The sequence below is a fragment of the Streptomyces diastatochromogenes genome (assembly GCF_002242805.1).
GTDB classification, from domain to species: domain Bacteria; phylum Actinomycetota; class Actinomycetes; order Streptomycetales; family Streptomycetaceae; genus Streptomyces; species Streptomyces diastatochromogenes.
In genome coordinates this window covers 1-114419 of record NZ_MCGQ01000048.1, presented here as the reverse complement: position 1 = coordinate 114419, position 114419 = coordinate 1, and the positions used below count along the sequence as shown (strand labels likewise).

The following is a 114419-nucleotide window of genomic DNA, read 5'->3' as shown; positions in this document are numbered from 1 at the left end:
TCTTCAGGCCCGAACTGCCCAGCCGGGGCGAGGAGTTGTCGGAGGCGGCGGGGACCACCGGGGTGGGCCAGTCGGCGGCCTCGAGAGCGTCCAGGTAGTTCTTCTCGATCGTCGCGTCGGGTGCGAAGTCGCTGCCGATCAGGAAGGAGATCACGCTCGGGTGGTCGCGCAGCCGGGCGGCCTCGGCGGCCATGGACGCCTTGGCGACCGGGTAGTCGGCGTCGGTCCACGTGTCGCCGGTCTCCTTGCCGTTGACCTGGCCCTCCCACTTGGAGCAGCACTCCCAGCCCGGCAGCGTGAGCACGCCGTAGCGGTCGGCGAGGTCGAAGAACTCGTCCGGCTCGATGTGGCCTTCCAGACGGAGGGTGTTCAGCCCGAGGTCCAGGGCGTACCGCAGCCGGTCCTCGACGTAGCCGGGGTCCCAGCGCAGGAACTCGTCCGGGGACCAGCCGCCGCCCTTGATGAGCAGCCTGCGGCCGTTGATCCGGTACTGGCGGGCACCGTCGGAGTTCAGCGGCGCCTGCACGTCGCGGATGCCGAAGCTCTCGTGGGCGGTGTCCGAGGCCGTGCCGGACACGGAGGCGGTGAGGTCCAGGTCGTACAGCGGCTGCCCGCCCATGCCGGCCGGCCACCACACCTTCGGGGAGGTGAGGTGCAGTCCGGGGACGTCGGCGGGGGAGAAGGTGACGGTCTTCGTCTCGTGCGCGGCGAGCGGCACGGACCTGGTGAAGCTCGTCCCGCCGACGCTGCCGCTGATCTCGGCCGTGACCGCCGTCCCGGAGTCGTTGCGGGCCTGCGCCTTGACGGTCAGGTCGGCGGTGGCCAGCGACGGCACGGCCAGCTTGGTCACGACGTGTGCGTCGCGCAGCGCGACCGGGCCGCCCCGGCGGACCAGCACGTCACGGACGATGCCCATGTTCCGGTCGGGTGGCGGCTGGAGCCAGTCGAGCCAGCTCATGGTGAGGTTCTTGGTCGGGTCGTTGGGCCGGACGCGGAAGGCGACCGTGTTCGTGCCGGACTTCACCAGCGAGGTGATGTCCAGCTCGTGGTGGGTGTAGGCGCCGACGACGTCGGCGGCCCCGGCCACCTGATGCCCGTTCACATAGACGTCGGCCGCCGAGATCACGCCGCTGAAGTCGAGGTGGGTGCGCTCGGTGGTGTCGGCGACCGTGAAGTCGGCCCGGTACCACCAGGGGACCTGGAAGTCGGCCCTGGGGATCTTCTCCAGGTTGGTGGAGTGGAACGGGTCCGCGTAGCGGCCGTCGGCCAGCAGTGCTCCGAGGACGGTGGAGCGGGGGCCCGCCGGATACCACCCGGTCGCCGGATAGCCGGGGGTGGAGACGGCCTGCGCGGAGTCGCCGACCTTCGCCGTCGACTGGATCGCGTAGCCGGACAGCGGGGTGCTGCTTCCGGCGGCGGAGGGGACCTGGGTGCCCCGGGCGTGCTGCCGGTGCGCCGGGGCCGGATCCCGGGACCCGGCCCAGGCACTGGTGGACAGCGAGCTGAGCAGACCCAGGGCCACGGCGGCCGTGGCGAGGCGGCGTCTGCGGGCGGGACGAGGGAACACGGCGGTCTCCAGGTCGTAAAGTTAGGAAACTTTACTAACCTGCCACAAGCTAGGGCGCGGGGTGAGCGGTGTCAATCACCGTGGCCTCGGCGGCAGATGCGTCAGAGTGCGGCCGTCCTGCGCTCGAACACCATCTCGCGCGCCGTGCCCAGTGCCGTCGCCACCGCGCCCAACAGGACCGCGTCCTCACCCAGTCGGCTGGGTGCGAGCTTCGGTCGCAGCGGAGTGAGCGTGCGCAGATGCTCCCGGACCGGCCGCAGCAACAGGTCCACGCTGTGGCCCACCCCGCCGCCGAGCACGACGAGGTCCGGGTCGAGCACCGCGGCCGCGGCCGCCACGGTGTGCGCGATCCGCTCGCCCTCCAGTTCCACCGCCCGCACCGCGGCCGTGTTGCCCTGCCGGGCCGCGTCGAACACGGCCTTCGCCGTGAGCTGCCCGCGCATCCCGAAGTGCCGCGCGGCCTCCACGACGGCCACCCCCGACACCGCGTCCTCCAGCCGCTCCGGCTTCCGCCGGCCGGTCCAGGGCAGGAACCCGATCTCCCCGGCCAGCCCGTGCGCCCCCGTGAACAGCCGTCCCTCGCTGACGACGCCCATACCGAGACCGGTGCCGATCAGGATGTACGCGAACAGCCGGCTGCCCGCGCCGACCCCGTACGTGTACTCGCCGAGGGCGGCCAGGTTGGCGTCGTTGTGCACCTCCAGCGGTACGTCCAGCTCCTCGCGCAGCCGGTCCAGCAGCCCCGCACGGCCCCACCCCGGCAGATGCATCGCGTACCGCACCCGCCGCTGCTTCTCGTCGTAGACCCCGGGCGTGCCCACCACCCCGTGCACCACCTCCGCCGGGTCCACTCCGGAGTTGGCGACGACCTGACGGGCGGTGCCCACGACCAGGTCGGCGAGGGCGTCCGCACCGCGGGCGGGGTTGCGCACATCCGACCGGGCGACCACCGTCCCGTCCAGGTCGGCCAGCGCGACGCGCAGCCAGCTGCGGCCTATGTCGACGCCGAGCGCGTGACCGGCGGCCGGGTCGGGGGCGTACAGGACGGCGACACGCCCGCGCTCGGGGGCATGCGTGCCGACCTCGTGCACGAGTCCGGCCGCCTCCAGCGAGGCGAGCGCGCTGGACACCGTCGGCTTGGACAGGCCGGTCTCCCGGGCCAGCTGGGCGCGCGACGCGGCGCCGAGAAGGCGCAGCCGGTCGAGCAGCAGCCGCTCGTTGGCGCTGCGCAGCCGCCGGCGGCTCCAGGGCTGTTCGTGCTGCTCTACGGCGTCGCTGGCGGGCATCGCACCATTCTCACGCATTCCTGACGCATGCTTGACGTACCTAGTAAGGCTCCTTAACTTTATCGGCCATCCAGCCTCCACCGGCAGACCCCTCCCTGCCTCGCGTCAGGAGCCCCCATGTCCGGTAGCCCGCCACCCTCGGGTGGCTTCGTCCGCCGTGTCGGCCTGTTCCAGGCCACGGCCATCAACATGAGCCAGATGTGCGGCATCGGCCCGTTCGTGACGATCCCGCTGATGGTCGCCGCGTTCGGCGGCCCCCAGGCGGTCACCGGATTCGTCGCGGGCGCCGTGCTGGCGCTCTGCGACGGGCTGGTGTGGGCCGAACTGGGCGCCGCCATGCCCGGCTCCGGCGGCAGTTACGTCTACCTCCGCCAGGCCTTCCAGTACCGCACCGGCCGGCTGATGCCGTTCCTGTTCGTGTGGACGGCGATGCTCTTCATCCCGCTGATCATGTCCACGGGCGTGGTCGGCTTCGTCCAGTACCTGGGCTATCTCGCCCCCGGCCTGGGCCGGACCTCCGGCGACCTGATCGGCCTCGGCATCATCGCGCTGGTCGTCCTCCTGCTCTGGCGCGGCATCGAGCACATCGCCCGCATCACCGCCGTGATGTGGACCGTGATGATCGCCTCGGTCCTCCTGGTGATCGTCGCCGCGGCCACGGGCTTCAGCCCGCACCGGGCCTTCACCTACCCGGCACACGCCTTCGACCTCACCTCGAACCACTTCTGGCTCGGCTTCGCCGCGGGCCTGACCATCGGCATCTACGACTACCTCGGCTACAACACCACCGCCTACATGGGCGCCGAGATCAAGGACCCCGGCCGCATCCTGCCGCGCTCCATCCTCTTCTCGATCCTCGGCATCATGGCGATCTACCTGCTCCTGCAGATCGGCACGCTCGGCGTCATCGACTGGCAGCGCATGACCGACCCGAAGGACATCGCCTCGACCTCCGTCGCCTCGGCGGTCCTGGAGAAGACCTGGGGCAGGGGCGCCGCCGACACGGTGACCGTCCTCATCCTGATCACGGCCTTCGCCTCGGTCTTCACCGGCCTGCTCGGCGGCTCCCGCGTCCCCTACGACGCCGCCCGCGACCGGGTCTTCTTCCGACCGTACGAGAAGCTGCACCCGAAGCACCGCTTCCCGATGCTGGGCCTGGCGACCATGGGCGTGATCACCGCGGTCGGCTTCCTGATCGGCCGGCACACCGACCTCGCCACGTTGATCCAGCTGCTCACCACGGTGATGGTGATCGTCCAGGCGCTGGCCCAGATCATCGCGCTCTCCGTCCTGCGCAAGCGGCAGCCGACCCTGCGCCGCCCGTACCGGATGTGGCTCTACCCACTGCCCAGCATCGTCGCCTTCGCCGGCTGGTGCGTGATCTACGGGTACGCCGACAAGAACTCCCCCGGCCGCCACCCCATCGAGTGGTCCCTGGCCTGGCTCGCCCTCGGCTGCGTGGCCTTCTTCGTCTGGGCGCGGCTGGAGAAGGTGTGGCCGTTCGGGGAGCGGGAGATCAGCGAGGAGTACGTCCCCGCACCCGTGCCGGACGGTCAGCCTGCGGAAGCCTGACCGCACCAGCGACATTCTCCGTTTCCCGCCCCGCGCCGAGTGAGGTGACTAAGGTTCACCGTGAGCATCGCAACGCAGGTGGCGGTGCTCGACACGGCATGCGGTCGGTGCAGCGGCGCGGGGCCGCACGGGCAGTACTTCGGGGGCGTGAGTGAGCGGTTCGGACACTCCTCAGCTTGTTTTCGTACACGGAATCGGAAAGCTCCGGGACACCGAGGACGAGCGCCGTGCCTGGCTCGAAGCCCTGGCCCAAGGAGCACGCAGGGCAGGGCATTCCGACGCCGTGTCCGGACTGACGCAGGGCTGGCTGGCGGAGGCACGCTTCGCGAACTACAGCGACCTGTTCACCGACGCCGAGGCCCAGGGCCCGGAAGTCGCGGAAGCCTGGGAACCCGACGAGGAACAGGCCGAGTTCCTGGAGGACTTCGTCGAGACGCTCCTCGACGAACTGGGCCGGCAGGCGGCGGAACAGGGGGACAGGCAGGCGTCCGCCGTGATCGAGGACGCCAGGGCGCAACTCCCGCGCTTCGACGACCAGGCACAGGGCGTCGGAGCGTTGATCCGCGTCCTGGGCAGGGTGCTGACGACCGTGCTGCAACTGCCGGTACTGCGCCAGGGCGCGCAGTGGGCGAGCGGCCTGCCGCTGCTGTCGCACCTGTCCCAGGTCGGGCGCTACCTGGACCGGCGCGAGGCCGACGGCGCCGGACGGACCCTGGACGCCCGGATCCGGGAGCGGGTCCTGCGGGGCACGGACCCGGAGCGGCCGCTGGTCGTGGTGAGCCATTCCCTCGGTAGCGTGGTCGCGTTCGAGGCGCTGCGCGACTACCCGGGGCAGGTCAAGCTGCTGCTGACCCTGGGTTCCCCGCTGGCCACCGCGGCGGCGGTGCTCCAGCGCCTGGTCCCGCAGCCGCCCCGCACCCCGCACCGCGTCGAGCGGTGGCTGAACTTCTGGGACCGCGACGACGTCGTGGTCGGACGGCCCCGCATCCAGAACTGGATGCTGCCCAACGCCTCGGGCGTCCTCCCGGTCACCGACCGCGTGGACTCCGACGGCCTGTGGGTCCACACGGCCACGAAGTACCTGCGGCAGCCGGCCGTCGCCGGTCCGCTTGTCGAGGCGCTGCGGAAGTGACCGGCGAGCCCCGGCGCCACGTACTGGTGGTGGGCGCGCAGTGCACGGACATGGGAACCCTGGCGCGCCTGGAGGAGGCCGCCGAGGGCCTGCACACGGTGCTCACGGACCCCGCCCTCGGCGGGTGCACCGCCCGCCCGGGCGACCACGGGTCCCTCCTGGTGAGCGACACACTGGAACCCGACGACGTGCGCAAGGCCGTGTACGAGGCGGTCCGGCGGGCCAAGGCGGACGGCGCCGTGCTGGTCGTGGCGCTGCTCGGCCACGGTTTCACCCCGCCCCAGCAGACCGACCTCCACTACATGGTCGCCCAGTCCACGACCCGGAGCACCATGTCGGCCGTGAACGTACGGCAGTTGCTCGCCGTCGCCGCGGACGAGCCGGGCGTCGAAGGTGTGATCGCCCTCATCGACACCTGCCATGCGGCGGGCGCGGCACCGGACGCCGGCGGCATCGCCGGCGGGGTGCGGGCCGGCCGGACCAGGCTGTCCGTCCTCACGGCGTCCGCGTCCGACCAGGCGGCCCGCGGCATGCGCCTCACCTTCGCCCTGATCGACGTGTTGCGCGAGGGGCTGAACGGGGCCGGCGCCATGGTGTTCGCCGACACCAGACTCACCGAGGAACTGCGCGGCCGTATCGTCGGACAGGTCGTCGGGAGATTCGAGTACGACAACGACCCCTTCGCCCTGGACGGCCTGTGGCTGGCCCGCAACGTGCGCTCCGCAACCGCCGGCGGAGGCGGTGTGGTGGGGCTGGTGGGACGACAGGACCTCGAAGAGGCCGTGACCCTGTGGCGTGCGAACGTGCGCCTGCCCGAACGGTTGACGCTCGGCGAACTCGACGACCTGCACCGGTTCGCACAGCAGGGCAGGATCGAGGGCCCGACCGATTCCCGGTGGCAGGCGCGGGTGATCGAGATGGTGGGCACGCTCCTCGAGTGCGCGCGCACGGTCACCCTCCTCAACAAGGTGCTGGCCGAGGTCCTCACCAGCGACCTGCTCCGGGAAGCGCGTCAGCTGTCCGGCCTGCCGCACGAGGCCGAGGGAACGGAACTGCTGCGCGACCTCGTCGAGTACGCGGCCCTGCGGGCAAGAAAGCTCCACACACCCCCGTGGCAGGCACCGGCACGGCTCCTGGCGGCCCTGGCCCACCTGTCCGAAGCGGACGACGTGATCCCGCGGTTACGGCCGTGGGCACAGGAACACGGTGTGGTCACCGCGTTCAACGACGCTCTCACCGAGTTCGCCCAGCTCCGCCGGCAGGGAGAACTGCGTCTCGTCCTCAGCCTCGCCGGCGCCCTGACCGACTGGCCGGAAGAAGTCGATGCCTGGCTCGTCGGCAGCGGCGAGAAACTCCCGGTGCACGAGCGCTTCCGCTGCGAGCCGGCCGACCGCCCGGGGGTGGGCCGGGCGATGGGCAGAGCCCTGGCCTGGGCACGCGGCCGGCTCCCGGATCCGGAGCAACTGGTCCACGTGGACGTGGCCGCACCCGTCCACCTCCTGGCCCGCTGGCATCCCGAGGAGGCGAAGGTCGGCCGCCACCTCCTGGGCGTCAACAGCACCGTCGTCGTCCGCTGGAGCGGCCGGATGGATCCCGCCGAGGAGAACGCGGAGATGAACGACGCCGCCCGCAGGGCCCTGCGCCGGATGACGGCCTGCGGCGCCGTCCCCGTGGAGTGGATCGACGCGACCGTCCTCGGCGACCGGCAGGGACTCGAACAGAGCCTCATGACCGGGCGGTACGACACCGCGGTCGGGATCGACCACCATCCCGAGACACTGCAGGACGTCCTCGAAGAACTGCTGCCCTACGCGCCCATCATCCTGTGGCCGCGCCCGGAGGCACGAGCGGGCGACGGCACCCTGCGCGCGCTGGTGGACCAGCACTGGCACAGCCTCCCGAACGGCTTCGCCCCTGCCTACCGGCACCGGTGGGCCCGGGAGCACGCCGGATGCGTGACCTGCCTCGGCGAGGTGCGCGCGGTATGGCACGACGAGGCGTGGCTGGAGTTCTGCCGACCCTTCGAGAATCGCGTCGTGGCCGGCCTTGAGGAGGAAGTGTGACCTGGAAGCCCTACTACCGTGGCGACGGCGAGCAGCGGAAGACCCCGCTGGCCGACCCGCCCCCATGGCGCGAGTTTCCCCGTAAAGCGCAGCACCGGCAGTACCAGCCACCGCCCGGCCTCGTCGACGCCGTCAACGCGGCCCTGCACCTGCGCCGCCCGCTCCTCGTCACCGGTCCCGCGGGCTCGGGCAAGTCCACGGTGATCGAGCAGGTGGCGTACGAACTGGGCCTCGGGCAGGTGCTCCGCTGGCACATCACCTCCCGCAGCTCCCTGGCCGAGGCCCTGTACCGCTACGACGCCCTCGGCCGGATCCACGCGCAGAGCCTGCGCGCGGCGATGACCCAGCACGGGGGCGGCCGTGCGGGCCGTGCCCGCAGCCGTGACGACATCGCCCCCTTCCTGCAACTCGGGCCCCTGGGCACCGCGTTGCTGCCCGCTGAACGACCCCGTGCGCTGCTCATCGACGAGATCGACAAGAGCGACCTGGATCTCCCCGGCGACCTGCTGGAGGTGCTGGAACGCGGGGAGTTCGAGATCCCCGAACTCGTGCGCTACCGGCGGCCCCGCGTCATGGTCCGCCAGTGGGACAGCCACGACGAACATCTCGTCGAACACGGGCGGGTGTACTGCACCCAGTTCCCCTTCATCCTCCTGACCAGCAACGGCGAACGGGACTTCCCGCCGGCGTTCCTGCGGCGCTGCATCCGCTACACGATGCCCCCGCTGACCGCGGACCTGCTGCACGACATCGTCCGGGCCCACCTCGGCGACGTGCCGCAGACCGGCGAGGACCTCGTCGTGAACTTCGCCGAACGCATCGCGGCGGGCGAGCACCTCGCCATCGACCAGTTGCTGAACGCGGTGGCCCTGCTCACCGGCGATCAGGCACCGCAGAACGAGCAGTACGAGGAACTCCACGCGCTGCTGGTGCGTGAACTCTCCCGTGCCTGACGCTCTGACCCGCCTCCTGCGGGCGCTCGGCGATGCCCTGCCCCCCGAGGTGGACGCACGCACTCTCGCCGACGCGCTGTGGCTGGCCGCCTCGGGCTCCGTCGGCGCGGACGCACCGCCGACGCGCCCCGCGCCGGCCGAGGAATCGCCCCCCGCACCGGAGGCGGATCCGGCGGCTCGCCCCACGGGGCACGCGCCGTCGGCCGCACGGCCCGGCCCGCGCGGCGCGGAGAGCCGGCAGGTCTCCGCCCGCAGTCCGGGGGCGACCACCACGGTCCGCGGCGTTCCCCTGACGCTCGGCCGCGGCAGCCCGCTGCCGGAGGCCCTGGCCGTCGGCCGGGCCGTCCAGCCGTTCCGGCAGCCGTGGCGCAGGGGCGGCCGCCGCCGGCTCGACATCGACGCCACCGTGGAGCACTACGCGCGCGGTGGCCCGCTCGTGCCGCTGTTCCGGCCCGCGCCGGAACCCTGGTTCGAGGCGGTCGTCCTCGTGGACACCTCGCTGTCCATGAGCGTCTGGGAGGAGACCACACGGGCGGTCACCGGGCTGCTGCGCCGCCTCGGAGGGTTCCGCGCCGTCCACACCTGGAGCCTGGAGTGGCGGGAGGGCGAACCACAGGTCCGTGACCACCACGACCGTCCGGTACCCGCTGACCGGGTGCCCCACCACGGCAGCGGACCCCAGGGCAGGCGGCTCGTCCTGCTGGTCTCCGACTGCGCCGCCCGCGGCTGGCACACCGCCGGCCCATGGCTGCTGCTGCGGGACTGGGGCGGGCAGATCCCCGTGGCGCTGCTCGATCCGCTGCCCCCGCGCCTGTGGCGCCGCTCCGCTCTGAACCTCCCCGCCGTTCGGGTCACCGGCGGCAAGGCCGGCGACCACAACCGCGGGCTCCGCTACCACCTGCCGCCGCGGCTGAAGCCGGACGCGGACGGAGCAGACCTGCTCGGCCCCTGGGCCGCGCTCCCCGTGGTGTCGGCCACCCCCCACTCTCTGGGAGCCTGGGCGAGCACCCTCATGCGAGCCGACCCGCGGGGCTGCGACGCCGTACTCATCCCCGCCACCGGCCGCGTACCCCGCACGCGCACCGGCACGGCCCCCGCACGCCAGACCGACCCCGAGCACCTCGCAGCGGCCTTCGTCCACACCGCACCGACGCCCGCGGTCCGCCTCGCCGTCCTCGGTTCGAGCCTGGCCGAGCTGCCCCTTCCCCTGCTCTACGTGCTGCGTGACCAGGCGGTGCCCGACGCCCGGTACGCCGATCTCGCCGAGCTGCTCACCAGCGGGCTGTTCACGGTGCGGCGCGCACCCGACGGCGATCCGGTGCTCGTGTTCCACACCGCTGCCCAGCAGTACCTGCGCGGCTACCTGACGACCCATGACGTATGGCAGATCGAGCGTGCCTTCAGCCGCCATGTCGCCGCCCACCCGTACGCGCCACAGGGCATCGGCGCCGTGCTCCATGATCCGGCGGTGGTCAGAGAACTGCCCGCGGCGGTACGTCCGTTCGCGAAGGCTGTGCGGGCTGTGCGGCGCATGATCGAGCCATCGGGCGATCCCGTCCTCGACGCGGAAGCGGGAGACCCCGGTGCGGGGGAGGCGACGCCCACCGTCCCTTCGCTGGTACGGCTGCAGATGCTGGCGCACCTCGATCCGGGCACCGAGGATCTCGTGCGCCGTGACGCCGAGGATCTGCTGGCCCACCTGATCGGCTACGTGGAGTCCAGGCTTCCCGCGCCGCAGGGCTACTGGCCGGGGGAGGACACGTACTTCGACGAGGTGTGCGCGGAGGCGGGGAAGGTCAGCGTCGGTGACGTGAGCGATGATCTCGTCCGGTATTTCATCAGCCGTGGCATCGTCCTCAAACGATGCTCGCCGCTGGAGCAGCCTGTCGGGCAGGGCCTGTTCTGGCAGGCGAGCGGTGGTCCCGTGATCGTCAAGATCAGGAAGTCCGGCGCGTTCTCGTGGGACAGCGTGACGGCTGATGTGCGTGCGGACCCCGACGCCGGCGTTCCGGCCAGGTCCCCGGTCGAATTCGTCATGGTCCTCGACCAGTCCGAGAAGCATGAGGGGCTGCACCCGCTGCGCGACTGCGTGGCGGTGACGGAGTCGACGACCGGGCTCCGACGGGTGTCGGTCGTGCTCCGCGTCCAGACGCGACGCGGAAGGGGGCCGCGGGAGAGCCGGGCGGACCTCGTGAACGCCCTGAGGGTCCTGCGTTTCCGCGCCGGGTCTCCGTCGTACGAGGAAGTCGCTCGGCATGCGGCGCAGGCCTCCCCCCGGGTGCTGCTCGACCCGACCACGCTGGCTGGCTGGTTCGACGGCCGGGAAGTGCCCGCCGACGAACGGAGTTTCGCCTGGCTGACCAGCTTCCTGAGACAACGGGCAGGCATCGAGGACGGCGGTGAGCTGTCGTACAGCCTGTTCACGCTGCTGCTGTACAACGCGTTGCAGGAGGAGCGCCGTGAACCCTCCGGCACGCTCGCGGCATCGTCCGGACCGGCACCCCTCGGTGTACCGGTCACTCACGTGCGGGACCGCACTACACCGGGCGTCTTCCCATTCCTGATCGACTCCGAGGACGAGACAGCGCCGCTGTCGCTGAGGCCGCCGTACGTCGAGCGCGACTATGACGCGGAGTTGCGTGCCGCAGTGCGGGCGGCCGCCGACGGAACCAGCGGGCTGGTCATGCTCGTCGGCTCCAGTGGGTCGGGCAAGAGCCGTTCGTGTTTCGAGGCGTTGTCTTTCCTCCCGTCTTACTGGCGGGTGTGGCAGCCCTCGTCGAGCGAGGACCTGGAGGCGGGGCTGAGCACCCCGGGGGCGATCAGACCGCGCACCGTGATCTGGTTGGACGACTCCCAGCGCCATCTCCTTGACCTGACCAACGCCCACGGTGAACGTGTTGCAGAGGAGCTTCTGGCGCGCCTGCGCGATCCCTCAGGCGGGCCGGTACTCATCCTGGGCACACTGCGCCACGAGTCCTGGCACGCTCTCAGGTCTGTCCCTCCGGCCGACGCGCCCGATCCGCATCAACAGGCGCGAGAGCTGATCGACCACGGCACGCGCTTCCTCGTTTCTGCTCAGCTCAGCCCGGAGGAGCTGGCCCGCCTCCGCGCCGCTGCCGCGACCGACCCCAACCTGGCCGAAGCCGTGCGGCGGGCTGGCGACGCGCTGATTCCGTTCCTGGCGAGCGGCAACGCCCAGATCGAGCGGTACGTCGCCGCGCCGCCCGCGCCCTTCGCCCTCGTACAGGCCGCGGTCGACGCACTCCGCTGCGGGCACGGACCGGAGCTGCCGCGGGCCCTTCTGCTGGCGGCCGCTCCCGGCTATCTCTCGAACGGCCAACGGGATCTCCTTGACGACGACTGGATGTCGTCCGCCCTGGATTACCTCAACCAGGGCCCGCCCGGTGCAGAAAGCCTGCTGAAGCATGTGCGACCCGTGCAGGGCAAGGCCGCCTGGTCGTGTTACCGGCTCTCGGAATACATCGAGCGGTTCGCGCGCGCGGCCCGCCGCAACGTCGTACCCCCGGACGCTCTCTGGGAGGCACTGGCAGCGCACGCGTCGATCCCGGACCTGGGGGCCGTGGCCCGCACCGCCGAAGCGCAGGGCGACGACCGGCGTGCCGAACGCTTCCGTGGGCTCGCCCAACGGGCCCGGGCCCGGGACAGCGCGCGCGCGGATGCGGAGTTCGCCGGCTTCCAGGAGGAGGAGGCCCGCACCGAGCAGATCGAGAACACCGCACGCGCCCTGCGAAGCCTGCTGCAACGCACCAACCTCACCCAGACCGAGGCGAGTGCGGCCGTCGACCGTGCCCTGGACTGGTTGCGGACGGACGACCGCACCGAGAGCGCGCAGTTCGTGCTCAACGGGCTTCTCGCGCGGGGCGATCTGTCCGCCGACGACGCGGCGGACGCCGTGCGGGTCGCGCTGGACTGGCTGGCGGAGCACGGGGACACCCCGGGCGCGCAGTTCGTGCTCGGACGTCTGCTGGAGAGGAACGACCTCGGCGTCGCCGCTGCCCACCGGGCCGTGGTGTACGCCCTGAACTGGCTCGCCGCCCTGGGGGACACACAGTGGGCGCGGTACGTCCTGCGTCCGGTACTCCTGCGCGAGGATCTGTCGCGGCGGCAGGTCGCTCTCGCCGTCGACGCGGCGCTGAGGTGGTGGGAGCGCCACGGCCCCACCTCGGCGGGCGAGTTCGTGCTCAGTGCCGCGCTGCGCAGGGAGGACCTGCCTCCCGGGCCCCGCACCCGGTTCGTCGACGCCGCCATCGGCTGGATCCGCGACTCCGGCAACTCAGACCCGGCGAAGTACGTACTGCGCCCTCTGCTCCAGCGCGTCGACCTCACACCCGAGGAAGCACGTGCGGCCAGGGACCTCGGCCTGCGCTGGCTGCGGTCCCACGGCCGTGACCACAGCGCCCAGTTCGTGCTCAACGCCCTGCTGTATCGCCGCGATCTGACTCCCTCGGAGGCGCGCGAGGCGGCGGAGCACGCACTGGAGTGGCTCCACACACACAGTGCCGCCGACCGGTCGGCCCGGTTCGTACTGCGCCCGTTGACGTGGCGCACCGACCTGGGCGCCGATGTGATGGCTCAGGTGGAGGGGCTGCAGGCAAGGGGCGACCAGGACGGCGGGCTCATCCTGCTCGCGGACATCGAGGGCTTCGCCAAGGACTACAGCCAGGCCGACGCGCGACGCCGCATGCACGACGTCTTCCGACGTGTGCTCAGCGACGTGGATCCTCCGGCGCAGACCTGGGACAGAGGTGACGGCATGGTCGTCTTCCTGCCGGGGCAGGCAGACGACACCACCCTGTGCATGGACCTGGTGTCGCGACTGCGTGCCGAACTCGACGATCTCGACTGGAACACGCCCGTGCGTCTGCGGATCGCCCTGCACCACGGCGACGCCGTGCGGTCACCCCACGGATTGGAAGGGCACGCCGTGGTGACGGCGAACCGGCTGGTGGACTCCCCGGCGCTGCGCTCCGCTCTGCGGTCCGCCGTCGGCTCGCCTCTCGCCGTGATCATGTCCGATGCGGTGTACGGCGGCCTCCGCCACGCGCCCCGGGACGTGACCAGTGCGTTCCGCGCCGTGTACGTCAGGACGAAGGAGCGGGTGCTACGGGCCTGGATCCGGGTGCCCGGATATGCGCAGCCACCCGGCGTCGAGGCATGGGCGTGGCGCCCTGGTGACAATGCGGCCGAGTGACGGCGGCTCCTTTCGCTGCTGACCGAGAGATTCGCGGGTAAATCAGCCGTCAGGCCTGGCAATCCCTAGGGGTGCGGTCATGCTGAGGCCGGTCCACCCGGGTGGACCGGCCTCGTCTTCCTTTCGTGGCCTTCACTTCCTTCGACTCCTTCGACGTGGTCCTCCCTTCCTCGTGTCTTGTCCTTATGGCTTGGGGACGCTCTTCGCCGCCGTACCGGCGCACATCAGGCCGAGAACGAAGGCCAGCGCGCCGATGATGACGTTGTTGAGGATCACGCCGGTGTCCGGGCTGCTGCCCACGACCCACGGCGCGATGATCATCCAGACACCCATCGCGCACATGGCCCAGCTGAGGCCGTACATCCGCTCCGGGGCCGTGGTGAACCCCAGTGCCAGCAGGCCTATCGCGATGCCCACGATCAGGTTGTGGGTCGCGAGCGCCGGCTGGCTTGTCGTGTAGTGCAGGATCCACGGGGATGCCGCGCAGTACAGGCCGAGCAGGAATACCGGCCCGTCCACCAGCGCCACATCACGGCCACCGAGCATGCGGGCGTAGCGTGCCCGCATTTCGGAGATATCGGGGTGGGTTGCCATGTCACCCCTGTGCGAGACGTTGGCCATGACTCGTCTCCTTTGTGACGTGCGGGCCTGACCGCGTCTGGTGCGGTGTGCGGTAAGCGCCGCGTACCCAGTTTCCTCTTATTCGCCCTTTATGTGTAGAGGTCGGCGCGTACCTTTGGCCCGTGTGGTCCGGCAGGGAGGAGAGCCCCCGAAGAGCGCCGACTCTCTCCGGGGGCCGACGGAGGGGAGCGTCGCCTCAGCGGCGATCTCCCGGAAACCGCAGCGTTTCCGCATCGAAGAATCCGGCCCGGACCGGCCCGAGCAGGCGCCGGAGCCGGTCCAGGCCGCGCCGGGCGTGGCTCTTCACGGTGCCGAGGGGCCACCCCGTGCGCGCGGCGATCTGGGTCTGGGTGAGGTCCTCGTAGAAGGCCAGACGCAGGACCTCCCGTTGTGGCGCGGGCAGTTGGGCCAGTGCGTGCCGGACGAGGAGGCGGTCCAGCGCTGCCTCGGGGCCCGGTTCGGTGGTGCCGGTGAGTGCGAGGGTCGAGCCCGCGGCCGTGACCAGGAACGCCCGCCGGGTCCGCGCGGACAGGGCGTCGGCGATCCTGCGCCGGGTGATGCAGACGATCCAGCCGGCCAGCGGACCGCGCTCGGGCTGATAGCCGTGCCGCCCCCGCCACACCCCGAGGAACACCTGCTGGGCGACGTCCTCCGCCTCCCCGGCATCGCCCAGCGAACGCCGCGCCAGGCCGTACACGAGCGGGGACCAGCGCCGGTGGATCGCGGCCAGGCAGGCGTCGTCGCCCGTCGGCAGGCTCCGCTCCAGCTCCTCGTCGCTGCAGCGCTCCTCGACATGGTGCTGCATGATCACGGCTCCTCGGATGAGACGGTGCCGTCATCCTCGGAGCGCGGGATCCGCGGCCTCAACCCGCATCGATTCTGCGTCGTATAGTCGCGGTGTGGACGGAAAGCGCGTCGGTGCCGGTCCCTCCGCTCCCCACCGGGGGGCGGCCGAGGCGGGTCTGACCACGGGCGCCCTCGCCCGCCGGCTCGGGGTCTCACCCACCACCCTGCGCTCCTGGGAACGCCGCTACGGCATCGGCCCCGCCGAGCGCGTGGCGGGCCGGCACCGGCGCTGGTCGCCACGGGACGTGGCCGTGCTGGAGACGATGTGCCGGCTGACCTCGGCCGGACTGGCCCCTGCCGAGGCGGCCCGGGCCGCACGGAACGAGGCCTCCGCGGGCGCGCCCCAGCCCCGCGCCGCCCAGGACGAGGCGATCACCGGCGGACCCGCGCCCGCGCACTCCACCACGGCCGCCGCGCCGCCCTCGGGCGACGTGCGCCAGGAGTGCCGTGGCCTGGCCCGCGCGGCGGTACGGCTGGACGCGCCGACCGTGGAGGAGCGGCTGGCCGCCGCCGTGGCCGGGTTCGGCCTCACCCGCGCCTGGCAGGAGGTCATGGTGCCCACCCTGCATGCCGTGGGCCGCAAGTGGGCCACGTCCGGAGACCGCTATGTGGAGGTGGAGCACCTGCTGTCCTGGCACGTCTCCACCACCCTCCGCCGGCACACCCGGCCGCCCGTCACGTCCGCCGGTCCCACGGCTGCGGGCCCGGTCCTGCTGGCCTGCGTGCCCGGCGAACAGCACACCCTGCCCCTGGAGGCGCTGAACGCCGGACTGAGTCAACTCGGCATCGCCACAAGGATGTTCGGCGCCGCCGTCCCCGCGGAGGCACTCGCGGCGGCGGTACGGCGCCTGGGCCCGGCCGCCGTGGTGCTGTGGGCGCAGGCCCGCTCCACCGCGAGCCTGCCGCTGGCGCAGCACATCGTGGTCACCGAGTGGGGGGTGAGGGGAGCCAGGTCGCGGCCGCTGGTCCTGCTCGGCGGCCCCGGCTGGGCGGGCCGGCCCAGTCGCGGCATGCTCAACCCCACGAGCCTGCCCCAAGCCCTCGACGCGCTGGCGGTGGCCTGCCGGCAACCGGGCCGGGAACGGTAGATCGCCCGGCAGAGCGGGCGGACCGTCCTCAGTCGCGTCCGCGGGCCCGCTTGAAGCGGGCCAGCCCGTCGGCCAGTTCGATGATCGGGTCCGGATACGCACCGGCGACCGCCCGCTCCGGATCCCGGAGTTTCCACGGCTCGTGCACCGCGCGTCCCTCGACGCCCCTCAGCTCCTCCACCCATCGCCGGACGTACGTACCGTCGGGGTCGTACCGCTTGCCCTGGGTGACCGGATTGAGAACCCGGTGTGGGCGGGTGTCCGTGCCCGTCCCGGCCACCCACTGCCAGTTCAGCTGGTTGTCGGCCACGTCGCCGTCCACCAGCAGCTCCAGGAAGTACCGGGCGCCCACCCGCCAGTCGACGTACAGCGTCTTGGTGAGGAAGCTCGCCGTCAGCAGCCGGCCGCGGTTGTGCATCCAGCCCTCGTGCCGCAGCTGGCGCATTGCCGCGTCGACCACCGGATAGCCGGTACGGCCCTCCCGCCAGGCCTCGACGTCCTCCCGTGCCGTCTCCAGCGACCGCCAACGGTCGTGCCGCGTACGGTAGTCGGCGCCGGCCGCGGCGGGCCGTGCCGCCAGCACCTGACGGTGGAAGTCGCGCCACGCGAGCTGCCGTACGAACGCCTCCGTACCCGGGCCGCCTTTTCCGCGCGCCCGGTGGACCAGCTCGACGGGGGACAGGGTGCCGAAGTGCAGGTGCGGGGAGAGGCGAGAGGTCGCGTCGCCGGCCAGGTCGTCGTGCCGGTCGGCGTAGGCGGCGACGTCGGTCCGCAGCCACGCGGCGAGGCGCACGCGGCCCTCCGTCTCCCCGCCCGCGGCCAGCCCCCGTGACACACCCGGCAGCGCGGTACGGGACGGCAGCCCCTCGGACGCGATGCCCTCCGGTACCCGGACCGAGCGGGGCGCACGGAGGACGCCCCGCAGCCCCTGCGCCGACCACGTGCGGAAGTACGGTGTGAACACGGCGAAGTGGTCCGAGGCGGCCGGGGTCACCGTGCCGGGGGCCACCGCGCAGGTCACCGTGTCGTGGACGTGCAGCCGCCGTCCGTCCGCCTCCAGGGCCCGCCGCAGCCGCCGCTCCCGGGCCTGCGCGTAGGCGCTGACGTCGGCCGCCAGGTGCACCTCGTCGGCCTCGGCCTCCGCCGCCACCCTGCACACCTCCGTGACGACGTCACCGGAGCGCAGCACGAGCCGGCCGCCGCGCTCGCGCAGCCCGGCGTCCAGATCCCGCAGGCAGTCCGCGAGGAACGCCAGCCGGTTGGGCGCCGCGAACCCCGCGTCCGTCACGCCCCGGTCGTGGACGAACAGGGGAACGACCTCACGGGCGCCGTCCAGCGCGGCCCGCAGGGGCGGGTGGTCGTGCAGGCGCAGATCGGCGGTGAACAGGACGATCGAGACGTACATGGCGCGGCTCCGGGACGCGGGGTGCGGACACTGAGAGGTTCCGGACCGGGGCGGCCGGCGGATGCAGGCGTCGCGGGTGAGCCGGCCCGGCACGGCCGCGCCGATCCCGGGCGGCCCGGCCCACGAAGGAGTACGCGGCCCTCAGCGCGCCGACAGCTCCCGCGCCCGGCGTACGAACGTCGTGTGCAGCTCCCGTGCCGCCTGCGGCACCGAATCGGCGCGGCGGCGCTGGAGCATCAGCAGCACCCGGGTCTTCTCGTCGGCGAGCGGCCGGTGGACGATCGTCCCGCTCCGCTCCAGCGGGTCCCCGACCACGCTGAAGTCCGGCAGAACCGTCACCCCCAGCCCCTCGGCGACCAGCAGCTTTCCCATCTCCGCACCGTCCGTCGAGTACGAGAACGCCGGGGTGCGGCCGGCCAGCAGCCGGTGCACGTACCGGTGCATCACATACCCGGCGCGCATCGCGATCAGCGGAACACCGAGCAGGTCCTCGACGGTCACCACGGACCGCGCGGCGAGCGGGCTGTCCGCGCGCAGACACACCACGGGCCGGCCGCTCAGCAGCTGCGTGGACTCCACGCCGGCGGGTACGTCGTCGCCGTCCAGGTGATTGACCAGACCCAGGTCGAAGCCGCCCTCCACCAGCCCGCGCCGGATCTCCGGCTGCTGCGCCCCCACCACCTCGACCTGGGTGACGGGGTGCGCCGCCCGGAACTCCCGCAGCACGGGGATCAGCAGCGGCACCGTCGCCGCGTTGACCGTGCCGACGCGCACCATCCGGCTGACCCGGTGCTGCTCGCCCGCCGCGGCGCGCAGCCGGTCCACCGCCTCCAGCACGCTGACGATGTGCGGCAGCAACTCCCGGCCGGCCGCGCTCATCGTCGCGCCCGACCGCTTGCGCTCCAGCAGGTCGACGCCCAGCTCCCGCTCCAGATTGCGCACCGTCTCGCTCAACGCGGGCTGGGACAGGCGCAGTTCGTCGGCCGCCCGGCGCAGCGAGCCGAGCCGGGTCACGGCCGCCAGGTATTCCAGTTGTTCGGTCCGCACCACCGCAGAATGCGCGGCCGGGCGGACTGGGTTCAAGGGTTTTCCTGTCACACCCTCGTGAAATTCAATGGTCCGCGATACGAGACCGGTCGGGTTTTCCTTGACTGCCCTCGCGGGCGGCTGCCACGATCGACGGCATGACGATGCGACTGGACCTCACGCGGCGACGCCATGTCGACCTCGCGCGCGTCTCCAGCGCCTCCTGTAGCGCCGCGGCCTGATCGCCCGACTCTCTCCGATCCGCCGCGATTCTTCGCTCTCCCTCCCTTTCACTCTCGCCTGAATTCCGCTGCGTTCGGCACGCGCTGAATTCGGCGTGCCCGGAAAGGCGCCGAGCAATTCCGCAACAGGAGTTCCGCATGCCGGCAGCGCCCGTGCAATGAGGACCACGCCGAACTAGCCGGTGACTTCTACCGGTTGCGCGACCTCTCACTCAAGCCCAAGCCCCTCGACGCCCCCGCTGGAGGCCGGGCTCCCGGAGCCCGGGCCCGGGTCCGTCCCCGCCACGCCTGACTCCCTCCCTCTCTCGCGCCCGTCCCCGTGCGGCGCCCGGCACTCAGAATGAGGCACCCCATGGCCACCGTCCTGTCCGTCTCCGGCAGTCCCTCCGCCTCCTCGCGCACCGGCCGCCTGCTGCGTCACCTGGACCAGCGGCTGATCGCCCAGGGACACCAGGTGATACCGCTGGACGTCCGCACGATCCCGGCCGAGGCGCTGCTCGGCGCCGACTTCCAGCATCCGGCCATCGTCGAGGCGACCGAGCTGTTCGCCCGGGCCGACGGCGTCGTGGTCGGCACCCCCGTCTACAAGGCGTCGTACTCCGGAGTCCTCAAGGCGCTCCTCGACCTGCTGCCGCAGTACGCGCTCACCGGCAAGACCGTGCTGCCGCTCGCCACCGGCGGCTCCACCGCGCACGTCCTCGCCATCGACTACGCGCTGCGCCCGGTGCTGAACTCCATGGGCGCCGCCCACATCGTCCAGGGCTGGTTCACCCTCGACAAGGACATCACCGTACGGGAGGACGGCTCGCTCACCGTGGCCCCGGCCACCGCCGAGGCGCTGGGACAGATCGTGGACCAGTTCTCGGCGGCCCTGGACCGCACCCCGGTCCTGGCGGCGGCGAGCTGAGCACCATGACCGCCCAGGTCATCGCCGACGACGTGGAGGCACTCGCGGTCTCCGCGGCCCTGGCCGAGGAGTTCCGGGCCGGGGCCGCCGAGCGGGACGCCGAACGCCGGCTGCCGCGCGCCGAGCTGGACCGGCTGTCCGCGTCCGGGCTGCCCGCCGACCGCGTCCTGCCCCACCACCTGACCTTCCAGGGGCCGCGCTCGACTCACTGAACCTGCACCGTCACTGGTGCGACGCCCGCACCCGCCCACCCGTCGCCCGACCACCACCCCTCCACGAGGCGCTTCGCGCCGCACCTTTTGGATCGCACGACCCGACCCGCTGGAAGATCCAGCACATCGGCCGGTACGTGCTGACCGGAACCCGGCCGCCCCGACACGGCCTGCTCTGATCGGAGACCCCCACGTGTCCCTCACCTTCCACTGGTTCCTGCCCACCAACGGCGACAGCCGGCACGTCGTCGGCGGCGGCCACGGCACCCCGGCCACCGCCTCCGGCCGGGACCGGCCGCCGACGGTCGCCTACCTGAGCCAGATCGCGCGGGCCGCCGAGGACCTGGGCTTCGTCGGCGCGCTCACCCCGACCGGCGCCTGGTGCGAGGACGCGTGGCTGACCACCGCCATGGTCAGCCAGCACACCGAGCGGCTGAAGTTCCTGGTCGCCTTCCGGCCCGGCTTCGTCTCGCCGACGCTCGCCGCGCAGATGGCGTCCACCTTCCAGCGGCAGACCGGCGGACGGCTCCTGCTCAACGTGGTCACCGGCGGTGAGAGCCGCGAGCAGCGGGCCTACGGCGACTTCCTCGACAAGGACGACCGCTACCGTCGTACCGGCGAATTCCTGCAGATCGTACGGGAGTTGTGGGAGGGCAAGAGCGTCGACCTGAGCGGGGAGCACCTCCAGGTCGAGGACGCGCGGCTGAGCCGGGTGCCCGATCCGGTGCCCGAGGTCTACTTCGGTGGCTCCTCGCCCATCGCCGGGGAGATCGCCGCCCGGCACGTCGACGTCTACCTGACCTGGGGCGAGCCGCCCGCACAGGTCGCGGAGAAGATCGCCTGGATCCGGAAACTGGCCGCACGGCACGGCCGTACCCTGCGCTTCGGCATCCGGCTGCACGTCATCACCCGGGACACCTCCGAGCAGGCGTGGGCCGAGGCGAACCGGCTGCTCGACGGCTTCGACACGGAGACCGTACGGTCCGTGCAGGCGGGCCTCGGCCGCAGCGAGTCCGAGGGCCAGCAGCGCATGCTCGCCCTGCACGGCGGCAGCCGCGACGGCCTGGAGATCCACCCCAACCTGTGGGCCGGCATCGGCCTGGTGCGCGGGGGCGCGGGCACGGCTCTGGTCGGCAGCCACGACGAGGTCGCCGAGCGGATCAAGGAGTACCACGCCCTCGGCATCGACGAGTTCGTGCTCTCCGGCTACCCGCACCTGGAGGAGGCGTACTGGTTCGGGGAGGGCGTACTGCCCCGGCTCGCCGCACAGGGTCTGTGGCGGCATCCCGACGGGAGCACGGCGGCCCCCTCGGCCCAGGTGCCGTTCACGAGCTGAGGGGCAACTCGACCTGGCGGACTGCGGGTTCATGACTGTGGATTCATGACAACGGCTTCGGCCCGCACGGCGTGGTGCACCTGGCCCAGGCGGCCGCGTTCCGCGGCTACACCCCGGGCTCGGTGACACCCCGCGCCGGCGTTCGTGCGCGTGCCCCGCGATGCGCCCTCGGCTCTGCGCCCCGCTTGGGCTGGTGCGCCGGCGCATCGGCACCGCAACGCGCTCCTTCCGTCCGAGCGTCGGCCGCAGTCCTCCTGCTCGACGCCCCGGAGCGGTCCCGGCTCACGCCCCACCGCCGCCCCCCGGTTCCCCGGCCAGCGCCCGCAGATGCGCCCGCCGCGTCTCCGCCGTCTGCCCCTGCACCAGCAGGAACATCCCCTCGCGGGCCAGTCGTTGGGCTCGGCTGGTCAGGGACATCGCGCGGCCGCCGCCGGCCACCACCGCCGCCGTGGTGGCCGTACCCAGGACCTCGTACGCCTCGGCCCGCACGGCCAGACGCTCCGCGGCCCGCTCGAACGGCGCCGGGTGGTCGGCCAGGGCGTAGGCGCGGTGGCGGACGTCGGCGAGGCGGGCACGCAGCGGGCCGGCGGACTCCTCGTCGAGCAGGGACAGCGCCGCTTCCGCGATGCCGAAGACCGCCGGGTTGGCGTTGAGCGTCCTGGCCCGGTCGGCGGGCGCCCACGACGCGTACGGCGTCCGCAGGGCCACCGCCTCCTCGGGCACCCGCAGGCCGTCCAGCTCCAGCGACACCGTACGGGCGGCGGTGAGCGCCGCGAGGCGCAGCGGTGCCGAGGCCCGCAGGCCCGGCTGGTCGCGTGCGTCGACGAAGGCGAACATGGCCTCGTCGGCCTCGGTCAGCCCGGCGAGCAGCATGACGTCGTTCAGGCCCCATCCGGTGTACCAGGGGACGGTCCCGTCGAACCGCCAGCCGCCGCCCTCCCGCCGGACCCGCACCGGGACGCGCGGATGGGCCCGCAGATGCGCGTACGCCACCCCGGACAGCAGCTCGCCGCGCGACAGCGGACCCAACAGGCGTTCACGCACCGGCAGTTCACTCTTCGCCAGGGTCTGCACCGGCGTGTGGTGCTGCGTCTGCACGAACCAGGTCGAGCAGCACGCCCCGGCCAGGATCTCCGCGGTCTCCCGCAGCACGGCCGGCGATGCCCCGGAGCCGCCGTACGCGACTGGCGCGACCACCCCGAGCAGCCCCGACCGCTTCACCGCCTCGACATGGCTCGCGGGGACGCCCTCCTGGTCCACCCGCTCGGCCTCGGGAACGAGCAGATCGGCGGCGAGCCGCCGGGCGCGGACGACGAGCGGATGTGCGGTGATGGTCATGCGGGAGATTCTTCCGAAGATCGCCGGCGAATTTTTCTTCCGGATCCGCGGCGCGCGGTGTCGATCCGGGCTCCGGCCGTTCGTGTAGGAGGTGACAAACACCCCCCACCCCGGGAAGACGCCCGGGTGGAAGCCCAGGAGGAATCATGAAGCACTACCTGCTCAGCGTGGTCCAGCCCGCCGGCGGACAGCCCCCCGCCCCCGACGCGCTCGCCGAGATCATGCGCGACGTCGAGGCCTTCAACGACGAACTGCGTGCGGCCGGAGCCTGGGTCTTCGCCGGTGGCCTGCACGGCCCGGAGACCGCCACCATGCTCCGTCCCAAGGACGGCGACGTCCTCATCACCGACGGCCCCTTCGCCGAGGGCAAGGAGTACCTGGGCGGACTCTGTCTGATCCGGGCCGCCGACCTGGACGAGGCCCTGGAGTGGGGGCGCAAGGCAGCCCTGGCGACCACCCTGCCCATCGAGGTACGGCCGTTCGTGGACCAGCACTGATGGTCGAGGCTCCTGACATCGAGGCCGTCTTCCGCGCGGAGTACGGGCGCGCGGTCTCCGTCCTCGTCCGCTTCCTCGGCGACATCGACCTCGCCGAGGAGGCGGTGCAGGACGCCTTCACCACCGCCGTGCGCAAGTGGCCGGAGACCGGCGTGCCGCCGAGCCCGGCCGGCTGGATCATCACCACCGCCCGCAACCGGGCCGTCGACCGGCTGCGCCGCGAGTCCTCCCGGGACGCCCGGCACGCGGAGGCCGCCCTGCTGTACGCGCCCGACGCACCGCCCGAGGAGGGCCCCGTGCGCGACGACCGGCTCCGTCTGATCTTCACCTGCTGCCACCCCGCACTCGCCCTGCAGTCCCGGGTCGCCCTCACCCTGCGCCTGCTCGGCGGCCTGAGCACCGCCCAGATCGCTCGCGCCTTCCTGGTCCCCGAGCCGACTCTCGCCCAGCGGCTGGTGCGGGCCAAGGCCAAGATCCGCGACGCGGGCATCCCGTACCGCGTGCCCCGCGACGCCGATCTGCCCGACCGGCTCGGCGGAGTCCTCGCCGTCGTCTACCTGATCTTCAACGAGGGCTACACCGGCGACCCCGCCCTGTGCGCGGAAGCCGTACGGCTCGGCCGGCTGCTCGCCGAGCTGATGCCGGACGAACCCGAGGCTGCCGGACTGCTCGCACTGATGCTGCTGACCGAAGCGCGCCGACCGGCCCGGCGGGACACGGACGGCGCCCTGGTGCCGCTGCCCGAGCAGGACCGCGGCCGGTGGGACCGGGGTCTGATCGCCGAGGGCCAGGACCTGGTCCGGCGCTGTCTGCGTCGCAACCGGCCGGGGCCGTACCAGATCCAGGCCGCGATCAACGCCGTGCACAGCGACGCACCGATCGCCGCCGCCACCGACTGGGGCCAGATCCTGCGCCTGTACGACCAGCTGACGGCCGTCGCCCCGTCGCCGGTCGTCGCGCTGAACCGGGCGGTCGCGGTGGCGGAGGTCGAGGGCCCGGCCGAGGCCCTGGACCTGGTCGACTCGCTCGACCTCGCCGGCTACCACGTGCTGCACGCCGTCCGCGCCGACCTGCTGCGCCGCCTCGACCGGCCCGCCGAGGCCGCGGGGGAGTACGCGAAGGCCGTCGAGCTGGCCGCGAGCGAGGCCGAGCGGGCGTATCTGGAGCGGCGCCGACGGGAGCTGGACCAGGGCACGACGTGACCCTCGTCACCGACGACAGCAGGTGGAATTTACTTGGGTACCTGAAAGGTTGGCATTTACATCTGACCGTTCGAGACCCTACGCTCGGGCCGACCCAGCCCGTGCACCACCAGCGAGGCATTCGTGAACCACTCCACCCCCGAGCAGCCCGCCGACGTCGTGGCCCGGCTGCGCGCCACCTTCCGCACCGGCCGCACCAAGCCCGTCGAGTGGCGCACCGGCCAGCTCCGGCGCCTGCGCGCGATGCTCACGGAGAACGGCGCCGCCCTCGCCGCCGCCCTCCACACCGACCTGGGCAAGAGCAGCACCGAGGCCTATCGCACGGAGATCGACTTCACCGTCCGGGAGATCGACCACACCCTGGAGCACCTGGACGAGTGGCTGCGCCCGGAGTCCGCGCCCGTCCCGGCGCACCTCGGCGGCGACGCGACGGCCTGGACGCAGTACGACCCGCTCGGTGTCGTCCTCGTCATCGCCCCCTGGAACTACCCGGCCCAGCTTCTGCTCGCTCCGATGGTCGGCGCGCTGGCCTCCGGTAACGCGGTCGTGGCCAAGCCCAGCGAACTGGCCCCGGCCACCTCGGCCGCGCTGGCCGAGCTGATCCCCGCGTACCTCGACACGGACGCCGTCGCCGTGGTCGAGGGCGGCATCCCGGAGACCACGGCCCTGCTCGCCGAGCGCTTCGACCACATCTTCTACACCGGCAACGGCGCCGTCGGCCGCATCGTGATGCGCGCCGCCGCCGAGCACCTCACCCCCGTCGCCCTCGAACTGGGCGGCAAGTCACCGGTGTTCGTCGACCGCGGCACCGATCTCGACGTGGTCGCGGACCGGTTGGCGCGCGGCAAGTTCCTGAACGCCGGCCAGACCTGCGTCGCCCCCGACTACGTCCTCACCGACCCGGAGACCGCCGCCGCCCTGGAGACCGCGCTGGTCCGCGCCGTCGACGCCCTCTTCGGCGCCGACCCGCAGGCCTCGCCCGAGTACGGCCGGATCGTCAACGAGCGCCACTTCGACCGGATTTCCGCCCTGCTCGACTCCGGCCGGGTGGCGGTCGGCGGCGGCAGCGACCGTACGGACAAGTACATCGCGCCGACCGTGCTCGTGGACGTCGACCCGAAGTCCCCCGTGATGCAGGAGGAGATCTTCGGCCCGATCCTGCCGGTCGTCACCGTGCCCGGCCTGGACGCGGCGATCGACTTCATCAACGACCGCGACAAGCCGCTCGCGCTGTACGTCTTCAGCGAGTCGGACCGGACACGCGGGCGCATCGCCGCCGAGACCTCCTCCGGCGGCCTCGGGTACGGCCTGCCGCTCGCCCACCTCACCGTCTCCGACCTGCCGTTCGGCGGTGTGGGGGAGAGCGGCATGGGCAGCTACCACGGGCGCTACTCGATCGAGACGTTCAGCCACCGCAAGGCCGTGCTGGCCAAGCCGCTCGGCTGAGCGGACGGTTCCGGGGCCGGTGTGCGAAACTCCGCCGATGACCGCTGAAACGATCACCGCGGATGCCTCCGGTACCTTCGAGCTCGGCGACCTGCCCGTCCACCGCATCGGCTTCGGTGCCATGCGGCTGACGGGCAGCGCCGCCTTCCATCTCGGCACCGTCAGTGACCGCGCACGCTCGATCGCCGTCCTGCGCAGGGCCGTGGAACTCGGTGTGAACCACATCGACACGGCCGCGTTCTACTTCTCCTCCCTGCGCTCCGCCAACGAACTCATCAACATCGCCCTTGCGCCCTACGCCGACGACCTGGTCATCGCGACCAAGGTCGGCCCGTTCCGCGACTATTCCGGAGAGTGGGGCACCTCGGCCCGGCCCGACCAGCTGCGCGGGCACGTCGAGGAGAACCTGCGCCAGCTCGGCCGGGACCACCTCGACCTCGTCTATCTGCGCCGGATGGGCCAGGACTCCATCGCCGAACACTTCGGAGCCCTCGCCGAACTGCGCGAGGCGGGCCTGGTACGGCACCTCGGCATCTCGGCGATCCAACGCCGGCACCTGACCGAGGCGTTGGAGATCGCCCCCGTAGTCTCCGTGCAGAACCGGTACGCGCTGGACGTCCCGGACCCGCAGGCCGACGAACTCCTGCGGATGTGCGGCGAACGGGGCATCGCCTTCGTGCCCTACTTCGCCGTCGCGGGCGAGGGCGCCGAGCGCGGCGCGGCCGGGTCGCGCGACGACGACGAGGTGATCGCCGTCGCCCGCGCGCACGGCGTGAGCCCCGCGCAGATCCGCACCGCCTGGACCCTGCACCAGGGCCCGCACGTCCTCGCCATCCCCGGCACCGGCAACCCGGACCACCTGACGGAGAACGTCGCCGCGGCCGCCCTGCGGCTCAGCCAGGAGGAGCTGGAGCGGCTGAACGCCCTTCACGCGCGGGCCGTCTGACGCCCGGCCGGCCGCCCTCGGGCCATCGGTCCCGCGGCGGCCGGCGTTCCGCACCGCGCACCACCCGCCCCGCCGCCACCTTCTGCAGCAGCCCGTACGCGAGCACCGGCAGCAGGATCTGGGGTCGGTCGGGGAGCGCGGTCGTGATCAGCACGGCGCTCGCGCTGCTGTTGTTCATGCCGCAGGCCAGGGTCACCGAGGCGCCGGCCCGGGCGTCCAGGCGCAGCAGGCGCGCGGTGACGCCGCCCAGGGTGAAGGACAGGACGCACACGGTGGCGGCGACGGCCAGCGCGGCCGCGAGCAGAATCGGGCGCGGATGGCGCAGGAAGGGGCCGAGGACCCCGCTGGCGTTCACGTACGTCAGCAGGAGCGAGCCCAGCAGCGCCGCCGGGACCACCGCGCCGAGCAGCCGGTCGCGGGCGCCCGCCGGCAACGCGAGCCGGCCCAGCAGACCGAGTGCGCAGGGCAGGACCACCGAGGTCAGTGCGAAGGAGTCCCCGGCCGCCGAGGCGGTGCCGGCCAGCCGGCCCGCGTAGGAGCCGTGCAGCAGCGGGCCCAGCGCGGCCAGCGTCAGCGGCACGGTCAGCGGGCTGACCAGCGTCGACGCGAGGACCAGCCCGACGGCCGTGGGCTGGTCCCCGTCGCCCTTCGCGGTCCACACCGTCGCTCCGGCCGCCACCGGCATGGCGACCACCAGGATCATCGCCGTCACCATGCCGCTGCCGCCGTCCTGGTCCGGCGACTGCCGCAGCGCGAACGCCACCCCGGGCACGATCAGCAGCGGCGCCAGCACATGCAGGGCCAGCCCGGCGAGCAGTGCGGCGGGCCGGCGCAGCAGGAGGCCCAGCTCCCGCAGCGGGACCTGCAGCCCCGCGCCGAACAGGACCAGGGACAGCAGGAACTGCGGTATGCCGAGGCGCAGCTCAGCGAGTCCGGCGAACCCGAGGGAGTGGGGGTGCCGTAGCCACAGTCCCGGGCCGGGCAGCAGTGCGGCGGCTGCGTACATCACGGCCACGGCCCGGCCCAGACGGCGCCGCAGCAGGCCGTGGGCGCGGCGCGCGGACAGGAGCGGGGAGGGAGGAAACAGGGCGCGCATGTCGGAGAGGCTCTTCCGTCGTCGGGTCCGGTCGGAGACGGAAGGTGCGTATCGCGAAGGCGCGCACCGCGCCGGGCAGACTGGAGCCGTCGAGGAAGGGCAGCGGGCGGTTGGCACACAGCCGTTCGGACATGGTCGGTGGCCCCTCTCATAATGGGCGTGCGGGCGCACGGCCCAGGACAGCGCCTGGCTGACTACAATGGTGTAGACGGTCTTCCGAACTGTAGACGAAGACGGGGTGAGGAACGTTCCCATGACCGACGCCAAGGATGAACGCCGGCCGGCCGGTGAGCTCGAAGCGAGCGTCATGGCCGCCCTGTGGGCCGCCGGCGCGCCCCAGACGCCCGGCCAGGTCCAGCTGACCCTCGGCGCGGACCTCGCACGTACGACGGTGACCACGATCCTCACCCGCCTGCACGACAAGGGGATGGTCGAGCGTAGCCGCCAGGGCCGCGGCTACGCCTACTTCCCGCTCCAGGACGCCCAGGGCCTCACCGCCCGCCGGATGCACACCGAACTCGACCGGGACACCGACCGCGAGACCGTCCTCGCCCGCTTCGTCGCCCAGCTCAGCCCCGACGACGAACGCATCCTGCGGGACCTGCTCGAATCCGACGACTGATGACCCTACTGCTCCTGCTGCCGCTGCTGCTGCCGTTCGCCCTCCCGGCACTGGCCAGGCGGGCCCTGGACCGGCTCGCCCCGGTCGTCGCGCTGTGGGCGGTCACCGTCTGTGCGGTCGTCCTCGCGGGCAGCTCGCTGGCCGCGCTCGGCGCGTTCGTGCTGACCGGCCTGCTCAAGGTGCCGCTGTTCGCCGCGCTCGGCGAACTGGTCCGCCCGCTGCGCACCGCCTCGGACCTCGTCGTGCTGCCCGCCGCCGCGACCTCCGTCGGCGCCCTCGCCGTGTGCGGCTGGACCCTGGTCCGCTCGGTCCTGCGCCAGACCCGCGCCTTCCGGGCCGCCCGCTCGGAGGCCGGGCGCGGACCGGCCGCGGGCGACCTGTGCGTGGTGGACTCGCCCCGCCCGGACGCGTACGCCCTGCCCGGGCGCCCGCACCGCATTGTCGTCACCACCGCCATGCTGCGCAGCCTCGACGCCCCCGAGCGTGAGGCGCTGTTCGCGCACGAGCGGGCGCACAACGAGGGCGGCCACCACTACTTCCTCGCCGCCGCCGAACTCGCGGCGCACTGCCATCCCGCCCTGCGCCCGGTCCGCGAGACGATCCGGCTCGCCGCCGAGCGCGCCGCGGACGAGGCCGCGGCGGCCTCCGTCGGCGACCGGCGCCTGACCGCCCGGGCCATCGCCCGCGCCGCCCTCGCCGGCCAGGCCGCCCGCTCGGAGCGCCCCGACTTCGCCGCAGCGGCGACGACGGGCCCCGTCCCGCAGCGCGTCCAGGCCCTGCTGGCCGCCCCCCGGGCCGCGCACCGGACCGGTCGGCGCATCGCCGCGCTCCTGCTCGCCTGCGCCGCCGTCTCCTGCGTGGCCTCGGTGACCGGAATGGCCGACTTCCACCACCGGGTCGAGGTCGCCCAGGGCGACGAGAACCCCTGACCGGCCGCTCCTCGGACCCGGACGAGACCACCCGTACGGAGGGTGACTGGCGTCCGTTACGTTTTACGTATAACCTCACCCGCTAACCACCCTCACCGGAAGGCTCCGATGCGCCGCGTTGCCCTGGTCACCCTCGTCGTGGACGACTACGACGAGGCCATCCGCTTCTACACCGAGGCCCTCGGATTCCGGCTGGCCGCGGACGAGCCCCGGCCGGACGGCTCCCGCTGGGTCGTCGTGGAGCCCGGTGACAGCCACGGCACCGGCCTGCTGCTCGCCCGCGCCAGGGGCGAGGACCAGCGCGCCCGGATCGGGGACCAGACCGGCGGACGGGTCGGGTTCTTCCTGCACACCGACGACTTCGCCCGCGACCACGCCCGGATGACGGCCGCCGGCGTGACCTTCCTGGAGGAGCCGCGCCACGAGCCGTACGGCTCGGTCGCCGTCTTCCAGGACCTCTACGGCAACCGCTGGGACCTGCTCCAGCCCGCCGACTGAACATCCCCCGCGGCACGCTCCTCCCGCCGCACGCCTCTCCCGCCGCTTCGAACCACCTGCTCAAGGAAAGACCCGCCATGACTGCTACGCGCGTAGACGCCGAAGTGATCCGCCGCCTGCCCAAGGCCGTCCTGCACGACCACCTCGACGGCGGCCTGCGCCCCGCCACCGTCGTCGAACTGGCGGCCGCGGTCGGCCACACCCTGCCCACCACCGACCCCGACGAGCTGGCCGCCTGGTACTTCGAGGCCGCCAACTCCGGCGACCTGGTCCGCTACATAGCCACCTTCGAGCACACCCTCGCCGTCATGCAGAACCGCGAGGGCCTGCTGCGCGTCGCCGAGGAGTACGTCCTCGACCTGGCCGCCGACGGCGTCGTCTACGCCGAGGTGCGCTACGCGCCCGAGCTGAACACCCAGGGCGGGCTGACGATGAACGAGGTCGTGGAGACCGTCCAGGAGGGCCTCGCCGCCGGCATGGCCAAGGCGGCCGCCGCCGGCACGCCCGTCCGCGTCGGCACCCTGCTCTGCGGCATGCGCATGTTCGACCGGGTCGGCGAGGCCGCCGAGCTGGCCGTCGCCTACCGCGACGCCGGTGTCGTCGGCTTCGACATCGCCGGTGCCGAGGACGGCTTCCCGCCCGCCGACCACCTGGCTGCCTTCGAGCACCTGCGCCGCGAGAGCGTCCCGTTCACCATCCACGCCGGTGAGGCGCACGGCCTGCCCAGCATCCACCAGGCCTTGCAGGTGTGCGGCGCCCAGCGCATCGGCCACGGCGTGCGCATCACCGAGGACATCGTCGACGGCAAGCTCGGCCGCCTGGCCGGCTGGGTGCGCGACCGCCGGATCGCCCTGGAGATGTGCCCGACCTCCAACCTCCAGACGGGCTGCGCCACCTCGATCGCCGAGCACCCCATCACCGCGCTGAAGGACCTGGGCTTCCGGGTCACCCTCAACACCGACAACCGGCTGGTCTCCGGCACGACGATGACCCGGGAGATGTCCCTGCTGGTCGAGGAGGCCGGCTGGACCGTCGAGGACCTGCGCACGGTCACCGTGAACGCCCTCAAGAGCGCGTTCATCCCGTTCGACGAGCGCAACGCCCTCATCGAGGACGTGGTCCTGCCGGGTTACAAGTCCGCGCTCTGAACGAGCCCCCGCAGGTAGGCGGCCTGTCCGATGTGCTGTAGGTCGTCGGACAGGACGCTCACCAGCCGCACGCCCAGGGTGACCGGGGGATCCCAGCGCACGTCCACAACCCGTTCGAGATCCTTGGCGGCCAGCCCGCGCAGGGCGCCGAGGGTCTGCTCGTGCACGGCGTCGTAGTACCCGGTGAGCAGGTCGGCCGACTCGACCCGCACCTTCGCGACCTTCGCGGGTGTGTGCCCGTAGCCGGTGTCGTGGTGGGGCAGGTCGAGGCCGAAGCGTTTCTGCCAGTCCTGGGACAGCCACACCTGGTCCAGGTCGAAGGCGTCGGCGATGTGGTCGTCCTGCACCCGGGTCAGGTGCCAGACGAGCCAGGCGATGGAGTTGGCGTCGGGGGCCGGTCGGGAGTGCAGCTCGTCCGGTCCGAGGCCGTCGAGGGCGGCATGGACTTCTTCCTGGATGCGGCCGTAGCCGTCGATGAGGATGTCCTTCGCATGCATGCGTCCACCATGGCGCATCGCGCGCGGTCATGCGTGCGGAATCCGGCTTCCGTGGAAGCCGAACGGCACCCGTCCCGAATCAGCAGGCCTGGGGAGGTGTCAGACCCTCTGTCTCCAGCAGCTGGACCAGGGCGCGGGCCGCGGGACTCGTCGCGCGCTCCGGCGGCAGCAGGGCCACGGTCTCGTACTCCGCCTCGCCCGTGCCCTTCAGCGGGAGCGCCCTCAGCGAGGGCCGCTTGTGCCGGAAGTGCCGCGGTACGACGGCGATGCCGAGGTTCTCGTCGACCAGGTCCAGCAGGCTGTGCACGTCGTTGACCTCCAGCGCGACCGTGCGCCGGACGCCGGCCGTCGTGAAGGCGGCGTCGGTGGTGCGGCGCGGCCCCCAGTCCGGGTGGAAGTCCACGAAGACCTCTCCGGCCAGGTCGTCCGGTGTCAGCACCGCGCCGGCCGAGGCGAGCCGGTGGCTGGGATGGCACAGGACGGTCATCGGCTCGCTGGTCAGCGACACCGAGCGCAGCTGGTCGTCGTCCGCCTGGGTCCGGTAGGCGAAGGCCAGGTCCAGCCGCCCGGCCGTGACCTCCTCGGCCAGCGCGCCCGAGCCCGCCTGCCGCAGCCGGATCTCCACGTCCGGATGGCGCCGCCGGAAGGCCGCCAGCAGCCGCGCCACATGCACCCCGGCGATGCACTGCTCGGTGCCGAGCGCCAGCGTGCCGCGCAGCACGCCCTGCACCGCCGCCACCGCCTCGTGCGCCGAGCGCACCTGCGCCAGGATCCGCTCGGCCTCCACCAGCAGCGCGCGCCCCGCCTCGGTGAGCGTCACCCGCCGGGTGGTGCGGACGAACAGCGGCGCCCGCAGCTCCCGCTCCAGCGCCCGGATGGACGCCGACAGGCCGGACTGGGACACCATGAGGCGTTCGGCGGCCCGGGTGAAATGCTGGTCCTCGGCGACCGCGACGAAGTGCTGGAGATGGCGCAGTTCCATGACTCAGAAGCGTATCCGCTGAATTCCATCGGATTCTCCTGTTGGACCACTGCCAGCGGGCCGCGACAGAGTAGGCACCGGTTCCCCGGAACCGGACTCACCTGTGCCAACCCCTCTGGAGTCGCGTTGTACACCGGACACCCCGACCGTTACGCCGACATGCCCTACCGGCGCACCGGGCGCAGCGGCCTGAAGCTCCCCGCGCTGTCCCTCGGCCTGTGGCACAACTTCGGGCCCGACCGGCCCGTCGAGACCCAGCGCGCCATCCTGCGCCGGGCCTTCGACCTCGGTGTCACCCACTTCGACCTCGCCAACAACTACGGCCCGCCGCCCGGCGCCGCCGAGTCCGCGCTCGGCGAGGCCCTGAAGGCCGACTTCACGCCGTACCGCGACGAGCTGGTGATCTCCACCAAGGCCGGCTACCTGATGTGGCCCGGCCCGTACGGCGAATGGGGCTCGCGCAAGTACCTGCTCTCCTCGCTGGACCAGAGCCTGAAGCGGATGGGCCTCGACTACGTCGACATCTTCTACTCGCACCGCCCCGACCCGGAGACTCCCCTGGAGGAGACGATGGGCGCCCTGCACTCCGCGGTCCAGCAGGGCAAGGCCCTCTACGTCGGCGTCTCCAACTACTCGGCGGAGCAGACCCGCGAGGCCGCCCGCATTCTCGGCGAACTCGGCACCCCGCTCCTCATCCACCAGCCGCGCTACTCGATGCTCGACCGGCGCCCCGAGGACGAGGGCCTGCTGGACGCCCTGGACGAGCTGCGGGTCGGCTCCATCGTGTACTCCCCGCTGGAGCAGGGCCTGCTCACCGGCCGCTACCTCGACGGCATCCCCGAGGGCTCCCGGGCGGCGAGCGACAGCCCGTTCCTGAACTCGGACGCGGTCACCGAGGACCTGGTCGGCCGACTGCGCGCCCTGGACGAGATCGCCAAGTCCCGCGGCCAGACCCTGGCCCAGCTGGCCCTGGCCTGGGTGCTCCGGGGCGGCAGGGTGACCTCCGCCCTGGTCGGCGCGAGCAGCCCGCAGCAGATCGAGGACAGCGTCGGCACGATCCGCAACCTGGACTTCGAGGACGAGGAACTGGCCCGGATCGACGCGATCGTCAGGCCGTAAGCCGCTCGCCGACCACCCGGAGGCGGGCCGCCGCCTCCGGGTGGTCGGCGTACGGCAGCACGCTTGAGCCCGACCGGTTCGCGGGTGCCGAAGAATGCGGCGGACCGTGGCCGGACCGCTTGGGTCCAGCCGCATTTCTCCAGGCTTTTCCGCAGGACGGCGACGCATTCCGCGTCCGCATTTCCCGCCGTGCCGGATTTCCCGCCGTGCCGGACTTCTTGTCGTGCCGGACTTCTTGTCGTCCGCGGCGAGCGGGAAATCGCATCGCCGCCCCGGCCTCAGGCGCCCGGGAGCCGGTCCAGGAAGCCCAAGACCTGCCGGATCCGGCCCTCGCCGTCCAGCGTGATCACGTCGAACCCGGCCACCGGCGCCGAGCCGTCCGCCTCGTTCACCAGTTCCCAGCCGAACCGCGCGGTGTCGTGGTGCCCGTCCACCGCGCCGAGGGGGCGGAACGCGAACCCCGGGAACTGCTCGTGGGCCGCGGCGATCACAGCGGCGATCTGGTCGTGCCCGCGGACGTCGGCGAGCGGGTCGGTGTAGCTGCCGTCCGCGGTCCAGGCAGCGGCGACCGCCTTCTGCAGGGCCTCCGGCTCGGTGGCGTTCCAGGCCTCGAAGTAACGGGCGACGGCGCTGTCGTAACTGTTGGTGTTCACGGTCATGGCGAATCAGCCTCCATCGAGGTCATATCTGCTGGTCAGGAACCGGATCCGGGGTTTCGCCGATCCGGTGTGACCACCATGCCCGAGCCGCGGTGGGTGGGTCGATTACCTCCCGGGTAATGACGGAGGCGCCCTTTAGCCGGTGCATTTTCGGCCAGAGCGGGCGGTGAATATGCCAAGAGACTGGCCGGAAAGTCATGGTGACAGTGTTTCGGGAGTGGCGATACTCGAACATCAGGGGCACTTTCACCGCACAGGAGCCGCACGGAAAGCGAGGGTTCGGCCGGCACCACAGCGATGCGTTCGGGGGAGTGATCGTGCACGACGAATTCCTGTGCCATGTCACCGCGTACGGCATGTGCGGCGGACAGCGTGTCGGCGTACCGCTCGGCACCTATCGCGCACCGACCCTGGCGCTGGCCCTGTGGTGGTTACGGGACCGGGCGTCCTGGATCGCCGAGCGGCTCGACCCGAGCCCGGAGGCCCCCGCCTTCCCGGCGGGTGCGCTCGTCCCGGTCGCGGACACGGTGGCCGACGTCCCCGCGCTGCTGCGCGCCTGGTGTGCCGACGACGTCCAGCAGGAGCTGGTCGCGGACGAGTTGGCCGGCGGACGGCTGGTGCGGATCGCCGCCCACGACGACACCACCGAGTACGAGCTGCTCGCCGAGTCCGTCGACGCGCTGCGCATGCAGCGCACCCTGCCGGCACTCGTCGTACCCGTCGCCTGACACGTGCCACGGGGGTGACGCGCACGCTCAGGTCGCCCGATCGCAGCGGCGCACATGTGAGCGAATCGGTAGAATTCTGGATATGGCGGAGCAGCCGGTCGCCCCGACGTCGCTCGAACTCGTTCTGGAGACCGACACGGGCTCCACGGTGATGACGCCTGGCCACGACTATCACGTCGGACGTGATCCGTTGAGCGACATCGTCTTCGACGACGCCCGGGTCTCATGGCACCATGCCGTGCTGAGCTGCGGCCACGACGGCTGGACGCTCACGGACGCCCAGAGCACCAACGGCACCTACGCCGACGGCCGCCGCATCCGCGAGTGGGACGTCCGCCCCGGCAGCGTCATCCGCTTCGGCAACCCCGACGACGGCCCCCGAGCCGTCCCGCTCGGCCCGCGCGCACCCGTCGCCGACCGCCCCTCGGGGATCTCGCATCCCGAGCTGACCGGCACCTTCCGCACCCCGAGCAGCGTACGGCCGCTGCCCACGCACCCGATCCGCATCGGCCGCGCCGAAGGCAACGACCTCGTCGTCGACGACCTGACCGTCTCCCGCCGCCACGCCGAACTGCACGCCCTGGCGGCCGGCGGCTACGAGATCGTCGACCTCGGCAGCCACAACGGCACCTACCTCAACGGCCGGCCCGTCACCCGCGCCCCGGTCGGCCCTGACGACATCATCGGCATCGGCCATGTCGCGTACGTCCTGGTCGGCGACGAACTCCAGGAGTACGTCGACAGCGGCGACATCTCCCTCGACGTGCAGGACCTCACGGTCGCCGTCGAGCAGGGCAGCAAGGTCCTGCTCGATCACGTCTCCTTCCCGGTGGGGGAGAAGTGCCTGCTCGCTGTGGTCGGACCGAGCGGCGCCGGGAAGTCCACGCTGCTGCACGCCCTGACCGGCCAGCGGCCCGCCGACCACGGCACCGTCCTGTACGACGGCCGGGACCTGTACCACGACTACGCCGAGCTGCGCGGGCGCATCGGCCTGGTCCCGCAGGACGACATCCTGCACCCCCAGCTCACCGTGCGCGCCGCCCTGACCTACGCCGCCGAGCTGCGCTTCCCCGAGGACACGGCGAGGGCGGAACGGCGCGCGCGGGTGGACGAGGTGATCCGGGAACTCGGCCTCGAACAGCGCGCCGACCAGCCCGTGCACAGCCTCTCCGGCGGGCAGCGTAAGCGGGTCAGCGTGGCCCTGGAACTGCTGACCAAGCCGTCGCTGCTGTTCCTGGACGAGCCGACCTCGGGCCTCGACCCCGGCATGGACCGGTCGGTGATGCACATGCTGCGCGGTCTCGCCGACGACGGCCGCACCGTCATCGTGGTCACGCACAGCGTCCTCAGCCTCGACGTCTGCGACCGCCTCCTGGTCCTTGCCCCCGGCGGCCGGATCGCGTACTACGGCATGCCCGACGACGCCCTCGCCTTCTTCGGCTTCGAGCAGTGGCCGGAGGCCTTCGAGGCCTTCGACCGCGACCAGGACCGGGACTGGGCCGGCGAGTACCGCGACTCGCCGTTCCACCGGCACTACGTCACCGAGGCCACCACCCAGCCCCGCCGCCCGGACTCGACGCCGGTCGCCCCCGTACCCCGGCCCCGCCCCCGCAGCCGGGGTGCCCAGCTCGGCACCCTCGTCCGCCGCTACACCGCCGTCCTCGCCGCCGACCGCACCTTCCTCGCCGTCATGATCGCCCTGCCGTTCGTGATGGGCGCCATGGACCGCGCCCTCGCGGGCGGGAAGCTGACCCAGGACACCGCCATGAACGCACTGCTCATCCTGTGCGTCGGCGGCGTGCTCATCGGCGCCGCCAACGCGGTGCGCGAACTCGTCAAGGAACGCGTGGTCTACCGGCGCGAACGCGCCGTCGGCCTGCCCAGATCGGCGTACCTGATGTCCAAGGTCGTGGTGCTCGGCACGATCACGGTCGTCCAGGCCGTCGTCCTCACCCTGGTCGCCCTGCTCGGCGTCGACCTGGGCGCCCCCGGCGGCCACGGCGTCCTGCTGCCTCCCCTGCTCGAGATCACCCTCGCCGTCGCCCTGCTGGCCTTCACCGCGATGATGCTCGGCCTGCTGGTCTCCGCGCTGGTGCGCAAGGAGGAGGTGACGATGCCGCTGCTGGTGCTGCTCGCCATCGTCCAGGTCGTCTTCTGCGGGGCCCTGCTCCCGCTGCACGGCGTACCCGTCCTCGAACAGCTGTCCTGGCTGGTGCCCTCCCGCTGGGCGCTGGGCGCCATGGCCGGCACGGTCGACCTCGCCCGGATCGTGCCCGGCGACCTCACCGCCGACCCCCTGTTCCGGCACTCGGCCGGCGTCTGGCTGCTGGACCTCGCCATGCTGCTGGTGCTGTCCGCCGGCTACGGCCTCCTGGTCGCCCGGCTGCTGCGCCGGCACGAACCCGCCGTGATGCGGAAGTAGGCGGTGCCATGACCAAACAGCAGCCACCCGGATTCCGGCCCACGCACGTCGTCCCGCCGAACGGCATGCCCGCCTGGGAGACCCCGGACCCCGCCCGGCCCACGGTGCCCCTCGACCCGCTGCTGCCCGTGGAGCTGGTGGAGCGGCTCGGCGACTGGGGACACATCCGCTGCGCCAACGGCTGGGCCGCCTGGGTCGACGGCCGCCACCTGATCGCCGTACCCAAGGACCCGCCCGCCGGCGACGGCCCGCCCGCCGGCACCGCGGACCCGCGCCCGCTGCTGGCCCGTGCCGAAGAGGCCCTGGCCGACTACCGGTCCGCGGTGGAGGAACTCGCGGCCGGCGGCCTGGACGGGCAGTCCTTCGGGGACCGCACCCGCGGACTGCGGATCGGGGTCGTGCTGGACGGCGAGTCCATGTGGGTGTACGACGCCGAGGAGGGACGGTGGCTGTACGGCGACGGACGACGGCTGCACACCTACGCCACCGACCGGACGCCGTCGGACGAGGACACCGGGCACGCCCCCACCCGGTTCACGGCCCCCAAGGGTGAGCCCTGATGGCGCGCCAGACGAGCCTGTCCTCCCGCCGGCCCTCGCAACTGATCGGGTGCCAGGTGGCCAACTACCTGGTGCAGAGCGAGATCGGCCGCGGCGGCATGGCCGTCGTCTACCGTGCCCGTGACCTGCGCCTGGACCGCACGGTCGCCCTCAAGCTCCTCGCCCCGGAACTGGCCCGCAACGACACCTTCCGGAAGCGTTTCACCCACGAGTCCCAGGTGGCCGCCTCGATCGACCACCCGCACATCGTGCCCGTCTTCGAGGCCGGCGAGACGGACGGCGTGCTCTACATCGCCATGCGCTACGTCGCCGGCAGCGATCTGCGCCATCTCCTCGACGAGCGCGGCCCGCTGCCGTTCGAGGTCGCCGTACGCATCGCCGCGCAGGTGGCCTCGGCGCTGGACGCCGCCCACGATCACGGCCTGGTCCACCGGGACGTGAAGCCCGGCAACGTCCTGGTCGCCCGGGGCACCGACAGCGACCACCCCGAGCACGTCTACCTCACCGACTTCGGGCTGACCAAGAAGTCGCTGTCCCTGACCGGGTTCACCAGCGTCGGCCAGTTCGTCGGCACCCTCGACTACGTGGCGCCCGAGCAGATCTCCGGCCGGCCCGTCGACGGCCGCTGCGACGTCTACGGCCTCGCCTGCGTCGTCTACGAGACCCTGGCCGGACACCCGCCCTTCGTGCGCGAGGACGACATGGCCCTGCTGTGGGCCCACCAGTACGACGAGCCGCCCCCGCCGAGCGAATCCCGCCCCGACCTCCTCCCGGCCGTCGACGCCGTCTTCGCCAGGGCCCTCGCCAAGAGCCCGGACGCCCGCTACGACACCTGCCGCGACTTCGTCGCCGCCCTGCGCGCGGCCCCGAGCGGCGGCCTCGTCGCCGCCGACAGCGAGGGTGAGGGCGACAGCGACCCGGACACGGAGACCGACCTGCGGACGCAGGCCGAACCCCCACAGCCACCGGAGTGGGCTCAGCCGTTCTTCCGCTAGGGCGTGTCGGCTCCTAGGGCGTCTCCACCCTGCCCCGCCGGTGCACCGGCCGGGCCAGCAGCGCGCCCAGGAAGCCGGCGGCCAGGCCCCACAGTGCCCCGAGGCCCACCGCCTGCCACAGCTGAGGCCGGAGGAACAGCTCCCCGGACAGGCCGCCGCCCAGCTCTCCGATGCCGAGCAGGGACAGGCCGTAGTGCGCCGAGACCCGGCACAGCAGACAGATCATGAGCACCGTCAGGGCCAGGGCGACGGCCAGCCGCAGGGCGTGCTGCCAGGCCCGGACCCGGGCCGGGGAACGCGCCGCCATCAGGAAGGCGACCGCCGACAGCACCACCACGTCGGTGACCATCAGCCACCACATCCCGGTGTCGTAGGCGGTGAGCGTGCGCAGGTTCAGCGTGGAGACATCGGGAGTGCGCAGGATCTGGTCCAGCACATGCGGCATCGGCAGACCGAACGGACCCTCGACCCTGCCGTTCCAGGTGGCGCCCAGACCGAGGGTGAGGGCGAGCCAGACCAGGTTGGGCAGGCCCAGCAGGATCACCGCGAACGTCTCGGCGACGTGCCCGCGCGTCACCGCCGACACCAGCGCGACGACGAGGCCCAGGGCGACGTAGACCAGCAGCAGGACGACCATGGCGTACGCGGCCGGGCGCACCGACTCCTGCCGGCGCAGCAGCCGCCCCGGCAGCGGCGCGCCGGGCGCGACCAGCACGGTCAGCACCAGCACCCCGGCCAGCCACACCAGCCCGAACAGCACGGTCAGCGGCACGTCCGTGGTGAACCCGACCTTCGGCGCCGCGTCGAACAGGCCGGTGAGATCGCTGAGGGTGCCGTTGCCCACGTCCACGGCGAAGGTCTGCCGGGCGGCGAAGGCGAGACCGAGCAGCGCCAGCAGCCACAGCACCGCGATCCGCGCCGCCCATCCCGCCAGCTCCCGGGCCGAGGCGACCGCCCGGTGCCGCAGCGGCCGCAGAAAGCCCGCGCCGATCACCAGGGCACCGGCGAGGGTCACCGACAGCGGGATCACCGTGAGGCCGGCCCGGGTCTCCGCCAGCACACCCGCGTTGCCGGAGAGTTCGAGCGTGCCGCCGACCGCCGCCACCACCGTCGCCATCACCACCCGGGCGAACGCGCCGTCCGGCAGATCCGCCGCGCCGGCCGCCCACAGACCCAGCGCGGCGAGTACGACCATGACGGCCAGCCCGGTCAGCACCGCGGCCGCGGCCTGCACCCAGCCGTGGCGGGCGACGGGCCGTACGGGGACGCTCTCAGGGCTCACCCTGGCCACGCTAGGCAGCGCCCCGGCACCCCGCCCGCCGGGTGGCCCGTCCGCGTCGGCTTGCGAGGCACCTGGGGCAGGAGCACACAATGGGATCATTGTGCAACAGATGCATGGCAAACGGGTCTTTCTTGGACATGAGCCGCGCATCGTGATCTGAGCCGCGCATCGCGACGGGAGGAAGTGCTCGTGAGCGTCGAACCTCCGTCATCCGGCCGCCCGACCGGACCGCCCTCCGGCCCGCTCTCGGGACCCTCCCAGCCCCCCACCGGACCGCCCGAACCACCACCCGGCGGCGGCTCCGGGGCAGGGGACGGCGGACCGCACCGGCCATGGTGGAGGTCCGCGCCGCGCGTGGCCGCCCTCACCGGTGTCGTGGTCGCCGCGGTCGTGGTGGCGCTGGTCCTCACCCGCCCCGGCGGCGGTGGCACCGCGCAGGGCGGCGAGGTCTTCCTGCAGGCCGCGAGCAAGACCGGCCCGGACCCCTTCATGGAGTCGACGGCCACGGAGACGTCCGCATCGCCGAAGACCACCGCCCCGGGAAAGACCTCCGGCCCGGGGAAGACTTCCGCGCCGGCGACCACGGCGTCCCCGGGCACCACCCCCCAGGCGACCACTTCCGCACCCGTCAACCAGATACGCGCGGTCGACGGCGGCGCGCCGGGCCTCTACAGCGGTGTCCAGAACCGCCCCAGCTGTGACGTCGAGAAGCAGATCAAGGTCCTCCAGGCCGACCCGGCCAAGAACCGCGCGTACGCGGCCGAGGCCGGCATCCAGCCCTCCGCCGTCCCCGCCTACCTGCGCTCGCTCACCCCCATGACGCTGCGCGCCGACACCCGTGTCACCAACCACGGCTACCGCAGCGGCTCCGGCACCTCCTACCAGGCCGTCCTCCAGTCGGGCACCGCCGTCCTGGTCGACGGGCACGGCGTGCCCCGGGCGCGCTGCGCCTGCGGCAACCCGCTGACCCCGCCGGTCGCCCAGCGCACCACGCCCCGGCAGACGGGCGACCACTGGGCGTCGTACCAGCCCACGAGCGTCATCGTCGTGCGGCCCACCACGGTGGTCGTCAACGTCTTCGTGGTCTACGACTCCCACCACGACGACTGGTTCCACCGCTACAGGGGCGACGACAGCGGCCGCCGAGACCGGCAGACCAAGCCGCCGCGGGACGCCTACCCCTGGATCGGGCCGACGCCTACGTCGACCGGCCCCTCCAACTCGTCCTCCTCGTTCTTCTTCTCGGAGTCCCCTTCGTCCGAGTCGCCGTCCTCGTCGTCCTCGACCTCTCCCAGCTCGGAGTCGCCGTCGTCGAAGTCGCCGTCGTCCGAGTCGCCGTCTTCGGAGTCGCCGTCTTCGGAGTCGCCGTCTTCGGAGTCGCCGTCTTCGGAGTCGCCGTCCTCGGAATCCCCGTCCTCGGAGTCCCCGAGCTCGGAGTCCCCGAGCTCGGAGTCGCCGTCGTCGGAGTCCCCGTCGTCCGAGTCGCCGTCTTCGGAATCCCCGTCCTCGGAGTCCCCGTCGACCGAGGGCTCCACCTCAGGGCCGCCGTCCTCGGAGTCCTCCGTGTCGGAGCCCCCGTCCAGCAAGAGCGAGTCCGCGCAGACCGGACAGTCGGCGGAGAGGTCCAGTGCCGCGGAGACCAGCGCTCCGGAGCAGCCGCCGGCCGAGAACTCTCCCGCCGAGAACTCCCCGGCCGAGAACGCTCCGGCGACGTGAGCGGGACCACAGCCCCGCTCCGGTGGATGTGACGAAGCTCGCTGTGCGCGTTCGGCGAACGCACCGGGGGGACTGCCGGGCGCGGCTCGGGGTACGAGGAGTGGTGCAACACTGAACGGCCGGATGGGGCTTCCGAGAGAGACGCGCATGACCGAATACCTGGGCGGGGCAGTGGTACCGACTGGTTTCGACGTACCCGTGGAGCCGCTGCGACGCGCGGCGCACTACACCGGCGAACCCGGATGCATCGCCGACGCACGGGCTTTCGCGGCCCAGTTCCTGCAGCAGCTGAGGACCGAGTGGTGCGCCGCCATCGACAGCCGGACCGACGGTGACCTGCTCCTCGTCGTGAGCGAGCTGGTCACCAACGCGGACCGGCACAGCAGCGGCCCGTACATCCTGGAGCTGGAAGGCACGGACACCGCCGTCACGGTGGTGGTGTACGACAGCAGCTCGGCCCTGCCCCGCAGGTTCCCGAGGAACCCCGAGCGCGTCGGCCGGCACGGTCTGGAGATCGTGCACGCCCTGGCCACGCGGGTGACCGTGGAGCGCGTACCGGTCGGGAAGCGCGTGTGCGCGCGAGTGGAACTCGGGTCCTAGGGTGAGGGGGTGAGCAACCAGGTGAGCAACGAAGCCCATGTGATCCCGCTCCGCCCGGAGCCGGTCCGTCCGCAGCCGGTCCGGACGGACGCGCCGGAGCCCGCGCCCAGGGAGCCCCTGTGGCGCGATCTGGTCGGTGAGGTGCTGCGCCGTGAGCGGCTGGCGCAGGAGCGCACGCTCCGGGACGTGGCCGACGAGGCCCGGATCTCCCTGCCCTATCTCTCCGAGATCGAGCGCGGACGCAAGGAGGCCTCCTCCGAAGTCCTCGCGGCCGCCGCGCACGCGCTCGGCCTGGGCCTCGGCGACCTGCTGTCGCTCGCGCAGGGCGAGCTGACCCGGCACACCGGCGCGGGCCGCCGTACGGCCGCGGTGCCGCAGCATCCGTACAAGCCGTACAACGGGTTGTGCCTGGCGGCCTGAGACACGGGCCCCGGTCCGCTCGGCTCAGCCGATGCCCTGCTCGCGCAGTTGCCGGAAGAAGGCCCGGACGTCGGCGACGAGCAGGTCCGGTTCCTCCATGGCCGCGAAGTGCCCGCCCCGGTCGAACTCCGTCCAGCGCACGATGTTCTCGGTCCGGTCCGCCTTGTGGCGCAGCGGGATCTGGAGCTCGGCCGGGAACAGGGCGAGGGCCGTCGGCACCGTGGACGGCTCGGCGGGCCGGGCGGTGCGGCCGCGTGCGTGCGCCCGCTCGTAGTAGAGGCGTGCGGACGAACCGGCCGTGCCGGTCAGCCAGTACAGCATGACGTTCGTCAGCAGCAGGTCCCGGTCGACGGCCTCCTCCGGCACCTCCTCGGAGTCGGTCCACTCGCGGAACTTCTCGACGATCCAGGCGAGTTGACCGACCGGCGAGTCCGTCAGCGCGTACGCCAGGGTGTGCGGCCGGGTGGACTGCAGGACGGCGTAGCCCGTGCCCTCCCGCGACCAGTCCGCCCACCGCCGCCACGAGGCGAGGGTGTTCTCCCGCTCCTCGGGGCCGAGTCGGCTCAGCTCCTCCTCGCCGGGCTCCGTGGCGGCCTGGGCGCCCGGCAGCAGGGTGAGGTGGACGCCGGTCACCCGGTCGGGATGGGCGCGGCCCAGCTCGCGGGAGACGGCCGCGCCCCAGTCGCCGCCGTGCGCGCCGAAGCGCTCGTAGCCGAGCCGCCGCATCAGCTCCGCCCAGGCGTCGGCGACCCGGGCGGCCTCCCAGCCGGGCTGTGTGGTGGGCCCGGAGAGACCGAAGCCCGGGATGCCCGGCACCACGACATGGAACGCGTCGGCAGCCTCGCCGCCGTGCGCCACCGGGTCGGTGAGCGGCCCGACGACGTCAAGGAACTCGACGATCGACCCCGGCCAGCCGTGGGTCAGGACCAGCGGGGTCGCCGCCGGCTCCGGGGAGCGCACATGGGCGAAGTGGATGTGCGCCCCGTCCACGGTGGTGGTGAACTGCGGCCACTCGTTCAGCCGCGCCTCGGCGGCCCGCCAGTCGTACTCGTGCCGCCAGTACCGGGCCAGTTCCCGCAGGTAGCCACCGGGAACGCCGTACTCCCAGCCCGCCCCGGGCAGTTCGGCCGGCCAGCGGGTGCGGTCGAGGCGGTCGTACAGGTCGTCCAGATCGCTCTGCGGGATCGACAGTCGAAACGGCCGGACGGTCCCGGCGGACGCAGATGCCATGCCCCGGATGCTAGTCCGTGGCCCGTACCCAGGAAGCCGATCGGTGCCCGACCGATGAGTTTCGTGGCGGGCACCGGTCGATACACATGACCGTGTTCCACGCTCCAGGAGGTACTCATGACCACCGACGGATTCACCACGTGTCTCTGGTTCGACGGCCAGGCCGAGGAGGCCGCCGACTACTACGTGTCGATCTTCAAGAACTCCAGCATTGGCCGGGTCGGCCGCTACACCGAGGCCGGTCCCGGACCGGCCGGTTCCGTGGTGGCCGTGGAGTTCACGGCCAACGGGCAGAAGTTCATCGCGCTCAACGGCGGCCCGCAGTTCACGTTCAGCGAGGCGATCTCGTTCCAGATCTTCTGCTCCGACCAGCAGGAGATCGACTACTACTGGAACCGGCTCACCGAGAACGGTGGCGAGGGCGGCCCCTGCGGCTGGCTCAAGGACAGGTACGGCGTCTCCTGGCAGGTCGTCCCCGACCGGCTGATCGACATGATCGGCGACCCTGACCCGGAGAAGGCGACCCGCACCAGCCGCGCCATGCTGAGCATGGGCAAGCTCGACATCGCCGAGCTGGACAAGGCGTACGCGGGCGAGTGATCCGTCTCGGGGCGGGCTGGGCCGCTACTCGGCCTCGGCGAGGATCTCGGCGATCACATGCCGGGAGTTCTCCGCGAGCACCGGGTTGGTGTGCCAGTAGTACGGCAGCTGGATCAGCGAGATCGACAGCGCCCAGCCCCGCCCGCGCGCCCACTCGGCGTCGTCGGCGCCCACGGTCTTGCGGAAGGTGTCGCGGGCGGTCGCGGGCAGCAGGTTCCAGGCCACGATCAGGTCCACGGCGGGATCGCCGACCCCGGCACAGCCGAAGTCGATCACCCCGCTCAGCCGCCCGTCGGAGACCAGCACGTTCCCGGGGGACAGATCGCCGTGCATCCAGGCCGGTGCCCCGCCGTGCTCGGGGACGCGCAGCGCACGCTCCCACAGGGATGTCGCCCCGTCCGTGTCGATCCTGCCGGTCAGCTGCTCCAGGGCTGCTCGGGTCGGCTCGTCCCGCGTCGTGAGCGGGGCGCCCCGCTGGGCGGACGGCCCGTCCTGGACGTCGGTCCGGCGCAGGGCCGCCACGAACGCCCCCAGCTCCTCGGCCAGCCGCTCCGGCGACTCGACGGCACCCGCGACCGGATTGCGCCCGTCCAGCCAGCGGAACACCGACCAGGGCCACGGGAAGTCCTCGTCCGGCTCGCCGAGCCCCACCGGCTCGGGCGTGGCCACCGGCAGCTGTGGCCCCAGGCGGGGCAGCCAGCGCTGCTCGTGCGCCACATCGGCGTCGGCGCCGGGACGCCGGGGCAGCCGCACCACCAGCTTCGTCCCCAGCCGGAACATCGCGTTCTCCGTACCGGAGGACGCGAGGCGCCGTGCCGGGAGCGACGCCCAGGCGGGGAACTGCCGGGCGATCATCCGCCGGACCAGCGCAGCGTCGATCTCGATCTCGTCCTCGTGCATCTTCACCGCACACATGGGCACCCATCCAACGGCCCGGCGCGCCCCCTGTCGAACGAAATACCAAGCGGGGCGGTGTCGTTGGACACCGCCCCGCCCATCGGCCGCCGGGATCAGACCCGGTCGGCCACGATCAGCAGGTACTGGAAGCTGCCGTTCTTGTACGCGGTGAGGAACGCGTCCTCGATACCCGTCACCAGGTGGTCGGCCTGCTTGCGCAGTTCCCAGTACGGGATCGTTGCCTCGGTGAGGTCCTCCACATGGACCGGGACGAGGCGGTTCTTGGCCATCGCCCGGAAGTACTCCGACCTCGGGTGGATGTCGCAGATGTAGTGCGCGTTGATCAGGGACACCTCGCGCGAGGCCTGCCCGTAGGTGTCGTTGTAGCAGCCGGTGATCACCACGTACCGCCCGCCGCGGCGCAGCAGCCGGGCGTGTTCGGCGAACAGCAGGTCCAGCTCGACGTACATGGTGGACTCGTTGTTCCACGACGCGGCGTACGCGCCCGACTCGAAGCCGGTGTCGAGCATGTTGCGGTGGTGGTAGCGCACCTTGCCGTCGACGCCCCGCTTGCGGGCCATCTCGTTGGCGAAGTCGGCCTGCTTGGCGGAGATCGTGACACCGTCGGAGTGGCAGCCGTAGCGCAGGTTCGCCACCACGCTGCCGCCGCCCCGGCCGCAGCCGGCGTCGAAGACGCGGTCGGCGGGGGTGAGCGGGCCGAGGTGGGTGGCCAGCAGTTCGGCCTGGGCGTGCTCCAGACGGTGCAGCTCGCTGGTGACCCGCTCCTTGCGCAGGCCCGGGTCGGGCTCGTCGAGTACCGACCAGTCGGCGTCCCCGATGCCGTAATGGTGGTGGTACAGGTCGTCGATCTTTCCGAGTTCGAGGTTGACCGGGTTCTCCTCGGCGTTCCAGTAGTCCGCGACGCGGGTCTGGTACGTGGACTGGGTCGGCACCGGAGCTGACGTGGTGGTCTTCCGAGCGACAGGGGCGGTGGTCAACAGTGACTCCTCGAAGTGCGTCTGACGGTGTTTCGGAGAACTGGTGGGATCACCAGTAGTCGGGAAGGTGGTAGCGGCGGGTGTTGGTCGAGTGCCACTCGTGGTTGCCGGCGAGCCAGGCGGACAGCCCCTGGGCGTAGCGCTCGACGAGGGGCGAGGTGGCGGACAGGAGGGCGGACTCCTCCTCGAAGGCCTCCATGATCCGGTTGTGGATCTCGACGGACTTCAGATAGGCCGCCTTCAGCCCGCGCCGGTCGTTGGCGGCGACCACCTGGGGCAGGTTGAGATGGGTCGGATCGCTCGCCAGCTCCTTGGTGAAGGAGTACAGGTCGTTCATGATCGTGGTGGCGTTGCAGGCGAGGGCGGTGATCCGCTGGATCTCCGGCCGGGCGTAGATCTGCTCGGGCAGTTCGTAGCCGTCCACCGCGTCGACGAGCGACAGACAGGGGCGGAAGTTGTTGAACTGCCGCATGACCAGGTACTCCCAGACCCGCGGCACGTACTTGGTCTCCATCCAGGCGGCCTCGCCCAGATAGCCCATGTGCAGCCGGGCCATGTCGTGCACGAACCGTCCGGTCTGGCTGGGCGTGGCGAAGGACGCGTAGTCCGCGAGGGCGTAATGGTACGAACGCAGCGGACCGTCGGCCCCGATGCCCTCGCGCCACTCCTCCTCCAGCTCCGGGGTGCCGTGGAAGGGATCGAGCGCCGACTGGGCGATGATCAGCGGGCCGCCCAGACCGCGCCGCGATCCGCCCCGGCCCTCGTCCTCCTCGCAGTAGCAGGAGTCGACGATGTTCTCCGCGAGCAGCAGCTTGCCGGCGGCGGTGAGGCGGTCCAGGTCGAGGCCGCCCGGATGCTGGAGTACGACGGCCCGGCCGAACTGGAAGTCCGAGAAGTCCCCGGTCCAGGCCTCGGGAAACAGATCCAGCTCGCGGGCCCAGGTCTCCAGCCGGCGGTCGATCTCCGCGGCCTTCTCCGGGTCTGCGGGAGCGGCGGGTTGGTGGTGCAGTCCGGGGATCACCCCGGTGCGCCGCGGCCTGCGCATGCTCTGGGCGATGTTCGGCGGCCCGGGCAGCGCGTAGGAGTGGGTGGGTGTGCTCATGGCGTGCTCCAGGCCGTCAGTCGGCGGTCCGGCCGAGCTGGACGTTCTCCAGGATCCCCGCGGCGTCGGGGACCAGGATGGCCAGCGAGTAGTAGGCGGTGACCAGGTAGTTGATGATCGCGGCGGTGTCGATGCCCATGAAGCGGACGTTCAGGCCCGGCTGGAACTCCTCCGGGATACCGGTCTGGTAGAGGCCGATGACGCCCTGGTCGGCCTCGCCGGTGCGCAGCGCGATGATGCTGCTGGTGTGGTCGGCGCTGATCGGGATCTTGCTGCACGGATAGATCGGGACACCGCGCCAGGCCGGGATCTCGTGCCCGTCGATGTTCGCGCTGCCGGGCACCAGACCGCGCCGGTTGCACTGCCGGAAGAAGGCCGCGATCGCCTTCGGATGTGCCAGGAACACCTTGGTCTTGCGGCGCATGGAGAGCAGCTCGTCCATGTCGTCGGGCGTCGGCGGCCCGGTGAAGGAGCTGATCCGCTGGCCGTAGTCGATGTTGTGCAGCAGCCCGAACTCCCGGTTGTTGACCAGCTCCCACTCCTGGCGCTCACGGATCTCCTCCACCGTGAGCCGCAACTGCTGCTGGGTCTGGTCCATCGGGTTGTTGTAGAGATCGGCGACCCTGGTGTGCACCCGCAGCACGGTCTGGGTGAGGGACAACTCGTATTCGCGGGGCGCGAGTTCGTAGTCCACGAAGCCGCCGGGGAGCGTCTGCTCGCCGACGTGGCCGGCCTGCACCGGGACCTCCGCCTCGCCCTTGCGGTTCATCGGCTTGCGCTGCTGCTCGACATACGCCTGGAGATGGGCGGCGAGGGACGGCACCCGCTCGGTGAACTCCTGGACGACGCCCCAGGGCAGCGCCAGCACCACGCCCGCCGTCTCCGCCCGCACCGAGGTGAGCCAGAGCGGGTCGGACTGGCCGACCGCCTCGTCGCCCATCTGGTCGCCGTCGGTGACGACCCCGACGATCTCCTCCCCGCCGTACTTGCCGGCCGCGAACCGGGTGAACCGGCCGTGCACGACCAGGTACGCCTCCGTGACCGGCTGCCCCGCCTCGAACAGCACCTGGCCCGGGCGCACCTCCCGGGGCTGGAAGCGGGTGGCCATCTCTCGCAGCACGTCCAGGTCGGGGTAGCCGCGCAGGATCGGCAGCTCGGTCAGCGTCTCGGGGATGACCCGGATGTCGTCGGCGCCGTTCTGCTCGAAGTGCACGCGCCCGCGACCGGTACGCAGCTGCAGACGGCGGTTGACCCGGTACGTGCCTCCCTTGACGTCCACCCACGGCAGGGTCTTCAGCAGCCATCGCGAGGTGATGGCCTGCATCTGCGGTTCGGACTTGGTCGTGGTGGCGAGGTTACGGGCCGCCCGCGTGCTCAGGCTGGTGAGCTGCCCGTCGGTCAGGGGTCCGGGATCGGGTTCCTCGACTGCGGAACCGGTGGCGATGTCCGGAGTGGACACATTCCCTCCTGCGGAGAGGCGAACAGGGGTGATTCGGATCGGTCGGTGGTGCGCGGGGTGCTGGTGCGCTCCGACCAGCCAAACAGGACGCGTGATCTTCGGGTATAGCGCGAAGGGGGCGCTTTTGATCATGGAGTGGTGTAAACCCGCCGTTGAGGGCGTTGCGGGGTGGTGTGCGTGATCGTGCGCCGGGTCCCTGCCCCCGCACGCGGTGACAGCCGTACGTTTGCGCTCAGGAGAGGTCGTTCACCAGCACCGCCGCGCCGTCGAAGCGGCCGGCCTTGAGGTCCTTCAGGGCCTGTGGGGCGCGCGACAGCGGATACGTGTGCGTCTTCGCCCGGACCCCGTGCAGCGCGGCCTTCTCCAGGAACTCGCGGCCGTCCGCGCGCGTGTTGGAGGTGACGCTGCGCAGTTCCTTCTCGTAGAACAGGTCGGTCTCGTAGCGCAGCGGCGGTACGTCGCTCAGGTGGATGCCCGCCACGGACAGGACCCCGCCACGGTCGAGCGCCCGCAGCGCGACCGGGACCAGGTCGCCGACCGGGGCGAAGAGGATCGCGCTGTCCAGGGGCTCCGGCGGCAGGTCGTACGCGTCCCGTGCCGAGGCGGCGCCCAGGTCGAGGGCCAGCCGCCGGGCGTCCGTGCCGCGGGTCAGGACGTGCACCGTGGCACCCTCGGCGAGGGCCACCTGCGCGCACAGGTGGGCGCTGCCCCCGAACCCGTACAGCCCGAGCCGGCCGCCCGGCGGCAGCGAGGCGCGGCGCAGCGCGCGGTAGCCGATGATCCCGGCGCACAGCAGCGGCGCCAGTGCCACGTCGTCCAGCGCGCCCGGCAACCGGTAGGCGAAGCCGGCCGGCACGGTCGTGTACTCCGCGTAACCGCCGTCGGCGTCCCAGCCGGTGTACTCGGACCGTGGGCACAGGTTCTCGGCGCCCCGCAGGCAGTACGCGCACCCGCCGTCGGTGTGCCGCAGCCAGGCCACGCCCACCCGGTCGCCCACCGCGAAACCCTCGACGCCCGCCCCGAACCCGGCGACCACGCCCACCACCTCGTGCCCGGGGGTCACCCCGGGCCGGTGCACCGGCAGGTCCCCCTCGGTCACGTGCAGGTCGGTGCGGCACACTCCGCAGACGCGCACATGGACCAGCAGCTCGTCGTCCCCGGGCACGGGCACCGGCCGCTCGACGAACCGGAGGGGATCCTCCTCCACCGGCCCGGGCCGGGTCACCGACCACGCCCGTGTCGTCCCTGCCGTCACCGTCGACTCCGACATCCCGCGCCCCGTCCCGCCGAAGGCTGCCGTCCCTTTCGTCCAGTGTCGGACGGTTGCCTCCGTTCGGCGCGCGGGCCGAAGGAGGGATGGCTAGCGTGAGGATTCGGACAATCCGCTCACCGGAGAGGGCCCGCGACCATGGCCGTGCAACCTGAAGGAACGCCCTGTTGGGCCGATGCGATGTTCAGCGACCTCGAGGGCGCCAAGAGCTTCTACGGCGAGGTCCTCGGCTGGACCTTCGGCGAGGCCTCGTCGGAGTACGGCCACTACACACAGGCCTACGCGAACGGCAAGGCGGTGGCCGCCGTCGTACCGCCCATGCCCGGCCAGGAGGGGCAGTCGCAGTGGTGCCTGTACTTCGCCTCGCCGGACGCCGTCGCCACCGCGGCCAGGATCCGGGAGAGCGGCGGCGAGGTGCTGATGGAGCCGATGCAGGTCGGCGACTTCGGCACGATGTGCCTGGCTCTTGAGCCCAGCGGTGCCGTGTTCGGCGTGTGGCAGGCGGGCGTCCACGAGGGTTTCGAGGCGACGTCGGTGCCCGGTGCCTACAACTGGGCCGAGGTCTTCACCCGCGACCCCGACAAAACGGACACGTTCCTCACGTCCGTCTTCCCCTACGCGGCGAAGCAGCTCGAGGACGACGGGGTCGACTTCCGTGTCTTCAACCTCGGTGACGACACGGTCCTGGGCCGGATGCGGATGACCGACGAGTTCCCGCCCGAGATCCCGTCGTACATCAACGTGTACTTCGGCGTCGACGACTGCGACGCGGCCGTGGCCCGGGCCACCAAGCTCGGCGGCGTTCTGCGCTTCGGGCCCATGGGCAGCCCCTTCGGCCGGTTCGCGGCGCTCAGCGATCCGCAGGGCGCGAACTTCTCCGTGATCGACACCACGACCACCGAGGGCGACAGGCCCAGCTTCCAGGACGTCTGACCGGGCCCGGCACGGTGGCCGGCGCGGCCATGGCATGATCGACCGCATGCGTGAACGTGTGGTGGCCGCGTGCGACGGGGCTTCGAAGGGAAACCCCGGGCCGGCCGGATGGGCATGGGTGGTCTCGGACGACGAGCGGACCCCCGCCCGCTGGGAGGCGGGCCCGCTCGGCCGGGCCACCAACAACGTCGCCGAACTGACCGCCCTGGAGCGCCTGCTGGCGGCCGTCGACCCGGACGTGCCGCTGGAGATCCGCATGGACTCCCAGTACGCGATGAAGGCGGTCACCACCTGGCTGCCCGGCTGGAAGCGCAACGGCTGGAAGACGGCCGCCGGCAAGCCGGTCGCCAACCAGGACCTGGTGGTCCGCATCGACGAGCTGCTCGACGGCCGCTCCGTCGAGTTCCGCTACGTCCCCGCCCACCAGGTCGACGGCGACCCGTTGAACGACTTCGCCGACCGCGCCGCCAGCCAGGCCGCCTCGGTCCAGGAAGAGGCCGGCAGCGCCCTCGGCTCCCCGGAGCCGCCGCAGTCGCCCGACACGCCCAAGGCGGCCGCCCCGCGCAGCAAGGCGCCCCGCCGGACCGGCGGCGGAGCGTCCTCGCGCACCATCAAGGCGAAGTTCCCCGGCCGCTGCCTGTGCGGCCGCGGCTACGCGGCCGGCGAGTCCATCGCCAAGAACGCGCAGGGCTGGGGCCACCCGGAGTGCCGTACCGCCGAGGCCTGATCAGCTGTCGAAGGTGTAGAACTTCGTGTGGTCCAGCAGGTCCGACGGGCGCACGTCGTTCCACGGCTTCATCGTGTCGTCCAGGTCGATGACGTCGGGCGTCCCGCCGGTCGGCACATAACCGGCGTCCGGGTGCCGGCGCTGCCAGTCGGCCCACAGCTTGTCGATGTAGGCGTGGTGCAGCCAGAACACCGGGTCGTTGGGGGAGACCCCGGTGGCCATCTGCCCGCCGACCCACACATGGACCCGGTTGTGCAGATTGACCCCGCGCCAGCCCTCCAGGTTGTTGCGGAAGCCGTCGGAGGAGCTGTTGTAGGGCGCCATGTCGTACGTCGACAGGGCCAGCACGGAGTCCACCTCCGCGCGCGTCGGCAGCTCGCGCACGGCCGTGCCGAGCGAGCGGCGCAGGAACGTACGGCCGTCCACGCGCACGCTGATCGGCCAGTTGCCGCCGGTCGCGGCGAACGGGCCGTCCATCACCCGGCCGTCGCTGCTGCGCCCGGTGCCGCCGAGGAAGTCCGGCGCCCACAGCGAGGCGCGCACCGTGCGGTCGGTGCTCCAGTCCCAGTACGGCAGGGCGACCGAGGAGTCGACCGCCTGCAGCGCCTGCTCGAAGTCGAGCAGGAATCTGCGGTGCCAGGGCAGGAAGGACGGGGAGCGGTGGCCGGTCCGCTCGCCGCTGTCGGCGTCGGACATGATGAAGCCGTTGTGCGTGCGGACGAACTCGTCGTAGCGCCCGTTGCGCTTGAGTTCGAGGACGGCATTGACGAACCGGCGCTTCTCGTCGGCGGTCAGGGCGGCCTGGTTCTTGCGTACGGTCATGTGCGTGGTGCTCCGGATGTCCTTGCGGGGGCGGTCAGTTGGCGGGGAACGGCAGCAGCGGGGCGCCCTGCAGCTCGTCCACCGCGGCACGGGCGGCGGCGCGCGGCGTGGGCACCGGGTCGTAGTGGCTGACGACGCTGATCCAGCTGCCGTCGGCGTTCCGCATCACGTGCAGCTCCACCCCGTCGACGAACACCGAGTAGCCGCCGCCGTGTTCGTGGTGGTGACCGCCCATGCTCGACGGACGGCCCTGTATCCGGCGGCCCTTGTAGACCTCGTCGAAGGATGCCGGTGCGCCGTGCTGGTGATCGGCGGCCGAGGCGCCGGGTGCGACGAGCGAGGCGGCCGAGGCCGTGGCGGCCAGCGCGGCCGCCGCGGTGAGCGCGCGGCGCCGGGTTATCTCGGGCATGCGTGTCCTCCTGTGGGGGAGTTCGAGTGGTGACTCCGCATGCCTACCGGGCCGTCCCGGAGGGGAAGAAATCGCCCGGAACCGGTTGGCTGTGATCCGGACAATTAGCCACATGTCGTAGAAGGTTGAAGCAAGATGATCTTGCTGTGGTGAGGGGTCTCTCTGCTGCGGAACGGGGAATTCCTTGCCGGGGCGTCCGGGATTCCGGTGATCTTTCTCGTCCGTGCTCCGCCCGAGTGGCGCGGGTCACCGCGCCAGACTGACGCGATCCGGAAGTCCGGCCGCATCCCTTCGGCCCTGCTACCCTGCGGTGCCGTTCGGGCACGATGGGTAGTCGTCAGGGGTGTGTGCGTGAAGGTCGTCTGTGTCGGAGGCGGGCCCGCGGGCCTGTACCTCGCCATCCTGCTCAAGCGGCAGAACCCCGCCCATGACATCACCGTCCACGAACGCGACCCGGAGGGCTCGACCTACGGCTGGGGCGTGACGTACTGGCGCGGACTGCTCGACCGGCTCCACGGCCACGACCCCGAGTCCGCGCGCGCGATCGAGGAGAGTTCGGTCCGCTGGAACCAGGGCGTGGCCCACGTCCGCGACCAGGTGACCCGGCAGCCCGGCGACGAGGGGCACGGCATCGGCCGCCACCGCCTCCTGGAGATCCTCGCCGAGCGCGCCCGCTCCCTCGGCGTACGGCTGGAGTTCGAGAGCGAGGTCACGGCCGCCGACCTGCCCGGAGCCGACCTGGTCGTGGCGGCCGACGGCGTCCACAGCGCCCTGCGCACCCACCACGCCGGCCACTTCGGCACGCAGCTCGAAGAGGGCCGCAACCGCTACCTCTGGCTCGGCACCACCAAGGTCTTCGACGCCTTCACCTTCGCCTTCGTGGAGACCGGGCACGGCTGGATCTGGTGCTACGGCTACGCCTACAGCGGCGAGGGCAGCACCTGCGTCATGGAGTGCTCCCCGGAGACCCTCACCGGCCTCGGCCTGGACCGGGCGGACGAGGGCGAGGGGCTCGCGCTGCTGGAGAAGCTCTTCGCCTCGATCCTCGACGGCCACCCGCTCATCGGCGGCCGCGGTGCCCCCTGGCCGGCCTTCCGCACCCTCACCAACCGCACCTGGCACCGCGACAACCTCGTCCTGCTCGGCGACGCCGCCCACACCACCCACTACTCCATCGGCGCCGGCACCACCCTCGCCCTCGAGGACGCCATGTGCCTCGCCACCGCCCTCCGCGAGCACGCCACCCTGCCCGCGGCACTCGCCGCCTACGAACGGCAGCGCAGCTCCGAGCTGCTCTCCGCGCAGAGCGCCGCCCGCTACAGCGCCCAGTGGTACGAGAACCTGCCCCGCTACATCCACCTGCCCCCGCACCGCATGTTCGCCCTGCTCGGCCAGCGCCACTCGCCGCTGCTGCCGTACGTGCCGCCGCAGCTCTACTACGGCATCGACAAGGCGGCAGGCCAACTGGAGGTGCTGCGCAGGCTCAAGCGCTGGCTCGGGCCCAGGGCGGCCCGCGCCCTGCACGCCCGCTCGACGGCGCACCGGAGCTAGCGCGCTCCGCTCTCTCCACCCTCCACCGCGGCTCCCCCCCCACCTTCCGCCGCGGCTTCCCCCATCTTTCACCGCGGCTTTCCCCCCACCGAAGGAGTCTTCGTCATGGCCGTACCCGTCTCGTTCGACCACGCCTCGACCGGCTACAGCCTGGAGCGCGCGTACTGGCTGGCGCGCGCGGCCGATCTCGCCTACAAGGACGAGTCCGCCGTCGAGCACCAGGCCGCCCAGTGGGGATTCGACCAGGTCAGGCATCACCACACACGGTTCACCCCGCCCTTCCCGCTGCAGGACACCCAGGCGTACACGATGGCCGGCGACCGGACGATCGTCACGGCGTTCCGCGGCACCGAGCCCGCCCAGATGAAGGACTGGCTCTCCGACGCCACCACCCCGCCCTGGCCCGGCCCCGGCGGCAACGGCTTCGTCCACCACGGGTTCGCCGAGGCCCTGGCCTCGGTCTACCCGGACGTCCACCACGCCCTCACGGAGCTGCGCACCGACGGCCAGACCGTCTACTTCACCGGGCACAGCCTGGGCGGCGCCCTCGCCATGCTGGCCGGCGCGCGCCTCTTTCTGGAGGAGCCCCACCTCACCGCGGACGGCGTCTACACCTACGGCCAGCCCCGCACCTGCGACCGGCTGCTGGCCGAGGCGTTCAACAAGGGCTTCGGCGGTCGCATGTACCGGTTCGTCAACAACAACGACATCGTGCCCCAGCTCCCGCCGGAGCCCGCCTTCACCCACGTCAGGGCGCTGCGCTACATCGACTCGCACGGCAAGGTGCACGAGGTGATGCCGACGCTGTCCGCCTTCGGCGACCGGGTGAAGGGGCTGACCGGCGACCCCTTCGCGCCCGCCTCCGACGGTGTCCGCGACCACTTCATGCGCACCTACCTGGACGCCCTGGAGAAGAACCTCGCCTGACGGGCGGACGGAGTGCGGGGTGAAATTCTTGGGTGAATCGCCATTCACTCGATAAGGTGAATTCTTATTCACCGATCAGTCCGAGACGTTCACAGGAGCGCCCATGGACCATCCCGCCCCGATACCTCAGCCGCCCGGCACATCCACCGCGGCGCCCCGGTTGCGGGACCGCCTCACCATCCCGGTGCTCGCGTCGGGCGGCATCCTCATGGCCGTCATGCAGACCGTGGTCGTACCGCTCTTGCCCGACCTGCCACGGCTGACCCATGCCTCGGCGGCCGCCGTCTCCTGGATGGTCACCGCGACCCTGCTCTCCGGGGCGGTCCTCACCCCCGTGCTGGGCCGGGCCGGCGACATGTACGGCAAGCGCCGGGTGCTCACCGCCGCGCTCGCCCTGATGACCGTCGGCTCGGTGATGTGCGCCCTGTCCTCCGACATCGGCGTGCTCATCGCGGCCCGCGCGCTCCAGGGCGCCGCCGCCTCCGTCGTCCCGCTGTCGATCAGCATCCTGCGCGACGAACTCCCGCCGGAGCGCAGGGGCTCGGCGGTGGCACTGATGAGTTCCACGGTCGGCATCGGCGCCGCCCTCGGCCTGCCGCTCGCCGCGCTGGTCGTCCAGTACGCCGACTGGCACACCATGTTCTGGCTGACCAGCGCGCTGGGCGCGCTCGGTGTGGCGGCCACCTGGTGGGCGGTCAGGGAGTCGCCGGTACGCGAGCCCGGCCGCTTCGACGTCCTCGGCGCGCTGGGCCTGGCCGCCGGCCTGGTGTGCCTGCTGCTGGGCGTCTCCCAGGGCGGCCAGTGGGGCTGGGGCAGCCCCCGGGTCCTCGGGCTGTTCCTGGCGGCCGTCGCCGTCCTCGCCCTGTGGTGGTGGCAGCAACTGCGCGCCGAGCGGCCGCTGGTCGACCTGCGCCTGGTCACCCGGCCCCGGGTCGGCCTGTCCCATGTGGCGGCCCTGCTCACCGGGTTCGCCTTCTACGCCAACTCGCTCGTGACCGCCCAGCTGGTGCAGGCGCCGAAGGCCACCGGCTACGGCCTCGGCCTCTCCATCGTCGCCACAGGCCTGTGCCTGCTCCCCGGCGGCGTCACCATGCTGCTCTTCTCGCCGCTCTCCGCCCGCATCTCCGCCGCACGCGGCCCGCGCGTCACCCTCGCCCTCGGCGCCGCCGTCATCGCCTGCGGTTACGCCGTCCGCATCGCCGACAGCCGCGACCTGTGGATGATCATCCTGGGCGCGACGATCGTGGCCACCGGCACCACCCTCGCCTACTCCGCGCTCCCGACCCTCATCCTGCGAGCCGTCCCCGCCGCCCAGACCGCCTCCGCCAACGGCGTCAACGTCCTCATGCGCACGATCGGCCAGGCCACCTCCAGCGCCGCCGTCACCGCAGTCCTCGTCCACCACACCAGCCCCGTCGCCGGCGTCCCCCTGCCCACCCTGAACGGCTACCTGCTGGCGTTCACGATGGCCGGCACCATCGCCCTGGCCGCCTGCGCCGCAGCCCTCTCCATCCCGACCGACGACCCCTCCGGCGACACCCGTCCCGCCGAAGCTGCCACCCGGGGCTCGCGCGACGAGGCGTTGGAGGGAGCATGAGTGCTGTGAGCAGTCCGTCCGTTTCCCGGGCGGCCGTGCCCGCAGGCTGTGATGCCGAGTCGGTGATCTTCGAGGCGGCCCGCTGCTCGGTGGCGTTCGCGATGGCTGCCTGTGCTGTGGCCTTGCGCATTCCGGCCGAGGGCCCCTCCGGCGACACCCGGCGCGCCGAAGGTGCTACCCGGGGCGTCCGCGACGAGGCGTTGGAGGGAGCATGAGTGCTGTGAGCACTCCATCCGGTCCCCGGGTGCCCGCCCCCGAGGGCCCCGCGCGGCGCGACGCCGAGGCCACCAAGGCGGTCATTCTCAAGGCCGCCCGCTATCTGCTGGCACGGCACGCGCACGCCGACATCACGTTGAAGGCCGTCGCCGAACGGGCCGGTGTCAGCGCGCCGTTGATCCTGAAGTACTTCGGGAACAAGGACGCGCTCTTCGCCCGGGTGATGTCGTTCGACACCGACGCGGACGACCTGCTCGACGCGCCCCTGGCGGACCTGGGCCGGCACATGGTCCGCCATGTGCTGGCCAGCCAGCGCGAGCGCGGCACCGATCCGCTGCTGCGCATCGCCTTCGCGCCCCTGCACGGTGACCACGGCGAGATCCTGCGCGCCAACTTCCGCGCCCAGGTGACCGAACGCCTCGCCGCCCGGCTCCCCGGCCCCGACGCCGGCCTGCGCGCCGAACTCGCCGTCGCCGGCCTCCTCGGGCTCGGCGTGATGTACGGCGTCGCGCGCGGCCCGCACCTGCGCGAGACCGACCTCGACGTCATCGCCGACCGCTACGGGCCCGTCGTACAGGCACAGCTGACACCCGGCACCTGAGTCACTCGACCGCCTGGGGCGCGGTCAGCAGCGCCTCCGCGCACCTGCGGAAGGCCGCGAGCAGGCGGCCGTTGTCGCCCGCGCGGGTCGCCAGCGCGACATGGCTCGGCTCGACGCCGTGCAGCGGGATCGAGGCGAGGCCCGGGCGGATGTGGATGCCGGGGACGCCCGCCGCGATCGCCACCGCCTGCCCGGAGGCGACGAGTTCGAACTTGTCCTCGATGTCGTCGATGTACGGGCCGTCCGGGGCCGGACTGCCGTCGGGCCGGGGGTCGATACGCCAGAACGCGTCCCAGAGCCGGTCCGGGACCCGGGGGAGCGGTTCGTCGGCGATGTCGTCCACGGTGACCGACTCCTTGCCCGCCAGCCGGTGGTCGAGCGGGACGACCAGGACGCGTGGTTCGTCGTAGAGGACCGTCACCCGCAGGCCCTCGGTGACGAACGGCAGCCGGGCCACGAGCGCGTCCACGCGGTGGTCGAGCAGCGCGTCCCGCGCCTCGTTCCAGCGCAGATGCGCGGTCCGCACGTCGGCGTCCGGGAACCCGCGCCGCAGCTCGCGCACGGCCGGGGTGACGAAGACGCCGGTGGTGTAGCCGACGGTGATCCGGCTGGGTTCGGCGGCGGCCCGGGCGACGGCGGCGGCCTGGGCCGCGGCGCGCAACAGCGCCTTGGCGCGCGGCAGAAAGGCCTCTCCGGCCTCGGTGAGCCGGGTGCCCTGCGGGGTGCGGTCGAACAGCCGGGCACCCAACTGCTGCTCCAGACGCCGCACCTGACGGCTCAGGGACGGCTGGGCGATGTGCAGGGCGGTCGCGGCGCGGCCGAAGTGCCGGTGCTCGGCCACGACCGTGAAGTACCGCACCAGCCGAAGGTCGAGGTCCACGGGGGCGGCCGAGTCGGTCATGCCTCAAGCGTACTACCGCATGAGGTCTGAGTGGACGCTCGTAGCCGTGGTGAGCTGTGATGATGCCTGATCTGCATTGCTTCATGCGAAACAGGCTTTGGACCTGGACCCGGCCCCGGACCAACGATGAAGTCATTCCCACCCAGCATCCGAGGAGCTAGATCAACCATGCGTGTTTTCGTCACCGGCGCCACGGGGTTCGTCGGATCCGCCGTCGTTCCCGAACTCGTCGCCGCCGGACACGAGGTCGTCGGCCTCGCCCGCTCGGACGAGGCGGAGGCCTCGCTGAAGTCGGCCGGGGCCGAGGCGTACCGCGGCAGTCTGGACGACCCCGAGGGCCTGGCCCGCGCCGCGGCCGCGGCCGACGGCGTGATCCACCTGGCCTTCATCCACGACTTCACCGACATCTACGCCGCGGGCGCCACCGACCTGCGCGCCATCGAGGCGATCGGCGCCGCCCTGGCCGGCTCCGGCAAGCCCTTCCTGGTCACCTCCGGTACCGGGATCGCCCGGGCGGACGGTGTGGTCACCGAGGAGGACGGGCCCGCCCCGGGCAGCCACCGGGCCGCGTCCGAGGAGGCGACGCTCGCGCTGGCCGAGCGCGGGGTGCGGGCCTGCCTGGTCCGGCTCGCCCCCTCCGTGCACGGCCGGGGCGACCACGCCTTCGTGCCGCGCCTGATCGAGATCGCCCGGGCGAAGGGTGTGTCGGCCTATGTCGGCGACGGCGCCAACCGCTGGACGGGCGTGCACCGTTCGGACGCGGCCCGCCTGTACCGGCTGGCCCTGGAGTCCGCGCCGGCCGGCACCCGGCTGCACGCGACCGACGAGGAAGGGGTGCCCTTCCGGGACATCGCCGCGGTCATCGGCCGGCATCTGCACGTGCCCGTCGTCGGCGTGCCCGCCGAACAGGCCGAGGACCACTTCGGCTGGCTCGGCCGGTTCGCCGCCGTCGACTGTCCGTCGTCGAGCGCGCTGACCCGCAGGCTCCTCGGCTGGGAGCCGCAGGGGCCCGGCCTCCTCGCCGACCTCGACGAGGGCCACTACTTCCGGGCGTAGTCAGCGCAGGAGACGGTCGAGGAAGCCGTTCGAGAACACCCGGTGCGGGTCCAGGCGGTCGAGGATCCCGACCGCCTGCTCCCACACCCCCGGGTCGAACGAACCGGGCACGGCCGTGCCCAGCACCTCCGCGTCGCTCCAGACGGCGTCCTCGGTGTAGGCCCAGCCCTTGGACCACTCCACGCGCGCGCGGGCGTACCCGCCGTCGAACGTGTCCAGCAGGAACCGCTCCAGCTCGCGCAGGAACGCCTCCGCGTACGGCGTCCCCGGCAGGGTCAGCACGTCCAGCCACACCGCGGTGTCCCACTCGGGGCGGGCCCCGCTCGGCCGCAGCGCGGACAGCAGCGGGGTGCGGGCGCCCTCGACGCCCGAGTCGGCGGGGTCGTCCAGACCGGTCACCCGGATCTCCACCGAGCCGTTCACCGGGAAGCGGCCCAGCGCCGCGTACGCCTCGAGCCGTTCCCGGTAGCGGCTGGTGAACTCGTGCACCACCCGCTGCACCCCGGCCCGCGTGGTGAGGACCGCGTACCCGTTCGCGGTCACCCGCAGTGTGGTGGGCCGGAGGTACAGCAGGGTGTTCTTCGACGGCCCCCACAGATCGGCGGACAGCGTGGCCGCCAGCCCCAGGTTGGCCACGTCGAGCTGTGCGTGGCCGAGCACCGGCGCCAGATACCAGGCCGCTTCCGCGAAGATCCGCCCCACCAGGTCGGCCACGAGGGTCGGCGCGCTGTCGGAGAACGGGTAGTTGTACGGCGAGATGACGTGCCGTGAGGTGAGCGGCTTGACCGGCGTGACGCTCCACTCCTTCAGCCACGGGAACTCGGTGAAGGCGAACCAGATCGTCTCGACCCGGCCCGAGCGCCGCAGGAAGGTCTCCAGGGTGCGCCCGCGGGAGCCGGGGGCCGCGAACAGTTCGGAGGCCGGGATGTCGGTACGGCTGACACAGCGCAGGTTGCTGTTCGGGCCGACCCGCAGCACCACCTCCGTGACGAAGGACCGCCCGAGATGGGTCAGCAGCGCGGCACAGTCCGCCTCCGCACGGTGGAACGTCCGCAGCACATAGGCCCCCGTGCCCTCGTCCCACACCACCGCGGTCAGCTCCAGCACCCGGTTGCTCAGCGAGCCGTACGTGGTGCCGGCCGGCGGGCGTTCGCCCTCGGCCGGCACGGCCGTGCCGTGCGCGTCGATCGCCAGGGCGCCGCCGAGCGTCAGGTCGCCGGGCGCGGGCGCGGCGGTGACGCCGAGCCCGTGCTCCTCCAGGTAGGTGAGCAGGGCTTCTAGGGTCACACCCGCGCCGGCGCGCACCGCCGACGCGGACTCCAGCGCCAGACCGGTCAGATGAGACGCGGTGTCGACCAGCAGGACGGGGGTGTCCGCCGTCGTGCCCTCGGTGATCGTCAGCGGTGACCAGCCGTGCGAGGAGCCCCGCGCGCGCACCCGCCACCCGCTGCGCCACGCCCAGTTGACGACGGAGAGCACCTGCTCCGGGCCGGTCGGCGCGCAGGCCCACAGCCCGTCAGCGGTGATCTCACCCACCCAGTTGCGGTACGCCGAGCGGTAGAGCGCCACCTCGGCCGGAAACCCCGGGAGTTCGGCCGCGGCGCGGGCCGGATCGGCCGCCACCAGCACGGGTACGGCGGCCAGCGCGGCGGCGGTGCGCAGGAAGCCGCGGCGGCTGACGGGCGCCGAACCACCGCTCTCGGAGGGAAAGTTGCTCACTGGACGATCGATCACGGACACACGCTAAGCGCCGCTTTACGGCAAGCGGCCTTCCGTCGAGTCTCCCATCACCCGTGTGGGTGAAACTTCCACAGGTTCCCGCCGGAGCGAGCTGTTCCGCAGGAGGCGCGACCGGATGACAGACTGACGCCATGGACGAACGTGTAATCGGCAGGTCGGGGCAGCGGGCATCCGTCGTCGGAGTCGGCACATGGCAGCTGGGGGCCGACTGGGGCGACGTGGACGACAAGGAGGCCCGGTCCGTCCTGGAGGCGGCGGCCGAGGCGGGGGTCACCTTCTTCGACACGGCCGACGTGTACGGCGACGGACGCAGCGAGTCGGCCATCGCCGCCTTCCTGGGCGGCCGGCCCGATCTGCACGTGCTGGTGGCCACCAAGATGGGCCGCCGGGTCGAGCAGCTCCCCGAGAACTACGTCCTGGACAACTTCCGCGCCTGGAACGACCGGTCCCGCCGCAACCTCGGCGTCGACCGCCTCGACCTGGTGCAGCTGCACTGCCCGCCCACCCCCGTCTACTCCTCGGACGAGGTGTTCGACGCCCTCGACACCCTGGTGGACGAGGAGCGGATCGCCGCGTACGGCGTGAGCGTGGAGACCTGCGCCGAGGCGCTGACCGCGATCGCCCGGCCGAACGTGGCGAGCGTGCAGATCATCCTCAACCCGTTCCGCATGAAGCCTCTGTACGAGGTGCTCCCGGCGGCACGGGAGGCGGGCGTCGGCATCATCGCGCGCGTGCCGCTCGCCTCCGGCCTGCTGTCCGGCAAGTACACCAAGGACACGGTCTTCGCGGCCGACGACCACCGCACCTACAACCGGCACGGCGAGGCCTTCGACCAGGGCGAGACCTTCTCCGGCGTCGACTACGCGACCGGCGTCGAGGCCGCCGCCGAGTTCGCCGCGCTCGCCCCCGAGGGGTACACCCCGGCCCAGCTGGCCCTGCGCTGGATCGCCGAGCAGCCCGGCGTGACCACGGTCATCCCCGGTGCCCGCCACCCCGGGCAGGCCCGGGCCAACGCGGCCGCCGCCAAGCTGCCGCCGCTGCCCGGGGAGACGTTCACCGCGATCCGCGACCTGTACGAGCGCCGGATCAAGGACCAGGTGGAGCAGCGCTGGTAGTACCGTGCGGGCCCGGCCGTTTGCGCTGACGTCCGGACGGTTACCCGCACGGCATGAGGCAGGAGCCACAGCACACGGGGCGTGACGAGAGCGAGGAGGAGCGGGCCGACCGGATGTGGGGCGAGCTGATCCAGGAGGTCCGGGTGGCCCAGACGGGCGTGCAGATCCTGTTCGGCTTCCTGCTGACCGTCGTCTTCCAGCCGAAGTACGCCCGTCTGCCCGACGCCGACCAGGTCATCTACATCGTGACCGTCGTCCTGGGCGCCTGCGCGACCGGTGCCCTCATCGGGCCGGTCTCCCTGCACCGCCTGGTCGCCGGCCGCCGGGTCAAGCCGCGGGCGGTGCGGCTGGCCGCCCGGATGACGTTCGTCGGCTTGGTCCTGCTGCTGGCCACCATGGCCTCGTCCCTGCTGCTGATCCTCCGGGTGGCCACGCACGACGCCTATGTGCCCTGGCTGGTCGCGGCCGTCGTCGTCTGGTACCTGGTGTGCTGGTACGGGCTCCCGCTGTGGGCGCGCCGCCGGCACGCCGGGTCGGACGACTAGCCGGCGGTACGGGCTTCCAGTGCGGCCAGCTGACGGTCGTGCACCCTGCTGAGCAGCAGCAGCGACAGCACGGCGCCGATCAGGGCGCAGAACATGTCCCACTGCGTGTCCCACACATCGCCCTGGGTGGCGAGGAAGGCGTCCGCGCCGTGCCCGCCGATCTCGGCGGCAGCCCACTCCAGCAGTTCGAAGCAGGCGCTGAAGGCGAGGCAGGCGCACACGGTGAGCGGGGCGAGCCAGCGGCTGCCGCGCAGCGGCGAGGTCCGGCTGAGCAGCTCGCGTACCAGGACGGCCGGGACGAAGCCCTGCATCAGGTGGCCGAACCGGTCGTAGGGGTTGCGGGACAGGCCGAAGGTGTCCCGCACCCAGTCGCCCGCCGGGACCTGCGCGTACGTGTAGTGGCCGCCGACCGCGAGGACCAGCGCGTGCACGGCCAGCAGCCCGCACAGCAGCCCGGTCAGCGGGAAGCGCCGCCAGACCAGTACCACCAGGGGCAGCCCGACCAGCGCCCAGACCGTTTCCAGGAACCAGGTCGTGCGGTCCTGCACGTCCCACGCCGACACGGCGAGGCCCACGGCCACCACACCCGCGAACAGGGCGGGCGGCACGCGGCGCGGCACGGTACGCGGGGCGGGGTGCACTGCGGTCATGGCGGGGCTCCTTGCCGTAGGAGAGGAAGGAGCCCCATCGTGGCGGCGGCCGCCGGGCCCGGGCATGAGTACCGCTACTCAGCCCGGGCTGAGGACCGCCTAGGGCCGGCTCCCGCGGGCTCCGCGCAGCGTGGACAGGCAGGTGCCGATGGCCTGCTGGAGTTCCTCCAGGCGCTGGACCATGTCGTCCTCGTAGAAGTCCTGGGCGTCGTCGAAGGTCAGCTCCTCGAACGCCCGGGTCGCCTTCTGCAGACTGCTGTAGAACTTCGTCCGCTGCTCCTGGACGCGCAGCTCGGGGTCGGCCTCGACCGTCTCGGCGACGAGGGACTTCATGGTGTCGTAGGCCTCGGTGGCCCACTCGCCGGTGTCCTCGCCGTCCTCCAGCTCGTCGATCAGCGACAGATGCCGCTCGGCCTCTTCGCGCAGGACGGCGGGCGCGTCCACGGTCTGCCCGGCCGGGGTCCTGATCTGCCCGGACTCGGCGATCTGCCGCACGTAGCCGATCCGGTCGGCCGCCCGGCTCTCGGTGGCGACGGCCTTCTTCAGGTCGTCGGTGCGTACGACGTCACGCGCCAGCTCGGCCTGCAGGTCCGGGTCCTCCTTGAGCCGGTCCAGCAGGGCGGAGCGGGCGGCCCGGGCGGTGGAGGGGTCGGCGAGGATGGCGGCGCGCAGCGCGGTGGGGTTCTCGGCGACCTCCAGGGCCTTGGTGGGGCGGATGCCCTCGGCCTCGGCCGCCTGGGCGATGGCGGTGCCACGCTCGGAGGTGGCGCTGTTGCGGGAGACGTAGTAGCTCAGCCACACGTCGGAGTCCGGCAGCTCGACGTCCTGGCCCGGCTGGAGCGCCTCGAAGTGCGGGACGAGCCCGTCGTCGGCCGCGCGGTCCCAGGCCTTGTAGTAGCGCATGACCCGCTCGGGCGAGCAGCCGGCCAGTTCCGCGAACTCCTTCGCCGACACCTTCGGCGTCTCACCGGCGGCCTGTCCGCCCGGCCGCACGCTGCGCGCCACCATCAGCGCGAAGGCCCAGCCGCCGGTGCGCGCGTAGACGCCGAACTCGCGCGCGTCCCGCGCCACGAGGTCGGACAGGGGCACCGCGGTCGGCGCGGACGTCTCGGACGGGTCGATCGCAAGGGTCACGGATGACTCTCCTGGAGGCATGACTCAACGGGACCGCACTCGGTGCGCGAGTGCGACTGGACAGCCTATATCCACCCATTGGCGATGCTTTGACGACCCTGCCTGTCCGGCGCGGGGCGCCGGTCAGCCCTTGGTCTCGCGGAAGGTCTGCAGGAAGGTCTTGAGCGCGAGTCGGCTGGTGGCATCGTCCCAGGAGCCGGCCGGTGTGGTGAAACGCAGGGAGAAGCTGCGTCCGCCGCCGAGCAGGAAGCCGCGGCCGAAGGTGTGCACCCGCGCGGTGCCGGACCCGGACAGCCACTCCAGGTCGGCCGCCTGGTGTCCCTGGTAGGTGGTGGCCAGGATGGTGCCGACCCGGTGGTAGCCGGGGAGCCGCTCCAGAACGGGTTCGACGTCGTCCCGCCATACGGCGACCGGGTCCGGGCCGGCCTGCTCGCTGTAAGTGACGGCGAGGGTCGGGGAGTCGGCGTCCGTGCCGAAGGTGATGCGGTAGGCGTGGTCGGCCCCGCGATCGGTGGACAGCCGCTTCCAGCCGTCCGGCAGGGCCACGGAGAAGCCCTCCGCGGCGGTGTAGCGGTGGAAACCGGCAGGCAGGGAAGGGGACGGGGAGCTGCTGGGCTTGGGTCTGGTACTGGCGCTGGTGCTGGGAGTGGCACTCGGGCTGGGGGTGTTGTTCTCGGGGTGGTTGGCCGGTGGGGCGGCGGTCGTGGCGGTGGGCTGTGGCGGCTCGGCGGCGGTGGAGGTGCCGGGCAGCTGGTGGGTCGCGGACAGGACGGCGGCCGCGACCGTGACGACGGCCAGCGCGGTCCCGGCCACCATCATCCGTCGGCCGCGTTCCGGGCCCACGTTCCGTACGGCCGCGTAGGCGCTGCGCAGCCGGGGCACGGGCGCGGGGTCGCGGTCCGCGTCGGCGTCCTCGTCGAGGGCCCGGGTCAGCGCCTCGCGGACCACCGGCCGGATCAGCCGCTCCCGGGAGTTCTTGCGCAGCAGCCCCTGGACGGCCTGGGTGAGCGGCCCGGTGCGCAGCGGGGTGCGCAGGGGCAGCCGGTCCACGGCCTTCAGGGTGGCGTCGGGGCGGCCCCGGTCGCGGAACGGCGGCCGTCCCTCGACCGTCGTGTAGAGGATCGCGCCCAGCGCCCACAGGTCGGCCGCCGGTCCGATGCGCTCGTCGCGGGCCTGTTCCGGCGAGGCGTACGACGGTGCCGTGAGCCTCGGGGCCAGCGTCGTGCCCGCCAGCCCGAACCCGGCGACCACGACCGGGCCCCCGTCCCGGACGAAGACCTGGCCGGGGCTCAGCTCGCCGTGGGTGATGCCCTCGTCGTGCGCGGCCTGGAGCACGTCGAGGAGTTCGAGGCCGATCCGCGCCGCGCGCACGGGGTTGTACGGGCCTTCTCGGTCGAGGAGTTCGCTGAGGGGGGTGCCGTCGATCCACTCCGTGACCGTCCACAGGGTGCCCGCCTCCACCACGGCGTCGACGACGGTGGCGACCTGGCCGGGGCGCAGGAGCCGCATGATCTCGGAGGTCCTGACGACCCGGGCCGTGGCGCGGCGCAGGGTGTCCGCGTCGCAGGTCTCCGGGAGGCCGATCTGTGCCACCAGGCGGGGCTGGTTCGCCGTCACGTCCTCCGCGTACCACCACAGCCGGTTCGTCTCGCGGGCGAAGACCTCGAGGAGCCGGTACCGGCCGGCGACCAACTCGTGTGCGGAGACTTGCGCCTTGGTCATGGTCATCCCTCGCTGATACCCCTGTCCCGTCCTTGCTCACAGGTACGCGGGGTGCGCGGGGGTGTGTTCAAAGAATCCGAAACTCCGGCCCCGTTCCTGCCTTTTATTCAACTCTTCGAAAGGGCTTGCGAGTTTGGGAAAACGGCGCACGACGGGGCATCGACCTGCGGGTAACCGACGGTAAATGCCCGCGTGCGCCGCTGCGCCGCGTCGGTTTCAGAGGTCGCGGGCCATCAGGAAGTCCAGCAGCCGGAGCAGTTCGTCGGCGGTGGCCGGTGGGACTTCGGTGAGCAGGGAGCGGGCGGCGGCGGTGTGGGCGCGGGCCTCGGTCAGCGCCGCCGTACGGCCGCCCGCCTCCTCGATCAGCGCGGCCGCCTCCTCGGGGCGGTCCAGCAGTGCGGGGAGGTGGCGGGCGGCGGGGGAGCCGAGCGCGGCCAGGACCGGGAAGGTCTTCTTGCGTTCGCGCAGATCGCCGCCGACCGGCTTGCCGGTGACGGCCGGGTCGCCCCAGATGCCCAGCACGTCGTCCACCAGCTGGAAGGCGACGCCCAGATGCCGCCCGGCGCGGTCCAGCGCGGCGACGACCGGCTCGGGCGCCCCGCCGAGCGTGGCCCCGAGCGCCGCGGCGCAGCCCAGCAGCGCGCCCGTCTTGTGCTCCGCCATCGCCCGGTACTCCTCGGGCGTGACCCCCTCCGGCCCGTCGAAGGGCCGCGCGGCGAACAGCAGGTCGTCGGCCTGCCCGCGCACCAGATCGGCCAGGGCCGTGGAGAGCAGGCGTACCGCGGCGGGACCGCCCGGCGCGGCGGCCAGGGTCTCCACGGCCAGCGCGAACAGGGCGTCCCCGGCGAGGACCGCGGGACCTGTGCCGTACGCCTTCCACACGGCGGGGCGGCGGCGCCGGGTGGTGTCGCCGTCCATGATGTCGTCGTGGAGCAGCGAGAAGGCGTGCACCAGCTCCACCGCGACCGCCGCCGGCACCCCGGCCCGCCCGTCGGCGCCGGCCGCCCGGGCGCCGAGCACCGCCAGCGCCTGCCGTACGCCCTTGCCGCCCGGCGCGGCGGCGGGAGCGCCGCCGACCTCGCACCAGCCGAAGGAGTACGCGGCCATCTCGGCCACCCAGGGGTGCAGCCGTCCTACCGCCTCCGTCAGCGCGGGGCGCACCAACTCCCGGCAGCGGTCGAGGATCTCGGGAGCCGAGGGCGGCGCCTGCACCGCCGAGGGGAACACGGTCACCGTACGGCCTCCGCGTCCAGCCCGAACTCCGCCTGCGCCCGGGCCACCATCTCCCGTGCGTGCCGGAGTCCGCTGCGCTCCAGCACCCGGGCCAGATCCGCGAGTTCGGCCGCCGTCTCGGCGCGGTCGTGGCCCAGATGGGCCAGCGACTTGGCCAGGCCCAGCCGGGCCAGCGCCTCGCCGCGCGGCTCGCTCATCGCCCGGAACTCCTCCAGAGCCAGCTCGTACATGTCCCGGGCTTCGCCGTACCGTCCCGCGCGATAGAAGACGTTGCCGCGCATCTTGTGGTTGTAGGCGAGCGCGCTGGACAGGTTCATCGCCCGGCAGCTGACCTCCGCCCGCGACAGCAGCTCCAGCGCCCCTTCGGTGTCCTGGTCGCGGACCGAGAGGATGTCGGCGAGCCCGCGCAGCGCCCAGGCGTGGCCGCGCCGGTCCTCGGCCCGCTCGGCTATCTCCGCCGCCTCCTCGAAGAGCGTGTACGCCTGGTCGTACTCCCCAGTGTTGCGGTGCATCTGCGCGATGCCCTCCAGTGCCCACACCGTGTGCCGGGCCTCCCCGCGCCTGCGGGCCTCGGCCAGCAGCTGCTCGTGCAGCCGGCCGACCGCCTCGTAGTCGCCCTGGATGCGGCCGGTCTCCGCGAGGCCCGCCAGCGAGTAGCCGCGGACAACGATGTCGCCGCCCTGCTCGCCGAGTTCGGCCGCGAGCCCGAGCAGCCGCCAGGCCAGCGGGAACGCGCCGCGCTGCCGGGCGAGGGTGCCGCCGCTCCACAGCGCCCACGCCATCGCGGCCGTGTCCCCGGCCTCCCGGGCGGACCGGTAACTCGCCTTCCAGGCCCGGTCGGCGTCCCGCACCTGGCCGAGCCGCCGGTGCGCCTCGGCGACGGCGAGCCCGCAGCGGGCCGCCTCGTCGGGGCGGCCCGACCGCTCGGCCTCGCGCAGCCGCTCGGTGCCCTCGCTCAACACGTCGACCAGCGAAGAGTTCACGGACAGGGTGGTGAGGGCGCCCTGGTACTCCGGGGCGAAAGCCTTGCCGTACATGCCTGCCTCTCTACACACGATGTGTATACATGGTGTGTATAGTGCGCCGAAAAGATGCCCTGACCCCGGGGGCCAGGGCTTGGTCTGTTGTCGGTCAAGACGCCGGTACGGCAAAGGGGGTTGCCTGTGAGGCGTAGATCACTTCACGAGGCGTCAGTGCTGCTGCGCCTTCTGCGGGGTCGCCTCGCTGGGCCGCACGACGACGAAACCCTCGCCCTGGAGCATCAGCTGGACGGCCTCCCCGGAGCCGCCGCGCAGCATCGAGCCGATCGACTGGGAGCGGTGCAGGGAGGTCTGCAGATGCGCGGTCCAGCCGACCACCGCGTCCGTGTCGACGTACACCGGGTACTGGGCCGAGACCGGTATGACCAGCGGGTTGCCCTCACAGACCAGGCCGAGCCGGCCCTGCCCGGTGAACACGCTGTTGAACAGGCCGCCGCCGGCGATGCCCGAGCCCTTCACGGTCTTGATCTCGTACGACAACGAGGCGTCGAAACAGAGGACGTTGCGGCCGTTGACGGTGAACTGGTCGCCCGGCTCCACGTCGACGATGAAACAGTTCTGCGCCTCGTGCGCGAACCAGACCTCGCCCTGCCCGCGCACCGCCATCAGGGGCAGGCCCTCACCGGTGACGGCACGCTTGAGCATGCCGCCGACACCTTGGCCCTTGCGCTCGAACTGGAGGCCGCCGCGGTAGGCGATCATCGCGCCCTGGCGGGCGTACATCTCGCTGTTCACCGTGTACTTGATGCACTTGGCGTTCTCGACGGTCATGCCCGGCTCGACGGCCGGCTGCACCATGTGCTGACTGGAAAAGAGGTCACCCTTCATGCGGGGCATGGTGTCCCGGAAGGTCCCGTTCCGCCAAGATCACGGAACGTACCCGCTCAGCCACCGAACACCTGGGCCCAGTAGGTGCCCGCCCGGCCGCCGCCGGTGAAGCCGACGCCGATGTGCGTGAACTCCGGTTTGAGGATGTTGGCGCGGTGCCCCGGGCTGTTCATCCAGCCGTCCACCACCTCGGCCGGGGAGCGCTGTCCGCAGGCGATGTTCTCGCCGATGGCGCGCCGGCGGGAACCCGCGGCGGCGGCGCGGTCCCAGGGCTGGGCGCCGTCGGGGGAGGTGTGAGCGTAGAAGTCCCGGGCCACCATGTCCGCGCAGTGCGCCTGAGCGGCCCGCGCGAGCGGCGGATCCCCCGCCAGGGGAGCCAGCCCGGCCCGCGCCCGCTCGCCGTTGGTGAGCGCGACGACCTCGTCGACCGTCCGCGACAACTCGCCCGGTGTCAGGGGCCTGGCCCACAGCGCGGTCCAGTACCGGTCACCCGCGTCGACGTGCGCCAGGCCGAGGTGGGTGAAGCCCGGTTCGAGCAGGGTGCGCCGGGCCTGTCCGGCCTCCAGGCAGTAGGCGACGAACTCGGCCGGGGTACGTGGCCCGGACACGAGATGCTCGCCGACGGTGACGTACGCGTACCCGGCGGCGGTGATCCGCTGGTGCACCGACACACCGTCCCGCCCCTCCGCCGAGAGTCGCCCCATGGCCGCCATCGCCGAGGCGTGCGCCCGCGCGGCGGAGGCGAGCCGGGCGTCGGACGACACGGGAGGCACACCGGCCCGCGCCCGGGCGGAGTTGACCAGCCCGAGAAAGCCGTCGGAATCCGGACCGGGCGCCGCCTGCGGCCCGTCGTCCACGACGTCCACCCCGAAGTCCCGAGCCAGCCCCGCCAGCCCGTCGGCATACCCTTGTCCGATCGCCCGCAGCTTCCAGCCAGCACCCCGCTGATACAGCTCGGCCAGCAACAGGACGGTCTCCGGCCCCGGACGCGGCGGGGTGAACCGGGCCACCGCGCGGCCGGAGACATCGCAGACGTCCAGCCGGGGCGCGGGCAGCCGGCCGAGAGGCGTACCCGGCTCGGCCGCGCTGACCACCACCGTGACCCGGGTGGCCCCGGGCCGCAGCCGCACCGGATCAACGGCGAGACCGTCCCCGCTCAGCCGCACACCGGGCGCGTCCGGCTGGTTGTAGAACACGAAGTCCCCGTCCCCACCGACCTTCCCGCCCCCGTCCGTGACAAGGGCGGACACATCGAAGGGCCCGGCGACCCGCAGCCGCAGCGCACCGCCGGGCAAGGCCAGGTTCCCCCCGGGAACCAGCTCGCTCATCACAACGGAAGGAACGCACGACAGGCCCGGCCGAGTTCCAGCAACTCATGAGCGAACGTCCAGATGTCCGACCTAAGGGGCGCGGGGCTGTATCGATATGCGGCTCCGCCGCGTGGGCGCGACCAGCCCCCGCGACCCGCACCCGACAACGAAGCCCCTACTCCTTCACATCCGACTTCGCCTGCTTCCCACAGAACGCCGACTCCAGAGTCCCCGCAAGAGTGCTGAGCACCTTCGCGTTGTTGGACGTGTTGGCCACAGCCGTAAGGCTCCGCTTCCCGTCCTTGGACGCGAACGCATACGTGTAATACCCCTGCACCGCCCCGGTGTGCCCGTAGACAGACACCCCGCACGACAGATCCCGCCGCCGCAGCCCCAGCCCGTACCACGTGGTGCTGTTGACCGGACTGAACCGCTCCATCTCCCCGAGCCGCGCAGCGGACAGCAGCTTCCCCCGCAGCAGCGCCGAGTAGAACGTGTTCAGGTCCCGCGCGCTGGAGATGATCGCGCCGGCGCTCTGCGCCCACGACACCGTCTGCGCGGTCGCGTCGATCAGCTGGGCGCCGGCCGTGTCCGGGGTGAGGTACCCGCGCGCGTGCCGGCCCGGGATCCTGGTGTCGGGGTGGACGTAGAAAGTGTCGGTCAGCTGCAGCGGGTTGACGATACGGTTCTCGTACTCGGTCTTCACGGAGTGCCCGGTGAGCTTCTCGATGAGCATGCCCGCGACGACGAAGTTCGTGTTGGAGTAGGAGTAGGCGGCGCCGGGCGCGTTGGTGCGGGGCTTCTGCAGGGAGAGGGCGACGAGTTGCTGGTACGTGTAGACCTTGTTCCGTACCGCCTCGAAGCCGGACACGCTCTTGGCGAACATGTCGTCGGTGTAGTCGTACAGGCCGCTGCGGTGGCTCAGGATGTGCCGGACCGTGATGCGGTCGTCCGGCAGCAGCTTGGGCAGGTAGCGGTTGACCGGGGCGTCCAGGTCCAGTTTGTGCTCGTCGGCCAGCTGCAGCAGGACCACGGCCGAGAAGGACTTGGTGACGCTGCCGATGCGGAAGCGGTCGTCGGTGCTGATGCCCTGCCCCGTGCCGCGGTCGGCGACGCCCCGGCTCAGCCGGTACGTGCTGCCGTCGTCGTCGATCCGGGCCAGCGCACCGGGAGCGCCCTGCGCCACCGCCGAGCGCAGCACCGCGTCGAGGCCGGTGGTGTCGGGCGCCGGAAGCGCCGCCGGCGTGGGTGCGTACGGCTCCGCGGTCGCGGCCCGCGCCGGGACCGCGAGCAGCGACAGCGCGACCGCTCCGAGTACCGCACCCCTGCCCACCCTTGCTGAGACCATCCGGCTCTCACTCCCATCCATGCGGTTTCTGATGCGACATCGGTCACATTCCGGCCTGGGAACCTAGGGGATCAGGGCAACGTCTCCACAGCCGACACACAGTTGGTCCTATCGTGATCACTCTGCGGAAGGCATTCGTAAAGAATTGCCATAGAAATCCGCGAAATGGATCATTCCGGCTTTACGTGCGCATGACCGATACGTAAGGGTTCTCCCCGGGGCCCGACCAGCCTCCGTGGCGCCCAACAGCGCCATGTCTCAAGGCGGTTGGTGATCCCGGCCGCCTTCGAACGAAGGAACCTTGATCAGATTGCGTAGACCGCACATACGCACTGTGGCGGTCGCCGTCGCGGTGACGACGGCTGCCACGGGCCTGGCCGGTACGGCTTTCGCGGGTCCCTCCACGGGGGTGGAGCGGACCTCCGCGTCCGCCGCCACGACGTCCACGGTGGTGGTGGAGGCGGCGCGCACCGCGGCCTTCGCCCACACCGCGGCGACGGGTGTCTCGCAGGGCGACGACCTCCAGGCCCAGGACGTGATGATCGACCCCGACGGGTCGCGCCACGTTCGCTTCGTCCGCACCCACAACGGACTGCCGGTGCTCGGCGGCGACCTCGTCGTCCACCTGAACCGGCAGCTGGCCTACACGGGCGTCACCCGTGCGGCCGGCCACGCCGTCAAGACCTCCGCCGCTCAGGCGAAGCTGACCGCGGGTCAGGCCGCGGCCAAGGCCGCCCAGGCCGCCAAGGGCGACGCGGGCGAGGCCGAGCTGGTGGTGGACGCCCGCGACGGCTCCTCCGCTCTCGCCTACCAGGTGACGGTCACCGACAAGGGCACCTCCAGCACGGTCGTCATCGACGCCGTCACCGGCAAGGTGCGCAGCAACACGCCCGACGCGGACCAGTTCCTGTCGCCGAAGCTGGTCGACACGCTGCGCAAGCGCGGCGAGACCATCGACCCGGCCACCGGCATCGGTTCCGACGCCTCCGCCGGTCTGCTCGGCTCGAGCGCTACCGGCGCGACGAGCTACCCCTCGACCGCGCACGGCACCGGCAAGACCCTCTTCGTGGGCAACGTCGGTCTGACCACCACGGCGACCTCGCGCGGCCACTACCAGCTCAAGGACCCGACCCGGTACGGCACCGAGACCCGGGACGCCAAGGGCAAGTACACGGAGAGCTTCGGCGCGGGCACGAAGTTCACCAACACTACCAACGTGTGGGGCAACAACAAGACCACCAGCCGTGCCAGCGCGGCCGCCGACGCCCAGTACGGCGTGACCAAGACCCTGGACTTCTACAAGAAGACCTTCAACCGCAAGGGCATCGCCAACAACAGCAAGGCCGCCCGCGCGATGGTCCACTGGGGCAACAAGGTCGCCAACGCCTTCTGGGACCCGACCTGCAACTGCATGCTGTACGGCGACGGCGACGGCACCATGTTCAAGAAGCCGCTCGTCGTCCTCGACGTCACCGGTCACGAGCTGACCCACGGCGTGGTCGAGGCCACCGCCAAGCTCGAGCCGACCTTCGTCGACTCCGACGGCAACCAGTACGGCGAGCCCGGCTCGCTGAACGAGTCGCTCGCGGACATCTTCGGCTCCAACGTGGAGTTCTACGCGAACAACACGAAGGACACGCCGGACTACCTGATCGGCGAGAAGCTGGGCCTGGACCAGAAGTTCCTGCGCCGCCTCGACCACCCGTCGCTCGACAAGCTCGAGGGCACGATCGACTACTGGTCGCCGGACACGTACTACACCGAGGTGCACGCCGGTTCCGGTGTCTCCTCGCACGCCTACTACCTCCTCGCGGAGGGCAGCGGCAAGAAGACGATCAACGGCGTGAACTACAACTCGCCGACCTACGACGGCTCCACGGTGAAGGGCATCGGCCGCACCAAGGCCACCGCCATCTTCTACCGTGCGCTGACCCGCTACATGGTCTCCACCACCGACTTCCACCAGGCGCGCATCGCGACGCTGAAGGCGGCCAAGGACCTGTACGGCGCGACCAGCACCGAGTACAAGACGGTGGACAAGGCGTGGGCCGCGGTCAACGTCACCGCCGCCAACACGCCGTCGGGCGTCCGTCACTGACGCACGGCAGCACACACCAGCACCACCGGATGCCCCGCCTCGCGCGGGGCATCCGCATGTCCGGAGTACCGTCGGCGCACTCCGCGACCGCCTCCACCTCCCGGCCGTGAGCCCGAAGACGGGCGGGCTGGAGGAGTGGATGTCCCCGGACAACCTCGGCGAGACCACTCACCGGCACCTGTCCCCGCTCGTCGGCCTCTTCCCCGGCGGCTCCACCCCGGCCGACATCGTCGCCGGCGCCACCGCCCTGCCCGTCCAGTGGCGGCAGCAACGGCACCGCTCCCCACCTCTTCGGCATCGGGGCATCTTCCAGATCGACACCAACTTCGGCACTCCGGCCGCCACGGTGGAGATGCTGCTGTACTCCCGCCCCGGCCGTCTGGAACTCCTGCCCCGCCCTGCCCGACGCCTGGGCCGCCGCCGGGGCCCGCGGCGGCTTCGTCGTCGACCCGCGCCGGCGGGACGGGAAACGCACCGAGGTGCGGATCCGCAGCATCGGCGGCACCATGACCTCCGTGGGATACGCAGGCACGTCCCGGACGGTCCGCCTCGAGCCCGGTGAGTCCGTCACACCGAAGGACCTCGCGCCATGACCGGCCGGCTCGGGCGCTCCTGCCGGATCGCCACCGTCCTGCTGGTGGCCGTCGCCTGCCAGTCCGTCCCCGCCCGGGCCACCGTCGCCCGGCTGCCCGAGGCCACCACCCGGGCCACCGGAGTCGTCACCTGGGCGGCCAGTGCCGACCGGCTGGAGGAGGGCACCGCCGACCGCGGATACCGGCTCGTCGTGCACACCAGCGTCGGCGGCGGCGACCTGCGCATCCGCCTGTCCAACGCCTTCGGCGACCGCCCGCTGACCCTGGACAGCGTCTACGCCGGCCTGCAGCGCCAGGGCGCCGCACTCCGGCCGGGCAGCAACCGGCGGCTGACCTTCGGCGGCGCCCGCACGGTCACCGTCCCGGCCGGCGCCGTCGCGTGGAGCGACCCGCTGCCCGGAAAGCTCCCCGCCGCCGTCAACCTGGTCGTCAGCCTGCACACCCCGGACGCGACGGGCCCGGCCACCGGCCACGGGATGGCGATGCAGACGTCGTACCTGACCCAGGGCGACCACACCGCCGAGGCCGGCGCGGCCGACTGGACCGAGACCACCGGCTCCTGGTGGTACCTCGACGCCGTCTCCGTACGCCCGTCGAACGGCGCCACCGGTGCCGTCGCCGTGCTCGGCGACTCCATCACCGACGGCTGGCAGTCCACCACCGACCTCAACCGGCGCTGGCCCGACTACCTGGCCCGGCGCCTCGGCACGGCCGGGACGACCGTCAAGGGCGTGGCCGACGAGGGCATCTCCGGCAACAAGGTCCTCGCGGACGGCGCCGGGCAGAGCGCTCTCCACCGGCTCGACCGGGACGTCCTCGCCCTGCCCGGTGTGCGCACCGTCTTCCTCTTCGAGGGGGTGAACGACCTCAAGGCCCACACCGGCGTCACCGCGGCCGACCTGATAGCCGGATACCGGGAGATCGTCCAGCGGGCGCACGCGGCCGGGAAGTGCGTGGTGGCCGCGACCGTCGGCCCGTTCGAGGGCTGGTCCGAATGGGACCCGGCCGCCGAAGCCGTACGCCAGGACGTCAACCGGTTCATCCTCACCAGCGGGGAGTTCGACGCGGTCACCGACTTCGACCACACCCTGCGCAGCCCCTACGTCCGCGAACGGATCCTGCCCTTCTTCGACAACGGCGACCATCTGCACCCCAACGACAAGGGCATGCATGCCCTGGCCGAAGCCGTCGACCCGGGCAGCCTCGACTGCACCCGCTGACACCCCGGGCCGGCCGGGTCACCCCGAACCGGTCGGCTCCGGTGCGATCAGCCCCTGGCGGTAGGCGACCGCCACCGCCTCCGTACGGCTCGCGGCGCCCAGCTTGGCCAGGATGTTGGAGACGTGCACGCTGGCCGTCTTCCCGGTGATGAACAGCTCCTCGCCGATCTGCCGGTTGCTGCGCCCACGCGCGAGCAGCCGCAGCACGTCCTGCTCCCGCGCGGTCAGCGCCGCGACGCGGTCCTCGCCGGGCGAAGGGACCGCGCGTATCAGCTCGTCGGCGCGCTCCAGCAGGGGTACGGCACCGAGCGCGGCCGCCGTCCGCCGGGCCTCCCGCGCACACTCCACCGCCTCCGCGCCACGGCCGGCCGCCATCAGGGCCCGCGCATGGCGCAGCCGGCACCGGGCCTGCTCGTAGTTGTCGCCGTACCCGAACGCGGCGACCGCCTTCTCCCAGGCCGCCGGATCCGGCCCCGACACGGCAGCGGCCCACTCCGCCTCGGCGCGGGCCAGCCACGCCTGCCCCTCCGGCCCCTGCGGACGGCCCTCCTCGTCCCGCCCGGCCGAGCCGCGCGCCTGCTCCAGCAGCTCGGTCGCGGTGTCCGTCCAGCGGCGCAGCTCCCGCTCGTCCCCGCCCCGGCGCAGCTCGGCGGCGCGATCGGCGACGGCCGCGAGGCAGAGGGCGGCGAGCCGGACGGTCACGTCGGGCCGCCGTCCCGAGTCGTCGCCGAGCGCCGTCAGCGTCGCCCGCATCCGCTCCACGGCCGCCTCCGGGTCGCCACGCAGCGATGCGGCGTCGGTGAGGACGATGCCGGCGATCAGCGTGCCCATCCAGTTGAACGGGCCGTCCAGCAGGGCGTGCGCCCGCTCGACCGCTCCGAGATCCCCGCGTGCCACCGCCACGTACAGCGCGGGGCCCGCCGCGAAGGCGCCCGTGGCGGGCAGCCCCGCCTCGGCGTCGGCCGCCACCCGCAGGCACTCGTCCCAGCGGCCGAGCGTGTACATCGCCAGCAGCTGCAGATGCCGCATCCCCAGCGGATAGGGCGAGGACAGCAGGCCGGCCCGGCGGGCCCGCTCCAGCGCCTCGGTCAACAGCCGCAGACAGGCGTCGAGGTCGCCGGCCTCGAAGCGGCTGATGGCCTGGTTGAACAGCGCCCGCATCTCCACGGGACTGTGCCGGGCCGAGCGTGCCAGCTCCCGGGCCTGCCGCAGCGTCTCCTGGCCCTGCGCCGAGCGCCGGCCGCCTCCTTCGAGGTTGGCCAGGGAGACCAGCAGATCGGCCTGGGCGTCGGCCATGCCCAGCTCCTCCGCGGCCCCCAGGGCGCGCCGGGCGATGCTCAGGGCCGTCTCGTCCGCGCCGAGGTGACGGGCCGCCATGACATGCGTGGCCGCCGCCCACACCCAGGTCCGCGACGGCGGCTCGGCCGGGATCAGCGCCAGCGCCTCGCTGCTGTACCGGAAGGCGGCCTGCAGCCGGTCCACGGTGAGCAGGTTCCCGGCGAGGGTGTAGCGGATCCGGGCGGCGAGCGCGGAGTCGGCGTCCTGGCCGACCTCGGCGAGCGCGGCCCGGGTGAGGGAGACCGCACGGTGGGAGTCCCCGGCGTGCGCGGCCGCGGCGGAGGCGCGCAGCGTCAGCGTGACCGGGTCGACCCCGTCGGCGCCGGGCCGCGCCTCGGACGGCACCGAGGACCACAGGTCCAGGGCGGTCTCCAGGTGCCGCAGCTCCTCGGCCGGGGCACCCAGCCGCTGGGCGTGGTCGGCCGCCTCCAGGGACGCGGTCAGCGCCTCGGGCAGGTCGTGGCTCTCGCGGTAGTGGTGGGCGCGCTCGGCGGCGGTCTCCGCGGTGTGCCCGCGCGCGGCGAGCAGGCGGGCGTACGCGCCGTGCAGCCGGGACCGCTCGCCGGGCAGCAGATCGGCGTAGACCGCCTCGCGCGTGAGGGCGTGCCGGAAGGCGTACGTGTCGCCGTCCCGGGGGACGAGCAGCTGCCGTCCCACGGCCTCGCGCAGCGCCGACTCCAGCTCGTCCTCGGGCAGCCCGGCGGCCTCCCGCAGCAGATCGTGCCCGACCCGGCGTCCGGCCACCGCGGCCGTCCGCAGCACCTGCTGGGCCGTCTCCGACAACTGCTCGACCCGGATCAGCAGTAGGTCGGCCAGCGCGCTGGGCACCCCGTCGGCGTCCGCGCCGGCCGCCGCGACCAGCTCCTCCGCGTAGAAGGCGTTGCCCTCGGCACGCGCGACGATGCCGCGCACGGTGGCCTCGGGCAGCGGGCGCTCCGGCAGGGCCCGCACCAGCCGGGCGACCTCCGCGTCGGGTAGCGGCCGCAGCTCCAGGCGCTCCACGGCCGGCAGCCGCACCAGCTCGGCGAGCAGGGGGCGCAGGGGATGGCGGCGGTGCAGATCGTCGGCGCGGTAGGAGGCGAGCACCGCGAGCCGCCGGCCGGGGCCGGGCCGGTGCAACACGCCCCGGCTGAGCAGGAAGCGCAGCAGGTCGCGGGAGGACTGGTCGGCCCAGTGCAGGTCCTCCAGGACGAGCAGCAGCGGTGCGGCGGCGGCCAGGTCGGCGAGCAGTCCGGCGACGTCCTCGAAGAGCCTGAGCCGCCCGCCGGGGTCCCGTGCCGGGTCCGCTCCCGCGCCCAGCAGCCGGTCGGCCGCGGGGTGCGTGGCGAGCACGGCCGCGTACCGCTCGTCGGCGGCGAGCACACCGAGGATCTCGGTGAACGGCAGATACGGCAGACCGACGTCACCGAGGTCCACACAGTGCCCGGTGACCACGGTCGTCCCGGCCCGCGCAGCCCGCCCGGCGACCTCGTCCAGCAGCCGGGTCTTGCCGACCCCCGCGTCCCCGGCGATCAGCACCGCTCGCGCCGCACCGCCCCGGGCACGCTCCAGTACGCCCGTGAGCCGGGCCAGTTCCCCGTCCCGGCCGATCAACGGCGGTGTGATGAAGGCGGTCTGTGACACGGCCCCATCCTGACACGCGGCAACGACAATGACCGCGTGCCTGACCTGCGGGCGTTCAGCGCAGCGTCTCGGCCCAGTCGGCGGGCACCCGCCCGGCCGGACCCGGCGCCGGCTGGTCGGCCGGATGACTGACCGGAGGCTCGAGTTCGGGCCCGGACTCGTACAGCTCGTTCGTGTCGTAGTTCCAGAACCAGCCCTCGCCCGGCTCGAAGCTGCGGATCACCGGATGCCCGGTCTTCCGGTAGTGGCCGGTGGCGTGCTTGGCGGGGGAGTCGTCGCAGCAGCCGATGTGCCCGCACGTCGCGCACCGGCGCAGGTGGAACCACCAGCCGCCGGCCTCGTCGCACTCCACACACCCGGTGCCGCTCGGCGGAACGCTCGGGTCGATCGCGGCCTGGCCGCTCATGCTGCCTCCTCGGGGGTCGTCAGGGCGGACACCTCGTCGTCGGGCGTCTCGGCGGTCAGCGGCAGCAGCACCTGGAAACGGGTGTCGCCGGGCACCGACTCGACCTGCAGGGTGCCGTGGTGCTTGTTCACGACGATCCGCCAGGAGATGTCCAGGCCGAGCCCGGTGCCCTGACCGACCGGCTTGGTGGTGAAGAACGGATCGAAGATACGGCTCCTGATCTCCGGCGGGACGCCCGGGCCGGTGTCCCGGAACTCCACCAGCATCCGCTCGTGGTCCAGCGCCGTCCGCACGGTCAGCGTGCCGTCACCGCCCGCGCTGTTGATGGCGCACACCGCGTTGTCGATGAGGTTCGTCCACACCTGGTTCAGCTCCGCCGGATAACCGGGGACCTGCGGGAGCGTACGGTCGTAGTCCTTGACCACCTGGATGTGCGGGCCGATCTTGCCCGACAGCATCAGCAGTGTGCTGTCGAGGAGTTCGTGCACGTCCACCACCCGGTAGGGCGCCCGGTCCAGCTGCGAGTACTGCTTGGCCGCGTCGACCAGGTGCGAGATACGGGTGGTCGAGTCCTCGATCTCGTTCATCAACAGCTCGGTCTCGATGGTGTAGTTGAGCCAGCCGATCGCCCCGGGCAGGATCTCCTCGTCCACGGCCGCCGCGACCTGCTCCAGCCAGTCGATGTCGAGCCCGGCCTGCACGAAGGTCGGCGCCAGCTGCCAGCCGTAGTCGAGGCCGTGGTCCTCCAGCCACTCCGTGAGCATGTCCTCCCGGTCGGAGGCCTCCAGGGGGCTGAGCGCCGGAGCCTTGGCGACCCGTTCGGCGGTGCGCTCCTGGATCTCGATCAGGCCGGCCAACGCGTCCCGGGAGAACGGGCCTTCGGCGATCACGGCGAGCTTGTGCCGCATCTTCGCGACCCGCTCCCGCAGGGTCGACGTCGCCCGGACCGCCGCCGCGGCCGGGTTGTTCAGCTCATGGGTGAGCCCAGCGGACAGCGAGCCGAGCGCCAGCAGCCGCTCCCGCTGCCCGATCATGGCCTGGGTGTTCTTCGAACCGAAGAACAGCCCCTCCAGCAGGTGCACGGCCATCGGGAACCACTCGCTGATGACGGCCGCGAAGGTGTCCGCCGGCAGCACGAAGAACCGCGTCGGCTCGGTCACCCGCATCGAGTTGTTGTACACCTGCCGCACCCGGTCCCCGAGGTACGCCTGCATGGCGCCCGCGTACGCCCCGCGCTGCGAGCTGCGGGTGACCTCCACATCGGTGCCGCCGACCTGGCGGGACAGCACGACCGTGCCCTCGATCATCACGAAGAAGCAGGTGGCCTGGTCACCCTCGGCGTACACCGGGCCGGGCTGGAACAGCTCCACCCGGCCCTCGCTGCACAGCCGGCCCAACTGCTCCGGCGTCAGCTTCTCGAACAGGAACAGGGAGCCGATCTCCTTGGGACTGCACGGCATCAACTGCCCGCTCATGACTGCTCCAGATACCGGTGGACGAGCATGACGGCCATGGCTCCCTCTCCGACGGCGGACGCGACACGCTTGGCGGACTCGGCACGGGCGTCGCCCGCCACGAACACGCCGGGAATGCTGGTCTCCAGGTGGTACGGCGGCCGGTCCAGCTCCCAGCTCACCGGCGGCCGCCCGTCGGGGGTCAGATCGGGCCCGGAGAGGATGAACCCGCGCTCGTCGCGCAGCACGGTGTCGCCCAGCCAGTCGGTCAGCGGAGCCGCGCCGATGAACACGAACATCCACTGCGCGTCGACCTGTTCGCTCTCACCGCTCGCCACATGACGCAGCGTCAGCCGCTCCAGCCGGTCAGAACCGTGCGCGGCGTCGACCACCGTGTGACTGCGCACCTCGATGTTCGGGGCCTCGTTGATCTGCTGGATCAGGTAGTACGACATCGACGCCGACAGGTCGGGGCCGCGCACCAGCAGCGTCACCGACTTGGCGAACCTGGACAGGTACATCGCCGCCTGGCCCGCCGAGTTGGCGCCGCCGACGATGTACACGTCGTGCCCCTGGCAGCCGGCCGCCTCGGTCAGCGCGGAGCCGTAGAACACCCCGCAGCCGGTCAGATCGGTGCAGCCCTGGGCCTCCAGCTGGCGGTACTGCACGCCCGTCGCCAGGATGATGCTGTGCGCCGCGATCGCCGAGCCGTCCGCGAACCGGACGATCCGGGCCGCGCCGTTGACCTCGAGACCCGTCACCTCGCGCGCGGTCAGGATCTCGGCGCCGAACTTGGCCGCCTGCCGCCGTGCCCGGTCGGTGAGCTGGGCACCCGAGACACCGTCCGGGAAGCCGAGGTAGTTCTCGATCCGGGAGCTCTGCCCGGCCTGCCCGCCGGTCGCCGACCGCTCCACGAGCACGGTCCTGAGCCCCTCCGAGGCGCCGTACACCGCCGCGCCGAGCCCGGCAGGACCGCCGCCGATCACGACGAGGTCGTAGAAGTCCGCCGTCGGCGTCGTCGCCAGACCCACCTGTGCGGCCAACTCGGGCGCCTCGGGCTCGACCAGCACCGTGCCGTCCGGGGTGATCACCAGCGGCAGCCGCTGCCCGTCCTGCCCGGCCGCGGCCAGCAGCCGCTGTCCCTCCGGCTCCTCCACCGAGTACCAGCGGTACGGCACCTGGTTGCGGGCCAGGAACTCACGCACGTCCGACGACCGCGCCGACCAGCGGTGCCCCACGACCTTGGTGCTGGGCACGGGCCGGTAGTCGCTGTGCCGCCACGCCTCCAGCAGGTCGTCCAGCACCGGATAGAGCTTCTCCTCCGGCGGATCCCACGGCTTGAGCAGATAGTGATCGAGATCGACGACGTTGATCGCGTCGATCGCCGCGCTGGTGTCCGCGTACGCCGTGAGCAGCACGCGCCGGGCCCCCGGATACACGTCCAGGGCCTGCTCCAGGAAGTCGATGCCGTTCATCTGCGGCATCCGGTAGTCGGCGAGGATCACGGCCACCAGGTCGCCGCGCAGCTTCAGCTCGCGCAGCGCCTCCAGCGCGGACTCTCCCGACTCGGCGCGCACGATCCGGTACGACGCGCCGTAGCGCCGCCTGAGGTCACGGGCGACGGCACGGGAGACCCCCGGGTCGTCGTCCACGGTCAGAATGACGGTCCGTGCTGCGTCGGCACCCTGTGCCATGCGTCTCCCACCCCGAGCGATCGGATCCACGGGGCGGTGTCGCTGGGGCCACCGCACCGGCTCCCGCCCATCGTATGTTCGATCGCCGGGGTTCGCTCCGGGATGGCGGAGGACCGGGATCTCAGCCTTGGCGCCGGCCCAGCACGCAGAACTCGTTGCCCTCGGGATCCGCGAGCGTCACCCACGGCTGCTCACCCTGCCCGACGTCCGCGTGCCGGGCCCCGAGGGACAGCAGCCGGGCCACCTCGGCCGCCTGGTCGTCGGGCCGGAAGTCGAGATGCAGCCGGTTCTTGATCGTCTTCTTCTCCGGCACGGGTACGAAGAGCAGCCCCGGCAGCCGGTCCGGCGCCGGCCGGATCTCGTACTCGTCGGAGGCGTCGTCGACCACCACCCACCCGAGCGCTTCGGCCCACCAGCGGCCCAGGGCCACCGGGTCGGCCGCGTCGACGATCACCTGTTCCCATTCCAAGGGCATGCCCGCAGCGTAGTGAAGACTGGCCGTAGACGCCCGAGGACTTGGAGGCCCGCGCATGACACGCCCGATCACGGCAGGGGTGGACGGTACGGAGGAGAGCCTGGCCGCGCTGGACTGGGCGGGCCGGGAGGCCGTACGCCGGGGGCTGCCGCTGCGCGTGGTGCACGCCTGGCGGTTCCACGAGGCCCTGGGCGCGGTCGACCGGGACACCCAGCACGGCTGGGTGTCGGACGGGGTGGCGGAGGCCGTGCGCGCCGTCTCCGCGCGCCATCCGGAGCTTCGGATGAGCGTCGACGTGTTCGAGGGCGGGGCCGTCGAGGCGCTGGTCGCCGCCGCGGCGGAGGCCGAGATGCTGGTGCTCGGCTCACGTGGGCACGGCACGGTGGTCGGGTTCCTGCTGGGCTCCGTCGGTCAGCAGGTGATAGCCGGGACGCACCGGCCCGTGGTCCTGGTGCGCGCCGGGAACGAGCCGGCGGCGGAGGCGGCCGGCCGGGACGTCGTCGTCGGCCAGCACGGCGCTCCGGAGGACAGCGCGGCCGCGCTGCGGTTCGCGTTCGAGACGGCGGCCGCCCGCGGCGCCACCGTCCGGGCCGTACGCGCCTGGACGCTGCCGCCGGTCTTCGCCTACAGCCCCGGTTCGCTGAAGCTCCTGGACGACGCCGGCGGTCTCGAACCGTACGAGCGGAAGGCCCTGGCCGAGGCGCTCCAGCCGTGGCGCGAGCGCTTCCCGCAGGTGCCCGTGGCCGAGCACATCGAGATGGGCAGCGCGGGGCAGGTACTGCTCTCGATGGCCGCCCGGGCCCAGCTGATGGTCGTCGGCCGCCGGGCGCACCGCACGGCGGTGGGCGCCCGCATCGGCTCGGTCGCGCACGGCGTGCTGCACCACGCCGAGTGCCCGGTGGCCGTGGTCCCGCACGAGTGACCTGGTGACCTAGTCGGGGGTCGTCGGCTCCAGGGTCGCGCGGGCCTTCGGCAGGACGTGCGCGATGTAGTCCTCGACCGCGGTGTCGAGGCCTATGTCGTGCTGCGCCTGCTCGGACAGGTACCAGCGGTGTTCGAGCAGTTCGTGGTAGATCTCGGCCGGGTCCATGGTGCCGCGCAGCTCCAGCGGGACCGCGCGGACGGTGGGCCGGAACACGTCCCGCACCCAGCGGTGGGCGAGCACCTCGGGGCGGGCGGCGAGGGGGTCGCCGGGCGCGTAGTCGTCCTGGGTGGCCATCCAGCTCTCCAGGTCGTTCAGCAGCCGCCGGGCCTGGTTCTCCTCGGCGTCGAGGCCGGTCAGCCGCAGCAGCTGGCGCTGGTGGTGGCCGGCGTCGACGACCTTGGGCACGAAGGTGACCGTGTCGCCGTTCGAGGAGTGCTCGATCTGCATCTCGGCCACGTCGAAGCCGAGGTCGTTCAGCCGGCGTATCCGGCGCTCTATGTAGTGGTACTTGCCCGCCGGGTACACCGAGGTGCGGGTCAGCTCCTGCCACAGGCCGGCGTAGCGGGTGCAGATCTCGTGGCCGAACTCGACGGGGTCGACGGACGGGTGCAGCGCGCCGGACGCCTCCAGGTCCAGCAGCTCGCCGCTGATGTTCACCCGGGCCAGGTCGAGGTCGTACTCCCGCTGCCCGGGGCTGAGCCGCGGGTGCAGGTCGCCCGTCTCGGCGTCCACCAGGTACGCGGCGTAGGCGCCCGCGTCCCGGCGGAACAGCGTGTTGGACAGCGAGCAGTCGCCCCAGGCGAACCCGGCCAGGTGCAGCCGCACCAGCAGCACCGCGAGGGCGTCCATCAGCCGGTGCATGGTCGCCGGCCGCATGGTCGTCTCGAACATCGAGCGGTACGGCTGCGAGCCGCGCAGATGCCGGGTCACCAGCACCGGCTCCAGCGGGGCGCCGTCGCGGTCGGTACGGCCGGTGACCACCGCGAGCGGGTCGACGGCGGGGATGCCCAGCCGGTCCAGGTCGCGCAGCAGCTCGTACTCGCGCAGTGCGGGCCGCTCGGCCAGCTCCTTGACGGCGATCACCTCGTCGCCGGCTCGCGCGTAGCGCACGACGTGCCGGGAGATGCCCCGGGGGAGCGGCACGAGGTACTCCTCGGGCCACTCCTCAAGGGGCACGTCCCAGGGGAGTTCGAGCAGGAGCGCGGGGTGCTCCGGGTTCGTGGCGCTGATCTGCAAGGCCATGGGACGAACCTTAAGGCCCCGCCGGACGTTCTCAGGAGGCGCGTTCCCTGGCCTGGTCGGCGGCGGCCCGCACCGAGCCCCGGTGGACGGGCCCGTGCCCGGGCAGCAGGGTGTCGCCGTCGAGCGCCCCGATCAGCTCCAGCGAGGCCAGGGCCCGGGGGCGCTCGTGGTGGAAGAAGTCGTGCAGCAGCTGGGGACCCTTGAGCCGCGAGGTCGCGTGGCCGCTGACCAGCGCGTCGCCGGAGATCACGATCCCGGCGTCGGGCAGGTGGTAGACGCAGTGGCCGTCCGTGTGGCCGGGGGTGTGCACCGGGACGGGCCGGCCCGGCAGGTCGAGCGCGCCCCCGGCCGGGAACGGCTCGGGAGCGGTGACCGGGTTGTGCGCGGTCCCGCCCACACGGATCACGTGCACCGCCCAGGGCACCACGCCGGGCCGCCAGGCATTGCGCACGACGTCGCCGATGGTGGCCTGCTGGAGGAACTCCCGGCGCGCGTGCGGGACTTCCGCCGGGTGCAGGTAGATGGGGGTGCCGTAGGTGCCGCGCAGGTACTCGGCGGAGCCGACGTGGTCGTTGTGCGCGTGGGTGATCAGTACGGCGGCGACCGCCTCGGGCGAACTGCCCACCGTGGCGAGGGATTCGAGGAGGCCCTGCCGGTCCCCGGGGTACCCGGTGTCCACCAGCGTGACGGCGTCCCCGTCCTTGAGGATCACCCAGTTGGTGTTGTGGCCGTGCACCAGGTAGGTGTCGTCGGCGACTTGGCGTACGTCTGCCTGCATGGTCTCTCCGAGGCCCTGAGCGACTGATCGAGGGGGACAGCCAACCAGATGCCGTACCGCCCGTCGCAAGAGGGTGGCCGCGTCACTGCACGCCGTGCGGCCGGAACTGGATGCTGATGCGCGGTCCCGCCGCCCGGGCGGTCTTGGGGACGCAGTGTTCCCAGGTGCGCTGGCAGGAGCCGCCCATCACGATGAGGTCGCCGTGCCCGAGCGGCCGCCGGACCGTCGTGCCGCCGTCGGCCGGCCGCAGCAGCAGGTCCCGGGGCGCGCCGACGGAGAGGATCGCGACCATCGTGTCCTCCCGGGCGCCCCGCCCGATCCGGTCGCCGTGCCAGGCCACACTGTCCCGTCCGTCGCGGTAGAAGCACAGCCCGGCGGTCGTGAACGGCTCGCCCAGCTCCGCCGCGTAGTGCGCGGACAGGGCCGCGCGGGCCTCGTCCAGGACGGGGTGCGGCAGCGGGTCCTGGGCCGCGTAGAAGGCGAGCAGCCGCGGTACGGCCACCACGTTGTCGTACATCTTGCGGCGCTCCGCCCGCCACGGGACCTCGGCCGCCAGCCGTTCGAACAGGGCGTCGGCGCCGCTCAGCCAGCCCGGCAGCACATCGATCCAGGCGCCCCGGCCCAGCTCGGTGCGGTGCAGCCCGTCGAGGGAGCCGAGCCGCAGCTCGTCGGTCTGGTCGAACAGGGAGCCCTGCAGATGCGTGGACATGGATCCAGCGTACCCCTGAATCGAAAATACGTTCCCATGGTGGAGAGTCTTTCGATACATCGATGTATCGGATACATTCCTGTATCGAACGGAGGTCGACGGAGGTCTCGGAGATGGCGGCGCAGGACACGGCCCGGCGGGTCACCAGGCGGCGGGCGCAGACGCGGGCCAACCTGCTCGACGCCGCCTTCGCGGTGTTCGCCGCCAAGGGCTTCGGCCGCGTCTCCATCGAGGAGGTCTGCGAGGCCGCCGGCTACAGCCGGGGCGCCTTCTACTCCAACTTCGCCACCCTGGACGAGCTGTTCTTCGCCCTCTACCGGGAACGCGCCGACCTCATCGCCGCCCAGGTGGCCGACGCCCTCGCCCAGGACGGGCCGGACCTCGACGTGCCCGCCTCCGTGGACCGGGTCACCGAGGTGCTGCTCCTCGACGTGGACTGGCTGCTGGTGAAGACCGACTTCCTGGTGCACGCGGCCCGCGACCCGGCTGTCGCCGAGGCGCTCCTCGACCACCGCACCCGGCTCCGCGAGGCCGTCGCCGACCGGCTCGCCAGGGCCCGCGGCCACACCGAACTGCCCGCCGTGCTCGGCGATGTCGAGGGCGCCGCCCGCGCGGTGGTCGCGGCCTACGACGGCGTCACCACCCAGCTGCTGCTGGACAAGGACCTCGACGCCGCCCGCACCTGGCTCAAGCAGCTGCTCACCGCCCTGCTGACCGACGGCAGCGGCACCCCCGTATGAGCCGCAGACGGAAGTACCGGAAGTAACCGAAGCAACCGAAGCAGACGCAAGCGGAAGGAAGGAACGGACGCCATGGACGCGGACGTCATCGTCGTCGGAGCGGGCCTCGCCGGCCTGGTCGCGGCGCACGAACTCACCAGCCGGGGCCGGCGCGTCGCCCTGGTCGACCAGGAGAACGCCGCCAACCTCGGCGGCCAGGCGTTCTGGTCCTTCGGCGGGCTCTTCCTCGTCGACTCGCCCGAGCAGCGGCGCCTCGGCATCAAGGACTCCTTCGACCTCGCCTGGAACGACTGGCGGGGCAGCGCGCAGTTCGACCGCCTTGACGACGAGGACTCCTGGGCGGTGCGCTGGGCCCGCGCCTACGTCGAGTTCGCGGCCGGCGAGAAGCGGTCCTGGCTGGAGGGGCACGGCATCACGCTGCTGCCGACCGTCGGCTGGGCCGAGCGCGGCGACCTGCGCGCCGACGGGCACGGCAACTCCGTACCCCGCTTCCACATCTCCTGGGGCACCGGCACCGGCGTGGTCGAACCCTTCGTCCGGTATGCCCGGCAGGCCGCCCGCGACGGGCTGCTCACCTTCTACCACCGCCACCAGGTCGACGAACTCGTCCTCCAGGACGGCACGGCCCGCGGAGTGCGCGGCACGGTCCTGGCCGACGACGACTCGCCGCGCGGCGTGGCCTCCAACCGCGAGCGCGTCGGCGACTTCGAACTCACCGCCCAGGCCGTGATCGTCACCACCGGCGGCATCGGCGCCAACCACGACATCGTCCGCCGCTACTGGCCCGAACGGCTCGGCACGCCCCCCGCCGAGATGGTCACCGGCGTCCCCGCCTACGTCGACGGCCGCATGCTCGACATCAGCGCCGAGGCGGGCGTGCGCCTGGTCAACCGGGACCGCATGTGGCACTACACCGAGGGCCTGCAGAACTGGAACCCCATCTGGCCCGGCCACGGCATCCGCATCCTGCCCGGCCCGTCCTCCATCTGGCTCGACGCCCTGGGCCGCCGCCTGCCGGACCCCTGCCTGCCCGGCTACGACACCCTGGGCACCCTCAAGCACCTGCGCACCACCGAGGACATCGCCGGGTACGACCACTCCTGGTTCGTCCTCACCCGGAAGATCATCGAGAAGGAGTTCGCGCTCTCCGGCTCCGAGCAGAACCCCGACATCACCGCCAAGGACCGCAAGGCCGTGCTGCGGGACCGGCTGCTCGGCAAGGGTGCCCCGGCACCCGTCCAGGCCTTCCTCGACAAGGGCGCGGACTTCGTCACCGCGAACACCCTGGAGCAGCTGGTCGAGAAGATGAACGGCCTCACCGACAAGCCCCTGCTGGACGCGGCCGAGGTACGCCGCCAGATCGAGGCCCGCGACCTGCAGATCGCCAACCCCTACAGCAAGGACTCCCAGGTCCAGGGCATCCGCAACGCCCGCCGCTACATCGGCGACCGCCTCGGCCGGGTCGCCGGCCCGCACCGCATCCTCGACCCGGCCGCGGGCCCCCTCATCGGCGTCCGGCTGCACGTCCTCACCCGCAAGACCCTCGGCGGCATCCAGACCGACCTCGACTCCCGCGCCCTCGGTCCCGACGGCACGCCCATCGGTGGCCTGTACGCGGCCGGCGAGGTGGCCGGCTTCGGCGGCGGAGGCGTCCACGGCTACAACGCCCTGGAGGGCACCTTCCTCGGCGGCTGCCTGTTCTCGGGCCGCGCGGCGGGGCGGGCGGCGGCCAAGCAGACGGGGTGAACACGACGAGGATCAGCCACGACCTGAGTGTGGATCAGCCATCCCCGGGTGACGGTTCGGCGAGTCCGCACCGAGCGGCGGGCCCATGCAGCCGATGCCCGGAACTCACCCCGTCAGCAGCGCCGCCAGCACCGCGGCATGGCTCTGCTCCGGACTCCTGGACGCCGTGAGCAGGGTCACCGGCCCCTTGCGGGCCGACGTCCTGAGGCCGTCCAGGAGTTCGGCGGCCTCAGGATCGGCCAGTTCCGCCTCGTAGCGGTGGCGGAACTCCTCGTACGAGGCCTCGCCCGCGTGGTACCAGCGGCGCAGCTCCGTCGACGGTGTGAGCGCTTTGGGCCACTCGTCGATCTGCGCCGCCTCCTTGGCGAGGCCGCGCGGCCACAGCCGGTCCACCAGGACCCGCAGGCCGTCGCCGGGCTCCGGCGGCTCGTAGATCCGGCGCACGCGCACGCTCACGGTCGGGCTCCTCTCGGTCGCGGACGGTTCCGCGAGCGTACGTCGGCGGCCCCGCGACACCGGGCGGCAACGCGGCGTGACTTGACCTGAATGAGGGGGAAACGGGGACACCGGCGGCCCTAGTCTGTGGGCGAATGATCATCGCCACCCCCTAAGGAGCGCCCATGACGGCACCCCACAGACAGGCTTCACCACGACGCGGCGCAGGCCTCCGCCGCGAGGCGGTCCTCGCCACCGTCCCCGTCGCCGTGGCGGCACTGCTCGCAGCCGCCGGTCCCGCGTCGGCCGGCACCATCGGCGCGTCCGGCGCCGGCGACCCCTACTTCCCGCTCAGCGGCAACGGCGGTTACCACGTCAAGCACTACGACCTGACGCTCCGTTACGACACCACCTCCCGGCACCTGGACGGCAAGGCGGTCCTCACCGTCCGCGCCACCCAGAAGCTGACCCGCTTCGACCTGGACCTCAAGGGCCTGAAGGTCACCGGCGTCAAGGTCGACGGCACCGCCGCCGGCTTCCGCCGCGACGGCCAGGAACTCGTCGTCACCCCGCGCCACGCGCTGCGCAAGGACCAGGAGTTCCGCGTCACCGTCACCTACAACGGCACCCCCAAGGCGGTCACCGACCCTGACGGCTCCGCGGACGGCTGGATCCGCACCGACGACGGGGCGTTCGTCGCGGGCGAGCCGCAGGGCGCGATGACCTGGTTCCCGGGGAACAACCACCCCAAGGACAAGTCGTCGTACGACTTCACGATCACGGTCCCGAAGGGGCGCACCGCCGTCGCCAACGGCGTCCTGCGCGGGCAGCACACCGCGAACGGCCGCACCACGTTCCGCTGGCACCAGGCCGAGCCCATGGCCGCCTACCTGGCCACCGCCACCGTCGGGAAGTTCAAGGTCGAGCAGTACACCACTTCGGACGGCATCCAGGTCTACAACGCCGTGGACGCCCGGGAGGCGCGCGCGGCCGCGCCCGTGCTGAAGAAGCTGCCCTCCGTACTGAAGTGGGAGAGCAAGCTGTTCGGGCCGTACCCGTTCCGCGCGGCCGGCTCCATCGTCGACCACGCGCCGGACGTCGGCTACGCCCTGGAGACCCAGAGCCGGCCCTTGTACGACTCGGCGCCCGACGTGAGCACCCTCGTCCACGAGAGCGCCCACCAGTGGTTCGGCGACTCCGTCTCGCTCACGGCCTGGAAGGACATCTGGCTCAACGAGGGCTTCGCGACCTACGCCGAGTGGCTCTACAGCGAGCAGCACGGCGGCGACAGCGCCCAGAAGAGCTTCGACGCCCTCTACGCCCGCCCGGCGAGCGACCACCTGTGGGCCTTCCCGCCCGGCGACCCGGGCAGCGGCAAGAACATCTTCGACACGCCCGTCTACGCCCGTGGCGCCATGGCCCTGCACGAGCTGCGCCAGGCCGTCGGCGACCAGGACTTCTTCACGATCCTGCGCGCCTGGGCGACCGAGCACCGGGCCGGGCACGGTACGACGGCCCAGTTCGTGAAGCTCGCCGAGCGGGTGTCAGGGAAGGACCTGGACGGTCTCTTCCACACCTGGCTCTACCAGCAGGGCAAGCCGAACAAGGCCTGACGGGTCCCTTCTTGGCACCTGACGGGTTCCAAACATGTGTCGGCCATGGTCGGCACATGATCGATCGCAGAGCCGCCGTCGCTCTCCTCGCTTCCCCGCTGCTGCTCACCGGCTGCGGCGGCGGAGCCGAGGCGACCGAGCGCCGCACCCCCGCCACCCGCCCGGCGCCGACGGCACCCCCCACCCCCACCCCCACCCCCTCGTCCGAGCCCGTGGTGGAGTCGGCACCTGAGCGGATAGCCGGCCTCGGCCCCAAGACCCGGGCCGCGATACCGGACCGCTCCCGGCAGGCCGTCGTCGTCACCGGACGCGGCCAGAACTCCCCGCTCTCCACGGTCGTGCTGCACGAGCGCACCGCCACCGGCTGGCAGGCGGGCACCGAGTGGCCCGCCCACAACGCTTTGCGCGGCTGGAGCGCCCACCACAGCGCCGGAGACCTGCGCTCCCCGCTCGGCGTCTACACCCTCAGCGACGCGGGCGGCCTGCTGGCCGACCCGGGCAGCAGGCTTCCGTACCACCACTCCAGGGGATTCGTCTCGCCCGGCACCGGCTTCGAGGGCGAACCCCTCGCCGGGTCCTTCGACTACGTCGTCGCCATCGACTACAACCGCAGGCCCGGGACCTCGCCCCTGGACTGGACCCGCCCCCTTGGCCTGGGCCGGGGCGGCGGAGTCTGGTTCCACGTCGACCACGGCGGCCCCACCCACGGCTGCGTCAGCGTCGCCAAGGCCCATATGAAGGACCTCCTGCGCACCCTCGACCCGAAGCGGCATCCGGTGGTCGTCATGGGGTACGCCGACTGGCTCGCGCTCTGAGCCGCCTAGGATCCGAACTCGTGTGCGCACATGTGCTGGTCGCCGAGGACGACGAGAAGCAGGCCGAACTGATCCGCCGCTCCCTGCTGGCCGAGGGGCACACCGCCACGGTGGTGCACGACGGCGCCGCCGCGCTCGACGCGGCCCGCCGCCTGAGACCCGACCTCGTCGTGCTCGACCTGATGCTTCCGGTGATCGACGGCTTCGGCGTGTGCCGGGTACTGCGCGGCGGCGAGGACCCGGACATCCCCGTGGTGATGCTCACCGCCCGCGCCGCCGAGGACGACGTACTGCTCGGGCTGGAACTCGGTGCCGACGACTACATGACCAAGCCGTACAGTCCGCGCGAGCTGATGGCCCGGATCCGCACCGTCCTGCGGCGCAGCGGGCGCGGCGTGAGCGTGCGGGACGACGATCCGGTCGTACGGGCCGCGGGGATCGGCGTCGACCCCGTACGGCACGAGGTGCGCTGCGACGGGAAACCCGTGGAGTGCACACCGGCCGAGTTCCAGATCCTGCTGGCCATGGCGGGGGAGCCGAACCGGGTGTTCTCCCGGCGGCAGCTGCTGCAGTGCACGCGCGGCTTCGACCGGGCCTCCACCGAACGGGCCGTCGACGTGCACATCATGAACCTGCGCCGCAAGATCGAGGCCGACCCGCGGCGGCCGGTCCGCCTGGTGACCGTGTTCGGCGTCGGCTACAAGCTGACCGGTGGCCGGCCGTGAAGCGCCGGATACCGCTGCGCAAACGGCTGCTCGTCCGGCTGCTGTTCGTCTCGGCCCTCATCGCCGTCTGCTCGGTGGCCGCCACCGCCTGGCTCGCGGTGACGACCACCACCAGGGCGCTGAAGGAGGAGCAGGGCCAGGACCTCGCCGCCGACAACAGCATCCTCGCCCAGCTCAGCGGGTACGCCGCCGCCCACCCCGACTGGTCCGGCGTCCAGCGCACGGTCCGCGACCTGGCCCGCACGACCGGCCGGCGCATCGCCCTGACGAACGCCGACCGCACCCTGGTCGCCGACTCCGCGCCGCGCGGCACCCCGCTGCCGCCCCGGCCCGCCGCCACCGTCGACCCCCTGCGCACCGACACCTACACCGACACCGGGACCCAGCTCAGCGGCATCGACCCCCGGGTGGTGGGGCCGTACCGGGTCACGGCCAAGGAGCGGGTGCGGCTGGACGCGCTGGCCGCCAAGCGCAGGCAGTGCTACGGGCGTTTCGGCATCGAGACCACGGTCGTCCGGATCCCGAGCGGCCGCCCCGTGCTCAGCAGCCCGGACGGCACCGACACCTCCTACGCCGCCGAGCAGTGCGCGGACGGCCAGCTGAACACCCCCACGCCGACGGAGGAGAAGGCCCTGGCCGACCTCACGGACCTGGCCCGCCCCTGTCTGAAGCAGGCGGGCCTGGACTTCGGCGGACCGCTGTTCCTCACCTTCGACCCCAGCGCGAAGGATCCCCAGGGCGGCCGCTACCTGGTGGCCAAGTTCCCCAAGGTGAGCGACAGCAAGGCAGCGGGACAGGCCGCGCAGAGCTGCGTGCTGAGTGCCCGTCGCATCCAGCTGGAGCCCTATGTCGCCCCGGTCGCCGAGCTGTTCCTCGGCATCGGGGACCAGACCCCCTCCCGCTTCGACATGTCCACGGGCAACAAGGCCAAGGTGGTCGGCGCGGCCGGGCTGGTCCTCGCCGTCACCGTCGCCGTGACCGCGGTCGTCGCCGTACGGCTCGTACGACCCCTGCGCGCGCTCACCGAGGCCGCGCAGCAGCCGCCCGAACTGCATGTGCGGGTGCCGGTGACCACCCGGGACGAAACCGGCATCCTTGCTGAGGCGTTCAACGACCTGACCGAGCGCCGTGAGCGCCTGGAGGCCCAGCGCAAGGCGATGGTCAGCGACATCGCCCACGAACTGCGCAGCCCGCTCACCAACATCCGCGGCTGGCTGGAGGTCGTCCGCGACGGTGTCGTCGACCCCGACCCGGCCCTGCTGGCCTCCCTGCACGAGGAGTCACTGGTCCTCCAGCGGATCATCGACGACCTGCAGGACCTCGCGGCCGCCGACGCCGGCACCCTGCGCCTGCACCGCGAGCCGCTGCACGCCGGCGACCTGCTCGACCAGGTCGCCGCCGCCCACCGGGTGGCCGCCGACGCCGCCGGGGTCGCCCTGCGCACCGAGGCCGACGACACCGCCTGGCTGGACGCGGATCCCGTGCGCATGCGGCAGGCGCTCGGGAACCTGGTCTCCAACGCGCTGCGGCACACCCCCGCCGACGGCACGGTCACCCTGGCCGCCCGCCGGGACGGCGAGGAGATCGTCCTCACCGTCACCGACACCGGCACGGGCATCGCCCCCGAGGACCTGCCGCATGTCTTCGACCGGTTCTGGCGCGCCGAGAAGTCCCGCAGCCGCCGCACCGGCGGCAGCGGCCTCGGTCTGCCGATCGTCCGCCACCTGGTCGCCGCCCACGGCGGCACGGCGGAGGCGGCGAGTGAGCCCGGCGCAGGCGCCGCCTTCACTCTTCGCCTCCCGGCCGCACCGGACCCGATGGACGCCTAGGGCCTGTCCGACGATTCCCGCCCGCCTCGCGACGCCTGGCACGCATGCTCGAACACGCCCGCGCGGGGGACCCTCATCGCCGCCGCGAGGCCCCTCCGGGCGGACGACGGGAATCAGACATGCCCTAGCGCGGGCGCCGTGCCCCCATGCGCCGGGCCCGGGCGCGGCGTTCCGTCTCCGTCGTGCCGCCCCAGACACCCGCGTCCTGTCCGGTGTCCAGGGCCCACCGCAGACACTCCTCCCGGACACCGCAGCGTCCGCACACCGCCTTCGCCCGCTGCGTCTGTACCAGCGCCGGTCCCGTGGTGCCGATCGGGAAGAAGAGGTCGGGTTCCTCGCGGCGGCATGCGGCGCGGTCTCGCCAGTCGTCCATCAACGTCACCTGCGATCGAGGTCGTACCTGCCCCTGGAAGATGAGTACTCGCCTTCGGGTCACCTGTCGATGCGCGGTGAAACGGCGGAGACCGGCCAGTGTCACTGTTCCCGGACGCCCCAGGGGGAGCCGTACGCGGTCAGCAGGTCGAGGAACGGACGCGCGGGGAAGGCCTCCGGGCCGAGGACGCCCGTGCCCGACCAGGCACCGGTGGCGAGGAGTTCGAGGGCGACGACCGGATTGACCGCCGTCTGCCACACCACGGCCTGACAGCCGTACTCCGCCATCGACCACTGGTTGTCGACCACGTGGTACAGGTACACCTCGCGCGGCGCCCCGTCCTTCGTGCCGCGCACCCAGGTGCCCGCGCACGTCTTGCCGTGCATCCGCTCGCCCAGCGTCGCCGGGTCGGGCAGGCACGCGGCGACCACGTCCCGCGGCGAGACGGCGACCGGTCCGTCCGGGCCGGAGACGGTCACCGGCTCGGTGCGGTCGAGTCCCAGCCGGTGCAGGGTCTTCAGCGTCTCGATGAACTCCCCGCCCAGGCCGTACTTGAAGGTGACCCGCTCGGCACCGACCCAGCGCGGCACCAGCAGCACCTCCTCGTGCTCGACGTTCACGCACTCCACGGGCCCGATGCCCTCGGGGAAGTCGAACACCTCCGGCTCGCTGAACGGGGGCGTGGTGAACCAGCCGCGCCCGGCCTCGTACACGACCGGCGGGTTCAGACACTCCTCGATGGTGGTCCAGATGCTGAAGGAGGGCGCGAAGTCGTAGCCGTCGACGGTGAGGTTGGCACCGTCGCGGATGCCGATCTCCTCGATGGTGTCGAAGAGTTCGTCGGCCGCGTACCGGGCGAACACGTCCGAGAGACCGGGCTCCACGCCCATGCCGACGAGAGCGAGCGCGCCCGCCTTCTCCCACTCCTCGGCCAGCGCGAACTGCTCGTCGCCCAGCTTGACCCCGCACTCCTCGTACGGCCGCTCGGGGTGAGGCCGGGACAGGGACATCGCCATGTCGAGGTAACCGGCGCCGGCCGCGCGCGCCGCGCGGAACAGGGGCATCACGAAGCGCGGGTCGGTCGCGTTGAGCAGGACGTCGCAGCCGTGGCGGGCGAGCAGCCGGGCCACCGCGGCCTCGTCGCCGGCGTCCACGCGCTCGGCGCGGAACCGGCTCCCGGCGTCGCCGAGGGCCGCGACCGCAGCCTCGGCCCGGGCCGGGTCGTAGTCGGCGACCACCATCAGGTCGAGGAACGGGCGGCGGGCCGCGATCCGGGTGATGGCGGTGCCCACACCGCCGGCTCCCACGAGCAGTACACGCATGACGAAACTCCCTGCCTGACATGGACGGTAAGAGGAACGGGGCAGGCGCGCCTTGGCCGGAATACAACGCCGGGGCATGGCGTAAGGTCAATGGCGTTGGCATAAGGACGCCGACGGAGGAGACCGGGAGGATCCGCCGTGCCCAAGCCCGTGGTGCCCGAGGAGAAGCGCCGCCGGCGCCGTCCGACCCGCAGCGGCACCGTGCTGTCCGAGCCGCTGATCGTCGAGACCGCGCTGCGGCTGCTGCGCGAGCACGGCAGCACCGGACTCACCGCGCGCCGCCTGGGCCTCGCCCTGGACTGCGATCCCAGCACGCTGTACCGGTACTTCCGCGGCATGGACGACCTGACCCTGGCCATCGGGGACGCGCTCATCGGCCAGGCCCTGGCGGGCTGGCGGCCGGAGGGGGAGTGGCGGGCGGACCTGCGGACGATCGGGCTGCGCATCCACGCCGCGTACGTCGCGCACCCGCAGGCGGCGCTGCTGACGGCGAACCGGGTCACCGGGCGGGCCCAGGAGCTGGCCGCCGACGAGGCGGTCCTGGACGTCCTGCGCAGAGCCGGGTTCTCCCTGCCGGAGACGGTCCGCGTCTACCACGCCTTCATCGACCAGACACTGGCCTTCGCCGCCCTCGACGCCGCGTCCCTGGCCCTGCCGAGCGCCTCCCAGCGGGCCGACGAGGACAAGTGGCACTCGACCTACGCCCGGCTGCCCCGCGCCACCCATCCCCGCATCGCCGAGGCGGCCCCGCTGCTGGCCCGGCGCATGGTCACCAGCGCCTACCCGACCGCCCTGGAGATGCTGCTGGACAGCGCGGCCGGGCGGCTCGGCACGCAGGTGCCCTGACTGTCACCGGCGCAGTGCCCGGGCCGCCGTCGCCGTCACCGCCTCGGACAGCGCCGCCAGCGCGGGGGAGTCGAGTTTCCACCGCTGCCAGTAGAGCGTGACCTCCATCCACTCCCGCGGCGCGAGGGGGACGAGGCACCCCGCGTCCAGCAGCGGCCGGGCCTCGGGCTCCGGGATCATGCCCCAGCCGAGCCCCGCGACGACGGCGTCGACGAAGCCCGCCGAGGACGGCACGTAGTGCCGCAGCGGACTGGCGGCCGTGCCGCCCAGCCGTCGTACGAAGCCGTCCTGGAAGTCGTCCTTGCGGTCGAAGACCACGACGGGGGCCTCGGGCAGGAGATCCCGCACGGGCCCGTCCAGGTACCGCTCCGCGAACTCCGGTGCGGCCGCGGCCAGATAGCGCATCCGGCCGAGCGTGCGGACCGAGCAGCCCGGCACCGGGTCGGGCGAGGAGGTCACGGCCGCCATCACCAGGCCCTCCCGCAGCAGCGCCGCCGTGTGGGCCTCGTCCTCCCGGTGCAGCTCGAAGCAGAGCCCCTCCACCCGGGTGAGCGCCCCCAGGAACCAGGTCGCCAGCGAGTCCGCGTTCACCGCGACCGACACCCGCGTCGGCTCGCCGGCACCGCTCAGGCCCAGCTCGCCGCGGGCGTCCCGCTCCAGCCGGGCCAGCTGCCGGGCGAACCTGACCAGCACCGCGCCGGACTCCGTCGGGCGCACCGGCTTGGTGCGCCGGAGCAGCACCCGGCCGGTGCGCTGTTCCAGCGCCTTGACCCGCTGGCTGACCGCCGACGGTGTCACATGCAGGGCCGCGGCCGCCGCGTCGAACGTGCCCTCGTCCACCACGGCGAGCAGCGTCCGCACGTGCTCCAGGGGAAGCTCCTCCATCACAATCGCTAAGGATACGTAAGAATCTGTAGCTGTACCTGCTGTGATCGTTTGCTTAACGTCGACGGTATGAACCACGCACTGACCGCCGCGGCCGCCGGATTCGGCACCGGCCTCTCCCTGATCGTCGCCATCGGCGCCCAGAACGCCTTCGTCCTGCGCCAGGGGGTGCGCCGCGACGCCGTCCTCGCCGTGGTCGGCATCTGCGCCTTGTCCGACGCGCTGCTGATAGCCCTCGGCGTCGGCGGGGTCGGGGCGGTCGTGGTGGCCTGGCCGGGTGCGGTACGGGCCGTCGGGCTCGTGGGCGGCGCGTTCCTGCTCTGCTACGGCGCCCTCGCCGCCCGCCGGGTCCTCAGGCCCGGTACCGGCCTGCACGCGGACGGTGAGGCGGCGGGCTCGCGGCGGCGGGCGATCCTGACCTGTCTGGCCATGACCTGGCTCAACCCGCATGTCTACCTGGACACCGTGTTCCTGCTCGGCTCCCTCGCCGCCGACCGCGGCCCGATGCGCTGGACCTTCGGGCTCGGCGCCGCTTTCGCGAGCCTGTGCTGGTTCGCCGCGCTGGGCTTCGGCGCCCGGCTGCTAGGCCGCTTCCTCGCCCGGCCCACCGCCTGGCGGGTCCTGGACGGACTGGTCGCGGTGACCATGCTGGCGCTGGGGGCCACGCTCCTGGCCGGATCCTGAGCAAATCCGTTCGGCATGTACATGTGTTACTGAGATGGTTAGGCTCGCGAACCGAAAAGATGTACCGAGCAACCAGGACACCCGTGGACACGAGCGAGAGCAGCACCACCGAGCCCGACACTGCCTCCCAGGCCGCGCCCGCCCCGCCCCGGCGCGGCTGGCGGCGCTGGGCGATGGACACCCGGCCGCTGCGCATCCCGGCCTACCGGCGGCTGTGGTCGTCGACCATCGTCACCGCCGTCGGCAGCCAGCTGACCGCCGTCGCCGTACCCAAGCAGATCTACGACATCACCCACTCCTCGGCCTGGGTCGGCTACGCCAGCCTCGCCGGTCTGGTGCCCATGGTGGTGTTCGCGCTGTGGGGCGGGGCGGTCGCCGACACGGTGGACCGGCGCAAGCTGCTGCTGGTCACCAACAGCGGGATCGCCGTGACCTCGGTGCTGTTCTGGACGCAGGCCGTCACCGGGCTGAACTCCGTGGTCGTGCTGATGGTGCTGCTCGCCGTGCAGCAGGCGTTCTTCGGGCTCAACTCCCCGGCTCGCAGCGCCTCCGTCGCCCGTCTGGTCCCGGCCGAGGAGCTGCCCGCGGCCAATGCGCTCGGCTCGACCGTGATGCAGACCGGCCTCGTCGCGGGTCCGCTGCTGGCCGGTGTGCTGATCCCGGTCATCGGGCTGCCGGAGCTGTACCTGATCGACGCGCTGGCCCTGTGCGTCACCGTGTGGGCGGTGTTCCGGCTGCCCGCGCTGTCGCCGCTGGGCGAGGGGCCGGCCCGCCGGGCCGGGGTGCGCGAGATAGCGGCCGGGTTCCGCTACATCGCCGGGCACAAGGTGCTGCTGCTGTCGTTCCTGGCCGACATCGTGGCCATGGTCTTCGGCATGCCCCGCGCCCTGTTCCCGCAGCTGGCCGCGCAGACGTACGCCTCCTACGGCGAAGGCCTGGCGCTCGGTGTGCTGTTCGCCGGGATCCCGGTCGGCGCGGTGCTCGGCGGCCTGTTCTCCGGCGCCTTCTCGCGGGCGCGGCGGCACGGCTGGATGGTCATCGGCGCGGTCGTCGGCTGGGGCGTGGCCATCGCCGGGTTCGGGCTGAGCGGCAACCTCTGGCTGGCCGTGGCCTTCCTCGCCGCGGCCGGGGTCGCCGACATGGTCTCCATGGTGTTCCGCGGGGCCATCCTGCTCTCCGCCGCGACCGACGAGATGCGCGGCCGGATGCAGGGGGTGTTCACCGTGGTCGTCGCGGGCGGTCCACGCCTGGCCGACGTCCTGCACGGCACCGCCGGCTCGGCCTTCGGCCCCCGGGCGGCCGTGGCGGGCGGGGGCGCGCTGGTGGTGGCGGTCATGCTGGGGCTGGCCGCAGCGGTCCCGGCGCTGCGCCGCTACCGGATCTGAGACGCCCGCAAGCGGCGCGGGACTGTGCGCCGACAGGCGACTCCGCGGCTGCGGCGCATGATCCGCCGGACAGCAGACCTACAGCGGGCCGCTGCGGCGCCGCATCGTGTACTGCTCCATCAGCTTGCCGCGGGTCGTCTCCAGGCGGTGGGCGAGGACCTCGGCGACCGTGCGCACCAGTGACAGCCCGAGCAGCGGGTCCTCCACGCACAGCGCGAGCACCGACGGCCCGTCGAACTCATAGGCCCGTACGTTGCTGAAGGCCACCGCGCCGAAGTCCCACTCGTACGGCGGGAACAGCCAGGACCAGCCGAGCATGTCGCCCGCGCCGAGCATGGCCACGGTGACCCGCTGCCGGGAGGTGACCTGCTGGTCCAGATGGACCGCGCCGGAGCGGATCACCCAGAAGCGGTCGGCGGTGCCGCCCGCCTCGAAGATGCGGGTGTCCTCCGGGAAGGAGACCTCCTTGGCCAGCTCCATCAGCGTCTCGCGCTGGGCCTGCGGCAGGGCGGTCAGCAGTTTTATCGCTTTGGTCATGGCGCGGCACTCCTCGCCGGCAGCGGTTCGGGTGGTTTCCCCAAGCCCATTTCAGCCGCTGCCGCCGTCCGGGGCACCTCGAAGGAAGCGGGTTTCTGCCGGCGCCGTGCCGTGGAGGCATGAAAAAGCCCTGGCTGGACGGGGGAAGCCAGCCAGGGCCGTATGCGGTGGTAAGGGAGGACGGTTCCGGTCGACTCCGTCACCACTTATGGATGAACGGTAAACCATCTCCCGGGAATTCACCCAATCGGGAGCGGGTCAGGTGACCTGTTTCACTCCGCCCACAACAACTCGTCCGCGGCGTTTCCCGCCCGGGCGGTCGGGCAGGCGCACTTCGTCTTCTGTCCGCGCCCTGACACCACCGCTCAGGAGCGATACGCATGCTGACCGACATGTCGACAAGCCGTCCTGGTACGACCGACACCGCCTCCGTCGCGTCCGTGCGGCGGACCCATGACGACGCCCCCGACACCACGGCCCTCTTCGCCCGGCTCGCGGAACTGGACGACGGCCCCGAGCGGGACGCCGTACGCGACGAACTGGCGGCCGCCTGGCTGCCCATGGCCCATCGGATCGCCGGCCGGTTCCGCGACCGCGGGGAGTCCGCCGAGGATCTGCGCCAGGTGGCCGCGCTCGGGCTGGTCAAGGCCATCGACCGGTTCGACCCCTCCCGGGGAGCCTTCGAGAGCTACGCCGTGCCGACCATCACCGGCGAGGTCAAACGGCACTTCCGGGACCGGATGTGGGCCGTGCGGGTGCCCCGCCGGGTGCAGGAGGCGCGCAACCGGGTGCGCGTGGCCCGCCGCGAACTCACCCAGCACCCCGGCACCCCCGAACCCACCACCGCCGACCTCGCCGCACACACCGGCCTGACCGAGGAGGAGGTCGCCGAGGGCCTGGAGGCACTGGAGAGCTTCAGCACCCTCTCGCTGGACGCCGAACTGTCCACCGATGACGCCGGTTACAGCCTGGCCGACACGCTGGGTGCGACGGACTCCTCGTACGACGTCGTCGTGGACCGCGAGGCCGCCAAGGAGGGGCTGCGCCGCCTGCCCGAGCGGGAGCGGGCCATCCTCTACATGCGGTTCTTCGAGGACATGACGCAGAGCCGCATCGCCGACCGGCTCGGCATCTCCCAGATGCACGTCTCCCGGCTCATCAGCCGCAGCTGCGCCCGGGTACGCGCCGTGGCGCTGGGGCAGCGCCAGGGCGGCCGGACCGCCGGGTGACACCGGCCGTCACCTCCTCGACCGCTCCCGCGTGATGCCCAGCGGCCGGGCCAGACCCGACACCGCCTCGTCCAGACGCTGCAGATGCCGGAGCACCCGGTCGGTGACGCGGCCGTAGCGCGGGGTGCGCAGGGTGCCCGGTTCCAGCATCGACGCGATGCTGGGGCCGGTCTCGATCGCGGCCGTCGAGCGGGGGTCGGCGACGTGTGCGGCGATCGCCTCGATGTTGTGCACGATCCGCCGGCCGGCCCCGCGCAGCCGCGGATCCGCCGCGATCGACGGATGCGTCGGCAACAGCTCGGCCGTGGCGGCGAGCGACCGCGCGTGGTAGGCGCAGGTCTCCAGCAGGGCCACCACGTACCGGGCGGTGTCCCGGCGGGAGCGCTGCGGGGCGATCGGGTGGGTGAGCGGCTGGGTGGCGGCGCGCAGGTCGGCCAGCCCCTGGTCCAGGTCGCGGGCCCGGTCCACCAGGTCGGCCGGCGGCGCGCCGCTCAGCTGGTCCATGGCGGCCCGGGTGACGTCCGCCAGCTTGTCGAGGGTGTCGACGAGCAGCTCGTTGGTGCGCCGGTCGGTGTGGATCGGCAGCACCACCGCCGCCGCGATCACCCCGCAGGCCGCGCCCAGCGCCGTCTCCTCCACGCGCAGCACCAGCACCGACACGCTGTAGGTGCTCAGCAGCGTGTACAGCAGCCCGAGCATCGCCGTCACGAAGAACGACATCAGCGTGTAGGACAGCGGCGCGGTGTAGAACGCCGCGAAGACGCACAGCAGCACGAGCGTGAACGCCGTCCAGGTGTGGTGTCCCACCAGTCCCGCGAGCCCGATGCCGGCCACCACACCCAGCACCGTGCCGATCAGCCGCCGGTAGCCCTTCACCAGGATCTCGCCGGTGGACGCGGTGTTCAGGAAAACGATCCAGCAGGTCAGCACCGCCCAGTACCAGCGCTGGCTGGACAGCAGCTCACCGCCCGCGATGGCGAGCGCCGAACCGACCGCCACCTGCACGGCGGCCCGGGTGGTGGGCCGCCCGAGCCCGGTCGGCTCCGGCTCCTCGGGCTCGTCCTCCTCGCCGCTCTCGATCGCGGCGTCCTCGGCGTCCAGCTCCTCGCGGGAGCGGGCCGTCGCCGGGGTGTCGTCGGACTCGTCCTGCGGCCCGTCCAGGGCGATCCGCAGCCCGAGCACGGCCCGCGCGGCCTCGCCGAGACCCCGGAAGACGTCCTGCACGGCCGGCGACGCCTTGGGCAGGTTCTCCTCCTCGCGGTAGCCGAGCAGCCGGTTGCGGACCTGCGCCAGCGCCGTCCCCGAGGCCTCGCCGACCGGTCGCAGCACCAGTAGGCGCAACGCCTCCAGGTCCCGGCGCAGCGCCGCCGTCGCCTCGTCCCGCACCGGCAGCTCGCCACCGGTCGGGAGGGGCGCGCCGGGCAGATGCAGCGTGAGGGTGTCCGTCCGCTCGGCGCTGCGCGCGGTGAGCAGCAGCAGACCGAGCCGTTCGGCGGCGATCTCGGCGTCGGCGATGCGGCGTTGCAGCAGCCGTGCCGTCGCCTCGTCGGCGGTGCCGTCCGCCAGCCGGCCCTGGATCATCAGCGCCGTCTCGTGGAGCCGGGCGGTGCCGGTGCGCAGGTGCTCCAGGACCTTCTCGACGTCTTCGGGACCGGCGTCCAGCAGCTCGATCTGGGCGGCGATCAGCTGCCCGAGCCGGGCCCGGAACGCCCGGCGCAGCCGGTCGAGGGTGCCCGCCGGGGTCTGCGGCAGCAGCACGAAGCGGGCGACGGCACTGCACACGAACGCCACGGCGATCACGCCGTACAGGCCGGGCAGTGCGGACGTGGTGGCGTGCACGAACAGCGAGAGGAAGTAGATCTGGAAGCCGATGAGGCCCAGCGCCGTGCCACGGTCGCCGAACCGGCGGCCGTAGACGGCACAGAAGATGAGGACGACGAAGAACACGTCGCCCACGACGACCCACTGGTTCAGCAGCGCGCTCAGCGACACCGAGGCGAGCGCCACCGGCAGGCCCAGCGCGAGGGTGACGGCCTGCTGGGAGCGCTGCTTCTCCCGGATGGCGAAGGTCGCGGCCATCGCCGCGATGGCGCCCGCGACGAGGTGCGGGACCGGGACCCGCACCACGGTCAGCACGGCGAGGGTGAGCGCGATGGCGGCCACCGTGCGCAGGCCCGCGGTGAGCCGCAGCAGCCCGGGATCGGACGCCGCGAGCCGGTCCCACATCCGTGCCCACCCCGACCGAACCGCTGCCCTCACGCCGCCGCGCTCTCTCCCGTGCCAGAACTTGATCTCCGACCCAGCATGGCACGGCGGCCCGGCCCACCTTCCCCGGGGCGACCTGCTACTTGCCCTCCACCTGGGCGCGGACCTGTTCCGGTGTCAGGTACTCGTTCGTGAACTCGAAGTCCTTCAGCCGGGCGGCCTTGCGGGACTGGAAGCCGGTGCGGACGAAATCGTCGCCGGCGACCGCGTTCAGCAGCCAGTTGGTCATGACGCGGGTCTTGGCGACGTTGGTGCGCAGCGCCGACCAGTGGTAGCCGCGGGCCACCGCCTGCGCGAGCACGCCCCGCAGCTCGATACCGAGCGGCTTGGACACGGCGTCCTTGCCGCCGAGGTCGACGACGAGACCCAGGTCCTTGTGCACGTACGGCAGCAGCGGCTCGTTGCGCAGGGCCGCGATGACGTTGTCGGCGACCACCGTGCCCTGGCGCATGGCGTGCTGGGCGGTGGGCGGGCAGATCGCGTTCTCCTCGCTCTTGGCCTTGTCGGGCACGGCGGCCGCGTCGCCGAGCGCGAACACCCCGTCGTGCCCGGGCAGGGCCATCTCGGCGGTGACCGCGAGCCGGCCGCGGACCGTCTCCGCGCCGAGCGTGGCGATCAGCGGGCTCGCGACCACACCGGCCGTCCAGATCAGGGTGTGGGTCGGCACCACCCGGCCGTCGGTGAAGGTGACCTCCTCGGCCCCCGCCTTGTCGATCGACACGCCCAGCGAGACGTCGATGCCGCGCCGCCGCAGGATCTCCTGCGCGCTGCGGCCCAGCTTGTCGCCCAGCTCCGGCATGAGCTTGGGCGCGATGTCGATGAGGTGCCACTTGATCAGGTTCGGGTCCAGGCGCGGATAGCGCTGCACGGCCGCGTGCGTGAGCCGTTGCAGACAGGCCGCGGTCTCGGTGCCCGCGTATCCGCCGCCGACCACCACGAACTGCAGCCGGGCGGCCCGCTCGGCCGGATCGTCGCTGGCGTCCGCGAGGTCCAGCTGCGCGATGACGTGGTCGCGGATGTAGGCGGCCTCGGCGAGGGTCTTCATCCCGAAGGCGTGCTCGGTGAGCCCCGGGATGTCGAAGGTGCGGGTCACGCTGCCCGGTGCCAGCACGATGTAGTCGTACCGCTCGTCGACGACGTCGTCGGTGATGGTGCGGATGACGCAGACCTTGGACTTCAGGTCCACGCCGATCGCGCCGCCCGGAATGATCCGGGTGCGGTACTTCTTGCTGCGGCGCAGCGAGACGGCGATCGACTGCGGAGTCAGCACTCCGGAGGCGACCTGGGGCAGCAGGGGGAGGTAGAGCTGGTAGGCGTACGGCGTCACCAGCGTGACGTCGGCCTCGTCGGGGGTGAGTTTCCGCTCCAGGCGGCGGACGCACCCGACTCCGGCGAAGCCTGCGCCAACCACCAGGATCCTGGGTCGTGTCACGGTGTTCATCCCTTCCTGCGGCTCCAGGCACTCGACGCCGTTCGCATGCCCTGGATCGCTGCGGCCACGTCGATCCCACCGTGCCCCGAGCCGTTCCGCCAGCTGGGTGCGGCAGGCAGACGAACGCGTGGGCACCAGCATGCCCCTGCTGAGGCCGGAGTAACCCGATCTCGCACAGATACACGTCGTACTCCTGAACACCACCTGTCTCACCAGGGCAGGAACACGTGGATGTCCTTGCCGTGGTCCTCGACGACGACGCTCACCTGGCTGGACAGCGTGTGCACCAGGTGCCAGCCGATCCCGCCGCCACCCGCACTCGGCTGGAAGGGCCGCGGCTCCGGCCGGGTGGTGCTGGTGTCGTGCATCGTCACGTGCACCCCGTCGAAGGTGCGGCGCATCCGCAGACCGAAGGGCCCGGGGGCGTACTGGACGGCGTTGGCGGCCAGTTCCGTGACGACCAGCAGGATGTCGTCCCAGCACTCGGGCGTGCCGGGCGGCGCGTCCCGGGCGAGGGCGCACAGGAACTCCTCCGCCGCGAGCCGTGCCCCCGTCACGTTCCGCAGCTCACCCGGGAAGGAGAACGCCCGCTCGTCCCAGTCCTCCGAGGGCGGTGTGTCGTCCCCACGCGGCTCCGTCGTCATCTCGCATTCTCCGGCCCCGTCCGGTCCGGGGCCGGTGGCCCCTTGCGACCAGGGCGGTCGTCGTTGCCGATCACTCCACTGCTGCGGGTTCCCCGAGCCGGGCCGGGTTACCCGTCCGCCCGGCCACCGGGCTCCGTACGGGCACCACTCCTAGCGGAAGACGTTGTCCGACTCGTCCCAGTCGGCCGTCTCCTCGGTACCCGGCCGCCGCACCGCGCGGGACCGGGCCTCGTACATCGCGTCGATCTCGGCGGCGTAGTGCCGCGCTATGGCGTCCCGGCGCAGCTTCATGGACGGCGTCAGCAGCCCGTTGTCCGGGGCGAACGGCTCGGGCAGGATCCGGTAGACCCTGATGGACTCCGCTCGGGACACCGCGCTGTTGGCCGACGCGACGGCCCGCGCGATCTCCTCCCTGAGCGCGTTCTCCTCCCGGGCCTCCCGGCCCGGTGACTCGCCCTGCAGGGCCAGTCCGGCCCGCCAGTGCGCGAGGAACTCCGGGTCCAGCGTGATCAGGGCCCCCACGCAGGGCCGGTCGTCGCCGACGACCACCGCCTGGTGCACCAGCGGATGCATGCGCAGCCGCTGCTCCAGCGGGGCCGGCGCCACGCTCTTGCCGCTGCTCGTGATGATCACGTCCTTCTTGCGGCCGGTGATCGTCAGATAGCCCTCGGAGTCCAGCTGTCCGATGTCCCCGGTGGCCAGCCAGCCGCCGTACAGCGCGGCACGGGTCCGCGCCTCGTCGGCGACGTAGCCCTGGAACACCGACGGGCCGCGCACCAGGATCTCCCCGTCGTCGGCCACCTGGACCTCGGTGCCCGGCAGCGCCCGGCCCACGGTCCCGGACTTCTCCCTGCCCAGCGGTTGCATGGTGATCCCGCCGCAGGTCTCCGTCAGCCCGTAACCGTCGTGGATGTACAGCCCGATGCCCTCGTAGAACAGGGACAGTTCGCGGCTGAGCGACGAGCCGCCCGAGGTGCCCCGTACCGCGCGCCCGCCGAGCGCACCCCGCAGCCTGCGGTACACCGTCCGTTCGTACAGGGCGTGTTGCAGCCGCAGATCGAACCCGGGACCCGGCCCGGTGCCCAGCCGCCGGCGTTCCTCCGCCTCGGCGAAGTCCCGCGCGGTCTGCGCCGCCCGCTCGAACAGCGCACCCCGGCCCGCCTGCTGAGCGGTCCTCAGGAACGTCTTGTACAGCTTCTCGAACACCGACGGCACGCCGTACAGGTACGTCGGCCGGAACGTGCGCAGCGCCGAGGCGAGGGCCTCCGCCGTCATCTCCGGCTCGTGCGCCATCAGGACCCCGCCGCGCAGGCACAGCACCTGGATCATGAGCCCGTACACATGGGAGAAGGGCAGGAAGGCGAGCACGGACGGCTGTTCACCCGGGGGCGCCGCTGTGTGCCCCCACCCGGCGAGCAGGACGTCGCACGGGTAGGCCAGGCCGCGGTGGCTCAGGGCGCAGCCCAGCGGACGGCCGGAGGTGCCCGAGGTGTAGGCGATGGCCGCCGTCGAATCCGGCAGCACGATCCGGCGCAGCGACTCCACCGTGGTCAGCGGGATCACCGCACCCTGCTCGGCCAGCCGCGCCGACGCGTCCGCGTCCAGCTGCCAGACGTGCTTCAGCCGCGGCAGCCCCGCGCACACGGTGCCGACCGTCATGATGCCCTGCTCGTCGTCCACCACGACGGCCACGCAGCCGGCGTCCCGCAGGATCCACTCCACCTGGTCCCGCGAGGACGCCGGGTGGATCGGGACGACCTCCGCGCCGACGGTCCACAGCGCGTGGGCGAACACCGTCCACTCGTAACGGGTCCTCGCCATCAGGGCCACCCGGTGGCCCGGGGAGATCCCCGACGCGATCAGGCCCTTGGCCAGGTCGACCACGTCGTCCCGCAGTTCGACCGCCGTCACCTCCTCCCACACCCCGGGCGCCGCATCCGTACGGCGCGCCAGGACGGGCAGGGTCGGACTGCGGTCCGCGGTCTCGAAGACGCTGTCGGCGAGCCCGCCGGTCAGCGGCGGTACGGCTGCTGGAGCGAGGGCGTCGTCGCGCATGCGCTGCTCCCGAGGTGTACGGAGGGTGACTCCGCCGGTCGGCTCTGTTGCCGGCGGTGCTCGAATGTAGCCCAGGCAAGCGGTTTCGGGGCCGGGAACAGGTAAGTCGTGATCGGCTGATGATCTGGGTGTGTCCGGGGGGACGTTGCGCACACGAGTCACCCGAACCCGGATCCCGAGCGACCGCCCCTCAGTCCTGGGTGTGCCGCACACATGCGGTGACGACGTCCCGCAGACTGCCCGTCCGCTCCATGAGCAGCCGCTGCTCGTGGGCGCCGTTGCCCCGGCGCAGCAGCGTGGCGACGCCCTCCTCGACGCCGGCCGCGTCACCGCTGTCGGTGAGCGCCTCCCCGGTGTGCTCCAGCAGCGCGTACAGCACCTCCGCCGCGGGCCGGGGCCGTAACGACACGGGGTCGAGCAGGTCCTCGTCCAGGCCGGAACGGGCGGCCTGCCAGGCGGCCAGCCGGAGCAGGCTCACACTGTGGTCGAGCGGCGGCCGGCCGGACCGCCACTCGCGTGCCGCCGTCTCCACCAGGGCACGGGCCAGCGTGGCGATGAGGACGGTGGTGTCCGCGCGCAGGCACACGTCCGCCACCCGGATCTCCACCGTCGGGTAGCTCGCGGACAGACGCGCGTCGAAGTACAGCATCCCCCGGTCGAGGACGACCCCGCTGGCCACCATGTCCCGCACCAGCCGGTGGTACCGCTCGGCCGAGCCGAACAGCTCGTTCGGCCCCGCCTGCGGCCAGCGCCGCACCACCCGGCCGCGATAGCTGACGTAGTCGGTGTCCCGGCCCTGCCAGAACGGCGAGTTGGCGCTCAGCGCCAGGAGCACCGGAAGCCACGGCCGGATCCGGTCGAGGACGGCGACGCCCTCCTCGTCGGACTCCACCGAAACATGCGCATGACAGCCGCACACGAGCTGGTCCTGGGTGGTCATCCCGTATTGCCCGGCCATCCACTGGTAGCGCTCGTGCACGGTGAGCGAGGGGGTGACGGGCATCGGGTGCGTGGCGAGCGCGGCGACCGCGCAGCCGATCTCGCCGGCCAGCCGGGACGCCTCCTTTCGGCAGCGCACGATCTCGGCGCCGAGGTCCGCCATGTCCGCCTGCGGATGCGTGGCGAACTCCAGCATCTGCCCGAACAGCTCCTTCTGGAACACGTCCTGTCCGGGATCGTCCTGGGTGGCACGGGCGAGGACGGCGGCCGACAGCGACTTCGGCTCCCCGCTGTCCGGGTCGACCAGAAGGAGTTCCTCCTCCACTCCGACAGTGCGCACGTGGGCCGCCCTTCTGTTCGTATGACGAGGAGCAGTCGTAGGTCTGTACGACCCTGACTGCCCCTCTCGGCGGGCAGCCGACACCTGCGGGTTCAGCGCACGGGCGTCAACCAGACAGTGGCGAGCGGCGGCAGCGTGAGCCGGAGGAGCCCGTCCTCGGGCTTGAGCGCTCCCGCAGCCCCGACGCCCACACCGCTGCCGCCGTAGCGCGCATCGTCCGTGTTCAGAGCCTCCTGCCAGGCGGTGACCTCGTCGGGAACCCAGAGACGGTAGTCGCCACGGACCACGGGGGAGAGGTTCGACACCGCCAGCAGAGGCGATCCCTCGGTGTCGAATCGCAGGAACGCGAAGACATTGTCGTCCGCCGCGTCACACAGCACCCACCGGAAACCGCCCGGATCCGTGTCCCGCTGCCACAGCGCCGGGGTGGCCCGGTACAGCGTGTTCAGGTCCCGGACGAGATCCTGTACGCCCCGGTGGTCGCCCGCGGAGTGGTAGTCGGCGTCCAGCAGCCACCACTCGGGACCGTGCGCCTCGGACCACTCGGCGCCCTGCGCGAACTCCTGCCCCATGAACAGCAGTTGCTTGCCGGGGTGGGCCCACATGAAGCCGAGATAGGCACGATGGTCGGCCCGCCGCTGCCACCAGTCGCCCGGCATCTTCGACACCAGGGCCTGCTTGCCGTGCACGACCTCGTCGTGGGAGATCGGCAGCACATAGTTCTCGGTGTAGGCGTACACCATCGAGAAGGTCATCTCGTTGTGGTGGTACTTCCGGTGCACCGGCTCGTGCTGGATGTACTGGAGCGAGTCGTGCATCCAGCCCATGTTCCACTTCAGCCCGAAGCCCAGCCCGCCGCTGTCCGTCGGCCGGGTCACCCCGTCCCAGGCGGTGGACTCCTCGGCGATGGTCACCACGCCCGGGCAGCGCCGGTAGACGGTGGCGTTCATCTCCTGCAGGAAGGCCACCGCGTCCAGGTCCTCCCGGCCGCCGAAGACGTTCGGCGTCCACTGCCCGGAGTCCCGCGAGTAGTCGAGGTAGAGCATGGAGGCCACGGCGTCCACCCGCAGCCCGTCGATGTGGAACTCCTCGCACCAGTAGACGGCGTTCGCGACGAGGAAGTTGCGCACCTCGGTGCGCCCGAAGTCGAACTCGTACGTCCCCCAGTCCGGATGCTCGGCCCGCCGGGAGTCCCCGGGTTCGTACAGCGGGTCACCGTCGAACCGGGCCAGCGCCCAGTCGTCCTTCGGGAAGTGGGCCGGCACCCAGTCCATGATCACGCCGAGGCCGGCCCGGTGCAGCGCGTCGACCAGGTACTTGAAGTCGTCCGGGGAGCCGAGACGGGGCGTGGGCGCGTAGTAGGAGGTGACCTGGTAGCCCCAGGAGCCACTGAAGGGATGCCCGGCGACCGGCATCAGCTCGACATGGGTGAAGCCCATCTCCTTGACGTACGCGGGCAGTTCGTCCGCCAGTTGGCGGTACGTCAGACCCGGGCGCCAGGAGGGCAGATGAACCTCGTACACGGAGAACGGAGCCTCGTGCACGGGGGTGTCGCCCCGGTGGGCCATCCACTCCGCGTCGCCCCACTCGTACCGCGAGACCGCCACGACGGAGGCCGTCGCGGGCGGTACCTCCGTACGGCGGGCCAACGGGTCCGCCTTCAGGAACCGGCCGCCGTGGCGGGAGGTGATCTCGAACTTGTACCGGGCGCCCTCGCCGATGCCCGGCAGGAACAGCTCCCACACGCCCGACGCGCCGAGCGACCGCATCGGGTACTGCGTGCCGTCCCAGTACGTGAAGTCGCCCGCGACCCGCACCCCTTGGGCGTTCGGCGCCCACACGGTGAACCGGGTGCCCGCCACTCCCTGATGGGTCATGGGCTCGGCGCCCAGCGCCCGCCACAGCTCCTCGTGCCGGCCCTCGCGGATCAGATGCAGGTCCAGCTCGCCGAGGGAGGGCAGGAAGCGGTAGGGATCCGCCACCTCCTGCTCGCCGTCGTCGTACGCGACATGCAGCGTGTACGACGGGATCTCGTCGCAGGGCAGCACGGCGGCGAACAGACCGCCGCCCTCTGACACCAGCCCGTGGTGCGTCCCGTCGACGACGACGCTGACCGCGTGGGCGTTCGGGCGCAGCGCGCGGAACAGTGTGCCGCCCGGGACCGGGTGGGCGCCCAGCAGGGCGTGCGGGTCGTGGTGCGCGCCGCCGAGCAGGCGGTCGCGGTCGCCCTGGTCGAGCGGGGCGACCGAGGTCGCGGTGGGTCCCGCGGACTCGGGCGGTGAAGTGTCTCGCAGTGCCATGATCTCAGCCTCCCCACACGGCGAGCCGCTGGATCGCGGCCATCGGAACCGGAAGCCAGTCCGGACGGTGTCTCGCCTCGTACAGCACCTCGTACACCGCCCTGTCCGTCTCGTGCGCGCGCAGCAGCGCGTGCTTCTTGCGTGGATCCCACCCGGCGCGGGCCGCGTAGCCCGCACAGAAGGCCTCCCGGCAGCGGCGCGCCCACTCGGGCCGCCAGGGGCGGCGCTGCCGGGCCGCGTAGTCGAAGGAGCGCAGCATCCCGGCCACGTCCCGCACCGGGGACTGCGCGGCCCGCCGCTCGGCCAGCGGCCGGGACGGCTCGCCCTCGAAGTCGATGACGAACCAGTCGCGCCCGGCCCGCAGCACCTGCCCGAGGTGCAGATCACCGTGGATGCGCTGGGCGGGCGGCCCGGTGTCGCACGTGGCCAGCGCACCGAACGCGGCCCGCAGACCGGGGACGAAGGGCCGCAGCGCGGGCACCGCGTGCGTGGCCGCGTCCAGCCGTGCGCACATCGCCTCCGCCGTACGGCCGTTCTCGCCCGGTCCGGCCGGCGGGAACGCCTCGGCCAGCGAGAGGTGCACCTCGGCCATGGCCCGGCCCAGCTCCCCGGCCTCGGCGGTGAAGTCGTCGCCCGTGCCGAGCGCGCGCAGCGCCAGCGTCCACCCGTCGGTGGCATCCGGCAGGAACGGCTGCAGGACGCCCAGCGTGGCCGGGCGCGGAGCGGTCGTGCTGAACCAGGCGACCGGCGCCGGCACCCGTGCGCAGCCCTGCGCGGCCAGCGCGCCCGGCACCTCGAGGTCGGGGTTGACGCCCGGCTGGATGCGGCGGAACAGCTTCAGGATGTACGCGTCGCCGTAGACGATCGACGAGTTGGACTGCTCGGCGTCCAGCAGCCGCGGCGGCAGCCCGCCGGGCAACCGGACACCCGGAGTCGTCTCGAAGTGCAGCGGGCCCGTCGTGCCGGGCTGCCGCAGCCGCTCCAGCAGCAGATGGGCCGAGCGCGGGTCCTGCAGGGCGTCGTACACGGCGAGGCCGGCGAACGCACCCTCCTCGACCCGGCCGACGTACGCCCGCTCCAGCCGCGGTGCGAGGTGCTCGCGCACGCCCAGGAGCAGCTGGTAGCAGTCCCCGGGCGGGGGCGTGCCGCCGGGGGTGGGCACCGGCGCGTGCGAGGCGTGCACCAGCAGGTGCAGACATCCCGGGAACAGCTCGCTCATGGACAGCAGCGACAGATCGGTGACGGGCCGGTCCTTGCCCGCGAACCAGCGCTGCAGGGGCAGCCATTCGCGCAGCAGCCCGCTCAGCGAGGCCAGGGGCCGGTCGGTGCCGGCCGCGGCTCTCGGCCGGGGGGTGATGGTCTTCGGCATGGTGACGCGTCCTTTCCTCGGCGCCGGGCCTCAGCGGCGGCGGCCGATGCGGGATGCGACTCGGGTGAGCCGGAACCAGTAGAAACCGTGGCCCGCGAGGGTCAGCAGGTAGGGCAGTTCACCGATGGCGGGGAAGCGCACGCCGCCGATCAGCTCGACCGGGTGCCGTCCGTCGTAGACCCGTAGATCGAGTTCGGTGGGCTGTGCGAACCGGGAGAAGTTGTG

General features: G+C 72.4%; 99 protein-coding genes and 4 pseudogenes (1 of these 103 running past the window's edge). 52 read left to right on the top strand and 51 right to left on the bottom strand.

Going from position 1 to position 114419, the window contains the following annotated elements; genetic code table 11:
- A protein-coding gene (locus BEK98_RS40420; protein WP_094221776.1) for a glycoside hydrolase family 2 protein crosses the window boundary here: on the bottom strand, positions 1-1567 show its 5' portion. 1157 nt of this gene lie to the left of the window's left edge; 1567 of the gene's 2724 nt are visible here — the first part of the coding sequence; it begins with the start codon at positions 1565-1567; the stop codon falls past the left edge of the window.
- 101 nt (positions 1568-1668) lie between these two features.
- Positions 1669-2853, bottom strand: a complete 1185-nt coding sequence (locus BEK98_RS40415; protein ID WP_094221775.1) for an ROK family transcriptional regulator — start codon at positions 2851-2853, stop codon at positions 1669-1671.
- Between the two features lie 117 nt (positions 2854-2970).
- Between BEK98_RS40415 and BEK98_RS40410 the strand changes: the two genes are divergently transcribed.
- From BEK98_RS40410 to BEK98_RS40390, 5 genes are all read left to right on the top strand, one after another.
- Entirely contained in the window at positions 2971-4425 is a 1455-nt protein-coding gene (locus BEK98_RS40410) for an APC family permease (protein WP_094221774.1), read from the top strand.
- Positions 4426-4708: 283 nt separating this feature from the next.
- On the top strand, positions 4709-5557 hold the full coding sequence (locus BEK98_RS40405; RefSeq protein ID WP_244202191.1) for an alpha/beta hydrolase: 849 nt from the start codon (positions 4709-4711) through the stop codon (positions 5555-5557).
- Positions 5554-7620, top strand: coding sequence for a vWA-MoxR associated conflict system protein (locus BEK98_RS51040; protein WP_279635507.1), 2067 nt, complete (start codon positions 5554-5556; stop codon positions 7618-7620). Before BEK98_RS40405 ends, BEK98_RS51040 begins: the two co-directional genes overlap by 4 nt.
- Complete coding sequence (locus BEK98_RS40395) at positions 7617-8573, top strand: AAA family ATPase (protein ID WP_094221772.1); 957 nt, start codon at positions 7617-7619, stop codon at positions 8571-8573. The genes BEK98_RS51040 and BEK98_RS40395 overlap by 4 nt, the downstream gene beginning before the upstream one ends.
- Positions 8566-13785: an SAV_2336 N-terminal domain-related protein gene (locus BEK98_RS40390; protein ID WP_094221771.1), complete on the top strand. Its 5220-nt coding sequence runs from the start codon at positions 8566-8568 to the stop codon at positions 13783-13785. Before BEK98_RS40395 ends, BEK98_RS40390 begins: the two co-directional genes overlap by 8 nt.
- 183 nt (positions 13786-13968) lie before the next feature.
- Here the strand turns inward: BEK98_RS40390 and BEK98_RS40385 are convergent, their stop codons facing one another.
- Positions 13969-14406, bottom strand: a complete 438-nt coding sequence (locus tag BEK98_RS40385) for an SPW repeat protein (protein ID WP_094221770.1) — start codon at positions 14404-14406, stop codon at positions 13969-13971.
- A 196-nt stretch (positions 14407-14602) separates the two neighbouring features.
- Positions 14603-15211 carry a sigma-70 family RNA polymerase sigma factor gene (locus BEK98_RS40380; RefSeq protein ID WP_094221794.1) on the bottom strand — a complete coding sequence of 203 codons (609 nt, stop codon included), beginning with the start codon at positions 15209-15211 and terminating at the stop codon, positions 14603-14605.
- 94 nt (positions 15212-15305) lie between these two features.
- Between BEK98_RS40380 and BEK98_RS40375 the strand changes: the two genes are divergently transcribed.
- On the top strand, positions 15306-16340 hold the full coding sequence (locus tag BEK98_RS40375; protein ID WP_244202190.1) for a MerR family transcriptional regulator: 1035 nt from the start codon (positions 15306-15308) through the stop codon (positions 16338-16340).
- Between the two features lie 28 nt (positions 16341-16368).
- On the opposite strand, the gene BEK98_RS40370 is transcribed toward BEK98_RS40375, so the two are convergent.
- A complete protein-coding gene (locus tag BEK98_RS40370) occupies positions 16369-17745 on the bottom strand; it encodes a cryptochrome/photolyase family protein (protein WP_094221768.1) in 1377 nt (458 codons plus the stop codon).
- A gap of 141 nt (positions 17746-17886) precedes the next feature.
- Positions 17887-18792: a LysR family transcriptional regulator gene (locus tag BEK98_RS40365; protein ID WP_208643369.1), complete on the bottom strand. Its 906-nt coding sequence runs from the start codon at positions 18790-18792 to the stop codon at positions 17887-17889.
- Between the two features lie 137 nt (positions 18793-18929).
- Between BEK98_RS40365 and BEK98_RS51450 the strand changes: the two genes are divergently transcribed.
- The 5 genes and pseudogenes from BEK98_RS51450 (at position 18930) to BEK98_RS40340 (ending at position 21468) form a co-directional block, all read left to right on the top strand.
- Complete coding sequence (locus BEK98_RS51450) at positions 18930-19013, top strand: putative leader peptide (RefSeq protein ID WP_393349143.1); 84 nt, start codon at positions 18930-18932, stop codon at positions 19011-19013.
- Positions 19014-19173: 160 nt separating this feature from the next.
- Positions 19174-19281: pseudogene (locus BEK98_RS51445) on the top strand (dimethylsulfone monooxygenase SfnG); the annotation flags it as partial.
- Positions 19282-19365: 84 nt separating this feature from the next.
- Positions 19366-19920: an NADPH-dependent FMN reductase gene (gene ssuE / locus BEK98_RS40355; RefSeq protein WP_094221766.1), complete on the top strand. Its 555-nt coding sequence runs from the start codon at positions 19366-19368 to the stop codon at positions 19918-19920.
- Between the two features lie 5 nt (positions 19921-19925).
- Positions 19926-20099, top strand: a pseudogene (locus BEK98_RS40350) (SfnB family sulfur acquisition oxidoreductase); the annotation flags it as partial.
- A 226-nt stretch (positions 20100-20325) separates the two neighbouring features.
- Positions 20326-21468 carry an LLM class flavin-dependent oxidoreductase gene (locus BEK98_RS40340; protein ID WP_094221764.1) on the top strand — a complete coding sequence of 381 codons (1143 nt, stop codon included), beginning with the start codon at positions 20326-20328 and terminating at the stop codon, positions 21466-21468.
- A gap of 282 nt (positions 21469-21750) precedes the next feature.
- On the opposite strand, the gene BEK98_RS40335 is transcribed toward BEK98_RS40340, so the two are convergent.
- Positions 21751-22806 (bottom strand): acyl-CoA dehydrogenase family protein, encoded by a 1056-nt coding sequence (locus BEK98_RS40335; RefSeq protein WP_094221763.1) that lies wholly within the window; start codon positions 22804-22806, stop codon positions 21751-21753.
- A 146-nt stretch (positions 22807-22952) separates the two neighbouring features.
- On the opposite strand from BEK98_RS40335, the gene BEK98_RS40330 reads away from it, so the two are divergent.
- The 4 genes from BEK98_RS40330 (at position 22953) to BEK98_RS40315 (ending at position 26897) form a co-directional block, all read left to right on the top strand.
- Positions 22953-23303, top strand: a complete 351-nt coding sequence (locus BEK98_RS40330; protein WP_094221762.1) for a YciI family protein — start codon at positions 22953-22955, stop codon at positions 23301-23303.
- Positions 23303-24505 (top strand): RNA polymerase sigma factor, encoded by a 1203-nt coding sequence (locus tag BEK98_RS40325; protein WP_094221761.1) that lies wholly within the window; start codon positions 23303-23305, stop codon positions 24503-24505. Before BEK98_RS40330 ends, BEK98_RS40325 begins: the two co-directional genes overlap by 1 nt.
- 123 nt (positions 24506-24628) lie before the next feature.
- On the top strand, positions 24629-25951 hold the full coding sequence (locus BEK98_RS40320; protein ID WP_094221760.1) for an aldehyde dehydrogenase family protein: 1323 nt from the start codon (positions 24629-24631) through the stop codon (positions 25949-25951).
- Positions 25952-25988: 37 nt separating this feature from the next.
- The gene (locus BEK98_RS40315; protein ID WP_167444368.1) at positions 25989-26897 is read left to right on the top strand and encodes an aldo/keto reductase; all 909 of its coding nucleotides are present in this window, start codon (positions 25989-25991) and stop codon (positions 26895-26897) included.
- On the opposite strand, the gene BEK98_RS40310 is transcribed toward BEK98_RS40315, so the two are convergent.
- Complete coding sequence (locus BEK98_RS40310) at positions 26845-27993, bottom strand: bile acid:sodium symporter family protein (protein WP_094221758.1); 1149 nt, start codon at positions 27991-27993, stop codon at positions 26845-26847. The genes BEK98_RS40315 and BEK98_RS40310 overlap by 53 nt on opposite strands.
- Positions 27994-28246: 253 nt before the next feature.
- Here BEK98_RS40310 and BEK98_RS40305 point away from each other — a divergent pair, with 253 nt between their 5' ends.
- The 4 genes from BEK98_RS40305 to BEK98_RS40290 all read left to right on the top strand — a co-directional run bounded on the left by BEK98_RS40305 (position 28247) and on the right by BEK98_RS40290 (position 31190).
- A complete protein-coding gene (locus BEK98_RS40305) occupies positions 28247-28615 on the top strand; it encodes a BlaI/MecI/CopY family transcriptional regulator (protein WP_094221757.1) in 369 nt (122 codons plus the stop codon).
- Entirely contained in the window at positions 28615-29544 is a 930-nt protein-coding gene (locus BEK98_RS40300) for a M48 family metalloprotease (protein WP_094221756.1), read from the top strand. Before BEK98_RS40305 ends, BEK98_RS40300 begins: the two co-directional genes overlap by 1 nt.
- A 108-nt stretch (positions 29545-29652) precedes the next feature.
- Positions 29653-30042 carry a VOC family protein gene (locus BEK98_RS40295; RefSeq protein WP_094221755.1) on the top strand — a complete coding sequence of 130 codons (390 nt, stop codon included), beginning with the start codon at positions 29653-29655 and terminating at the stop codon, positions 30040-30042.
- A 77-nt stretch (positions 30043-30119) separates the two neighbouring features.
- Entirely contained in the window at positions 30120-31190 is a 1071-nt protein-coding gene (locus tag BEK98_RS40290; protein WP_094221754.1) for an adenosine deaminase, read from the top strand.
- Here the strand turns inward: BEK98_RS40290 and BEK98_RS40285 are convergent.
- Both BEK98_RS40285 and BEK98_RS40280 read right to left on the bottom strand, forming a co-directional pair.
- On the bottom strand, positions 31172-31687 hold the full coding sequence (locus tag BEK98_RS40285; protein ID WP_094221753.1) for a mycothiol transferase: 516 nt from the start codon (positions 31685-31687) through the stop codon (positions 31172-31174). The two genes, BEK98_RS40290 and BEK98_RS40285, sit on opposite strands and share 19 nt — an antisense overlap.
- Positions 31688-31766: 79 nt before the next feature.
- Positions 31767-32669, bottom strand: a complete 903-nt coding sequence (locus BEK98_RS40280) for a LysR family transcriptional regulator (protein ID WP_094221752.1) — start codon at positions 32667-32669, stop codon at positions 31767-31769.
- A gap of 126 nt (positions 32670-32795) precedes the next feature.
- Here BEK98_RS40280 and mgrA point away from each other — a divergent pair, with 126 nt between their 5' ends.
- Positions 32796-33788, top strand: a complete 993-nt coding sequence (gene mgrA, locus BEK98_RS40275) for an L-glyceraldehyde 3-phosphate reductase (protein ID WP_094221751.1) — start codon at positions 32796-32798, stop codon at positions 33786-33788.
- 278 nt (positions 33789-34066) lie between these two features.
- Here mgrA and BEK98_RS40270 read toward each other — a convergent pair whose 3' ends face one another.
- A complete protein-coding gene (locus BEK98_RS40270; protein WP_094221750.1) occupies positions 34067-34447 on the bottom strand; it encodes a nuclear transport factor 2 family protein in 381 nt (126 codons plus the stop codon).
- Positions 34448-34764: 317 nt separating this feature from the next.
- Here BEK98_RS40270 and BEK98_RS40265 point away from each other — a divergent pair, with 317 nt between their 5' ends.
- The 4 genes from BEK98_RS40265 (at position 34765) to BEK98_RS40250 (ending at position 39152) form a co-directional block, all read left to right on the top strand.
- Positions 34765-35175, top strand: a complete 411-nt coding sequence (locus tag BEK98_RS40265; protein WP_094221793.1) for a hypothetical protein — start codon at positions 34765-34767, stop codon at positions 35173-35175.
- An 82-nt stretch (positions 35176-35257) separates the two neighbouring features.
- Positions 35258-37597 carry an FHA domain-containing protein gene (locus tag BEK98_RS40260; RefSeq protein ID WP_094221749.1) on the top strand — a complete coding sequence of 780 codons (2340 nt, stop codon included), beginning with the start codon at positions 35258-35260 and terminating at the stop codon, positions 37595-37597.
- An 8-nt stretch (positions 37598-37605) separates the two neighbouring features.
- Positions 37606-38157 (top strand): hypothetical protein, encoded by a 552-nt coding sequence (locus BEK98_RS40255; RefSeq protein ID WP_094221748.1) that lies wholly within the window; start codon positions 37606-37608, stop codon positions 38155-38157.
- Entirely contained in the window at positions 38157-39152 is a 996-nt protein-coding gene (locus tag BEK98_RS40250) for a serine/threonine-protein kinase (protein WP_094221747.1), read from the top strand. The genes BEK98_RS40255 and BEK98_RS40250 overlap by 1 nt, the downstream gene beginning before the upstream one ends.
- Positions 39153-39165: 13 nt before the next feature.
- Here BEK98_RS40250 and BEK98_RS40245 read toward each other — a convergent pair whose 3' ends face one another.
- Entirely contained in the window at positions 39166-40434 is a 1269-nt protein-coding gene (locus tag BEK98_RS40245; RefSeq protein WP_094221746.1) for a streptophobe family protein, read from the bottom strand.
- Between the two features lie 189 nt (positions 40435-40623).
- On the opposite strand from BEK98_RS40245, the pseudogene BEK98_RS40240 reads away from it, so the two are divergent.
- From BEK98_RS40240 to BEK98_RS40230, 3 genes and pseudogenes are all read left to right on the top strand, one after another.
- Positions 40624-42000: pseudogene (locus BEK98_RS40240) on the top strand (DUF6777 domain-containing protein); the annotation flags it as partial.
- A 297-nt stretch (positions 42001-42297) separates the two neighbouring features.
- Positions 42298-42750, top strand: a complete 453-nt coding sequence (locus BEK98_RS40235) for an ATP-binding protein (protein WP_094221744.1) — start codon at positions 42298-42300, stop codon at positions 42748-42750.
- A gap of 9 nt (positions 42751-42759) precedes the next feature.
- Positions 42760-43170, top strand: coding sequence for a helix-turn-helix domain-containing protein (locus BEK98_RS40230; RefSeq protein WP_094221743.1), 411 nt, complete (start codon positions 42760-42762; stop codon positions 43168-43170).
- 24 nt (positions 43171-43194) lie between these two features.
- Here BEK98_RS40230 and BEK98_RS40225 read toward each other — a convergent pair whose 3' ends face one another.
- Positions 43195-44400: an epoxide hydrolase family protein gene (locus BEK98_RS40225; RefSeq protein WP_094221742.1), complete on the bottom strand. Its 1206-nt coding sequence runs from the start codon at positions 44398-44400 to the stop codon at positions 43195-43197.
- A 117-nt stretch (positions 44401-44517) separates the two neighbouring features.
- Here BEK98_RS40225 and BEK98_RS40220 point away from each other — a divergent pair, with 117 nt between their 5' ends.
- The gene (locus tag BEK98_RS40220) at positions 44518-45000 is read left to right on the top strand and encodes a VOC family protein (RefSeq protein WP_094221741.1); all 483 of its coding nucleotides are present in this window, start codon (positions 44518-44520) and stop codon (positions 44998-45000) included.
- A gap of 24 nt (positions 45001-45024) precedes the next feature.
- Here BEK98_RS40220 and BEK98_RS40215 read toward each other — a convergent pair whose 3' ends face one another.
- The 5 genes from BEK98_RS40215 to BEK98_RS40195 form a co-directional block, all read right to left on the bottom strand.
- On the bottom strand, positions 45025-45915 hold the full coding sequence (locus BEK98_RS40215; RefSeq protein WP_094221740.1) for an aminoglycoside phosphotransferase family protein: 891 nt from the start codon (positions 45913-45915) through the stop codon (positions 45025-45027).
- A gap of 95 nt (positions 45916-46010) precedes the next feature.
- Positions 46011-46895, bottom strand: a complete 885-nt coding sequence (locus BEK98_RS40210; protein WP_094221739.1) for a geranyl diphosphate 2-C-methyltransferase — start codon at positions 46893-46895, stop codon at positions 46011-46013.
- A gap of 49 nt (positions 46896-46944) precedes the next feature.
- Entirely contained in the window at positions 46945-47997 is a 1053-nt protein-coding gene (locus tag BEK98_RS40205; RefSeq protein ID WP_094221738.1) for a family 2 encapsulin nanocompartment cargo protein terpene cyclase, read from the bottom strand.
- Positions 47998-48013: 16 nt separating this feature from the next.
- Positions 48014-49456 (bottom strand): family 2B encapsulin nanocompartment shell protein, encoded by a 1443-nt coding sequence (locus BEK98_RS40200; RefSeq protein ID WP_094221737.1) that lies wholly within the window; start codon positions 49454-49456, stop codon positions 48014-48016.
- A 232-nt stretch (positions 49457-49688) separates the two neighbouring features.
- Positions 49689-50726, bottom strand: a complete 1038-nt coding sequence (locus tag BEK98_RS40195; protein WP_208643368.1) for a zinc-binding alcohol dehydrogenase family protein — start codon at positions 50724-50726, stop codon at positions 49689-49691.
- Between the two features lie 138 nt (positions 50727-50864).
- Between BEK98_RS40195 and BEK98_RS40190 the strand changes: the two genes are divergently transcribed.
- Positions 50865-51659 (top strand): VOC family protein, encoded by a 795-nt coding sequence (locus BEK98_RS40190; protein WP_094221736.1) that lies wholly within the window; start codon positions 50865-50867, stop codon positions 51657-51659.
- A 34-nt stretch (positions 51660-51693) separates the two neighbouring features.
- A complete protein-coding gene (locus tag BEK98_RS40185) occupies positions 51694-52386 on the top strand; it encodes a ribonuclease H family protein (protein WP_094221735.1) in 693 nt (230 codons plus the stop codon).
- Here the strand turns inward: BEK98_RS40185 and melC2 are convergent, their stop codons facing one another.
- Positions 52387-53208, bottom strand: a complete 822-nt coding sequence (gene melC2 / locus BEK98_RS40180) for a tyrosinase MelC2 (RefSeq protein WP_094221734.1) — start codon at positions 53206-53208, stop codon at positions 52387-52389.
- A 34-nt stretch (positions 53209-53242) separates the two neighbouring features.
- A complete protein-coding gene (gene melC1 / locus BEK98_RS40175; protein ID WP_094221733.1) occupies positions 53243-53617 on the bottom strand; it encodes an apotyrosinase chaperone MelC1 in 375 nt (124 codons plus the stop codon).
- Positions 53618-53962: 345 nt separating this feature from the next.
- Here melC1 and BEK98_RS40170 point away from each other — a divergent pair, with 345 nt between their 5' ends.
- The 5 genes from BEK98_RS40170 (at position 53963) to BEK98_RS40150 (ending at position 58509) form a co-directional block, all read left to right on the top strand.
- A complete protein-coding gene (locus BEK98_RS40170; RefSeq protein ID WP_094221732.1) occupies positions 53963-55168 on the top strand; it encodes an FAD-dependent monooxygenase in 1206 nt (401 codons plus the stop codon).
- A gap of 105 nt (positions 55169-55273) precedes the next feature.
- Positions 55274-56095 carry a lipase family protein gene (locus tag BEK98_RS40165; RefSeq protein WP_094221731.1) on the top strand — a complete coding sequence of 274 codons (822 nt, stop codon included), beginning with the start codon at positions 55274-55276 and terminating at the stop codon, positions 56093-56095.
- A gap of 103 nt (positions 56096-56198) precedes the next feature.
- A complete protein-coding gene (locus BEK98_RS40160; protein WP_094221730.1) occupies positions 56199-57692 on the top strand; it encodes an MFS transporter in 1494 nt (497 codons plus the stop codon).
- Positions 57693-57697: 5 nt separating this feature from the next.
- A complete protein-coding gene (locus BEK98_RS40155) occupies positions 57698-57907 on the top strand; it encodes a hypothetical protein (protein WP_094221729.1) in 210 nt (69 codons plus the stop codon).
- Entirely contained in the window at positions 57904-58509 is a 606-nt protein-coding gene (locus tag BEK98_RS40150; RefSeq protein ID WP_094221728.1) for a TetR/AcrR family transcriptional regulator, read from the top strand. The genes BEK98_RS40155 and BEK98_RS40150 overlap by 4 nt, the downstream gene beginning before the upstream one ends.
- 1 nt (position 58510) lies before the next feature.
- Here the strand turns inward: BEK98_RS40150 and BEK98_RS40145 are convergent, their stop codons facing one another.
- On the bottom strand, positions 58511-59410 hold the full coding sequence (locus BEK98_RS40145; RefSeq protein ID WP_094221727.1) for a LysR family transcriptional regulator: 900 nt from the start codon (positions 59408-59410) through the stop codon (positions 58511-58513).
- 168 nt (positions 59411-59578) lie between these two features.
- Between BEK98_RS40145 and BEK98_RS40140 the strand changes: the two genes are divergently transcribed.
- A complete protein-coding gene (locus BEK98_RS40140; protein WP_094221726.1) occupies positions 59579-60466 on the top strand; it encodes an SDR family oxidoreductase in 888 nt (295 codons plus the stop codon).
- Here the strand turns inward: BEK98_RS40140 and BEK98_RS40135 are convergent, their stop codons facing one another.
- Positions 60467-62200 (bottom strand): cholesterol oxidase substrate-binding domain-containing protein, encoded by a 1734-nt coding sequence (locus BEK98_RS40135; protein WP_244202189.1) that lies wholly within the window; start codon positions 62198-62200, stop codon positions 60467-60469. It abuts the gene before it with no gap.
- A gap of 137 nt (positions 62201-62337) precedes the next feature.
- Here BEK98_RS40135 and BEK98_RS40130 point away from each other — a divergent pair, with 137 nt between their 5' ends.
- Together BEK98_RS40130 and BEK98_RS40125 are read left to right on the top strand one after the other, a co-directional pair.
- Positions 62338-63321: an aldo/keto reductase gene (locus BEK98_RS40130; RefSeq protein WP_094221724.1), complete on the top strand. Its 984-nt coding sequence runs from the start codon at positions 62338-62340 to the stop codon at positions 63319-63321.
- Positions 63322-63374: 53 nt separating this feature from the next.
- Positions 63375-63866, top strand: a complete 492-nt coding sequence (locus BEK98_RS40125) for a DUF6328 family protein (protein ID WP_094221723.1) — start codon at positions 63375-63377, stop codon at positions 63864-63866.
- Here the strand turns inward: BEK98_RS40125 and BEK98_RS40120 are convergent.
- The 8 genes from BEK98_RS40120 to BEK98_RS40085 form a co-directional block, all read right to left on the bottom strand.
- Positions 63863-64516 carry a DUF2238 domain-containing protein gene (locus BEK98_RS40120; RefSeq protein ID WP_208643367.1) on the bottom strand — a complete coding sequence of 218 codons (654 nt, stop codon included), beginning with the start codon at positions 64514-64516 and terminating at the stop codon, positions 63863-63865. The two genes, BEK98_RS40125 and BEK98_RS40120, sit on opposite strands and share 4 nt — an antisense overlap.
- A gap of 99 nt (positions 64517-64615) precedes the next feature.
- Positions 64616-65650 carry a hypothetical protein gene (locus BEK98_RS40115; RefSeq protein WP_094221722.1) on the bottom strand — a complete coding sequence of 345 codons (1035 nt, stop codon included), beginning with the start codon at positions 65648-65650 and terminating at the stop codon, positions 64616-64618.
- 123 nt (positions 65651-65773) lie between these two features.
- Positions 65774-67378 carry a serine/threonine protein kinase gene (locus tag BEK98_RS40110; protein WP_094221721.1) on the bottom strand — a complete coding sequence of 535 codons (1605 nt, stop codon included), beginning with the start codon at positions 67376-67378 and terminating at the stop codon, positions 65774-65776.
- Between the two features lie 210 nt (positions 67379-67588).
- Positions 67589-68605, bottom strand: a complete 1017-nt coding sequence (locus BEK98_RS40105; protein ID WP_167444367.1) for a polyprenyl synthetase family protein — start codon at positions 68603-68605, stop codon at positions 67589-67591.
- Positions 68602-69642: a tetratricopeptide repeat protein gene (locus BEK98_RS40100; RefSeq protein ID WP_094221720.1), complete on the bottom strand. Its 1041-nt coding sequence runs from the start codon at positions 69640-69642 to the stop codon at positions 68602-68604. Before BEK98_RS40100 ends, BEK98_RS40105 begins: the two co-directional genes overlap by 4 nt.
- Before the next feature lie 153 nt (positions 69643-69795).
- Complete coding sequence (locus BEK98_RS40095; protein ID WP_094221719.1) at positions 69796-70473, bottom strand: AIM24 family protein; 678 nt, start codon at positions 70471-70473, stop codon at positions 69796-69798.
- Positions 70474-70529: 56 nt separating this feature from the next.
- Positions 70530-71801 carry a CAP domain-containing protein gene (locus tag BEK98_RS40090; RefSeq protein WP_094221789.1) on the bottom strand — a complete coding sequence of 424 codons (1272 nt, stop codon included), beginning with the start codon at positions 71799-71801 and terminating at the stop codon, positions 70530-70532.
- A 157-nt stretch (positions 71802-71958) separates the two neighbouring features.
- Positions 71959-73131, bottom strand: coding sequence for a serine hydrolase domain-containing protein (locus tag BEK98_RS40085; RefSeq protein WP_094221718.1), 1173 nt, complete (start codon positions 73129-73131; stop codon positions 71959-71961).
- A gap of 334 nt (positions 73132-73465) precedes the next feature.
- On the opposite strand from BEK98_RS40085, the gene BEK98_RS40080 reads away from it, so the two are divergent.
- The 3 genes and pseudogenes from BEK98_RS40080 (at position 73466) to BEK98_RS40070 (ending at position 77042) form a co-directional block, all read left to right on the top strand.
- Positions 73466-75229, top strand: a complete 1764-nt coding sequence (locus BEK98_RS40080; protein ID WP_094221717.1) for a M4 family metallopeptidase — start codon at positions 73466-73468, stop codon at positions 75227-75229.
- Positions 75230-75296: 67 nt separating this feature from the next.
- Positions 75297-75822, top strand: a pseudogene (locus tag BEK98_RS40075) (glycosyl hydrolase family 95 catalytic domain-containing protein); the annotation flags it as partial.
- Entirely contained in the window at positions 75819-77042 is a 1224-nt protein-coding gene (locus BEK98_RS40070; RefSeq protein ID WP_094221716.1) for an SGNH/GDSL hydrolase family protein, read from the top strand. The pseudogene BEK98_RS40075 and the gene BEK98_RS40070, both read left to right, overlap by 4 nt.
- A gap of 18 nt (positions 77043-77060) precedes the next feature.
- Here the strand turns inward: BEK98_RS40070 and BEK98_RS40065 are convergent, their stop codons facing one another.
- The 5 genes from BEK98_RS40065 to BEK98_RS40045 form a co-directional block, all read right to left on the bottom strand.
- Complete coding sequence (locus tag BEK98_RS40065; RefSeq protein WP_094221715.1) at positions 77061-80003, bottom strand: helix-turn-helix transcriptional regulator; 2943 nt, start codon at positions 80001-80003, stop codon at positions 77061-77063.
- A gap of 55 nt (positions 80004-80058) precedes the next feature.
- Positions 80059-80409, bottom strand: coding sequence for a UBP-type zinc finger domain-containing protein (locus BEK98_RS40060; RefSeq protein ID WP_094221714.1), 351 nt, complete (start codon positions 80407-80409; stop codon positions 80059-80061).
- Complete coding sequence (locus BEK98_RS40055; protein WP_094221713.1) at positions 80406-81884, bottom strand: ATP-binding protein; 1479 nt, start codon at positions 81882-81884, stop codon at positions 80406-80408. Before BEK98_RS40055 ends, BEK98_RS40060 begins: the two co-directional genes overlap by 4 nt.
- Positions 81881-83557, bottom strand: coding sequence for an NAD(P)/FAD-dependent oxidoreductase (locus BEK98_RS40050; protein ID WP_094221712.1), 1677 nt, complete (start codon positions 83555-83557; stop codon positions 81881-81883). Before BEK98_RS40050 ends, BEK98_RS40055 begins: the two co-directional genes overlap by 4 nt.
- Before the next feature lie 121 nt (positions 83558-83678).
- Positions 83679-84032, bottom strand: a complete 354-nt coding sequence (locus tag BEK98_RS40045) for a VOC family protein (RefSeq protein ID WP_094221711.1) — start codon at positions 84030-84032, stop codon at positions 83679-83681.
- Between the two features lie 55 nt (positions 84033-84087).
- Between BEK98_RS40045 and BEK98_RS40040 the strand changes: the two genes are divergently transcribed.
- Entirely contained in the window at positions 84088-84954 is an 867-nt protein-coding gene (locus tag BEK98_RS40040) for a universal stress protein (protein WP_094221710.1), read from the top strand.
- Positions 84955-84963: 9 nt separating this feature from the next.
- On the opposite strand, the gene BEK98_RS40035 is transcribed toward BEK98_RS40040, so the two are convergent.
- The 3 genes from BEK98_RS40035 to BEK98_RS40025 form a co-directional block, all read right to left on the bottom strand.
- A complete protein-coding gene (locus BEK98_RS40035) occupies positions 84964-86199 on the bottom strand; it encodes a DUF4032 domain-containing protein (RefSeq protein WP_094221709.1) in 1236 nt (411 codons plus the stop codon).
- Positions 86200-86230: 31 nt separating this feature from the next.
- Positions 86231-86977 carry an MBL fold metallo-hydrolase gene (locus BEK98_RS40030; RefSeq protein WP_094221708.1) on the bottom strand — a complete coding sequence of 249 codons (747 nt, stop codon included), beginning with the start codon at positions 86975-86977 and terminating at the stop codon, positions 86231-86233.
- A gap of 82 nt (positions 86978-87059) precedes the next feature.
- Complete coding sequence (locus BEK98_RS40025; RefSeq protein ID WP_094221707.1) at positions 87060-87686, bottom strand: alpha-ketoglutarate-dependent dioxygenase AlkB; 627 nt, start codon at positions 87684-87686, stop codon at positions 87060-87062.
- Between the two features lie 113 nt (positions 87687-87799).
- On the opposite strand from BEK98_RS40025, the gene BEK98_RS40020 reads away from it, so the two are divergent.
- The gene (locus tag BEK98_RS40020; protein ID WP_094221706.1) at positions 87800-88426 is read left to right on the top strand and encodes a TetR/AcrR family transcriptional regulator; all 627 of its coding nucleotides are present in this window, start codon (positions 87800-87802) and stop codon (positions 88424-88426) included.
- A gap of 72 nt (positions 88427-88498) precedes the next feature.
- Entirely contained in the window at positions 88499-90172 is a 1674-nt protein-coding gene (locus BEK98_RS40015) for an FAD-binding dehydrogenase (protein ID WP_094221705.1), read from the top strand.
- 105 nt (positions 90173-90277) lie between these two features.
- Here the strand turns inward: BEK98_RS40015 and BEK98_RS40010 are convergent, their stop codons facing one another.
- On the bottom strand, positions 90278-90628 hold the full coding sequence (locus BEK98_RS40010) for a DUF488 domain-containing protein (protein WP_094221704.1): 351 nt from the start codon (positions 90626-90628) through the stop codon (positions 90278-90280).
- A 164-nt stretch (positions 90629-90792) separates the two neighbouring features.
- On the opposite strand from BEK98_RS40010, the gene BEK98_RS40005 reads away from it, so the two are divergent.
- From BEK98_RS40005 to BEK98_RS39990, 4 genes are read left to right on the top strand one after another with little or no spacing between them, the layout of a single operon-like run.
- Positions 90793-92220 (top strand): M1 family metallopeptidase, encoded by a 1428-nt coding sequence (locus BEK98_RS40005; RefSeq protein WP_094221703.1) that lies wholly within the window; start codon positions 90793-90795, stop codon positions 92218-92220.
- A gap of 56 nt (positions 92221-92276) precedes the next feature.
- Positions 92277-93035 (top strand): L,D-transpeptidase family protein, encoded by a 759-nt coding sequence (locus tag BEK98_RS40000; RefSeq protein WP_094221702.1) that lies wholly within the window; start codon positions 92277-92279, stop codon positions 93033-93035.
- 20 nt (positions 93036-93055) lie between these two features.
- Entirely contained in the window at positions 93056-93760 is a 705-nt protein-coding gene (locus tag BEK98_RS39995; protein ID WP_094221701.1) for a response regulator transcription factor, read from the top strand.
- Positions 93757-95589, top strand: a complete 1833-nt coding sequence (locus tag BEK98_RS39990; RefSeq protein WP_094221700.1) for a sensor histidine kinase — start codon at positions 93757-93759, stop codon at positions 95587-95589. The genes BEK98_RS39995 and BEK98_RS39990 overlap by 4 nt, the downstream gene beginning before the upstream one ends.
- A gap of 124 nt (positions 95590-95713) precedes the next feature.
- On the opposite strand, the gene BEK98_RS39985 is transcribed toward BEK98_RS39990, so the two are convergent.
- Positions 95714-95962: a WhiB family transcriptional regulator gene (locus BEK98_RS39985; RefSeq protein WP_094221699.1), complete on the bottom strand. Its 249-nt coding sequence runs from the start codon at positions 95960-95962 to the stop codon at positions 95714-95716.
- Positions 95963-96063: 101 nt separating this feature from the next.
- Positions 96064-97284: a saccharopine dehydrogenase family protein gene (locus BEK98_RS39980; RefSeq protein WP_094221698.1), complete on the bottom strand. Its 1221-nt coding sequence runs from the start codon at positions 97282-97284 to the stop codon at positions 96064-96066.
- A gap of 138 nt (positions 97285-97422) precedes the next feature.
- Here BEK98_RS39980 and BEK98_RS39975 point away from each other — a divergent pair, with 138 nt between their 5' ends.
- Positions 97423-98130 carry a TetR/AcrR family transcriptional regulator gene (locus BEK98_RS39975; protein WP_094221697.1) on the top strand — a complete coding sequence of 236 codons (708 nt, stop codon included), beginning with the start codon at positions 97423-97425 and terminating at the stop codon, positions 98128-98130.
- A gap of 3 nt (positions 98131-98133) precedes the next feature.
- Here the strand turns inward: BEK98_RS39975 and BEK98_RS39970 are convergent, their stop codons facing one another.
- The gene (locus tag BEK98_RS39970) at positions 98134-99018 is read right to left on the bottom strand and encodes a LysR family transcriptional regulator ArgP (protein ID WP_167444365.1); all 885 of its coding nucleotides are present in this window, start codon (positions 99016-99018) and stop codon (positions 98134-98136) included.
- A 66-nt stretch (positions 99019-99084) separates the two neighbouring features.
- Here BEK98_RS39970 and BEK98_RS39965 point away from each other — a divergent pair, with 66 nt between their 5' ends.
- The gene (locus tag BEK98_RS39965) at positions 99085-99699 is read left to right on the top strand and encodes a LysE/ArgO family amino acid transporter (protein ID WP_094221695.1); all 615 of its coding nucleotides are present in this window, start codon (positions 99085-99087) and stop codon (positions 99697-99699) included.
- An 83-nt stretch (positions 99700-99782) separates the two neighbouring features.
- Positions 99783-101084, top strand: coding sequence for an MFS transporter (locus BEK98_RS39960; RefSeq protein ID WP_094221694.1), 1302 nt, complete (start codon positions 99783-99785; stop codon positions 101082-101084).
- A 78-nt stretch (positions 101085-101162) separates the two neighbouring features.
- Here the strand turns inward: BEK98_RS39960 and BEK98_RS39955 are convergent, their stop codons facing one another.
- On the bottom strand, positions 101163-101621 hold the full coding sequence (locus BEK98_RS39955; RefSeq protein WP_094221693.1) for a cyclic nucleotide-binding domain-containing protein: 459 nt from the start codon (positions 101619-101621) through the stop codon (positions 101163-101165).
- 380 nt (positions 101622-102001) lie between these two features.
- Between BEK98_RS39955 and BEK98_RS39950 the strand changes: the two genes are divergently transcribed.
- Entirely contained in the window at positions 102002-102850 is an 849-nt protein-coding gene (locus BEK98_RS39950) for a SigB/SigF/SigG family RNA polymerase sigma factor (RefSeq protein WP_094221692.1), read from the top strand.
- Between the two features lie 9 nt (positions 102851-102859).
- On the opposite strand, the gene BEK98_RS39945 is transcribed toward BEK98_RS39950, so the two are convergent.
- From BEK98_RS39945 to BEK98_RS39910, 8 genes are all read right to left on the bottom strand, one after another.
- Entirely contained in the window at positions 102860-105076 is a 2217-nt protein-coding gene (locus tag BEK98_RS39945; RefSeq protein WP_094221691.1) for an FUSC family protein, read from the bottom strand.
- A 118-nt stretch (positions 105077-105194) separates the two neighbouring features.
- Positions 105195-106556 (bottom strand): NAD(P)/FAD-dependent oxidoreductase, encoded by a 1362-nt coding sequence (locus BEK98_RS39940; RefSeq protein WP_094221690.1) that lies wholly within the window; start codon positions 106554-106556, stop codon positions 105195-105197.
- Between the two features lie 200 nt (positions 106557-106756).
- Positions 106757-107191, bottom strand: coding sequence for an ATP-binding protein (locus BEK98_RS39935; RefSeq protein WP_094221689.1), 435 nt, complete (start codon positions 107189-107191; stop codon positions 106757-106759).
- Positions 107192-107341: 150 nt separating this feature from the next.
- Complete coding sequence (locus BEK98_RS39930) at positions 107342-109246, bottom strand: AMP-dependent synthetase/ligase (protein ID WP_094221688.1); 1905 nt, start codon at positions 109244-109246, stop codon at positions 107342-107344.
- Between the two features lie 190 nt (positions 109247-109436).
- The gene (locus tag BEK98_RS39925; protein WP_094221687.1) at positions 109437-110525 is read right to left on the bottom strand and encodes a glutamate--cysteine ligase 2; all 1089 of its coding nucleotides are present in this window, start codon (positions 110523-110525) and stop codon (positions 109437-109439) included.
- Positions 110526-110617: 92 nt separating this feature from the next.
- On the bottom strand, positions 110618-112825 hold the full coding sequence (gene glgB / locus BEK98_RS39920; RefSeq protein WP_094221686.1) for a 1,4-alpha-glucan branching enzyme: 2208 nt from the start codon (positions 112823-112825) through the stop codon (positions 110618-110620).
- A gap of 4 nt (positions 112826-112829) precedes the next feature.
- A complete protein-coding gene (locus BEK98_RS39915) occupies positions 112830-114194 on the bottom strand; it encodes a maltokinase N-terminal cap-like domain-containing protein (protein WP_094221685.1) in 1365 nt (454 codons plus the stop codon).
- Between the two features lie 30 nt (positions 114195-114224).
- Positions 114225-114419: alpha-glucosidase C-terminal domain-containing protein (locus BEK98_RS39910; RefSeq protein ID WP_208643366.1), on the bottom strand; the 195-nt coding region annotated here is incomplete at its 5' end.

Bases quoted from the DNA above. Each gene is read 5' to 3' on its own strand.
- BEK98_RS40415 (WP_094221775.1), bottom strand. From the start codon at position 2,853: ATGCCCGCCAGCGACGCCGTAGAGCAGCACGAACAGCCCTGGAGCCGC.
- BEK98_RS40410 (WP_094221774.1), top strand. From the start codon at position 2,971: ATGTCCGGTAGCCCGCCACCCTCGGGTGGCTTCGTCCGCCGTGTCGGC.
- BEK98_RS40385 (WP_094221770.1), bottom strand. From the start codon at position 14,406: ATGGCCAACGTCTCGCACAGGGGTGACATGGCAACCCACCCCGATATC.
- BEK98_RS40380 (WP_094221794.1), bottom strand. From the start codon at position 15,211: ATGCAGCACCATGTCGAGGAGCGCTGCAGCGACGAGGAGCTGGAGCGG.
- BEK98_RS40370 (WP_094221768.1), bottom strand. From the start codon at position 17,745: ATGTACGTCTCGATCGTCCTGTTCACCGCCGATCTGCGCCTGCACGAC.
- BEK98_RS51450 (WP_393349143.1), top strand. From the start codon at position 18,930: ATGACGATGCGACTGGACCTCACGCGGCGACGCCATGTCGACCTCGCG.
- ssuE (WP_094221766.1), top strand. From the start codon at position 19,366: ATGGCCACCGTCCTGTCCGTCTCCGGCAGTCCCTCCGCCTCCTCGCGC.
- BEK98_RS40335 (WP_094221763.1), bottom strand. From the start codon at position 22,806: ATGACCATCACCGCACATCCGCTCGTCGTCCGCGCCCGGCGGCTCGCC.
- BEK98_RS40330 (WP_094221762.1), top strand. From the start codon at position 22,953: ATGAAGCACTACCTGCTCAGCGTGGTCCAGCCCGCCGGCGGACAGCCC.
- BEK98_RS40325 (WP_094221761.1), top strand. From the start codon at position 23,303: ATGGTCGAGGCTCCTGACATCGAGGCCGTCTTCCGCGCGGAGTACGGG.
- BEK98_RS40315 (WP_167444368.1), top strand. From the start codon at position 25,989: ATGACCGCTGAAACGATCACCGCGGATGCCTCCGGTACCTTCGAGCTC.
- BEK98_RS40310 (WP_094221758.1), bottom strand. From the start codon at position 27,993: ATGCGCGCCCTGTTTCCTCCCTCCCCGCTCCTGTCCGCGCGCCGCGCC.
- BEK98_RS40305 (WP_094221757.1), top strand. From the start codon at position 28,247: ATGACCGACGCCAAGGATGAACGCCGGCCGGCCGGTGAGCTCGAAGCG.
- BEK98_RS40300 (WP_094221756.1), top strand. From the start codon at position 28,615: ATGACCCTACTGCTCCTGCTGCCGCTGCTGCTGCCGTTCGCCCTCCCG.
- BEK98_RS40295 (WP_094221755.1), top strand. From the start codon at position 29,653: ATGCGCCGCGTTGCCCTGGTCACCCTCGTCGTGGACGACTACGACGAG.
- BEK98_RS40290 (WP_094221754.1), top strand. From the start codon at position 30,120: ATGACTGCTACGCGCGTAGACGCCGAAGTGATCCGCCGCCTGCCCAAG.
- BEK98_RS40285 (WP_094221753.1), bottom strand. From the start codon at position 31,687: ATGCATGCGAAGGACATCCTCATCGACGGCTACGGCCGCATCCAGGAA.
- BEK98_RS40280 (WP_094221752.1), bottom strand. From the start codon at position 32,669: ATGGAACTGCGCCATCTCCAGCACTTCGTCGCGGTCGCCGAGGACCAG.
- BEK98_RS40270 (WP_094221750.1), bottom strand. From the start codon at position 34,447: ATGACCGTGAACACCAACAGTTACGACAGCGCCGTCGCCCGTTACTTC.
- BEK98_RS40260 (WP_094221749.1), top strand. From the start codon at position 35,258: ATGGCGGAGCAGCCGGTCGCCCCGACGTCGCTCGAACTCGTTCTGGAG.
- BEK98_RS40255 (WP_094221748.1), top strand. From the start codon at position 37,606: ATGACCAAACAGCAGCCACCCGGATTCCGGCCCACGCACGTCGTCCCG.
- BEK98_RS40250 (WP_094221747.1), top strand. From the start codon at position 38,157: ATGGCGCGCCAGACGAGCCTGTCCTCCCGCCGGCCCTCGCAACTGATC.
- BEK98_RS40235 (WP_094221744.1), top strand. From the start codon at position 42,298: ATGACCGAATACCTGGGCGGGGCAGTGGTACCGACTGGTTTCGACGTA.
- BEK98_RS40225 (WP_094221742.1), bottom strand. From the start codon at position 44,400: ATGGCATCTGCGTCCGCCGGGACCGTCCGGCCGTTTCGACTGTCGATC.
- BEK98_RS40220 (WP_094221741.1), top strand. From the start codon at position 44,518: ATGACCACCGACGGATTCACCACGTGTCTCTGGTTCGACGGCCAGGCC.
- BEK98_RS40215 (WP_094221740.1), bottom strand. From the start codon at position 45,915: ATGTGTGCGGTGAAGATGCACGAGGACGAGATCGAGATCGACGCTGCG.
- BEK98_RS40205 (WP_094221738.1), bottom strand. From the start codon at position 47,997: ATGAGCACACCCACCCACTCCTACGCGCTGCCCGGGCCGCCGAACATC.
- BEK98_RS40195 (WP_208643368.1), bottom strand. From the start codon at position 50,726: ATGTCGGAGTCGACGGTGACGGCAGGGACGACACGGGCGTGGTCGGTG.
- BEK98_RS40190 (WP_094221736.1), top strand. From the start codon at position 50,865: ATGGCCGTGCAACCTGAAGGAACGCCCTGTTGGGCCGATGCGATGTTC.
- BEK98_RS40185 (WP_094221735.1), top strand. From the start codon at position 51,694: ATGATCGACCGCATGCGTGAACGTGTGGTGGCCGCGTGCGACGGGGCT.
- melC2 (WP_094221734.1), bottom strand. From the start codon at position 53,208: ATGACCGTACGCAAGAACCAGGCCGCCCTGACCGCCGACGAGAAGCGC.
- melC1 (WP_094221733.1), bottom strand. From the start codon at position 53,617: ATGCCCGAGATAACCCGGCGCCGCGCGCTCACCGCGGCGGCCGCGCTG.
- BEK98_RS40165 (WP_094221731.1), top strand. From the start codon at position 55,274: ATGGCCGTACCCGTCTCGTTCGACCACGCCTCGACCGGCTACAGCCTG.
- BEK98_RS40160 (WP_094221730.1), top strand. From the start codon at position 56,199: ATGGACCATCCCGCCCCGATACCTCAGCCGCCCGGCACATCCACCGCG.
- BEK98_RS40150 (WP_094221728.1), top strand. From the start codon at position 57,904: ATGAGTGCTGTGAGCACTCCATCCGGTCCCCGGGTGCCCGCCCCCGAG.
- BEK98_RS40145 (WP_094221727.1), bottom strand. From the start codon at position 59,410: ATGACCGACTCGGCCGCCCCCGTGGACCTCGACCTTCGGCTGGTGCGG.
- BEK98_RS40140 (WP_094221726.1), top strand. From the start codon at position 59,579: ATGCGTGTTTTCGTCACCGGCGCCACGGGGTTCGTCGGATCCGCCGTC.
- BEK98_RS40130 (WP_094221724.1), top strand. From the start codon at position 62,338: ATGGACGAACGTGTAATCGGCAGGTCGGGGCAGCGGGCATCCGTCGTC.
- BEK98_RS40125 (WP_094221723.1), top strand. From the start codon at position 63,375: ATGAGGCAGGAGCCACAGCACACGGGGCGTGACGAGAGCGAGGAGGAG.
- BEK98_RS40120 (WP_208643367.1), bottom strand. From the start codon at position 64,516: ATGACCGCAGTGCACCCCGCCCCGCGTACCGTGCCGCGCCGCGTGCCG.
- BEK98_RS40110 (WP_094221721.1), bottom strand. From the start codon at position 67,378: ATGACCATGACCAAGGCGCAAGTCTCCGCACACGAGTTGGTCGCCGGC.
- BEK98_RS40100 (WP_094221720.1), bottom strand. From the start codon at position 69,642: ATGTACGGCAAGGCTTTCGCCCCGGAGTACCAGGGCGCCCTCACCACC.
- BEK98_RS40095 (WP_094221719.1), bottom strand. From the start codon at position 70,473: ATGAAGGGTGACCTCTTTTCCAGTCAGCACATGGTGCAGCCGGCCGTC.
- BEK98_RS40090 (WP_094221789.1), bottom strand. From the start codon at position 71,801: ATGAGCGAGCTGGTTCCCGGGGGGAACCTGGCCTTGCCCGGCGGTGCG.
- BEK98_RS40085 (WP_094221718.1), bottom strand. From the start codon at position 73,131: ATGGTCTCAGCAAGGGTGGGCAGGGGTGCGGTACTCGGAGCGGTCGCG.
- BEK98_RS40070 (WP_094221716.1), top strand. From the start codon at position 75,819: ATGACCGGCCGGCTCGGGCGCTCCTGCCGGATCGCCACCGTCCTGCTG.
- BEK98_RS40060 (WP_094221714.1), bottom strand. From the start codon at position 80,409: ATGAGCGGCCAGGCCGCGATCGACCCGAGCGTTCCGCCGAGCGGCACC.
- BEK98_RS40055 (WP_094221713.1), bottom strand. From the start codon at position 81,884: ATGAGCGGGCAGTTGATGCCGTGCAGTCCCAAGGAGATCGGCTCCCTG.
- BEK98_RS40050 (WP_094221712.1), bottom strand. From the start codon at position 83,557: ATGGCACAGGGTGCCGACGCAGCACGGACCGTCATTCTGACCGTGGAC.
- BEK98_RS40045 (WP_094221711.1), bottom strand. From the start codon at position 84,032: ATGCCCTTGGAATGGGAACAGGTGATCGTCGACGCGGCCGACCCGGTG.
- BEK98_RS40040 (WP_094221710.1), top strand. From the start codon at position 84,088: ATGACACGCCCGATCACGGCAGGGGTGGACGGTACGGAGGAGAGCCTG.
- BEK98_RS40035 (WP_094221709.1), bottom strand. From the start codon at position 86,199: ATGGCCTTGCAGATCAGCGCCACGAACCCGGAGCACCCCGCGCTCCTG.
- BEK98_RS40030 (WP_094221708.1), bottom strand. From the start codon at position 86,977: ATGCAGGCAGACGTACGCCAAGTCGCCGACGACACCTACCTGGTGCAC.
- BEK98_RS40025 (WP_094221707.1), bottom strand. From the start codon at position 87,686: ATGTCCACGCATCTGCAGGGCTCCCTGTTCGACCAGACCGACGAGCTG.
- BEK98_RS40020 (WP_094221706.1), top strand. From the start codon at position 87,800: ATGGCGGCGCAGGACACGGCCCGGCGGGTCACCAGGCGGCGGGCGCAG.
- BEK98_RS40015 (WP_094221705.1), top strand. From the start codon at position 88,499: ATGGACGCGGACGTCATCGTCGTCGGAGCGGGCCTCGCCGGCCTGGTC.
- BEK98_RS40005 (WP_094221703.1), top strand. From the start codon at position 90,793: ATGACGGCACCCCACAGACAGGCTTCACCACGACGCGGCGCAGGCCTC.
- BEK98_RS40000 (WP_094221702.1), top strand. From the start codon at position 92,277: ATGATCGATCGCAGAGCCGCCGTCGCTCTCCTCGCTTCCCCGCTGCTG.
- BEK98_RS39985 (WP_094221699.1), bottom strand. From the start codon at position 95,962: ATGGACGACTGGCGAGACCGCGCCGCATGCCGCCGCGAGGAACCCGAC.
- BEK98_RS39980 (WP_094221698.1), bottom strand. From the start codon at position 97,284: ATGCGTGTACTGCTCGTGGGAGCCGGCGGTGTGGGCACCGCCATCACC.
- BEK98_RS39965 (WP_094221695.1), top strand. From the start codon at position 99,085: ATGAACCACGCACTGACCGCCGCGGCCGCCGGATTCGGCACCGGCCTC.
- BEK98_RS39955 (WP_094221693.1), bottom strand. From the start codon at position 101,621: ATGACCAAAGCGATAAAACTGCTGACCGCCCTGCCGCAGGCCCAGCGC.
- BEK98_RS39950 (WP_094221692.1), top strand. From the start codon at position 102,002: ATGCTGACCGACATGTCGACAAGCCGTCCTGGTACGACCGACACCGCC.
- BEK98_RS39945 (WP_094221691.1), bottom strand. From the start codon at position 105,076: ATGTGGGACCGGCTCGCGGCGTCCGATCCCGGGCTGCTGCGGCTCACC.
- BEK98_RS39940 (WP_094221690.1), bottom strand. From the start codon at position 106,556: ATGAACACCGTGACACGACCCAGGATCCTGGTGGTTGGCGCAGGCTTC.
- BEK98_RS39935 (WP_094221689.1), bottom strand. From the start codon at position 107,191: ATGACGACGGAGCCGCGTGGGGACGACACACCGCCCTCGGAGGACTGG.
- BEK98_RS39930 (WP_094221688.1), bottom strand. From the start codon at position 109,246: ATGCGCGACGACGCCCTCGCTCCAGCAGCCGTACCGCCGCTGACCGGC.
- glgB (WP_094221686.1), bottom strand. From the start codon at position 112,825: ATGGCACTGCGAGACACTTCACCGCCCGAGTCCGCGGGACCCACCGCG.
- BEK98_RS39915 (WP_094221685.1), bottom strand. From the start codon at position 114,194: ATGCCGAAGACCATCACCCCCCGGCCGAGAGCCGCGGCCGGCACCGAC.